At 70.8% G+C, this 114,462-nt stretch carries 95 protein-coding genes and 13 pseudogenes (1 of these 108 only partly in view); 64 read left to right on the forward strand and 44 right to left on the reverse strand.

Features of this window, described 5'->3' with window-relative positions; genetic code table 11:
• From ACF07V_RS35815 to ACF07V_RS35825, 3 genes are all read left to right on the forward strand, one after another.
• On the forward strand, positions 1-410 hold a 410-nt coding region (locus ACF07V_RS35815; protein ID WP_392159910.1), incomplete at its 5' end, for a transposase.
• 286 nt (positions 411-696) lie between these two features.
• Positions 697-1,176: a DUF6193 family natural product biosynthesis protein gene (locus ACF07V_RS35820; protein ID WP_392159912.1), complete on the forward strand. Its 480-nt coding sequence runs from the start codon at positions 697-699 to the stop codon at positions 1,174-1,176.
• A gap of 795 nt (positions 1,177-1,971) precedes the next feature.
• Positions 1,972-2,475 (forward strand): hypothetical protein, encoded by a 504-nt coding sequence (locus ACF07V_RS35825; protein ID WP_392159914.1) that lies wholly within the window; start codon positions 1,972-1,974, stop codon positions 2,473-2,475.
• Positions 2,476-2,646: 171 nt separating this feature from the next.
• On the opposite strand, the gene ACF07V_RS35830 is transcribed toward ACF07V_RS35825, so the two are convergent.
• Together ACF07V_RS35830 and ACF07V_RS35835 are read right to left on the reverse strand one after the other, a co-directional pair.
• Positions 2,647-4,314: an alpha/beta fold hydrolase gene (locus tag ACF07V_RS35830; RefSeq protein WP_392159916.1), complete on the reverse strand. Its 1,668-nt coding sequence runs from the start codon at positions 4,312-4,314 to the stop codon at positions 2,647-2,649.
• 70 nt (positions 4,315-4,384) lie between these two features.
• A complete protein-coding gene (locus ACF07V_RS35835) occupies positions 4,385-4,942 on the reverse strand; it encodes a TetR/AcrR family transcriptional regulator (protein WP_392159918.1) in 558 nt (185 codons plus the stop codon).
• 258 nt (positions 4,943-5,200) lie between these two features.
• Between ACF07V_RS35835 and ACF07V_RS35840 the strand changes: the two genes are divergently transcribed.
• Positions 5,201-6,250 (forward strand): M4 family metallopeptidase, encoded by a 1,050-nt coding sequence (locus tag ACF07V_RS35840; RefSeq protein ID WP_392159920.1) that lies wholly within the window; start codon positions 5,201-5,203, stop codon positions 6,248-6,250.
• A 244-nt stretch (positions 6,251-6,494) separates the two neighbouring features.
• Here ACF07V_RS35840 and ACF07V_RS35845 read toward each other — a convergent pair whose 3' ends face one another.
• Positions 6,495-7,280 carry an IclR family transcriptional regulator gene (locus ACF07V_RS35845; RefSeq protein WP_392159922.1) on the reverse strand — a complete coding sequence of 262 codons (786 nt, stop codon included), beginning with the start codon at positions 7,278-7,280 and terminating at the stop codon, positions 6,495-6,497.
• 127 nt (positions 7,281-7,407) lie between these two features.
• Here ACF07V_RS35845 and hutH point away from each other — a divergent pair, with 127 nt between their 5' ends.
• The 3 genes from hutH (at position 7,408) to ACF07V_RS35860 (ending at position 12,516) form a co-directional block, all read left to right on the forward strand.
• Complete coding sequence (gene hutH, locus ACF07V_RS35850; protein WP_392159924.1) at positions 7,408-8,946, forward strand: histidine ammonia-lyase; 1,539 nt, start codon at positions 7,408-7,410, stop codon at positions 8,944-8,946.
• A gap of 140 nt (positions 8,947-9,086) precedes the next feature.
• Positions 9,087-11,804: an aminotransferase class I/II-fold pyridoxal phosphate-dependent enzyme gene (locus ACF07V_RS35855; protein ID WP_392159926.1), complete on the forward strand. Its 2,718-nt coding sequence runs from the start codon at positions 9,087-9,089 to the stop codon at positions 11,802-11,804.
• Between the two features lie 142 nt (positions 11,805-11,946).
• Positions 11,947-12,516, forward strand: coding sequence for a HutD family protein (locus tag ACF07V_RS35860; protein ID WP_392159928.1), 570 nt, complete (start codon positions 11,947-11,949; stop codon positions 12,514-12,516).
• A gap of 84 nt (positions 12,517-12,600) precedes the next feature.
• Here ACF07V_RS35860 and hutG read toward each other — a convergent pair whose 3' ends face one another.
• On the reverse strand, positions 12,601-13,572 hold the full coding sequence (gene hutG / locus ACF07V_RS35865; RefSeq protein ID WP_392159930.1) for a formimidoylglutamase: 972 nt from the start codon (positions 13,570-13,572) through the stop codon (positions 12,601-12,603).
• Positions 13,569-15,254 (reverse strand): urocanate hydratase, encoded by a 1,686-nt coding sequence (hutU, locus tag ACF07V_RS35870; protein WP_392159932.1) that lies wholly within the window; start codon positions 15,252-15,254, stop codon positions 13,569-13,571. The genes hutG and hutU overlap by 4 nt, the downstream gene beginning before the upstream one ends.
• Positions 15,255-15,481: 227 nt before the next feature.
• On the opposite strand from hutU, the gene hutC reads away from it, so the two are divergent.
• Positions 15,482-16,237 carry a histidine utilization repressor gene (gene hutC, locus ACF07V_RS35875; RefSeq protein ID WP_392159934.1) on the forward strand — a complete coding sequence of 252 codons (756 nt, stop codon included), beginning with the start codon at positions 15,482-15,484 and terminating at the stop codon, positions 16,235-16,237.
• 6 nt (positions 16,238-16,243) lie between these two features.
• On the opposite strand, the gene ACF07V_RS35880 is transcribed toward hutC, so the two are convergent.
• The gene (locus ACF07V_RS35880; protein WP_392159935.1) at positions 16,244-17,095 is read right to left on the reverse strand and encodes an IclR family transcriptional regulator; all 852 of its coding nucleotides are present in this window, start codon (positions 17,093-17,095) and stop codon (positions 16,244-16,246) included.
• Between the two features lie 146 nt (positions 17,096-17,241).
• On the opposite strand from ACF07V_RS35880, the gene ACF07V_RS35885 reads away from it, so the two are divergent.
• From ACF07V_RS35885 to ACF07V_RS35895, 3 genes are all read left to right on the forward strand, one after another.
• Complete coding sequence (locus tag ACF07V_RS35885) at positions 17,242-18,687, forward strand: amino acid permease (protein ID WP_392159937.1); 1,446 nt, start codon at positions 17,242-17,244, stop codon at positions 18,685-18,687.
• A 257-nt stretch (positions 18,688-18,944) separates the two neighbouring features.
• Positions 18,945-20,276 carry an RCC1-like domain-containing protein gene (locus ACF07V_RS35890; protein ID WP_392159939.1) on the forward strand — a complete coding sequence of 444 codons (1,332 nt, stop codon included), beginning with the start codon at positions 18,945-18,947 and terminating at the stop codon, positions 20,274-20,276.
• A gap of 255 nt (positions 20,277-20,531) precedes the next feature.
• On the forward strand, positions 20,532-21,389 hold the full coding sequence (locus tag ACF07V_RS35895; protein WP_392159940.1) for an ETEC_3214 domain-containing protein: 858 nt from the start codon (positions 20,532-20,534) through the stop codon (positions 21,387-21,389).
• Positions 21,390-21,427: 38 nt separating this feature from the next.
• On the opposite strand, the gene ACF07V_RS35900 is transcribed toward ACF07V_RS35895, so the two are convergent.
• From ACF07V_RS35900 to ACF07V_RS35910, 3 genes are all read right to left on the reverse strand, one after another.
• Complete coding sequence (locus ACF07V_RS35900; RefSeq protein WP_392159942.1) at positions 21,428-22,906, reverse strand: glutamate--cysteine ligase; 1,479 nt, start codon at positions 22,904-22,906, stop codon at positions 21,428-21,430.
• 111 nt (positions 22,907-23,017) lie between these two features.
• Positions 23,018-23,422 (reverse strand): hypothetical protein, encoded by a 405-nt coding sequence (locus ACF07V_RS35905; RefSeq protein WP_392159944.1) that lies wholly within the window; start codon positions 23,420-23,422, stop codon positions 23,018-23,020.
• A gap of 357 nt (positions 23,423-23,779) precedes the next feature.
• Entirely contained in the window at positions 23,780-24,907 is a 1,128-nt protein-coding gene (locus ACF07V_RS35910) for an NADH:flavin oxidoreductase (RefSeq protein ID WP_392159945.1), read from the reverse strand.
• Positions 24,908-25,025: 118 nt separating this feature from the next.
• Here ACF07V_RS35910 and ACF07V_RS35915 point away from each other — a divergent pair, with 118 nt between their 5' ends.
• From ACF07V_RS35915 to ACF07V_RS35925, 3 genes are all read left to right on the forward strand, one after another.
• The gene (locus ACF07V_RS35915; protein WP_392159947.1) at positions 25,026-25,460 is read left to right on the forward strand and encodes a MarR family winged helix-turn-helix transcriptional regulator; all 435 of its coding nucleotides are present in this window, start codon (positions 25,026-25,028) and stop codon (positions 25,458-25,460) included.
• Positions 25,461-25,631: 171 nt separating this feature from the next.
• Positions 25,632-26,963, forward strand: a complete 1,332-nt coding sequence (locus tag ACF07V_RS35920; RefSeq protein WP_392159949.1) for a geranylgeranyl reductase family protein — start codon at positions 25,632-25,634, stop codon at positions 26,961-26,963.
• Between the two features lie 160 nt (positions 26,964-27,123).
• Positions 27,124-27,927: an MBL fold metallo-hydrolase gene (locus ACF07V_RS35925; protein WP_392159951.1), complete on the forward strand. Its 804-nt coding sequence runs from the start codon at positions 27,124-27,126 to the stop codon at positions 27,925-27,927.
• 98 nt (positions 27,928-28,025) lie between these two features.
• Here the strand turns inward: ACF07V_RS35925 and ACF07V_RS35930 are convergent, their stop codons facing one another.
• On the reverse strand, positions 28,026-29,030 hold the full coding sequence (locus tag ACF07V_RS35930; protein WP_392159952.1) for a LysR family transcriptional regulator: 1,005 nt from the start codon (positions 29,028-29,030) through the stop codon (positions 28,026-28,028).
• 151 nt (positions 29,031-29,181) lie between these two features.
• On the opposite strand from ACF07V_RS35930, the gene ACF07V_RS35935 reads away from it, so the two are divergent.
• Positions 29,182-29,790, forward strand: coding sequence for a CatB-related O-acetyltransferase (locus ACF07V_RS35935; RefSeq protein ID WP_392160077.1), 609 nt, complete (start codon positions 29,182-29,184; stop codon positions 29,788-29,790).
• A 137-nt stretch (positions 29,791-29,927) separates the two neighbouring features.
• Positions 29,928-31,220, forward strand: coding sequence for an erythromycin esterase family protein (locus ACF07V_RS35940; RefSeq protein ID WP_392159954.1), 1,293 nt, complete (start codon positions 29,928-29,930; stop codon positions 31,218-31,220).
• Between the two features lie 25 nt (positions 31,221-31,245).
• On the opposite strand, the gene ACF07V_RS35945 is transcribed toward ACF07V_RS35940, so the two are convergent.
• Positions 31,246-32,124, reverse strand: a complete 879-nt coding sequence (locus tag ACF07V_RS35945; protein WP_392159956.1) for an EamA family transporter — start codon at positions 32,122-32,124, stop codon at positions 31,246-31,248.
• A gap of 51 nt (positions 32,125-32,175) precedes the next feature.
• Here ACF07V_RS35945 and ACF07V_RS35950 point away from each other — a divergent pair, with 51 nt between their 5' ends.
• Positions 32,176-33,024 (forward strand): MurR/RpiR family transcriptional regulator, encoded by an 849-nt coding sequence (locus tag ACF07V_RS35950; RefSeq protein ID WP_392159958.1) that lies wholly within the window; start codon positions 32,176-32,178, stop codon positions 33,022-33,024.
• Between the two features lie 153 nt (positions 33,025-33,177).
• Here the strand turns inward: ACF07V_RS35950 and ACF07V_RS35955 are convergent, their stop codons facing one another.
• Entirely contained in the window at positions 33,178-33,390 is a 213-nt protein-coding gene (locus ACF07V_RS35955; RefSeq protein ID WP_392159960.1) for a hypothetical protein, read from the reverse strand.
• 236 nt (positions 33,391-33,626) lie between these two features.
• On the opposite strand from ACF07V_RS35955, the gene ACF07V_RS35960 reads away from it, so the two are divergent.
• The gene (locus ACF07V_RS35960; RefSeq protein WP_392159962.1) at positions 33,627-34,511 is read left to right on the forward strand and encodes an oxygenase MpaB family protein; all 885 of its coding nucleotides are present in this window, start codon (positions 33,627-33,629) and stop codon (positions 34,509-34,511) included.
• 172 nt (positions 34,512-34,683) lie between these two features.
• Here the strand turns inward: ACF07V_RS35960 and ACF07V_RS35965 are convergent, their stop codons facing one another.
• Positions 34,684-35,433, reverse strand: a complete 750-nt coding sequence (locus ACF07V_RS35965; RefSeq protein ID WP_392160078.1) for an ATP-grasp domain-containing protein — start codon at positions 35,431-35,433, stop codon at positions 34,684-34,686.
• Positions 35,434-35,521: 88 nt separating this feature from the next.
• Positions 35,522-36,184: a hypothetical protein gene (locus ACF07V_RS35970; protein ID WP_392159963.1), complete on the reverse strand. Its 663-nt coding sequence runs from the start codon at positions 36,182-36,184 to the stop codon at positions 35,522-35,524.
• A 280-nt stretch (positions 36,185-36,464) separates the two neighbouring features.
• On the opposite strand from ACF07V_RS35970, the gene ACF07V_RS35975 reads away from it, so the two are divergent.
• Both ACF07V_RS35975 and zapE read left to right on the forward strand, forming a co-directional pair.
• Positions 36,465-37,682 carry an alpha/beta hydrolase family protein gene (locus ACF07V_RS35975; RefSeq protein WP_392159964.1) on the forward strand — a complete coding sequence of 406 codons (1,218 nt, stop codon included), beginning with the start codon at positions 36,465-36,467 and terminating at the stop codon, positions 37,680-37,682.
• Between the two features lie 175 nt (positions 37,683-37,857).
• Positions 37,858-39,039, forward strand: a complete 1,182-nt coding sequence (gene zapE, locus ACF07V_RS35980; protein ID WP_392159965.1) for a cell division protein ZapE — start codon at positions 37,858-37,860, stop codon at positions 39,037-39,039.
• A 58-nt stretch (positions 39,040-39,097) separates the two neighbouring features.
• On the opposite strand, the gene ACF07V_RS35985 is transcribed toward zapE, so the two are convergent.
• Positions 39,098-40,246: a hypothetical protein gene (locus ACF07V_RS35985; RefSeq protein WP_392159967.1), complete on the reverse strand. Its 1,149-nt coding sequence runs from the start codon at positions 40,244-40,246 to the stop codon at positions 39,098-39,100.
• 264 nt (positions 40,247-40,510) lie between these two features.
• Here ACF07V_RS35985 and ACF07V_RS35990 point away from each other — a divergent pair, with 264 nt between their 5' ends.
• From ACF07V_RS35990 to ACF07V_RS36015, 6 genes are all read left to right on the forward strand, one after another.
• A complete protein-coding gene (locus ACF07V_RS35990; RefSeq protein ID WP_392159969.1) occupies positions 40,511-40,912 on the forward strand; it encodes a hypothetical protein in 402 nt (133 codons plus the stop codon).
• Positions 40,913-41,035: 123 nt separating this feature from the next.
• A complete protein-coding gene (locus tag ACF07V_RS35995) occupies positions 41,036-41,425 on the forward strand; it encodes a hypothetical protein (protein ID WP_392159971.1) in 390 nt (129 codons plus the stop codon).
• 265 nt (positions 41,426-41,690) lie between these two features.
• Positions 41,691-42,617: a MurR/RpiR family transcriptional regulator gene (locus tag ACF07V_RS36000; protein WP_392159973.1), complete on the forward strand. Its 927-nt coding sequence runs from the start codon at positions 41,691-41,693 to the stop codon at positions 42,615-42,617.
• A 498-nt stretch (positions 42,618-43,115) separates the two neighbouring features.
• On the forward strand, positions 43,116-43,775 hold the full coding sequence (locus ACF07V_RS36005) for a glyoxalase (protein WP_392159974.1): 660 nt from the start codon (positions 43,116-43,118) through the stop codon (positions 43,773-43,775).
• A gap of 201 nt (positions 43,776-43,976) precedes the next feature.
• A complete protein-coding gene (locus ACF07V_RS36010; RefSeq protein ID WP_392159976.1) occupies positions 43,977-44,411 on the forward strand; it encodes a YdeI/OmpD-associated family protein in 435 nt (144 codons plus the stop codon).
• Positions 44,412-44,490: 79 nt separating this feature from the next.
• A complete protein-coding gene (locus ACF07V_RS36015) occupies positions 44,491-44,919 on the forward strand; it encodes a DoxX family protein (RefSeq protein ID WP_392159978.1) in 429 nt (142 codons plus the stop codon).
• A 1,241-nt stretch (positions 44,920-46,160) separates the two neighbouring features.
• Here ACF07V_RS36015 and ACF07V_RS36020 read toward each other — a convergent pair.
• Positions 46,161-46,679 (reverse strand): GNAT family N-acetyltransferase, encoded by a 519-nt coding sequence (locus tag ACF07V_RS36020; RefSeq protein WP_392159979.1) that lies wholly within the window; start codon positions 46,677-46,679, stop codon positions 46,161-46,163.
• 421 nt (positions 46,680-47,100) lie between these two features.
• On the opposite strand from ACF07V_RS36020, the gene ACF07V_RS36025 reads away from it, so the two are divergent.
• Positions 47,101-48,018 carry a hypothetical protein gene (locus ACF07V_RS36025; protein ID WP_392159981.1) on the forward strand — a complete coding sequence of 306 codons (918 nt, stop codon included), beginning with the start codon at positions 47,101-47,103 and terminating at the stop codon, positions 48,016-48,018.
• A 230-nt stretch (positions 48,019-48,248) separates the two neighbouring features.
• Here ACF07V_RS36025 and ACF07V_RS36030 read toward each other — a convergent pair.
• Positions 48,249-48,657 (reverse strand): annotated as a pseudogene (locus ACF07V_RS36030) (DUF5958 family protein).
• A 750-nt stretch (positions 48,658-49,407) separates the two neighbouring features.
• Here ACF07V_RS36030 and ACF07V_RS36035 point away from each other — a divergent pair.
• A complete protein-coding gene (locus ACF07V_RS36035; RefSeq protein WP_392159983.1) occupies positions 49,408-49,842 on the forward strand; it encodes a MarR family winged helix-turn-helix transcriptional regulator in 435 nt (144 codons plus the stop codon).
• Positions 49,839-50,306 (forward strand): hypothetical protein, encoded by a 468-nt coding sequence (locus ACF07V_RS36040; protein ID WP_392159985.1) that lies wholly within the window; start codon positions 49,839-49,841, stop codon positions 50,304-50,306. The genes ACF07V_RS36035 and ACF07V_RS36040 overlap by 4 nt, the downstream gene beginning before the upstream one ends.
• Positions 50,307-50,600: 294 nt before the next feature.
• On the opposite strand, the gene ACF07V_RS36045 is transcribed toward ACF07V_RS36040, so the two are convergent.
• Both ACF07V_RS36045 and ACF07V_RS36050 read right to left on the reverse strand, forming a co-directional pair.
• Positions 50,601-54,758: a trypsin-like peptidase domain-containing protein gene (locus tag ACF07V_RS36045; RefSeq protein ID WP_392159987.1), complete on the reverse strand. Its 4,158-nt coding sequence runs from the start codon at positions 54,756-54,758 to the stop codon at positions 50,601-50,603.
• Entirely contained in the window at positions 54,755-55,111 is a 357-nt protein-coding gene (locus tag ACF07V_RS36050) for a CU044_2847 family protein (protein ID WP_392159989.1), read from the reverse strand. The genes ACF07V_RS36045 and ACF07V_RS36050 overlap by 4 nt, the downstream gene beginning before the upstream one ends.
• A 266-nt stretch (positions 55,112-55,377) precedes the next feature.
• On the opposite strand from ACF07V_RS36050, the gene ACF07V_RS36055 reads away from it, so the two are divergent.
• Positions 55,378-55,758 carry a nuclear transport factor 2 family protein gene (locus tag ACF07V_RS36055; protein ID WP_392159991.1) on the forward strand — a complete coding sequence of 127 codons (381 nt, stop codon included), beginning with the start codon at positions 55,378-55,380 and terminating at the stop codon, positions 55,756-55,758.
• Here the strand turns inward: ACF07V_RS36055 and ACF07V_RS36060 are convergent.
• The 3 genes from ACF07V_RS36060 to ACF07V_RS36070 form a co-directional block, all read right to left on the reverse strand.
• A complete protein-coding gene (locus ACF07V_RS36060) occupies positions 55,755-55,901 on the reverse strand; it encodes a hypothetical protein (RefSeq protein ID WP_392159993.1) in 147 nt (48 codons plus the stop codon). The genes ACF07V_RS36055 and ACF07V_RS36060 overlap by 4 nt on opposite strands.
• A 180-nt stretch (positions 55,902-56,081) precedes the next feature.
• Complete coding sequence (locus tag ACF07V_RS36065) at positions 56,082-56,945, reverse strand: RNA repair domain-containing protein (RefSeq protein ID WP_392159995.1); 864 nt, start codon at positions 56,943-56,945, stop codon at positions 56,082-56,084.
• A 288-nt stretch (positions 56,946-57,233) separates the two neighbouring features.
• Entirely contained in the window at positions 57,234-58,016 is a 783-nt protein-coding gene (locus ACF07V_RS36070) for an SDR family oxidoreductase (protein ID WP_392159996.1), read from the reverse strand.
• Between the two features lie 515 nt (positions 58,017-58,531).
• Between ACF07V_RS36070 and ACF07V_RS36075 the strand changes: the two genes are divergently transcribed.
• Positions 58,532-58,732, forward strand: coding sequence for a hypothetical protein (locus ACF07V_RS36075; RefSeq protein WP_392159998.1), 201 nt, complete (start codon positions 58,532-58,534; stop codon positions 58,730-58,732).
• A gap of 109 nt (positions 58,733-58,841) precedes the next feature.
• On the opposite strand, the gene ACF07V_RS36080 is transcribed toward ACF07V_RS36075, so the two are convergent.
• The 3 genes from ACF07V_RS36080 to ACF07V_RS36090 all read right to left on the reverse strand — a co-directional run bounded on the left by ACF07V_RS36080 (position 58,842) and on the right by ACF07V_RS36090 (position 61,235).
• A complete protein-coding gene (locus ACF07V_RS36080; protein WP_392160000.1) occupies positions 58,842-59,414 on the reverse strand; it encodes a TetR/AcrR family transcriptional regulator in 573 nt (190 codons plus the stop codon).
• 125 nt (positions 59,415-59,539) lie between these two features.
• A complete protein-coding gene (locus ACF07V_RS36085) occupies positions 59,540-60,241 on the reverse strand; it encodes an alpha/beta hydrolase (RefSeq protein ID WP_392160002.1) in 702 nt (233 codons plus the stop codon).
• Between the two features lie 58 nt (positions 60,242-60,299).
• Positions 60,300-61,235, reverse strand: a complete 936-nt coding sequence (locus ACF07V_RS36090; protein WP_392160003.1) for an SDR family NAD(P)-dependent oxidoreductase — start codon at positions 61,233-61,235, stop codon at positions 60,300-60,302.
• A gap of 574 nt (positions 61,236-61,809) precedes the next feature.
• Here ACF07V_RS36090 and ACF07V_RS36095 point away from each other — a divergent pair.
• Entirely contained in the window at positions 61,810-62,109 is a 300-nt protein-coding gene (locus ACF07V_RS36095; RefSeq protein ID WP_392160005.1) for a hypothetical protein, read from the forward strand.
• A 315-nt stretch (positions 62,110-62,424) separates the two neighbouring features.
• Here ACF07V_RS36095 and ACF07V_RS36100 read toward each other — a convergent pair whose 3' ends face one another.
• The 3 genes from ACF07V_RS36100 to ACF07V_RS36110 all read right to left on the reverse strand — a co-directional run bounded on the left by ACF07V_RS36100 (position 62,425) and on the right by ACF07V_RS36110 (position 64,968).
• Complete coding sequence (locus tag ACF07V_RS36100) at positions 62,425-63,198, reverse strand: glycosyltransferase family 2 protein (RefSeq protein ID WP_392160007.1); 774 nt, start codon at positions 63,196-63,198, stop codon at positions 62,425-62,427.
• Positions 63,199-63,726: 528 nt separating this feature from the next.
• Positions 63,727-64,473, reverse strand: coding sequence for a phosphotransferase family protein (locus tag ACF07V_RS36105; RefSeq protein WP_392160009.1), 747 nt, complete (start codon positions 64,471-64,473; stop codon positions 63,727-63,729).
• Positions 64,474-64,635: 162 nt separating this feature from the next.
• Positions 64,636-64,968 carry a hypothetical protein gene (locus ACF07V_RS36110; protein WP_392160010.1) on the reverse strand — a complete coding sequence of 111 codons (333 nt, stop codon included), beginning with the start codon at positions 64,966-64,968 and terminating at the stop codon, positions 64,636-64,638.
• Positions 64,969-65,178: 210 nt separating this feature from the next.
• Between ACF07V_RS36110 and ACF07V_RS36115 the strand changes: the two genes are divergently transcribed.
• Positions 65,179-65,736: a hypothetical protein gene (locus ACF07V_RS36115; RefSeq protein WP_392160012.1), complete on the forward strand. Its 558-nt coding sequence runs from the start codon at positions 65,179-65,181 to the stop codon at positions 65,734-65,736.
• Positions 65,737-65,750: 14 nt separating this feature from the next.
• On the opposite strand, the pseudogene ACF07V_RS36120 reads toward ACF07V_RS36115, so the two are convergent.
• From ACF07V_RS36120 to ACF07V_RS36130, 3 genes and pseudogenes are all read right to left on the reverse strand, one after another.
• Positions 65,751-66,450: pseudogene (locus ACF07V_RS36120) on the reverse strand (transposase).
• Between the two features lie 136 nt (positions 66,451-66,586).
• Positions 66,587-67,192 carry a dihydrofolate reductase family protein gene (locus tag ACF07V_RS36125; protein WP_392160013.1) on the reverse strand — a complete coding sequence of 202 codons (606 nt, stop codon included), beginning with the start codon at positions 67,190-67,192 and terminating at the stop codon, positions 66,587-66,589.
• 1,565 nt (positions 67,193-68,757) lie between these two features.
• A pseudogene (locus ACF07V_RS36130) lies at positions 68,758-69,293 on the reverse strand (transposase); the annotation flags it as partial.
• A 382-nt stretch (positions 69,294-69,675) separates the two neighbouring features.
• Between ACF07V_RS36130 and ACF07V_RS36135 the strand changes: the two are divergent.
• Positions 69,676-70,695 carry a hypothetical protein gene (locus tag ACF07V_RS36135; protein WP_392160015.1) on the forward strand — a complete coding sequence of 340 codons (1,020 nt, stop codon included), beginning with the start codon at positions 69,676-69,678 and terminating at the stop codon, positions 70,693-70,695.
• Positions 70,696-70,708: 13 nt separating this feature from the next.
• On the forward strand, positions 70,709-71,794 hold the full coding sequence (locus tag ACF07V_RS36140; protein WP_392160016.1) for a hypothetical protein: 1,086 nt from the start codon (positions 70,709-70,711) through the stop codon (positions 71,792-71,794).
• A gap of 212 nt (positions 71,795-72,006) precedes the next feature.
• On the opposite strand, the pseudogene ACF07V_RS36145 reads toward ACF07V_RS36140, so the two are convergent.
• Positions 72,007-72,222 (reverse strand): annotated as a pseudogene (locus ACF07V_RS36145) (transposase); the annotation flags it as partial.
• A gap of 65 nt (positions 72,223-72,287) precedes the next feature.
• Positions 72,288-72,530 (reverse strand): annotated as a pseudogene (locus tag ACF07V_RS36150) (hypothetical protein); the annotation flags it as partial.
• 232 nt (positions 72,531-72,762) lie between these two features.
• Here ACF07V_RS36150 and ACF07V_RS36155 point away from each other — a divergent pair.
• A pseudogene (locus ACF07V_RS36155) lies at positions 72,763-72,972 on the forward strand (fic family toxin-antitoxin system, toxin component); the annotation flags it as partial.
• 539 nt (positions 72,973-73,511) lie between these two features.
• Here the strand turns inward: ACF07V_RS36155 and ACF07V_RS36160 are convergent.
• Positions 73,512-74,066 (reverse strand): CGNR zinc finger domain-containing protein, encoded by a 555-nt coding sequence (locus ACF07V_RS36160; RefSeq protein ID WP_392160080.1) that lies wholly within the window; start codon positions 74,064-74,066, stop codon positions 73,512-73,514.
• Here ACF07V_RS36160 and ACF07V_RS36165 point away from each other — a divergent pair.
• The gene (locus ACF07V_RS36165) at positions 73,989-75,047 is read left to right on the forward strand and encodes an NAD(P)-dependent oxidoreductase (RefSeq protein ID WP_392160082.1); all 1,059 of its coding nucleotides are present in this window, start codon (positions 73,989-73,991) and stop codon (positions 75,045-75,047) included. The two genes, ACF07V_RS36160 and ACF07V_RS36165, sit on opposite strands and share 78 nt — an antisense overlap.
• Positions 75,048-75,096: 49 nt before the next feature.
• Entirely contained in the window at positions 75,097-75,285 is a 189-nt protein-coding gene (locus ACF07V_RS36170; protein WP_392160018.1) for a hypothetical protein, read from the forward strand.
• Positions 75,286-75,494: 209 nt separating this feature from the next.
• Here the strand turns inward: ACF07V_RS36170 and ACF07V_RS36175 are convergent, their stop codons facing one another.
• Positions 75,495-76,226 (reverse strand): SDR family oxidoreductase, encoded by a 732-nt coding sequence (locus ACF07V_RS36175; protein WP_392160019.1) that lies wholly within the window; start codon positions 76,224-76,226, stop codon positions 75,495-75,497.
• Positions 76,227-76,321: 95 nt separating this feature from the next.
• Here ACF07V_RS36175 and ACF07V_RS36180 point away from each other — a divergent pair, with 95 nt between their 5' ends.
• The 4 genes from ACF07V_RS36180 to ACF07V_RS36195 all read left to right on the forward strand — a co-directional run bounded on the left by ACF07V_RS36180 (position 76,322) and on the right by ACF07V_RS36195 (position 79,034).
• Positions 76,322-77,170 (forward strand): LysR family transcriptional regulator, encoded by an 849-nt coding sequence (locus ACF07V_RS36180; RefSeq protein ID WP_392160020.1) that lies wholly within the window; start codon positions 76,322-76,324, stop codon positions 77,168-77,170.
• A gap of 97 nt (positions 77,171-77,267) precedes the next feature.
• On the forward strand, positions 77,268-77,552 hold the full coding sequence (locus ACF07V_RS36185; protein ID WP_392160022.1) for a DUF3027 domain-containing protein: 285 nt from the start codon (positions 77,268-77,270) through the stop codon (positions 77,550-77,552).
• Positions 77,553-77,970: 418 nt separating this feature from the next.
• Positions 77,971-78,474 carry an N-acetyltransferase gene (locus ACF07V_RS36190; RefSeq protein ID WP_283461651.1) on the forward strand — a complete coding sequence of 168 codons (504 nt, stop codon included), beginning with the start codon at positions 77,971-77,973 and terminating at the stop codon, positions 78,472-78,474.
• 149 nt (positions 78,475-78,623) lie between these two features.
• A complete protein-coding gene (locus ACF07V_RS36195; protein WP_392160024.1) occupies positions 78,624-79,034 on the forward strand; it encodes an ankyrin repeat domain-containing protein in 411 nt (136 codons plus the stop codon).
• On the opposite strand, the pseudogene ACF07V_RS36200 reads toward ACF07V_RS36195, so the two are convergent.
• Positions 79,031-79,414, reverse strand: a pseudogene (locus ACF07V_RS36200) (transposase); the annotation flags it as partial. The gene ACF07V_RS36195 and the pseudogene ACF07V_RS36200 overlap by 4 nt on opposite strands.
• Positions 79,410-79,798 (reverse strand): annotated as a pseudogene (locus ACF07V_RS36205) (transposase); the annotation flags it as partial. The pseudogenes ACF07V_RS36205 and ACF07V_RS36200, both read right to left, overlap by 5 nt.
• Positions 79,799-79,846: 48 nt before the next feature.
• Between ACF07V_RS36205 and ACF07V_RS36210 the strand changes: the two are divergent.
• Positions 79,847-80,042: pseudogene (locus tag ACF07V_RS36210) on the forward strand (IS5/IS1182 family transposase); the annotation flags it as partial.
• Here ACF07V_RS36210 and ACF07V_RS36215 read toward each other — a convergent pair.
• Positions 79,999-80,478, reverse strand: a complete 480-nt coding sequence (locus ACF07V_RS36215) for a hypothetical protein (protein ID WP_392160089.1) — start codon at positions 80,476-80,478, stop codon at positions 79,999-80,001. The pseudogene ACF07V_RS36210 and the gene ACF07V_RS36215 overlap by 44 nt on opposite strands.
• A 632-nt stretch (positions 80,479-81,110) precedes the next feature.
• On the opposite strand from ACF07V_RS36215, the gene ACF07V_RS36220 reads away from it, so the two are divergent.
• From ACF07V_RS36220 to ACF07V_RS36230, 3 genes are all read left to right on the forward strand, one after another.
• A complete protein-coding gene (locus ACF07V_RS36220) occupies positions 81,111-81,854 on the forward strand; it encodes an NAD-dependent epimerase/dehydratase family protein (RefSeq protein ID WP_392160025.1) in 744 nt (247 codons plus the stop codon).
• A gap of 4 nt (positions 81,855-81,858) precedes the next feature.
• Positions 81,859-82,743 (forward strand): RNA polymerase sigma-70 factor, encoded by an 885-nt coding sequence (locus ACF07V_RS36225; RefSeq protein ID WP_392160027.1) that lies wholly within the window; start codon positions 81,859-81,861, stop codon positions 82,741-82,743.
• A gap of 721 nt (positions 82,744-83,464) precedes the next feature.
• Complete coding sequence (locus ACF07V_RS36230) at positions 83,465-84,670, forward strand: NAD(P)/FAD-dependent oxidoreductase (protein WP_392160029.1); 1,206 nt, start codon at positions 83,465-83,467, stop codon at positions 84,668-84,670.
• A 109-nt stretch (positions 84,671-84,779) separates the two neighbouring features.
• Here ACF07V_RS36230 and ACF07V_RS36235 read toward each other — a convergent pair.
• Positions 84,780-85,711: pseudogene (locus ACF07V_RS36235) on the reverse strand (helix-turn-helix domain-containing protein).
• A gap of 458 nt (positions 85,712-86,169) precedes the next feature.
• Here ACF07V_RS36235 and ACF07V_RS36240 point away from each other — a divergent pair.
• The 3 genes and pseudogenes from ACF07V_RS36240 to ACF07V_RS36250 all read left to right on the forward strand — a co-directional run.
• Positions 86,170-86,616 (forward strand): annotated as a pseudogene (locus ACF07V_RS36240) (NAD(P)H-binding protein); the annotation flags it as partial.
• A gap of 277 nt (positions 86,617-86,893) precedes the next feature.
• A pseudogene (locus ACF07V_RS36245) lies at positions 86,894-87,238 on the forward strand (alpha/beta hydrolase); the annotation flags it as partial.
• A 230-nt stretch (positions 87,239-87,468) separates the two neighbouring features.
• Positions 87,469-87,816, forward strand: coding sequence for a hypothetical protein (locus ACF07V_RS36250; protein WP_392160091.1), 348 nt, complete (start codon positions 87,469-87,471; stop codon positions 87,814-87,816).
• Between the two features lie 577 nt (positions 87,817-88,393).
• Here ACF07V_RS36250 and ACF07V_RS36255 read toward each other — a convergent pair.
• On the reverse strand, positions 88,394-88,861 hold the full coding sequence (locus ACF07V_RS36255; protein ID WP_392160031.1) for a hypothetical protein: 468 nt from the start codon (positions 88,859-88,861) through the stop codon (positions 88,394-88,396).
• A gap of 352 nt (positions 88,862-89,213) precedes the next feature.
• Here ACF07V_RS36255 and ACF07V_RS36260 point away from each other — a divergent pair, with 352 nt between their 5' ends.
• From ACF07V_RS36260 to ACF07V_RS36270, 3 genes are all read left to right on the forward strand, one after another.
• Entirely contained in the window at positions 89,214-90,275 is a 1,062-nt protein-coding gene (locus ACF07V_RS36260; RefSeq protein ID WP_392160084.1) for a low temperature requirement protein A, read from the forward strand.
• Positions 90,276-90,794: 519 nt separating this feature from the next.
• A complete protein-coding gene (locus ACF07V_RS36265; protein WP_392160033.1) occupies positions 90,795-91,664 on the forward strand; it encodes a hypothetical protein in 870 nt (289 codons plus the stop codon).
• Positions 91,665-92,178: 514 nt separating this feature from the next.
• Positions 92,179-92,835 carry a hypothetical protein gene (locus ACF07V_RS36270; RefSeq protein WP_392160035.1) on the forward strand — a complete coding sequence of 219 codons (657 nt, stop codon included), beginning with the start codon at positions 92,179-92,181 and terminating at the stop codon, positions 92,833-92,835.
• Here the strand turns inward: ACF07V_RS36270 and ACF07V_RS36275 are convergent.
• Entirely contained in the window at positions 92,817-93,710 is an 894-nt protein-coding gene (locus ACF07V_RS36275) for an alpha/beta fold hydrolase (RefSeq protein ID WP_392160037.1), read from the reverse strand. The two genes, ACF07V_RS36270 and ACF07V_RS36275, sit on opposite strands and share 19 nt — an antisense overlap.
• A gap of 318 nt (positions 93,711-94,028) precedes the next feature.
• Between ACF07V_RS36275 and ACF07V_RS36280 the strand changes: the two genes are divergently transcribed.
• The 6 genes and pseudogenes from ACF07V_RS36280 (at position 94,029) to ACF07V_RS36305 (ending at position 98,395) form a co-directional block, all read left to right on the forward strand.
• On the forward strand, positions 94,029-94,535 hold the full coding sequence (locus tag ACF07V_RS36280; protein WP_392160086.1) for an RDD family protein: 507 nt from the start codon (positions 94,029-94,031) through the stop codon (positions 94,533-94,535).
• 207 nt (positions 94,536-94,742) lie between these two features.
• Entirely contained in the window at positions 94,743-95,114 is a 372-nt protein-coding gene (locus ACF07V_RS36285) for a hypothetical protein (RefSeq protein ID WP_392160039.1), read from the forward strand.
• A complete protein-coding gene (locus ACF07V_RS36290; RefSeq protein ID WP_392160041.1) occupies positions 95,111-96,013 on the forward strand; it encodes an SGNH/GDSL hydrolase family protein in 903 nt (300 codons plus the stop codon). Before ACF07V_RS36285 ends, ACF07V_RS36290 begins: the two co-directional genes overlap by 4 nt.
• A gap of 77 nt (positions 96,014-96,090) precedes the next feature.
• Positions 96,091-96,583, forward strand: a pseudogene (locus ACF07V_RS36295) (IS5/IS1182 family transposase); the annotation flags it as partial.
• A 133-nt stretch (positions 96,584-96,716) separates the two neighbouring features.
• On the forward strand, positions 96,717-97,688 hold the full coding sequence (locus tag ACF07V_RS36300) for a hypothetical protein (RefSeq protein ID WP_392160043.1): 972 nt from the start codon (positions 96,717-96,719) through the stop codon (positions 97,686-97,688).
• Complete coding sequence (locus ACF07V_RS36305) at positions 97,685-98,395, forward strand: hypothetical protein (protein WP_392160045.1); 711 nt, start codon at positions 97,685-97,687, stop codon at positions 98,393-98,395. Before ACF07V_RS36300 ends, ACF07V_RS36305 begins: the two co-directional genes overlap by 4 nt.
• A 725-nt stretch (positions 98,396-99,120) precedes the next feature.
• Here ACF07V_RS36305 and ACF07V_RS36310 read toward each other — a convergent pair.
• Both ACF07V_RS36310 and ACF07V_RS36315 read right to left on the reverse strand, forming a co-directional pair.
• Complete coding sequence (locus ACF07V_RS36310) at positions 99,121-99,420, reverse strand: DUF6342 family protein (RefSeq protein WP_352279334.1); 300 nt, start codon at positions 99,418-99,420, stop codon at positions 99,121-99,123.
• Between the two features lie 463 nt (positions 99,421-99,883).
• Positions 99,884-100,021, reverse strand: a complete 138-nt coding sequence (locus tag ACF07V_RS36315; RefSeq protein WP_392160047.1) for a hypothetical protein — start codon at positions 100,019-100,021, stop codon at positions 99,884-99,886.
• On the opposite strand from ACF07V_RS36315, the gene ACF07V_RS36320 reads away from it, so the two are divergent.
• Complete coding sequence (locus ACF07V_RS36320; protein WP_392160049.1) at positions 100,022-100,186, forward strand: alpha/beta fold hydrolase; 165 nt, start codon at positions 100,022-100,024, stop codon at positions 100,184-100,186.
• Positions 100,187-100,253: 67 nt separating this feature from the next.
• On the opposite strand, the gene ACF07V_RS36325 is transcribed toward ACF07V_RS36320, so the two are convergent.
• Positions 100,254-101,126, reverse strand: coding sequence for a hypothetical protein (locus tag ACF07V_RS36325; RefSeq protein WP_392160088.1), 873 nt, complete (start codon positions 101,124-101,126; stop codon positions 100,254-100,256).
• A gap of 172 nt (positions 101,127-101,298) precedes the next feature.
• Between ACF07V_RS36325 and ACF07V_RS36330 the strand changes: the two genes are divergently transcribed.
• The 5 genes from ACF07V_RS36330 to ACF07V_RS36350 form a co-directional block, all read left to right on the forward strand.
• Positions 101,299-110,724, forward strand: a complete 9,426-nt coding sequence (locus tag ACF07V_RS36330; RefSeq protein ID WP_392160051.1) for a neuraminidase-like domain-containing protein — start codon at positions 101,299-101,301, stop codon at positions 110,722-110,724.
• A complete protein-coding gene (locus ACF07V_RS36335) occupies positions 110,721-111,932 on the forward strand; it encodes a Kelch repeat-containing protein (protein WP_392160053.1) in 1,212 nt (403 codons plus the stop codon). Before ACF07V_RS36330 ends, ACF07V_RS36335 begins: the two co-directional genes overlap by 4 nt.
• A gap of 27 nt (positions 111,933-111,959) precedes the next feature.
• The gene (locus ACF07V_RS36340) at positions 111,960-113,165 is read left to right on the forward strand and encodes a Kelch repeat-containing protein (protein WP_392160055.1); all 1,206 of its coding nucleotides are present in this window, start codon (positions 111,960-111,962) and stop codon (positions 113,163-113,165) included.
• Entirely contained in the window at positions 113,162-114,322 is a 1,161-nt protein-coding gene (locus ACF07V_RS36345) for a Kelch repeat-containing protein (protein WP_392160056.1), read from the forward strand. Before ACF07V_RS36340 ends, ACF07V_RS36345 begins: the two co-directional genes overlap by 4 nt.
• A 118-nt stretch (positions 114,323-114,440) precedes the next feature.
• Positions 114,441-114,462, forward strand: the start of a protein-coding gene (locus tag ACF07V_RS36350) for a SpvB/TcaC N-terminal domain-containing protein (RefSeq protein WP_392160058.1). Its footprint extends 8,186 nt past the window's final position; the window shows 22 of its 8,208 coding nt (coding positions 1-22); its start codon is at positions 114,441-114,443; the stop codon falls past the right edge of the window.

A 114,462-nucleotide genomic window follows, 5' to 3' on the forward strand; every position in this document is an offset into this window, starting at 1 on the left:
ATGGGAACGACGCGACGACATCCACGAAGCCTTCCTCGGCCTCGCTACCTGCCTCATCACCCACCGACACGTCCAACGCCTTTGTTAGGACCTCTAAGGCCGACGCCGGCCATCTGGCCTCGGCAGCGGGGCTGGTGCCCGTCCCGCGTGACTCCGGTCGCCGCACTGGCAACCTCCACCGGCCCAAGCGCTACAGCCGCCGCCTGCGCAGGGTCTTCTACATGTCCGCGCAGACCAGCGTCATGCGTGAAGGGCCGAACCGAGACTTCTACCTCAAGAAACGCGGCGAAGGCTGCAGGCATGTCCAGGCTGTCATTGCTCTGGCGCGCAGGCGTGTGAGCGTCCTTTGGGCGCTGCTGCGGGACGGAAGACTCTTCACCGCGGCCCCGCCTGTCGGTCTGACGGCATGACCTAGTCACTGGGGCCCGCCGTTCAGCGTCTGGTTGGCGGCGTCGGTCAGGTGTCGACAGCAGTTCGAGCAGATCTCCCAGTGGCCGATGTGCTCGATCGTGAGCGGGGCGTCTGCCGCCATGAGGTCGGAACACTGGAGAGGGCAACGTCAACCGCATCAAAACGGTCAAGAGAGCCATGTACGGCCGAGCGTCATTCCGGCTCCTCCGGGATACGCGTCCTTACCCGGTCGTGCTCTCCGTTATCAGAGCACCGCTTTCAGACTCCATCCGCGAAACTGTGGCAGTGGACGCGACCGAAGAGACCTCCAGCCGACAGCTGCCCCTGCCTCCAAGACCTGCTCTGCCGGACATGGCCGCAGCACGCAGTCGCGGGCTGGCGGAGGCCGTCGAGGCCCGCTGGGAGTCCCTACGACTCAGCTGGCGGTGGATGCAGGCAGTACATCAGGTCCGCTCGCCCGGGCGCCCGTATCCGGGCATCGTCCCACTGATGGAGGCTGCTGCTGCCCAACCACGACTCCGGCGGCTGTACCCGTTCACCAGCCACTTCACCCTGCTCTTCAGCAGCTCCATCAGCTACCCCTGGAGCATGCAGGCCGGATCGATCGAGCCCCTGCACAACGGACGCTTCAAGGTTCGCCGACGCTCTCCCTCCGCCGTGATCGGCGAGGTCGACACCGCCGAAGAGGCCGTGACCCTTGTGCTTGAACTCCTGCCCGACGACTCCGATCCTGCCATCACTGCATCTGCAGACGAACACGCGTGACGACACGCGACCACAGCCGTCGACACCAGCGCCGGAGGTCATTCACGGAACTGCGGTCAGAACCGTTTTCAAATAGCGCCATCAGAGGCAGTAGACGCGCCCTTCCCGTCGCTGTAGGCCGCCGAGGCGGTGGTCTCACGGCTTGACTCGTTCATTGAGACTCCGGGTGCTTGAGCGGTCGCGTCGCATACTCGCCGTTACGCAACGCTCCGTCGACCCGATTTCCCGGGGACATCCGCTTCAGTTGGTGGAGTGGCCGACTCAGTGCCTGCACCGAGCCTGAGCATCGGAGTTGTCCATCCAGGCCGCATAGCGTGCTCAGTCAATCGACGACGGCCGATGTGATCAGCGGGTGCCGGAACATCAGGTGGCGGGCGGGAGCCCTCTCGATGCTCTGCCGAGGTACTCAGGCCGTCGTCTGTGCAATTCGGGGCCTCGCGGGGTGAGTTTCGTCGCCGAGCTATGGCTTGGATCCGCTCCCGTGGTCCTCAGTGCGCTCGCAGTTGTCGACTTCGGTCACCGTCCCGTCGGCGTACGAGGCCCTCTGACGCCCGCTCAAGGGCGAGAGGCCGCAGATTCCGTGCGCCCGGTCCGGCGCGTGCCGGGATCCGGCCAATTGATTGGCGTGGCCATGACATTTCGCGACCTCCGTGTCACGCTCCTTGCGCGTCACGAACCCCGTCGGAACCGCCTGCCGCCGGACGTGCCGCCGTACGAGATCTCTCCGCACTTCTCCCGCGAGGCTTCCCGGCCTCGCCCCCCAGACGCCACAAGGACGTGGCAAGGAGGAGCGACATGAGGCACATCTCCCGCTACACCGGCATCGCCGCCCTGACTCTCGCGACGGTCGTCGCCGGCACGGTCACCGCCACCGCGATCGGCCCGACCGCCGAACTCAAGGCCGACGGCGTCATCGTGGTCGCCGGCAGCACCTGTACGTGGACCGGCGCGAACACCAGCGCCGCCCCGCCCAACGCTCTGTCCGTCGACCGGGCCACCGTCAACCGCCCCGGCGGCAACCTCACCTGCGACGGCGGGATCACCGCCACGCTCAACAACAACCCCTCCTTCACCTTCGACGACGCCACCGCCACCGCGCGCACCGACATGATCGACATCACCGGCCAGCAGTCGTTCATCAGCTGCCGCTACCGGGCCACCGCCCTGGTCTGGGACCGGGACGGAACGACCCGCAGGTACGTCAACCGCGCCTTCACCGCCACCCGCACCTCGGGCAGCTTCCTCTGCCCGGCCTCCGTCACCACCCCGGCGGGCGGCGCTTCCGTCACCTTCCGCTGACCCGAAGGCCACGCAAGACGTACGCCACCGCCTTCCGGCGCCCACCGAGCGAGGGCGCCGGAAGACAGCCTTCACCCCTGCCCGCCGGCCGTCTCCCCCGGGAACGGCCACGTCGCTGCCGCCTGCACGACCGGGGCGCTGAGCCCTCAGCCCCGCTGAGGCTTCTTGGGGTCACCTTGCGCCGAGGTGGTGCGCAAGCTCTGAGGGGTGCGTCAGCTGGGGATAGTGACCGGCCCCGGCGATCTCGGTCACCGGGAAGTCCACGGCCGTGACCAGCGGGTCGGCCGAGCCCGCGATGATCTCGACAGGGACGGTCACGCGGTCCAGCAGTTCCCGCGACCGCCGACGGTCGGCCGTGTCCGTGCGTACGGCCGCGGCCACCCGGCGCGCCACTCCGGGGCGGCGCAGGTCCGCTGCGGCGCTCTGTACTTCTGGTCCTTCGGGGACGCCGAGTGCCCCAGCCAGCCGGGCGGCGGACATGCGGCGCATCATCGGCGCGGCCAGGACCGAGCGGGCCAGTCGTGGGGCGGGTGCTTGCAGGAATGCCGGCGCGACGAGGACGAGTCTGCTGATGCGGTCCGGATGGTCGACGGCGAAGCGGAGCGCGGGTCCGCAGGCCAGGGAGTGTGCGACCAGCGCGGGGCGGGTCCGCACCGGCCTCAGCAGGTCGGCCAGCCACGCGTCCGCCGGCTGGGTCGTGGCGGCCGAGCGCCCCAGGCCCGGCAGGTCGGGGGCCAGGACCGGGCCGGGGAGGTGGGCGGCGAGGGGCGCCCAGAGGTCGGCGTTCATCGGGAGTCCGTGCAGCAGGACGTGGGTGGGGCTGTGCCGGTCGCCGGTCACCCACGTCGGGCTGCCGGACACGTCGTGGAAGCCGTACGGGCTGAGCCAGGGGGATGCGGCACCGAAGCGGGCGGCCACCAGGTCGTCGGCCCACGCGCGCAGGGCATCGCCTGCCGGAGGCATCTCCAGGCCGACGCTCGAGGCGAAGGCGCGCGCGGAGGCTGTCGGGTAGCGGTCGGCCGACAGGAAGGACAGCGTCTCGGGGTCGGCCCCGGTCAACCTGCGCGGCAGACGCCGCACCAGGCCGGCGGGAACAGTCCGGCGAGGTGCCCGTACGCCCATGCGGTCGGCGAGCGTGCCGATCAGCTCGGGCAGGGGAGGGGTGGCGTCGTCGAGCACCCAGTAGTGCTCACCCGCGGGCGACGCGGGGATCTCCGCCAGAAACCGCACGAAGTAGTCGAGCGTGACGACGGGCAGGAAGGTGTCGGGGCCTCCGGGCAGTGCGGGGAGCCGCCCGTTCCACAGGTCCTCGACAAGGGCGGCCAGGCCGATGTGCTGGCCCGGCCCGATCACGGTGCTGGGATTGGCGATGGTGAGCGGGACCGACAGAGCGTCCGCCCGTGTGCGTACCGCGAGATCGCCCTCGTGCTTCGACGCCTCGTAGGCTCCCAGCCTCGCGTAATCGGGGTGGGAGTCGGTTCCGCTCACCCGGTACCCGCTGATGTGCACCAGCCGTCGCAGCCGGGGCAGCGTGGCGGCCCATTCGAGCACGTTGAGCGCCCCCGTGACGTTGGTCGCGCGCGCCTCCTGCTCGCCGAGTCCGAAGGCGAAGCGGCCGGCGGCGTTGTAGACGTCGCGGACCTCGGGCAGTCCCGCCAGCGGTCGTGTGATGTCGGCGGCGACGATGTCGAGACCGTCGACGTCAACGCCCCGGGAGGTCAGCCAGGGGGTGAGGGTGTCGTTGCGTACGGCCGCTGCCACCCGCTGACCCCGGGTGAGCAGCTCGGCGACGAGGGCGCGGCCGATGAAGCCGGTTGCGCCGAAGACGATCGCGTCCATGGGACTCCTTAATAGATCGGTCTACATATTTTTGGGCCAGCAAAGAGCCCGCCGATTACGGCGGGCCGTGTCAGCTCAGCAGGATGCCGATCTGGCGGGCGACCCCGTCCAGCGGCTCCCTGCTGCGGTGCGTTCGGGCCAGCAGGAGTGCCCCCTCCATGAGGGCGAGAATCATGACGGCGAGGTCGTCGGCGTCCGGGCGGTCCGCCAGTCGTGCGCGCAGGGTCGCCGCCCATGAGGTGTAGACCTCCGAGCAGGCTTCCTGCAAGGGGTCGTTGGTGGAGGCCGTCTCCAGCGCGACGGTGGCCACCGGGCACCCCTTGCGCCACCCCGACTCCTCCAGTCGGTCGCCCAACTGCCGCAGGACCGCGTCGACGAACTCGGCCACCGACGTACTGGAGTCGGCCAAACCCTCCAGGGCGTCGCCGATCATGCGTCCGGACCGCCGGATGGACTCGCCGACCAACTGGTCCTTGCCGCCGGGGAAGTGGAAGTACAGCGAGCCGCGTGGTGTGCCGCTGGCCGCGATCACCTGGTTGAGTCCGGCGCCGAGGTATCCCCCGGTCTCGATCAACTCCTGTGTCGCGTCCAGCATCCGGTCCCGCGTCTCGGCGCCCTTCAGTCCCATGAGGAGACAGTAGACCGATCTACATATTTCTTCAATCCTTTCGTTTGCGCAGGCTGCCCGCTGGTCGCGCATCCCGGGGGCGACCGGGGACAGGGCGTGAGTCGGGTTTCGGCTGCGCCCTGCCGCGAGGCGCGTTTCGGTCGCGCCCTGCCGCGAGTTGCAGGCGGCCGCTCATGACTTCCGGCCGGACGGCGACGCCAATTCGCCAACAGGGCTACGATGCGCTACCGACTGATGACAGTGTGCCAACGTGTGTTCATGGAAATCTCATCGGTGTTCTGCACGATCGTGCCGCCCCACATCCTCGACAGGCTCGCGCAGGCCGAAGACCCCAGGGTGTACGAGCCCGCACGGCGCACTCTGGAGCACGACGGCGCGATGCGCACCCGGCGCCGCGTCACGGCCGTCCGCGGCGCTGCGGCCCCCGTCGGTACACCCTCGGAGAAGCCTCAACGCACCATCTACGACGCCCGGCACACCGAGACGCTTCCCGGCGTCAAGGTTCACGCGGAGAGTGACCCGTCCTCCGGCGACTCCACCGTCAACCGCGCGCACGCCGGTCTCGGTGCGACGTTCGAGCTGTACCTGAAGGCGTTCGGGAGGCACTCGATCGACGACTCCGGGCTGCCCCTGGACGCGACCGTGCACTACGGCGACAAGTACGACAACGCCTTCTGGGACGGTGAGCGGATGGTGTTCGGCGACGGTGACGGCGAGCTCTTCCTCGACTTCACCGTCTCCGTCGACGTCATCGGCCACGAACTGACGCACGGCGTCACGCAGTACACCGCCAACCTGGAGTACTTTGGCCAGTCCGGAGCGCTGAACGAGTCGGTCTCGGACGTGTTCGGGTCCCTGGTGAAGCAGTACGCGCTGGGCCAGAGCGCCGACCGGGCAGACTGGCTCATCGGCGCCGGACTGTTCGGGCCACGCATCAGCGGCGAGGCCCTGCGTTCCCTGAAGGCCCCGGGTACCGCGTACGACGACGACCAGCTCGGCAAGGACCCGCAGCCGGCTACCATGGACGGTTTCGTGCGCACCAGCCGGGACAACGGTGGCGTGCACATCAACTCCGGCATCCCCAACCACGCCTTCTACCGGGTCGCCACCGCCCTCGGCGGAAACGCCTGGGAGCGGGCGGGGAACATCTGGTACGCCGCGCTGACCGGCGGCGAACTCGCAGAGGACGCCCAGTTCGCGGACTTCGCCCGCCTCACCGCCGCGACCGCGCGCTCTCTGTACGGCGAAGGCGACGAGGTCCAGGCGGTACTCAAGGCCTGGGCCCAGGTCGGCGTCCCCACCTCGTAGCCCGCCATCCGCCATCCGCCATCCGCCATCTGCCATCTGCCATCTGCCATCTGCCATCCGCCATCCGCCATCCGCCACCCACCATCCGCCATCCGCCATCCGCCATCCGCCACCCACCATCCGCCACCCACCATCCGCCATCCGTCATCCGTCACCCGCCACCCGCCATCCGTCACCCGTCATCCGCCATCCGCCGTCGGGTGTCGGCCGTCGGCCGTCGGCCATCCGCCCCCAGTTCGCCGGCCTACGGGGCGGGCGCACCCGGCGCGGGCGTCGCGCCGCCCACCCGGCGGGTCAGCTCGCGAGCCGTCTGCGCCACGTGCCCCGCGATCCGCTGCCGCTCCGTCTCGTCGACCGCCTCGTCAGGGAAGGTCACCGAGACACCTGCGATCGGATGCGCGTGGTGGTCGAGCACAGGTGCAGCGATCGAGGACAGGCCGGGCGTCACCTCGCCCTCCTCCGTCGCGTACCCGCGCCGCCGCGCCTGGGTCAGCAGGGCGTGCAGCGCGGTCAGCGTCGCAGGACCCGCGCCGTGCCGCTGCACGAACGCCGACCGGTCGGGAAAGAGCGCCCTCACCTGGGCGGGCGGAAGCAGAGCGAGGACGGCCCGGCCGCTCGCCGTCAGCGTGGCCGGCAGCCGCACACCGACCTCACTGACCAGGGGCGGACGGCCCGGGGCGCGCTCCTCGATCACGTAGATGACCTCACGGCCGTGCAGCACCGCCAGGTTCGCGTTGTGTCCCGTGCGGTCGACGAGCGAGGCGAGCGGGGCGCGCGCGAGCCGCTGGAAGGGCGCCTGCCGCTCGTACCCGGACGCGAGCTCGAAGGCGCTCACCCCGAGTCCGTAGCGCCGCTCCTCCGGCAGATGCACCACGAAGCCGTCCGCCGCGAGCGTGTCGAGCAGGTGATACGTCGTCGAGCGCGGCAGCCCCACGTCGCGGCTGATGGCGGCCGCGGGCACGGGCGCGGCCTGGCGGGCCAGATAACGCAGGACGGCCAGGACCTGGGCGGCGGCCGGGACGATGCTCATGGGCCGAGACTAGACCAGTCACGACTCAAACGATCTGTCTGGGATCACAGACAGGATGTCTTGGATCCCAGACACAACACCTTCCCCAGGGCTGCCGGAGGCCGTCTGCCTGCGGCTTCATAGGTGCATGACCGCTGTTGTTGTTGGAGTCGGTGCCCCTTCCCCCGACGAAGTCGTGTCCGTTGCCCGTCACGGTGCCCAGGTGATCCTCTCGCCCGAGGCCCTCAAGGAGATCGCTCGCAGTCGCGAGGTCGTCAAGGCCCTCGCCGACGACGTCAAGCCCCACTACGGCGTCTCCACCGGCTTCGGTGCCCTGGCGACCCGCCACATCCCCACCGAGCTGCGCACGCAGCTCCAGCGCAGCCTCGTGCGCTCGCACGCGGCCGGTTCCGGCCCCGAGGTCGAGCGCGAGGTCGTCCGTGCCCTCATGCTGCTGCGCCTGTCCACCCTCGCCACCGGCCGCACCGGCGTCCGTACCGAGACCGCCGAGGCCTACGCCGCGCTCCTGAACGCCGGCATCACCCCGGTCGTCCACGAGTACGGCTCGCTCGGCTGCTCCGGCGACCTGGCCCCCCTCGCGCACTGCGCGCTCGCCGTCATGGGTGAGGGCGTCGTCCGCACCGCCGACGGTGAGCGCAAGCCCGCCGCCGAGGCCCTCGCCGCCGCCGGCATCGCCCCGGTCGTCCTGGAGGAGAAGGAGGGCCTCGCCCTCATCAACGGCACCGACGGCATGCTCGGCATGCTCGTCCTCGCCGCCCACGACCTGCGCCGCCTGCTGAGCACCGCCGACATCGCCGCCGCCATGAGCGTCGAGGGCCAGCTCGGCACCGACGCCGTGTTCGCCGCCGACCTGCAGGCCATGCGTCCGCACCCCGGCCAGGGCGACAGCGCCGGCAACCTGCGCTCCCTGCTCGCCGACTCGGCGATCATCGCCAGCCACGCCGGCCCGGACTGCACCTACGTCCAGGACGCCTACTCGCTGCGCTGCACCCCGCAGGTCCACGGCACCGCCCGTGACACCCTCACCCACGCCGAGCTCATCGCCTCCCGCGAGCTGGCCAGCGCCGTCGACAACCCGGTCGTCACCCTCGACGGTCGCGTCGAGAGCAACGGCAACTTCCACGGCGCCCCCGTCGCCGCGGTGCTCGACTTCCTCGCGATCACCGTCGCCGACGTCGCCTCGATCTCCGAGCGCCGCACCGACCGCTTCCTCGACCCGGCCCGCAACCGCGGTCTGAACGCCTTCCTGGCCGACGACCCGGGCGTGGACTCCGGCCACATGATCGCCCAGTACACCCAGGCCGCGATCGTCTCCGAGCTCAAGCGGCTCGCCGCCCCGGCCTCCGTGGACTCGATCCCCTCCAGCGCCATGCAGGAGGACCACGTGTCCATGGGCTGGGCGGCCGCCCGCAAGCTGCGCCGCGCCATCGACGGCCTCGGCCGCGTCCTGGCCGTCGAGCTCTACACCGCCGCCCGCGCCCTGGACCTGCGCGCCCCGCTGACCCCCGCCCCGGCCACCGCGGCCGTGCGCGACGGCCTGCGCGTGACCGTCGAGGGCCCCGGCACCGACCGCTGGCTCGCCCCGGAGATCGAGGAGGCCGTCCAGTACGTGTCCTCCGGCCGCGCCCTGGCCGCCGCCGAGTCCGTGACCGGCGCCCTCGTCTGATCCGGACGCCCGTCCCCCCCCACCTCCCGGGTCCCGCGGGACCCGGGAGGTGCGGCAGGCCGCTGCCGCGCACGCCTCGCCCCTCGTGCCCTCCCCGTCCGCGGCGGGCCGGGCAGCCCTCAGAAGGAGCCCTTTCCCCGGTGAATGACCTGCCGACCGCCACGGTGCACAACAGCGTCGGGCAACTGCGCGCCGACGCCTGGAGCTCACTGACAGACCTCACCCACCGCCTCGCCACACAGAGCGGGAACGGCCCGCACACCACCGCGGGCATCCAGGAGCTCATCCGCCTCCTGACACCCATCGAGCACTGCTGGGCCTTCCCGGGCACAGCCGCCCTGAGGGAACTCGGCGCACTCCACGACCAGGGGGAGCACCGGCACCTCGCCCAGCGCGCCGACGAACTCGACCGCGCCCTGGCCGGCCACCGGCACCGCGGCACCGCCCCGCACACCGCCGCCACCCCGAGCGGCCGCGCCGACGAGAGCGCCGAGGCGCCGTACACCACGCCCGCGCCCTCCACCCCGTACTTCGAGGTCCTCGTCGTCGGCGATCTGGACGCCGCCGAGGAGCAGGCGCTCCGCGCCGAACTGCGCCGACTGCGCCGCCCCGACGACGAGTTCGTCTACGAGATCGTCGTCGCCCCCAGCTTCGAGGACGCGGTCATCACCTCGCTGGTCAACTCCAGCCTCCAGGCCGTCGTCATCCGCGACCGGTTCACCGACCGCTCCCGCCACGACCTCAGCGTCGTACGCCGCTTCTTCGACGAGTCCGCCGACGCCCCCGCCGCCACCCCCGGCGACAGCGACGACCAGGTCCGTGCCCTCGGCGACCGCCTCCTCGCCCTGCGCCCCGAACTCGACCTCTACCTCGTGTCCGAGCGGGCCGTCGAGTCCACCGCCGGCCGCCTCAGCCGCCGCTTCCGGCGCGTCTTCCACGCCCGCGAGGGCCTGCTCGAACTGCATCTGTCGATCCTGCACGGCATCACCGAGCGGCACCGCGCCCCGTTCTTCACGGCGCTGCGAGCCCACAGCCGCAAGCCCACCGGCGTCTTCCACGCCCTGCCCATCTCGCGCGGCGCCTCGGTGCTCAACTCGCCCTGGATCCCGGAGATCGCCGACTTCTACGGCCTCAACATCTTCCTCGCCGAGACCTCCGCCACCTCCGGCGGCCTGGACTCCCTGCTCGCCCCCACAGGCCCGCTGCGCAAGGCCCAGGACCTGGCCGCCGAGGCCTTCGGCGCCCGCCGGACGTACTTCGTCACCAACGGCACCTCGACCGCCAACAAGATCGTCGTGCAGGCGATGGTGCGCCCCGGCGACATCGTGCTCGTGGACCGCAACTGCCACAAGTCCCACCACTACGGACTGGTCCTCGCCGGCGCCCACGTCGTCTACCTGGACGCCTATCCCCTCGACGAGTACGGCATGTACGGGGCAGTCCCCGTCGAGGAGATCAAGCGCAAGCTGCTGATGCTCAAGCGCGAGGGCGTCCTGCACCGCGTCAAGCTGCTGATGCTCACCAACTGCACCTTCGACGGCATCGTCTACAACCCGTCGCGCGTGATGGAGGAGTGCCTGGCCCTCAAGCCGGACCTGGCGTTCCTGTGGGACGAGGCGTGGTTCGCCTTCGCCCGCTTCCACCCCGTCTACCGCCGGCGCACCGCGATGGCCTCCGCCCGCACCCTCACCGACCGCTACCGCGACCCCGCCTACGCCGACACGTACGCCGCCCACCGCGCGAGCCTCGGCGACGACCCGGACGACGAGACCCTGGCCACCACCCGGCTGATGCCCGACCCCGAGCAGGTCCGTGTCCGCGTCTACGCCACGCAGTCCACGCACAAGACGCTCACCTCGCTGCGCCAGGGCTCCATGGTCCACGTCTTCGACCAGGACTTCCGGCACAAGGTCGCCGAGGTCTTCCACGAGGCGTACATGACGCACACCTCGACCTCGCCCAACTACCAGATCCTCGCCTCCATGGACCTCGGCCGCCGACAGGCCGTCCTGGAGGGCTACGCCCTCGTCCAGAAGCAGCTCGAACAGGCCGGAGTGCTCCGCGACGCCGTCGACCAGCACCCGCTGCTCAGCCGCTACCTGCACATCCTCACCACGCCCGAGCTGATTCCGCCGCGCTTCCGCTCCTCCGGCATCGAACAGCCGCTCCCGGCCGGGCTCGCCCGGATGGAACGTGCCTGGGAGGAGGACGAGTTCGTCCTCGATCCCACCCGTGCCACCCTGCACATCGGGCGCACCGGCATCGACGGCGACACCTTCAAGCACGACCTCCTGATGGACCGCCACGGCGTGCAGGTCAACAAGACGACCCGCAACACGCTGCTGTTCATGACGAACATCGGCACCACCCGCAGCTCCGTCGCCTACCTCATCGAGGTCCTCGTGCGCATCGCCGAGGACCTGGAGGAGCGCGTCGGCGAGATGAGCCCGCACGACCTCGCCGTGCACCACGGGGTCGTCTCCGGACTCGGCACGGGCTCCGCTGCGCTGCCCGACTTCAGTGCGTTCCACCCGGTGTTCCGGCCGAGCCCGCACACCCCCGAGGGCGACATGCGCTCCGCGTTCTTCCTCGCCTACGACGACACCGAGTGCGAGCACCTGTCCACACAGGAGATCACCGACGCGATGGCCCACGGCCGCACGGTCGTCTCCGCCACGTTCGTCACCCCCTACCCGCCCGGCTTCCCCGTGCTCGTCCCCGGACAGGTCGTCAGCAAGGACGTCCTGGCCTACATGGCCGCCCTCGACACCCGCGAGATCCACGGCTACGACCCCGAGGCCGGCTACCGGGTCTTCACCGAGGCCGCCCTCGAAACACGCCACACCCCCCAGCGCTAGCCCGCTCGAAGACGTGACAACCTCCTCTCCCGCAGCCCTCGGCCGCGGGGGAGGAGGTCGCGTTTCCCCACCACGTCTTCCCCTACCGTGTGTTCCCCCACCACACCGACCCACCCGGAACAGGAAGGACCCCCTCCCTCTCATGGCACCCCAGATCCTGCGCGCACACGAGCGGACCCCCGCACCGTGGAAGAACGGCGGCGGCATCACCACCGAGGTCCTCGCCCACCCCCGGGGTGCCGGCACCGACGACTTCGTCTGGCGCATCAGCGTCGCCGACGTCGCGACCAGCGGCCCCTTCTCCGCCTTCGAGGACATCGACCGCATCATCACGGTCGTGGAGGGACCGGGCATGGCGCTCACCGTCGACGGCACGGAACACGTCGTCGACACCCGCTACACGCCCCTCGCCTTCTCCGGCGACGCCGCCACCGACTGCCGGCTGCTCGACGGCCCCATCGTCGACTTCAACGTGATGACCCGCCGCACCGACGCGCAGGCCGAGGTGACCATCGAGCGCGGCCGCACGGTGCTGCGCCCGGCGCCCGGGACGCGCCTGTTCGCGATCGTCCTCGACGGCTCCGCGACCCTGGACCAGGACGCGGTCCGGCTCGACCGGCTCGACGCGGTCCTGCTCCACGACGACGAGGACCCCGCCGACATCGCGGTCGACGGGGTCCTCGCGGTGGTCGCCCTCACCGACCTCCGCTGAGCCGCTCACGGCGGGAAAGCCGCGGCCGCCAGGCCGCGGCTCTCGTATGCCGGGCGACCTGGCGGCCTGTTCGGGGAGTGGGCGTCACGCCCAGGTGGTGGCCGTCCGGTGCACGAGCCGGGCACCGGCCCGCGCCGTGCGCTGGTCGACGTCGAACTCCGGATTGAGCTCGGCGACATCGACGACCACGAGCTTGCCGCTGCGCGCGACCCGTGCGCACACCCGCTCGACGACCTCCATCGGCACGCCGTACGCGGCGGGCGCGCTGACCCCGGGGGCCACGGCCGCCGGCAGCACGTCGAGGTCGATCGTCAGATGGACGAGATCGCAGCTCTCGAGGAACTCCTCGACGAACGCATCGACCCGCGCCACGTCCAGCAGACCGCACTCGCTGTCCTGCAGGTACCGCACCCCGAGCGACTCGGCGGTGCGGAACAGCGCCTGGGTGTTGCCGGCCTGACTGATGCCGAGCACCCAGTAGTTGAGGTCTCGGCCCTGCCGCGCCTCGCTCTGCGCCATCTGCAGGAACGGCGTGCCCGAACTGGGCCGCACGTCGTCGCGCAGATCGAAGTGCGCGTCGAGGTTCAGCACCCCGAGCCGCCCGCCGGCCCGCACGGCCCGGGTCTGCTCCAGACCGCTGTACGTACCGAACGCGACCTCGTGACCGCCGCCGAGCACGACCACCGGGTGACCCCGGTCGACGAGCTCCGCTACCGCCGCGCCGAGGCGCTGCTGACCGCCCTCCAGAGCGTCACCGGCGACGGTCACGTCGCCGGCGTCCAGTGCCCGCAGCGGCTTGGGCAGCGCCATCGAGGCGAGGGCCCGGCGCAGGGCGGCAGGACCCTGCGCGGCGCCCGGCCGCCCCTTGTTGCGGCGTACACCCTCGTCACTGGCGAACCCCACGAAGGCGAGGTCGCCCGGCTCCGTCAGCTCGGGATCGAGCTCGACGGCATGGTGCCAGCGCAGGTTCTCCGCGCCGGGTCCGTCGTCCCGGCCCGACCAGGGCCGGGCCGGGACGACGGTGACCGCAGGAGCGGTCTCCGGGGACGCGCTCATGCCGAGTGGCCCTCGGACTCCGTCATGGGGACGCGCACACCGCGCTCCTTGGCGACCGAGGCGGCGTACTCGTAACCGGCGTCCACGTGACGGATGACGCCCATGCCGGGGTCGTTGGTCAGGACGCGCTCGAGCTTCCTCGCGGCCAGCTCGGTGCCGTCCGCGATGCAGACCTGGCCGGCGTGGATGGAGCGGCCCATGCCGACGCCGCCGCCGTGGTGGATGGAGACCCAGGAGGCACCCGAGGAGGTGTTCACGAGGGCGTTGAGCAGCGGCCAGTCGGCGATCGCGTCCGAGCCGTCCAGCATCGACTCGGTCTCGCGGTAGGGGGAGGCCACCGAGCCGGAGTCCAGGTGGTCGCGGCCGATGGCGACCGGGGCGGAGAGCTCGCCGTTCGCGACCATCTCGTTGAACTTGAGGCCGGCCAGGTGACGCTCGCCGTAGCCGAGCCAGCAGATGCGCGCGGGCAGGCCCTCGAACGAGACGCGCTCGCCGGCCATGTCCAGCCAGCGGTGCAGGTGCTTGTTCTCCGGGAACAGCTCCTTGATCGCCTTGTCCGTCTTCGCGATGTCCTCGGGGTCGCCGGACAGGGCGGCCCAGCGGAACGGGCCGAGGCCCTCCTCGAAGAGGGGACGGATGTGCGCCGGGACGAAGCCGGGGAAGTCGAAGGCGCGGTCGTAGCCGGCCTTGCGGGCCTCGTCGCGGATCGAGTTGCCGTAGTCGAAGACCTCGGCGCCCTTGTCCAGGAAGCCGACCATGGCCTCGACGTGCAGCGCCATCGACCGGCGGGACTTCTCGGTGAAGCCGGCCGGGTCCGCCTCGCGCTCCTTGTGCCAGTCGTCGACCGAGATGCCGACGGGCAGGTAGGCCAGCGGGTCGTGGGCCGAGGTCTGGTCGGTCACGATGTCGATCGGGGCCTCGCGACGGAGCAGCTCCGGGAAGATCTCGGCGGCGTTGCCGACCACACCGATGGACAGGCCGCGGCGCTCGTCGCGGGCCTGGACGGCCAGCTCCAGGGCGTGGTCGAGGTTGTCGGCCTTGACGTCCAGGTAGCGGGTGCCGATACGGCGGTCGATGCGCGTCTCGTCGACGTCGACGCAGATCGCGACGCCGTCGTTCATCGTCACGGCCAGCGGCTGGGCGCCACCCATGCCGCCCATGCCGGCGGTCAGCGTGATCGTGCCGGCGAGCGTGCCGTCGAACTTCTTGCGGGCGACGGCGCCGAAGGTCTCGTACGTGCCCTGCAGAATGCCCTGCGAACCGATGTAGATCCACGAACCGGCCGTCATCTGGCCGTACATGGTCAGGCCTTCGGCCTCCAGCTTGCGGAACTCCTCCCAGTTGGCCCAGTCGCCCACGAGGTTGGAGTTGGCGAGGAGCACCCGGGGCGCCCACTCGTTCGTGCGCATCACACCGACCGGCTTGCCGGACTGCACGAGGAGGGTCTCGTCGTCCTTCAGGGTCTTGAGCGTGCGGACGATCGCTTCGTACGCCGCGTGGTTGCGGGCGGCCTTCCCGGTGCCGCCGTAGACGACGAGGTCCTCGGGGTGCTCGGCGACCTCGGGGTCGAGATTGTTCATGAGCATCCGAAGGGCGCCCTCCTGCTGCCAGCCGAGGGTGTTGAGCTCGGTGCCGCGCGGGGCCCGGACGACGCCCGGCGTTTCGTGGGAAGGGCTGGTCATGTGTGCTCCTCAGGGGGATCGAGCGGTTGTGCACCGTCATGACACGCGACCGCGAGACCCCGAACCAGCGGCGCCGCCCGCATTTCTCGGATCCGAGACGGTTCCCGGTGGGGGGCCGGACGAGGGGCCATCGGACCGTCCGCACGGAAAACCGCTGCCATAGGATTCGACGCAGGCAGGAGCAGGCTGAACGCAGGGGGGAGCGGATGGCGAGGACGGTGGGTGGCGTGGCCGCAGACCCGGCGGAGCTGGCCCGTTGGTACGCGCAGGGCGCGGGCGGATCGGTCCCCGCGTACCAGCGCGTCAAGGAGCTGGTCGAGCGCCAGATCAGGAACGGCCACTGGAGCCCGGACGACGCCCTGCCCTCCGAGAGCCAGTTCGTCGACGCCCTCGGCCTGTCCCGCATGACCGTGAACCGCGCGCTGCGCGAGCTCGCCGCCGAGGGCGTCATCCGGCGCGTCATGGGCGTGGGCAGCTTCGTCGCCCACCAGAAGGCCAGCTCGGCGCTGCTCGAGGTCCACAACATCGCCGACGAGGTGCAGAGCCGCGGCCACCACTACGGGGCCCGCGTGCTGTCCCTGGGCGAGGAGCCGGCCGACGGCCGCATCGCGGCGCACCTCGGCCTCGGCGAGGGGGAGCCGGTCTTCCGCTCCCAGGTCGTGCACCTGGAGGACGGGGTGCCGCTCCAGCTGGAGGACCGTTACGTGAACCCGGCCTTCGCCCCCGGCTATCTGGACCAGGACTTCACGCTGCAGACCCCGTACAGCTTCCTGTCGAAGGTCGCGCCGCTCGGCCGGGGCGAGCACATCGTCGAGGCCGTCCTGGCGTCACCGGAGGAGTGCGCGATCCTCGGTGTCGAGCCCGGCGAGCCGTGCCTGCTGATCCAGCGCCGCACCTGGTCGCGCGACGTGCTCGTGAGCATCGCCCGACTGCTGCACCCGGGCTCGCGCTACCGCCTGGAAGGCGCCTTCGCCACCCACTGACCCGGCTCAGCCGGCGGGCTGCGTCCCCGTGGCCCCGCCCGTCGCCGCGGCCGGCGTGTGCCCCGACACCGCCGCCGTCAGCCGCGCCGCCCCCTGCGCCAGCGCCTCCCGCACCTCCTCGGTGCCGTGCCGGCCGTGATGGCGGCGCCAGGTGGTGCTGATCGCGGCGACGGGCCGCTCGTTGTGGTCGAAGGCCGCCACCCCCATCGAGCAGAAGCCCTGCGAGACCATCTCGATCTCCTGGGACCAGCCGCGCTCCCGCTCCCGGGCCAGCTCGCCGGTCAGCTCCGGAAGCGAGCGCGGGCCGCGGCCGGTGCGGGTGGTCAGATCGCCCGGCCGGGAGAACAGGGCCCGCAGCTGGGCCTCGGACGTGTGGGCGAGGATGGCGCGCCCGTTGGCGGTCAGATGGGCCGGGAGCCGCACGCCGACATCCGTCACGAGTGCGATGTCGATGTCCCCGGCCCGGGCCGGGGGCCGCTCCTTGAGCAGGTACACCGTCTCGGCGCCGTGCAGGATCCCGAGGTGCACGGTCTGGCCGAGGCGGCTCGCGACGGAACGCAGGATCGGCCGGGCGAGCCGCTCCAGGGGCTCGTGGCGCAGGTACGCCGAGCCGACCTCGAAGGAGGACACCCCGAGCCCGTACGCCTGCTCCGAAGGTACGTACGTGACGAAGCCGCGGTCCGCGAGGACGGTCAGGATGTGGTACGCGGACGAGCGGGGAATGTCCAGGTCACGGGCGAGTGTGGCGGCCTGCACGAGTCCGGGCCGGCCGGCCAGGTACACCAGGATGTCGAGCGCCCGGCCGACGGCGGGGGAGGCGCTGGAGGACGTTCGGGGCGACGGGCTGTGTTCGTTCATCGGACCACCTCTTGACGCACCTGTATAGACAGGAATATACAAGCTGGCGACCGCTGTCGACAGCTCCGACGACAGGTCGGTGCCGCGAGGCGACCCACCCCCAAGATCCTCCGGCACGTCCCCCCGCCCCAGAGGGAGAACTTCGTTTGCGTACCGAAAAAGCCGGCCTGAGCCGCGGGCTCAACTCACGGCACATCCGCTTCATCGCGCTCGGATCAGCGATCGGCACCGGGCTGTTCTACGGCTCCTCGGGGTCCATCCAGGCAGGTGGCCCGGCCGTCCTGCTCGCCTACCTGATCGGCGGCGCGGCCGTCTTCCTGGTCCTCAGGTCGCTCGGCGAGATGGCGGTGGCGTCCCCCTGCGCCGGCTCCTTCGGCGAGTACGCCAGCCGGTACCTCGGCCCGCTCGCCGGCTTCGTCACCGGCTGGACGTACGCCTTCGAGATGGTCATCGTGGCCGTCGCCGACGTCACCGCCATCGGTGTCTACATGGGCTTCTGGTTGCCCGGCGTGCCCCGCTGGATCTGGGTGCTGGGCGCCGTCCTCATCGTCGGCGCGCTCAACCTCGTCAGCGTCAAGGTCTTCGGCGAGCTGGAGTTCTGGCTCTCGCTCGTGAAGATCGTCGCCATCGTCGCGATGATCATCGTCGGCATCGTGGTCATCGCGTTCGGCCTCGGCAGCGGCCACGGGCACATCGGCATCGACAACCTCTGGGCCAACGGCGGATTCTTCGCCGGCGGCATCGACGGCTTCGTGATCTCGTTCGCCATCGTCATGTTCGCCTTCGGCGGCACCGAGATCATCGGCGTCACGGCGGGCGAGGCGGAGTCCCCGGAGAAGACCATCCCGGGCGCCGTGAACTCCATCCCGCTGCGCATCATCCTGTTCTACGTCCTGACGCTCGCCGTGATCATGTCGATCACCCCGTGGCAGCGGATCAGCGACTCGGGCAGCCCGTTCGTGCAGATCTTCGCCGGCGTCGGCCTCAAGTCCGCGGCCGCGGTCCTCAACGTCGTCGTCCTCACCGCGGCCCTGTCCGCCATCAACAGCGACATCTTCGCGGCCGGCCGCACCATGTACGGCCTCGCCGAGCGCGGCCACGGCCCCGCCGCCATGCGCCGCACCACGCCGAACGGCGTGCCCTGGGTGACCACCCTCGTCATGATCGGCGCCCTGCTCCTCGGCGTCGTGATGAACGCGGTCGTGCCCGGCGAGATCTTCCTGATCATCTCCGCGATCGCCACGTTCGCCACGGTCTTCGTCTGGGTGATGATCATGCTGACCCACGTCAAGGCCCGCCGCGGGATGTCCGCGGAGGAGACCGCGGCCCTGAAGTTCCCGGCCCCGTTCTGGCCCTACGGCCAGATCATCACGCTGGTCTTCATGGCGGCGGTGCTGGTCCTGCTCGGCGTCCACGAGAGCACCCGCGTGGCGCTCGAGGTCGGCGTGGTCTGGCTGGCCCTGCTCACCGGGGTCTACTTCCTGGCCGTCCGCCGCCGGGGCGGCACCGACCCGCAGCCGGTGCGGACCACGGCCGGCGACGCCACGGCCGGCGAGGCGGTCAGGGAGGAGCCGGCCGAGATCGCCGGCTGAGCCATTCCGAACGGCATGCGCGGGCACCCTCCGGCCAGGAGGGTGCCCGCGCACGTACGCGGCTCAGCACGCGTGACGGGACCCCGGCGCGTGCCCGAACCTCCCAGGGACGTACGTACGCGGGGCGGAGGAGAGGCCAGGCGCGACCGGCCAGGTGACGTCGGGCGCAGGTGGGCGCGTGTCGGGGGTGAGACTCCGGAACGCCGGGTCATGCTCGTGGGCCGGGGGGCCGCGACACCCACACCCGAGGACGGTCCATGCGATTCCCACGCCCCAGTACATCTGCCCTCAGACGCGCCGCGACCGTCTGCGGCGCCGCGCTCCTGATGACCACGGGGCTGGGGGCGGATGCCCAGGCCGCCATCATCCCCGGCCCCGTCCTCGGCTGGGGCGCCGACAACACAGGACAGTTGGGCGACGGGAACACCACCGACAGCCCCTTCCCGGTCCGCACCGCGCGCATCCGACGGGTGATCGGCATCGACGGCGGCGTCAACCACAGCGTGGCGCTGCGCGCCGACGGCACCGTGTGGACGTGGGGGCTCAACAGCGACGGTCAGCTCGGGGACGGTACGAACTCCGCCGGCACCCGGCCCGTCCAGGTCTGCGCGCCCGGCCGGACCGCCCCCTGCACGGCCTTCCTCACCGACGTCGTCGCGGTGGCCTCCGGCGCATTCCACAACCTGGCGCTGCGGGCCGACGGAAGCGTCGTCGCCTGGGGCGACAACGAGTACGGCCAGCTCGGCGACGGCACCACGACCAACCGGAACACACCCGTCCAGGTGTGCGCCCGGGCCCAGACCGCGCCCTGCTCCACCTTCCTCACCGGCATCACCAGCCTCGACGGCGGCTCCTGGCACAGCCTGGCCGTGCACTCCGACGGGACCGTCAGCAGCTGGGGCCTGAACTCCTCCGGCCAGCTCGGCGACGGCAGTGGCGACTTCCAGAAGTCGATCCCCGTCCAGGTCGCCCTCACCGGCACGGCCGGAAGCGTGGCGGGCGGCGGCAGCCACAGCCTCGCGCTGCTGACCGACGGAACGGTGCGCGGCTGGGGCCACAACTTCTACGGTCAGCTCGGCGACGGCACGGCGACCGGCACCAACACACCCGTCCAGGTGTGCGCGCCGGGCCAGACCGCCCCCTGCGGCACCTTCCTCACCGGCGTGAACCAGATCGCCGCCGGCGGCGACCACAGCGTCGCGCTCCTGTCGCTCCAGAGTCAGGAAGGAGTCGTCGGCTGGGGCGACAACCGCAAGGGCCAGCTCGGCGACGGCACCTTCAACCACCAGCAGAACCCGATCCCCGTACGGGCCTGCGCCCCCGGCCAGACCGCACCCTGCACCAGCCTCCTCACCGGCGTCTTCGACATCGCCGCAGGCAGCGACCACACCCTCGCCGTGGCATCGGACCTCACGGCCCTCGGCTGGGGCTCCAACTCCAACGGGCAGGTCGGCGACGGCACGACGACCGACCGCAACAGCCCGGCCCAGGTCTGCTCGGGCCGTCGGCCCAACCCCTGTGCGGAGCCTCTGACGGACGTGATCGCGGTCGCGGCGGGCATCGCGCACAGCCTGGCCACCCACCACTGACCGAGGATCGACTCGCCCGGGTACGGCCGGACACCGCGCTGTCGGCGTCCGGTCGTTCCGCCGTACGAGTAAGGGTCCCTCCTCATCCGTCCTGATCCGGCAGTTCGACGCCGCCCGGAAGGGATGGGCAGAGCATCGAGGCGACATCGTGCGGCGGTCAGCCGACCGGCCCACGGCGACATGCGATGTCCTGCCCTCCCCTCTAGAGTCCGAAGTCGCAGGTCAGACGGCGGTTGACGCGGCCACGGAGCGGTAATGGACGACTCGGAAGAAGCGCGCGACGAGGGTGGGACGGCGGGTGAGTGGTTCAGCTCATTCACCAAGCGGAACATCGTGCTGGTAGTCGTCTTCTTCCTGTCCAACCTTCTTACGGCGGTGAGTACCCTCGTCACAGCCGTCACTGTCCTCAGGGAAGCGGGGACGGATTGGCGTGCCGTGGAGTACGGGAAGTTGAGGCAGCTTCGCGCCGGGTACACGTTGGAGAAGTTTCGACTGGAGTTGGGTCCGCCCGTCTTCCGTACGCCTCTCGTGGTCGGCGGTGTCGAGTTCGTGCGGAACGTTTACCGCACAAGGGAGCAGTACTGGGTGGAGGTGATCTCCAACAAAAGCGACGCCGCCGTGACGTACGCCGTGACGACCTGTGATGCGGACTTCCGTCCTGCCTTTCTCTTCGGTAGTGATGCCAAGCACAGGGTCGTGTTGAACGTGAACACCCTCTCGGACGTGGTTCCCGAGACGGAGGAGCGCGACCTGTCGCTCAGATTGCACATCGGCAGCACCAGAGGCAGCCCAGACCTCGCGTTCCACGAATACGGTGGCGGGGGTCCGACCGGCTACCGTGAGTTCGCCTGGGGATTCAACGACGTTTGCGCCTGGCGTCCGAAGACCCCGGGGTACGCCCTGCGAGCCAACTGGGAGAAGTGGTTCTCCGCGCATCCGGAACGGTACGGCGAGCCGCTGAAAACCCAGTACCTTCCTGAGCAGCTGAACCAGGCCGCACGCGCGATCATGGCCGAATCGGTCATCAATACCTATGCGGAGGCCGCCCCCTTCGAAGACATGATCCGCTACTACCCCGATCAGATCGGTGTGTCGCGACTGACCGTCGGCTGAAGCGCGTTGCCCGGCTGCCACCGCGACCGTAGGACTGCTCAGTCGACCGGCCAGGTGTGCGCCGGAGCGTTCATGTGCATGTAGTCGAGGTACTGCTGCGTCATCCGCCGCAGCGCCTGATGCCGGTTCACGTGGCCGATGTCCTGGATGTGGTGGAACATCTCCGACTGCCACACCGCGCCGTTCCGGCCGCTGACGCAGCGCTGCTCGATGATGCCGAGCAGCGGCTCCCGCCAGGTACTGTCCATTCCCCACCGCTCCAGCCCACGTTCTGCGAGCGGCAGCAGGCGGCGCAGTACGAGCTCGGTCGCGGGGACCTCACCCATCCCGGGCCAGTACAGCTGCGCATCGATGCCGTGCCGGGCCGCCGCGTACAGATTGTCCTCGGCAGCCTGGAAGGACATCCGCGACCAGACCGGTCGGTCCTCGTCGACCAGGGCGCGGATCAGACCGTAGTAGAAGGCGCCGTTCGACAGCACGTCGGCCACCGTGGGACCTGCGGGCAGTACGCGGTTCTCCACCCGCAGATGCGGCACTCCGTCGACGACGGCATAGACGGGGCGGTTCCACCGGTAGACCGTCCCGTTGTGCAGGGTGAGCTCGGCAAGATGGGGGATCCGGCCGTGGTCGAGCATCTCCTGGGGGTCCTCGTCGTCGCAGAGCGGCAGCAACGCCGGGAAGTACCGCGCGTTCTCCTCGAAGAGATCGAAGACGCTGGTGATCCACCGCTCGCCGAACCACACACGGGGCCGGACTCCCTGCACCTTGATCTCTTCCGGCCGGGTGTCGGTGGCCTGCTCGAAGAGCGGAATGCGCGTCTCGCGCCACAGCTCCTTGGAGAAGAGGAACGGAGAGTTCGCCGCCAGGGCCACCTGTACCCCGGCGACGGCCTGCGCGGCGTTCCAGTGGTCCGCGAACTCGTCCGGCGACACCTGCAGGTGGAACTGGGTGCTCGTGCACGCCGCCTCCGGCGTGATCGTGTCCGCGTAGGTGCGCAACCTCTCCACCCCGTCCACCGAGATCAACAGGTCCTCGCCCCGTGCGGCGAAGATCTGCTCATTCAGCAGGTGGTACCGCGGATTCTCGGAGAGCGACGCCGGACCCACGTCCTTCAGTTCCAGCGTCGGCAGGATGCCGATCATGACCAGGTGCGCCCCGATCGCAGCGGCCTTCTCCTCGGCGTGGTTGAGCGCGTCCCGGATCTCCTGTTCCCAGGCTCCGGGGCCGCCCGCGGTGAGCTGCCGCGGATCGATGTTGATCTCCAGATTGAACTGCCCCAGCTCGGTCGACCAGGACGGGTCGGCCAGCGCCTCGAGGACGTCCGTGCTGCGCATGGCGGGCTCCGCCGCTTCGTCCACGAGGTTCAGTTCGAGCTCCAGGCCGACCTGCGGCCTTTCGAAGTCGAACCGGGACTCCCTCAGCATCTGAGCGAAGACGTCGAGGCACGTGTGCATCTTGTTCCGGAACCGGCGACGGTCGTCACGGGTGAACTCCAGCGCCGGGACGTCGCGTCCCATGGGGGCCTCCCGAGACTCGTCGGCACGACCCTTCACTTCAGCGTCCCACGTCAGGGACGACCCAACCACCGAGCCGAGGGCCGTTTCCAGGGGCCCCCGTCGGCAACCGCGTCACCAGTGGTGGCAGTCCCAGTGGCCCTTCACCCAGACGTGGTCCCAGTGCCCGGGAACGTAGACCCACTTGTAGGCCTTGGCGTGCTCCCGGTGGTCGTGGTGCCACTTACCGCCGTGGTTGTCGTGCCGGCCCTGATGCCCACGGTCGTGGTCGTGCTTGACGCGCTTCTTCTCCCAGTGACCACTGACCCATTCCTTCTCCCAGTGGCCCTTCTTCCACTCGCACCGGTCGTGATGGCCGTGCCGGTCGCCGTGGTCACCGGTCGTGACCGTCGTGGCGACGGACGCCGGGGCGGGAGCAGCCGCGGCCGAGCCGGACATCCCGAGCGCGGCACCACCTGCCAGCAGGCCGGACGCGGCGGCACCCGCCACCAGCCGGCGGACTCGCATGGTCCTGGGCATGCGACGCACCTCCTTCGAGCGAGCCGGAAGGGGAATGCGCGGGCGACAGCAGGCGTGGGCGGAGGAGACATTCCGACTCGCGCGGCGATTTGCGGAAAGCCGTGAGTTTCGCTGTGCACTTCGTGGAAGGCGCGAAGCAGCGGCGGCTTGGACGAAACGGCGCCCGGATTACTGCTACGACCGTGTGCGACACCTCTTCCCCAGTGTGGCATGTTCGCCCGCCACCCGCTGTCGGTGCGGGCTCGAGTGCCCGGGGGCTGCGGGCCGTTGTCGGCCGGGGCGCGGTGTGGTCCGCCGCCGGTGCCGAAAGCGATGCGGTTCGCCGGCTCCGTCGGCGAACCGCATCGATGGTTCGGGCTAGCTGAGCGTCCTCACGGCGGCCGCGTCGTACGGCTCGAGCTCGTCCGTACGCCCCGCCAGGACCTTCGCCGCCCACTCAGGGTCCTGGAGCAGTGCACGGCCGACGGCGACCATGTCGAACTCGTCGCGCTCCAGGCGGTCGAGGAGGTCGTCGATGCCCTGAACCGGAGCACCTTCGCCCGCGAAGGCGTGGATGAAGTCGCCGTCGAGGCCGACCGAGCCGACGGTGATCGTGGGCCTGCCGGTGAGCTTCTTGGTCCAGCCCGCCAGGTTGAGGTCGGACCCTTCGAACTCGGGTATCCAGTGGCGGCGGGTGGAGGCGTGGAAGGCGTCGACGCCGGCGGCGGCGAGCGGGCTGAGGATCGCCTCGAGCTCCTGAGGGGTCTCGGCGAGCCGCGCGTCGTAGGCGTCCTGCTTCCACTGGGAGAAGCGGAAGATCACAGGGAAGTCCGGGGAGACGGACCCGCGGACCGCGGCCACGATCTCGGCCGCGAACTTCGTACGGGCCACGGGGTCGCCGCCGTAGGCGTCGGTACGGCGGTTCGTCCCCGCCCACAGGAACTGGTCGAGGAGGTAGCCGTGGGCACCGTGCAGTTCGATGCCGTCGAAGCCGATGCGCTCGGCGGCCGCGGCGGCCTCGGCGAAGGCGCCGACGACGTCGTCCAGGTCGCTCCGGGTCATGGCCTTGCCCGTGCCCTCGGTGCCGTCGGGGCGGATGCCGGAGGGGCCCATCGCCGGGGCGTCGGGGTAGGGGGCCTGGCCCTGCTGGCGGACCATGCCGATGTGCCACAGCTGCGGCACGATCGTGCCGCCCGCCGCGTGCACGGCCTCGGCGACCTTCGCCCATCCCGCCAGCTGCTCCTCGCCGTGGAAGCGCGGAACGCGGTCGCTCTGCCCGGCCGACTCGTGGCCGACGTAGGTGCCCTCGGTGACGATCAGGCCCACGCCGGCGGCGGCGCGGCGGGCGTAGTAGGACCGCACGTCCTCGCCGGGGACGCCGCCGGGGGAGAACATGCGCGTCATCGGAGCCATCGCGATGCGGTTCGGGACGGTCAGGCCGTTCAGTGCGACGGGCCGGGAGAGGATCTCGGCCGCGCGGGAGGCGGGGGACTCGGTGACGGTCACTGTGGTGCTCCTCGGGGCAACTGCTTGACAACCTAGATGCTTGAGAACTTCATGCAATGACAGGACCGTAGAGGGCGATGCTTGAGGTAGTCAAGTATCTCCGGTTAGAGTGGCCCCCATGACAGAAGCTCCCCGCGCCGACACGGCCCAGCTCATGGAGCTGCTCTCCGTGTCGCTCGGCGTCTACTACGGCGACTTCACCGTCGCGGCGGCGAGTGAGAACCTCACGGCGAGCCAGGGCAAGGCCCTGACCGTGCTGCGCCGGGGGCCCGCCGCGATGCGCGCCCTGGCCGAGACCCTGACCTGCGACGCCTCCAACATGACCGGGATCATCGACCGGCTGGAGAAGCGCGGCCTGGTGCGCCGCGAGGCCGGCGCCGCCGACCGGCGCGTCAAGTACGTCACCCTCACGGCCGAGGGCGAGCGCGTCACCGACGCGATCCGCGCGAAGATGCGCATCACGCAAGAGGGCCTGGACAGGCTCGACAGCCAGGACCGGGACACCCTGCACACCCTGCTGGAACGGGTCTTCGTCTCGCCGCCCGCCCCCTGACGACACGCGCCGCCATCGTCTGACGACGCGCCGCTCCATCACCCGACGACACGCGCCTCCATGCCTGGCGACGCGCGCCTCCATCCGGCCGGGGACCGCCGAAGCGAGCCGACGGCCGGATCGGCCGCGCGGCACGGACTTCCGGTGCCCGCCGAGGGGCATAGTAGGGGAGTGATCACCAACAGTGACGAGGGTGGCGGCCGTGACGACGACCGTGGCGGATCCGAAGGCGTGACGGACGAGGAGGCCCAGGTCATCGTGGTGGGGGCGGGGCCCGCGGGCTCCGCCGCCGCGGTACACCTGGCGCGGGCCGGCGTGGACGTGCTGCTCCTGGAGAAGAGCGGCTTCCCCCGGGAGAAGGTGTGCGGCGACGGACTGACCCCGCGCGGCGTGCACCAGCTGGTGCGCCTGGGCATCGACATCGACGCGCCCGGCTGGATGCGGAACAGAGGGATGCGCTGGGTCTGCGACGGACGCCAGGTGGAGCTGGACTGGCCACGCCTGGGCGCCCTCCCCGACTTCGGGCTCACCCGGAGCCGGCACGACTTCGACGAGCTGCTCGCCACGCACGCCGGCGCCACCGGGGCCCGCCTGCGCACCCACGTCAAAGTGACGGGCCCGCTGACGGACCGGGCCGGGCACGTCATCGGCGTGACCGCCTCCCGCGGCCCCGAGGCGGAACCGGTCCGCTACCTGGCCCCGTTGGTGGTCGCGGCCGACGGTGCCTCGGCGCGCACGGCCCTCGGCCTCGGGTTCGAACGGGACGCGAAGCGGCCCGTGGCCGCGGCCGCCCGCCGGTACTACCGCAGCGAGACCCGCACCCACGACCCCTACCTGGAGCTCTGGGCCGACCTGCGCTGCCCCGGCACCGGACTCGATCTGCCCGGTTACGGATGGGTGTTCCCCCTGGGGGACGGCCGCGTCAACGTGGGCCTCGGCGCCCTGCCGCAGCAGCGGCGACGCCGCCCCGTGGACCTGCGGGCGACGCTGGAACACTGGCTGCCCCGCCTGCCCGAGGAATGGGGCGTCCACGAAGGGAGCGCCGATTCCCCGCTGCGCAGCGCGCCGCTGCCGATGGGACTGAACCGGCACCCGCAGTACCGTCGGGGCCTGCTCCTCGTGGGTGACAGTGCCGGCATGGTCAGCCCGTGGAGCGGCGAAGGCATCGCCCAGGCGATGGAGGCCGCCGAGGTGGCCGCGGAGATCATCGCCCTGGCTCTGGCCCGGCCGGCCGGGCCGCGCCGGGAGCACGCCTTGCACCAGTACCCGGCCGAGATCCGGCGGCGGTGGGCGCGCTACTACCGGCTGGGGAACCTCGCGGGCGATCTGGTCTTCTCCCGGTTCGGCTACCGTCCCGTCCTCCACCCCCGGGTGATGGCCTCGCCGCACCTGTTGCGGGTCCTGGCCCGCCTCCTGACCCATGTGAGCGACGAGCCCGCGCAGGACACGACCGACGCCGTCCTTCACGCACTCCTGCGCCTCGTCCCCGTACGGCGGCGGTAGCGGGTGACGGACGGTCGTCCCGCAAGTCGCGCCGTCGGCGGACCGGTCGTCCGCCGACGGGCCCCCTCCGAGGCGTACCCCAGCGAGATCCCCGTCTCGCGCAGAAACGGTACGGTCCGCCTTCTGGCCGGGGGCGTCCGCCGGTGGCACGATCGGCGGGGTGCCCCCGTCCCTCCACGTCGGCCCCTACACCGTCATCGCGCTCGCCGACGGCGCGGGCCCCTTCTTCTCCTCCAGGTCGGAGGCTTTCCCCGACGCCACCGCCGAGCAGTGGGCGGCGGCCGACCGGCTCGATCCCGCGGCGCTCGCCCCCGACGGGCGCTGGTGGCTCCAGTTCCGCGCGTTCGCGATCCGCGGCGACCAGGGCGTCACGCTCGTCGACGCGGGAATCGGCCCCGCCGACGGCCCGGCGGCCGCCTGGGCGCCCGTACCCGGGGCACTCCCGGCTTCGCTCGCCGCCGCGGGCATCGACCCGTCCGAAGTGGACACCGTCGTGCTCACCCACCTCCACACCGACCACGTGGGCTGGGCCGTCGTCGGCGGCGAGCAGGCGCGACCCTTCTTCCCGAACGCCGAGTACCTGCTGCAGCAAGCCGAGCTCGACGCGATCGAGGAGGTCAACCCGCAGCTGCGATCCCGCGTGATCGACCCGCTCCGCACGGCCGATCAGCTACGGCTCCTCGACGGCGAGACCTCACTGCGCAGCGGCGAGCGCGTCCTCGCGACGCCCGGTCACACACCCGGGCACCAGAGCGTGCTCGTCGCGTCCCGGCGGGAACTGGTCGCCGTCACCGGTGACCTGCTCGTGCACGCGATCCAGCTGCTCCACCCGGAACTGGCCTACGCCCACGAGACGAACCCCGAGCAGGCAAGGGCCTCGAGGGAACACGTGCTGCGCCGCCTGGACGCCGACACCCTCCACCTCGCGACACCGCACCTGACCGAGCCCTTCATCACCCGCTGACCCACCCGTCGGGGTCGGCCGCTCGGTGAGCGTGCCCGGCAGTTCGTCGGCTCCCGCAGCATCCGATCAGCGAGGTCGGTCAGGGGAGGGCGCGGTCGTCAGGAACCGCTCGGTCCGACCAGTCGGCCGACGTGTGCGAAGGAGCGAATCAGCTCGGTTTCGGTGGCGGTACGCCACAGCAGCGCCCAACGGGCCAGAGGAGCGTCGTGGACGGGGACGTACACGAGGTCGTCACGGGCGTAGGAACGGCTGGCGTGGGAGTGCACGAACGCGACGGCTTCGCCGTTGGACAGGATGGGAAGCATCGCGGTCTCGGTGGCCACAGTCGGACCCACCCGGATCGGACGCCCGCTGGGGGTGTGGCTGGGCGTGAGGGCCTCGCGCCAGTAGTCCGGCTTGCCTCCGCCGATGACGACTTCGCCGGCCAGGTCCTCGTACGACACCTTCTCCCGCCGTGCCAGCCGGTGCCCGGCTCCGACGGCGAGAACGACGGGCTCGATCCTGACGACCGGCCCGACGGTGAGATCGGCCTCCCTCACCGGCAGCCACGCGATCTGGACGTCGACCTCGCCGGCGCGCAGCGGCCCGAACGGGTCACCGAATCCGACGTAGCGGACCTGGACGTCGCACGTGGGGTGCCGGTCGGCGAACGCGTCGAGCAGCGACCGGAAATCCTGGACGTTGCTGGAGAGCATGCCCAGACGCAGCACTTCGGTCCTTCCGCCGGCCGCGCGGACGGCGCGCTCCACGGCTTCGTGCAGGCCGCGGTACATCGGCAGCAGATCGGTGAAGAGCTGCCGGCCGATCGGCGTCATCGTCACGGACCGGCTGTTGCGCACGAACAGGTCGGCGCCGATGCGGCGTTCCTGCTTCTTGATCGCCTGACTGACGCGGGCGGGCGTCACGTGCAACCGCTCTGCGGTCCGGCCGAAATGCAGTTCCTCGGCCAGGGTCAGGAAGATCTCGATGTCGCGCAGCTCCACGCCCGCTCGCTCTCTCCGCTCGCTTTCTCCGCGCGCTCTCTCCGTCGTTAAGCGAGAGGTTAACGCACATGACCCGACCGGCCGTTGTCGCCGGTGCCCGCCTGCGACCAGTCTGGTCACGCCGGGCAGGAGAGCGTTTCAGGCCGTGCGGGCGTGCGCCGTCACGTCCTGACGTTCCCGCCAGGCTCGCTCGCGGGCCGTCCGGCAGCGATTCGATGAGGAGACATCCGTGAAGGCACTCGTTCCCGCCGACCCGACCGTGCTGCATCCCATGCCCGGCCAGCCGCGGGTGGTCCAACTGAAACCGCTGGTCACCTCGCCCCTGATCGAGGTCGGGGAGTACTCGTACTACGACGACCCGGATGACCCGACCGCGTTCGAGACACGCAACGTGCTCTACCACTACGGTCCGGAGAAGCTGGTCATCGGCAGGTTCTGCGCGATCGGCACCGGGGTGCGGTTCATCATGAACGGCGCCAACCACCGCATGGACGGACCTTCGACCTTCCCCTTCCCCACCATGGGCGGTTCGTGGTCCGAGCACTTCGACCTGCTGACCGGCCTGCCCCACCGCGGCGACACCGTCGTCGGCAACGACGTCTGGTTCGGCCACGGCGCCACGGTGATGCCGGGCGTACGCATCGGCCACGGCGCGGTCATCGCCACGGGCGCCGTGGTCACCTCGGACGTACCCGACTACGGCATCGTCGGCGGAAACCCCGCCCGTCTCATCCGGACCCGCTACAGCGAGGAGGACATCGCCCGGCTGCTGGCGGTGGCCTGGTGGGACTGGCCCGCGGAGCACATCACTGCCCACATCCGCACGCTCATGTCGGGCAGCATCGACGACCTGGAGAAGGCGGCCCCCGGACAGGAATAGGGCGACCAACGGCCCACACGGCACCAGTCGTTCTGCCGCCTTACTCAGGTGGTGCCCCCGCGCACGGTGCTGCCGACTCCCATCCCGGCCATCGACCCGTCACTTCGCCCTCCCGATATGAGAATCGAGTCATCGGCATGCCGGCTGTGACCCGCTCCGACCCGTTCGCCGAGTGGCTCGGCGACCATGCGATCCCGCTCACGCATCTAGATCCGGAAGCGCCGCTCGACGACCTGGAGCCGCTGCGCGGCGTCATCGGTGACGCGCGTGTCGTCGCGATCGGCGAACACTCCCATTTCATCGACGAGTTCATCCGCCTGCGCCAGCGCCTCGTGCGGTTCCTGGTCGAGCGCTGCGGCTTCACCGTCCTGGCCTTCGAATACGGGTTCAGCGAAGGTTTCCCGCTCGACGCCTGGGGCCGGGGCGAAGGCGCGGAAGACGAACTGGGGTCTCACCTCGCCGCGGCGATCCCCGTGGGCGTCGACGGACCGCTGCGCTGGATCCGTCGGCACAACCACACCGCCGCGGCGCCGGTTCGCTTCGCCGGCATCGACATCCCGGCCGCCGGTGGATCACTGCTGCCCGCACTGGCCCCGGTCGCCGACCATCTGCGTGAGGTCGACCCCGACACCCTGCCGCTCGTCCAGGAGGCGATGCGGATCGCCGCAACGTTCGCCGGCGCCTCCGCGGCCGCCGCCGCTCCCGCGTGGACCCGGCTTCCCGCCGCCGATCAGGACGCCCTCACCTCGACCCTGACACGCCTGCTGATCCGATTCCGCGCGGTCGAACCGCTGTACGTCGCCCGCGGCGACCGGCGCAGCTATGACATCGCCCTGCAGTGCCTCGAAGGCGCCTGCCGGGCCGACTACGGGTTCCGGGCCATGGCCGGCCTGTTCGCCGGGAACGGGCTGACCGCCGACACCTCGGCCCGGGACGTCTACATGGCCGAGTGCGTCCTGTGGCACCTGGAACGCGCCGAGCCCGGAACACGCATCGTGCTGGCGGCCCACAACGCCCACATCCAGAAAGCGCCGATCTCCTTCGGCGGCCGGCTCACCGGCTTCCCGATGGGGCAGCACCTGAGCTCCGTCCTCGGCGACGATTACTTCGCCCTCGGCCTGACCAGCTCCGGCGGACACACCGCGGACATGGTCCGCGACGAGCATGCGCGCTTCGGCTTCACCATCGAGCACGCCCCACTGCAGCCGCCCGAACCGGGCAGCGTCGAAGCCGCCTTCGCCGCGGCCGGCCTCGGGCTCAGTGTCACCGGGCTTCATCAGGCGCGCACGAACGTGGAATCGGCCCCCGGACGCATTCGGCTGCAGAACACCTTCCTGCACACCCCCGTCCTGGACGCGTTCGACGGCATTCTGCACACCCCGGTCTCCACCGTGACCGACGGCATCGGCGCTGAACCGTCACCGCACTGACGACTCCGGTCTGAAGTCGCGGTTCTCAGGAGACGTGGGTGAGCTGGAGTACCGCTATGCCCGCCAGGACCGCGACGCTGGCGGTGATACGGCGGTGGCCGAGGCGTTCGCGGAAGACCATCGCGCCGATCAGGGCGCCGAAGACGATGCTGGTCTCCCGCAGGGCGGCGATGGTGGAGAGATCACCGCGGGACTGGGCCCACACGACGAGTCCGTAGGCGAGGAGGGAGAGCAGCCCGCCGGCCAGGCCGCGGCCGTAGAGCGGGCGCAGCGTGGCGAGCAGGGCGGGGCCTCGGCGGGCCCAGGCGACGAGGGGGAGGACGAGGCCCTGGCAGAGGAAGAGCCAGGCGACATAGCCGAAGACGCTGCCCGAGACGCGGACACCGCTGCCGTCGACGAGGGTGTAGGAGGCGATCATCACGCCGGTGCCGAGCGCGGCGGCCAGCGCGGGAAGTTGGGCCCTGCCGGGGATTCCGTCGGCGAAGGCCAGGCCGGCCAGGCCGCAGGCGACCACCGCGATGCCGAGGGCCTGGCCTGCGGGCAGGGGGTGGCCGAGGAGAGTGGTGGAGACCAGGGCCACCACGACGGGTGACGTGCCCCGGGCGGTGGGGTACATCTGGCCGAAATCGCCGAGCTGGTAGGCGCGCAGGAGCAGGAGTTGGTAGGCGACCTGCAGGGTGGCGGAGGCGGCGATGTACGGCCACGCCGCCGCTTCGGGCAGGGGAGCGACGCAGACGAGGACGGCTCCGCATGCGGTGGAGGCGAGGCTGATGAGGGTGAAACCGGCCAGTTTGTCGCGCAGGCCGTGCGTGAGGCCGTTCCAGACGGCGTGCAGCACTGCCGAGGCGAGGACGACGACGGGCACGGCGGCCGCGCCCGTCGGGGCTGTCAGGTGTGCGGGCACGTTCGCTCCCACGGCTCGCTATGGAATCTCGTTCCTTGGTAGGGTATCTGCATGGAAGGATATTCCACGGTCGGGGGCGGGCTCGCCGCCCACATCCGGGCCCACCTGTCCGAGCTGCGTGACACCGAGGCGCGGGTGGCGCAGGTCGTGCTGGACAAGGGCGCGGAGTTGGTGCACCTCAGCGTCAGCGATGTCGCGGCGCTCGCCGGCACGGCGCCGTCCTCCGTCGTACGGGCCTGCCAGCGCCTGGGCTTCCGTGGCTATCAGGAGCTGAAGATCGCCGCCGCGCGGCAGGCGCCTGCCCAGGAGCCCTCCCGGGATCAGGACCCGGCCGCCCGGGCGCTGGCCGACACGATTCGCGCGGCCAGGGAGGCGCTGGACGGGGTGACCGTGACGGTGACCCCGGAGCTGCTGCGTACAGCTGCGGGACTGCTCGACGCGGCCCCCCGGGTGCTGGTGGTCGGAGCGGGACTGTCCGGCGCGGTCGCTCTGGACACCGCCTACCGACTGCGTGCCCTGGGCTGTGCGGTCGACGCGCCGGCCGACCCCCTCACGTCTCAGCTGGCAGCCTCTCAGCTCACATCCGCAGACGTCTGCCTGGCCATCAGCCATACGGGCGCCACGCGGAGCACGGTGGACGTCGCCCGGGGCGCACGGCGGGCCGGGGCCCACGTCGTCGCCCTCACGAGCTATGCCCGATCGCCGCTCAGCGAGTCCAGCGACTGCACCCTGGTCGCGGGCGGGCAGGACCTGGTCTTCGGACTCGAGACCGTCGCGAGCCGGCTGGCCCACCTGACCGTGATCGACGCCCTCACCCTCACCCTGCTGGGGCTGCGCGGGGCGCCCGCCGAAGCCGCGCTGCGCCTGTCGGCCGACGTCACGGTCGACCACTCGTACTGAGCACCGCCGCGCGGCGACGAATCGCGCGCTTCACGCGTGCTCGGCCTGGATCGCGTCTTGGGCAGGGTCCGGCGCGCCGCCCAGGGGACCGTGAGGAGGCCCCGGCGGCTCGGGACCCGGGCGGGGCGTCGTCGTGCTCCGCACCGACGGCGTTCATGCCGCCTCGTACTCGTGCGCCCGGCCGCCCCGCCACTTCACCCAGGCCGGGTCGTCGAGGAGATGGTCGGCGTCCGGGATACCTGCGCGCCGGAGGAACTCGACGACGTCCTCGTCGCTGTACGCCAGACCCAGGATCTCCCCGCGTGCGGTGACGCGCCGGCCTCCCGTGGGGGAGGGCTGGTGGACGACTATCGGGGCGCTGTCCATGGGTCCAGGATGCATCGCATCGGTCGAGGGCGCCGAGGTCCTTGTCCGGTCGACAGCCTCGGCAGTCGTCGAGGCGGCGGGCCCGTGCCCGCCGCCCCTACGACGCAGGGGACCAGGCCGCCGCCGGCCCTCTCGTGGGGCGTCCGGTCACCGACGCGCCGACCCGGGACACGCCCCTCCGCGGACCGGGGACTCCCCGTCCCACCCCGGCCGCGCGGCAGGATGGAAGCGTGAACATGTCCGAGAGGTCGGGCCACGGCCTGCGTGAGCGGGTCGGCTCCAGCCTGTTCAGCCACGTCGCCGGGCCCGCGGGAGCGCAGAACCGGGCCCGTATTCACGGCGCCCCCGGACCGCGCTGGTTCGGCCCCGAGAGACCGATCCGCACCGTCCACGGGGACGCGTCGATGTTCATCGGCGGCCTGAGCGCGCTCCTCCTGCAGTCCCTGCACCCGCGCGCGATGGCCGCGGTCGCCGCGCACTCCGGCTTCCGGGGCGACCCCTGGGGCCGTCTGCAGCGCACCAGCACCTTCCTCGCCTTCACCACCTACGGCACCGCCGAGGACGCCCAGCGCGCCGTGGACCACGTCCGCGAGGTCCACGAGCGGATCAGGGGCACCACCCCCGCCGGGGAGCCGTACCATGCCGCCGACCCGCACCTGCTGTGCTGGGTGCACGTGGCGGAGGTCGACAGCTTCCTGCGCGCACACCAGCGTTTCGGGGCCCGCCCCCTGGACGGCGCCGGCTGCGACGCGTACATCGCCGACACGGCTCTGGTCGCCGGTGCCCTGGGCGTTCCCGATCCGCCCCGCGACCGCGCGGCCCTCGCGGCGCGGCTTGCGCGCTACCGGCCCGAACTGCGTGCCACGCCCCAGGCCCGGGAGGCGGCCCGCTTCGTACTCCGCGAGCCCCCGCTTCCCTGGGTCGCCCGTGGGCCCTACGCCGTACTCGCCTCGAACGCGGTCCGCCTGCTGCCGCCGTGGGCCCGCTCCCTGCTGGGCCTGCACGTGGCGCCGTATGTCCCGGAGGATCTCGTACGCCTGTCCGGGCAGGCGCTGACGGGGACGATCCGCTGGGCGATGGGCGCCCTTCCCTCCCGCGAGGAGCTCACCGCGCAGCCGTGACGGCCTTCCCACCGCACCACCCGGTACGACGCAACGCGAGGCCCGGCCCCACTCCGCCGACGATCAGGCGAGGGCCCTGCCGGGACCGCGTCCGCCGCGCGGTCCTGACGTCAGACGGACGAGGGAGCACGGGTGAATGACCCCGGGGGTGTCCGGTACACCGCCCTCCGAGTCAGGTCGTCAAGGGGGCGCCCTGCCGTACGAAGGGCAGATCTTCCGGTCGCACCGCCGCGCGCGGCCCCGCCGCCCGCAACACCACGTCCAGCACGCGCGCCGGGTCGGCGGCGTACGCGTGGGAGAACCACGCCATGTTGGCCTCCACCACGGCCCACCGGTGGCCCGGACGGTACGGGTCGACCAGCTGTCCGACGTCCAGGACGACGGCGCTCGGCAGGGCGGGCCCGGCCTCGGCGAGCAGGCGGTCGACGAACTCGGCCATCTCCCCGGCGACCGCCCCGCGCTCGTCGAGCGGACGGGGGTCGAGGTGGCCGAACACCGCGTACCGACTGCCCGTGGCGATCCGCCCGTCCAGCAGGAACAGCCGGTACTCGGCAGCGAACGTCACCACCTCGGAGAGCAGCACCGGCGTCGCCGGGTCCAGATCGGCGGGCAGGCGGGAGCCATCGGCGTAGACGTCCGCCGCGAAGGACTTGTCCCGCGGCGGCTTGACGAACGTCGGCCGCGTGACCGCCCACGCGTCCGCGAGGGTGGCCGCACGGACCTTGCGCCCGGTGAACTCCTCCGGCAGCCGGGGGAGCCAGTCGTCCGCCGGTTCGAGCAACGCGAACCCGAGCCGTCCCGCCAACCGCGCCCCCGCGACCGGACCGCCGTACCAGTACGCCGGTCCCACCGCCCTGTCGGCCTCCTCCGCCGCCAGGACCGCCATTCCCCGCCCCGCCGCCTCACCGGCCAACAGCTCCATCGTCGACGTCCGCCGACCGGGCATCACCAGCACCGCACCCTCCTCCACGATGTACGAATCCGCCACGCCGACTCCAGCCCGGTCCCGGTCAGCCGGTGACGCTCTCGCCCGCGAGGCCTGAGCGCACGAGGGCGCGGGCCACGGCGGACGGGTCCGGCCCGTCGCCGTCCGGGTCGCGCACCCGCGCCAGCAGCGTGTCCACGTCCCGGAGCCGGCCGGCCTCCGCCTGCGCGAGGAAGGCGTCGGCGTCGGGCCCGCCGTCCACCGGCACGAGGCGCTCGGCCAGCAGCTCCACCGCCTCCGTACGGTCGGCCAGCGCGCCCATGCCGCAGTCCAGGCCGTCGTCGTCGAGGGTGTCCGGGTAGGGAGCGCGGGCCCAGGTCCCGTTCTCGTACCAGTAGACGCAGCCGAGCTCGTAGCCGGACAACCGGTCGCGCAGCTCGTCCCACGGCAGCCACGCCGGGCCACCCGCGAGCATGTCGACCGGCGGCTCGTGCCACTTCACTCCGCTCGACTCGTCCTCGCCGTACAGCACGTAACGGCCCTCGCCCATGCGCGACATCACCCACCAGGTGCAGCCGGCATCGTCCCAGTGGAGCCCGTCGTCGTCGATCCAGCGACCGGTGCGGTGCCCACTGGGGCGGCGTTCGTCGGCGGTGGTCGCCCCGAGCGCGGCGACCAGGGCCCAGCGGGCCCACAGCACTTCGGCGGGCGGCAGGTCCTCCGGCAGTCCGGGACGGTTGATCGTCATGACGGCCACCGTACGGGCGCGGGCGCCCTCTCCCCGCACCGGGTAGGCGTCACGGGCTCGTGGCTCCGACGGTTGCGCAGGTGCCCGCCGGCGCCGGTCATCCTCGGGATGCCCTCCCTGGTCGTGTCGACCCGGGTAGTAAGCCCGTGGGTCCATACCCGTCCTGAGGGTGTAACCGGTGGGCTGATGCCGCAGGGGAGGGGCGCGTGACACCGTTCTGGTCGATTCACGGACTGGTCGTCACAACGTGGTTGACGATCCGTCGAGCCAGGGAGGGACCATGACCATCACACCGTTCATCAGCCGGCAGGGCCTGACGCGCCGTCGCATGCTGGGGGCTGCGCTGGCCGCCGGGGCCGCCGTACCACTCGCCGCTGTCGCAGGCCCCGCCTGGGCCGACCGGCCCGCGGACGCCGCCTCGACGCGGCTCGTACTGCCCTCGCCGACCGGGCCGTTCCCGGTGGGCAGAGTCGAACTGCGCCTCGTCGACGGGGCACGGCCGGACAACATCGCGGGCCCCGGCCGCTTCCGCGAGCTGATGGCCACCGTCTGGTACCCCGCCCGGCACGTCGACGGGTACCCGGTGGCGCCCTGGATGCCGGCCGGTGCCCTTGAGGCGTTCCTCGCCGACGTGGGGTTCAGCGCCCTGGCCCCGCTGGCACCGTCCACCTCCGGCCACGTGGGCGCTCCGGTGCGTCGGTCGAACCGGCGGCTGCCCGTCGTCGTGTTCTCGCACGGTGCGCACAGCCACCAGGGCGACCACACCACCGTGGTCCAGGAGCTCGCCGGCCATGGATACGCGGTGGTGACGATCGCTCACCCGTACGACACCTACACCGTTTTCCCGGACGGCCGGGTCACCGTCCCGCTCTTCGACCGCGAGGCACCGACGCGGCCCGGGGACTTCGCGGCGGACCTGCGCTTCGTTCTCGACTGCGTCGAACAGCTCGCCGCCGGACGCAACCCGGACGCCGACCGGCGGGAACTGCCGGCCGGGCTGCTGGGCTCCCTCGACCCCCGGCGCATGGGAGCGTTCGGCTGGTCGAAGGGCGGGACGGCCACCGCCTGCGCCACGCTCGCCGACGCGCGCATCCGGGCCGGGCTGAGTCTCGACGGCCCGATGCAGATGAACCCGCGGCTGGCCGGCGACCTGGACAGGCCGTTCATGATGATGTCGGCCGAGTTCACCCGTGCCACCGATCCGCCGGTCGCCGCGTTCTGGTCGCACTTGCGGGGCTGGCGTCTGAACCTCCAGGCCGAGGGCGCCGCCCACATCTCCTACGGCGACAACGAGGCGCTGTTCCCGCAGGTGGCGAGGCTGTACGGCTGGAGCGACGCGCAGCTCCAGGACGTGATCGGCACCCTCGATCCCGACCAGGCGGTGAGGATCCAGCAGGCCTACCCGCTCGCGTTCTTCGACGAGCACCTGCGCCACCGTCCCAGGCACCTGCTCGACGGTCCGTCCCCGGCCTTCCCTGCGGTCACCTTCCTCCCATGAGGACCCGCGCCGTGCCGTGCCGTCGAGCCCCCCATGCCGTTCCCTCTCGCGGTGGATCAAGAGCATCAAGACCATCAACAGCATCAAGATGATCAAGAGGGGCGTAGTGTGGCCGAGGGGGTCATGGACATGGTGATCCGCCGACAACGGCAGTGAGTGTGCCAGGGGGCGGGGCGTGGTGGAGCGGTTCGAGCAGGCGGCGGAACGGGACGGCCTGGTGCTGGACGCCGGACAGCGGGCGGTCGCCGCACGCCTCGCCGAGCTGGGCGAGGCGCTGGAGCGTGGCGGACGACGGCGCTGGTTCGGCCGGGCCGCGGCCGAGCCGGTGCGCGGTGTGTACCTGTGGGGATCGGTCGGCCGCGGCAAGAGCTGGCTGTCCGACACGCTCTTCGAGACCGTCCGCGTCGAGGAGAAACGACGGCTGCACTTCCACGAGTTCTTCCGTCAGTTCCACGCCGCCTACGCCCGCCATCGTGACGAGTCGCGGGCGGGCGAGCTCGCGGTGGCCGAACTGCTCGGGAACTGCCGGTTCCTGTACTTCGACGAGTTCCACGTGCACGACGCGGGCGACGCCATGCTGATCGGCCGGGTCGTCAGCGCGCTCATGGAGCGCGGCACGACGCTCCTGGCCACCTCCAACTACCCGCCGTCCGGCCTGCTGCCCAACCCGGTGTTCCATCCGCTGTTCGAGCCGACCATCGCGCTCCTCGAACGGTCCCTGGACGTCGTCGGCCTCACCAGCGGCCCCGACTACCGCATCGCCGGGGGTGCCGCGCGCGGGCGCACCGGATTCGCCGCGGGCCGGTACCTCCGGCACAGCGGTGACCTCGAGACGCTCGGCGCGGCCCCGGTGCCGACGCCTTGGCCGACGCCTTGGCCGACGCCGACGCCGACGCCGACGCCGACGCCGACGCCTTCGCCGACGCCGACGCCTTCGCCGACGCCGACGCCGACGCCTTCGCCGACGCTGGCGCCGCCGCGGCCGGAGGAGCGGCGGCCGGTGCCGGTCGCCCACGGGACCGTCGAGGCCCTCGCCGTACGGGACGACTTGGTCTGGTTCGACTTCACCGACCTGTGCGACCGGCCGAACTCGACCATCGACTACCTCGCGCTCGCCGAGGCCCATCCGCGCTGGGTGCTCTCAGGGCTGCCCCGCCTCACCGAGGCCGGCCGTGACGCCGCCCAGCGTTTCGCCAACCTCGTCGACGTGTTGTGCGACCGCGATGTCCACCTCACGCTGATCGGCCGCACGTCGCTGGCCGAGGCCCTCACAGGCGAGGGCCTTCCCACCGACGTGGACCGCACGGCGAGCCGCCTCGCACTGCTGACCGAGGAGTCCGAACCGGCGGCGCACTGAGGAGGGGCAGGCAGGTATCACCGTCCGCCGCGGACACCACCGGATCTCCCATCCGGCGCTATCGGTTCGGGCGCCGGAAGACATTGAGGGTCTTCGTGAGGCTCTTGATGGGGGAGACGTCCTCCCTGGCTGTCGTCGGTGCGGCCGCCCGGGGCGGGTGGTCGCCGCCGTTTGCTTCGGCCAGCGCGGCGAGCGCCGCCTCGGCCGCCTCCTGATACAGGTTGCAGGACGCCGTCATGGCTTCCAGCGCCTTGGCGTACTGGGTGACCATGGCCCGTGCGTGGACCAGCTCCTCGTCCGGCGTCAACAGGTGCCAGCCTTGGCGCAGTCGCGTCAGGACCCGCTCGGCGTCGGCCGGCAGCTGCCGTGGCATCGACGCGAACTCCATGATCTTCGCGAGGAGTTCGGTCGGCTCCGTGCCGTCCAGGAAGACATCGCGAACGGTGAAGCGCTCCGCGTCGTAGTCCGGCGCCTGCGGCGTCGGGGGCAGGATGACGGCGCCGCCGCGCGGCAGCCCCACACCCAGCTCACGCTTCATCGCGAAGTCGGCGGTCAGTGCCTGGTCCGGCGTCGCCCGGTGCTCGACGACCCGGTGCTTGAGGCTCGGTGGCAGAAACGACGTGACCGGTCGCCTCCCCAGTGCGTCCGGCGTCATCGCCTCGTGCACCACGACATGGATGAACCAGCTCTGCTGGGCGCAGTCCCGCAGCAGGCGGCGCAGCTCGCCGTCGTCCTTGGGCAGATGGTTCGCCGTCCGCAGACGCACGCCCGGCCTCTCGTGGTCCCAGGCGATCTGGTCGCTGTCGGGCCAGAACATGGTGGCGGGCGAGGGCCAGTCCGCTTCCCACGCCTGCTCCGCCTCGGCGGCGAGGACCCAGGGGGTGCCCCCGCGCTCGGCACGACGGGACTCGGGCTCGTACGTGGTCAGCTGGGCGCGTACGGTGACATCCTCGGCCACGCGCCAGCGGGCCTCGAAGACGCGGCGGGCCGACGGACCGGGGTCGGCGGACTCGTCCCGAGGGAACAGATCGGTGGAGCGGGCCGCCTCGACGGGGTCGAGGTCCAGGAAGTCGTCGACGACACGGGCCGCCTTGAGCGCGATCAGGTTGCGCCGGACGTCCCGCTCCGCCTCGGGTCCGAGATGACGCCCACGTCCGAGCCACGCGGTGACGGGGGCCGTGGTCGAGGGAATGCTGTTCTTGGCCATGGAACCGTTCATTGGGATGATCAGGGCCTGCCCAGTATGGTCTGCGGGCGGTCGGGTCCACCAGGCCGCACCGGCCGGGCTGCGCACTCGTACACGTTCCCCTCGTTCCCCTCGTCGCCGGTGGCCTTCCCTGGCCGGCCGACCCGGTGGCCCGCAGGTGCGAGCCCGGTGCTCGCCCGTGGCCCCTTCCGCCGACAGGCCGGCCGCGGCTGACGACACCCCCTTGTTCCCTGGGGGGAGTTGGCATGAGATCGTCCGCAGGTGATGACGAATGAGAACGTCGCCGGCGGAGAGGCGGATTCGGGGCGCCCCGACGACCGCACCGCGTCTGCCTTGAGGTTCGCCACGGAACTCATCGCCTGGGTGACCGCCCCCTGGGCTCTGGCCGAGCACTCATGGCTGCTCGCCGCCCTGTCCGTGGTGGTTCTGATCGGCCTTCCGACTCTTTTCTCCACCCCGGGGGACAAGGCCCAAGTGATCGTCGCGGTGCCGGGATGGGTCACGGTCCTGCTGGTGCTGCTCCAGCTGGTCGTTGCGGTGGTCTGTTCATGGTCCGTCTGGCCGGCTTGGGCGGCAGTGCTCGTGACGGTACTGGCCGCAGCGACCGTGGTCACGGAGCGCCGCCGCTGGATGTGGCTGCTCTCCGCGAACCGACGCGCCGGCTGACGAACTCGCCCGCTCGGCTCAGGCGCTCACGCGCCGGCGCCGCAAACGGGTCGGGCGACTCGGGCACAAGGACACGGAGCGCGTCGCGCAGGCCGGGAGAAGAACGCGCGCTAGCTTCGGGCCATGACCGAACCCCTCTTCTACATCGACCGCTCTTCGATCCTGGAAGGCAGGATCGAAGAGGCCAGGGACGGCATGCGGGATCTGGCGGCGTTCGTGGCCGAGCGCGAGCCGCAACTCCTCGCGTACCACTTCTATCTCGACGAGGCCGAGTCCACGATGAGTGTTGTCGCCGTGCATCCCGACTCCGCGTCGATGGAGCTGCACCTGGAGGTCGGAGGGCCGAAGTTCCGCGCGTTCGGCGCACTGATCCGTATGCGCTCCATCGACGTGTACGGGCGGCCGAGCCCCGCGGTCGTCGACCGGCTCCGCGAGAAGGCCGAGTACCTCGGCGGTGCGTCCGTCACCTTCCATACGCTTCAGGCGGGCTTCAGCCGCCTGCACCGTCCTTAGAGTGCAGGCCGACGGGCCCTTCGGGTCCGGCCCCCTGATCTCACCTGCGGGCTCACCTGGAGGCTCACCTGCGGGCTCACCTGGAGGCTCACCTGCGGGCTCACCTGCGGGGCTCTCCCGTCCCCTGCATGCCTGCGCAGCGAGGCAGGTTGCCGTACGCATGGTGGTGTCGCGGCGCGCTGCCGGCGGGCCGGTGCTTCGGGCTCGTGGGGGTGAGGCGCGGGTGAACTATCTTGGGCGGCAGCGACATGAGAAGGAGACACCCGTGGCATCCGGGCAGCAGGCGCGTGCACAGGCAGCCGCGATCACGCCGGGCAGGCGCTCGTCCGAGGCCGAGGCGGCCTCTCCCGGCGAGCGGGTGCGGGCGCTGTTCGGCGGGCACCGGCTGTCTCCCGCGCAGCGGCGTATCGCCCAGTTCCTGACCGATCACCTCACCGAGGCGGCGTTCCTGTCCATCACCGAGCTCGCGGAGCGGGTGGGGGTCAGCCAGCCGTCCGTGACCCGGTTCGCCTCCTCGCTGGGATTCAGCGGTTACCCCGCGCTCCGGGAGGCGCTCCAGCCCATCGCGCTCAGCGCGGTCGCCGGTGCGCCGGGCGAGGGGGAGGAGCAGCACCGTAACGAGCTCCAGTCCGCGATCGACGCCGAGATCGAGAACCTGACGTCCCTGCGGCGCGCCCTCGGCGATCCCGACCGGATCGTGTCCCTCGGCCGTGAGCTGGCCCGGTCCGTGCCCCTGACGGTCGTCGGCCTGCGGATCTCGGTCTCCCTCGCCGAGTACTTCGCGTACGCCGCGCGGCGCATCCACCCCGATGTCCGGGTGGTGACGCGGGGCGGCAGCGTCGCCTTCGACGGGCTGCTCCAGGCGCGCGAGGCGGGCGGCACGTGGGTGCTGGCCTTCGCGATGCCGCGGCACGCCAAGGAGACCCTCGCCGTCGTGCGTGCCGCCCGCGGTGTCGGGCTGCGCGTCGCGCTGATCACGGACCTCGCGCTCGGGCCGCTGGCCGACGAGGCCGACGAGGTGTTCACCGCCGGCACGGGCTCGCGGCTGGTCTTCGACTCGTACGCGGCGCCGGGGGTGCTGTCGGCGGGCATTCTCCAGGCCATGGCGGACGCGGACCCGGAGCGTACGCAGACGCGGCTGGAGAAGTACGAGCACGCGGCTGATCAGCACGACTTCTTCCTGGACGACTGAGACCGCCCGAAACCGACCGACACGTCTGGTCAGGGGTTCTATTCTCTGCGTGATCGTCCGGCATGAAAATTTTCATGCTCTTGCTTACTCGACGGTATATATATTTACTACAGGAGCCCCACCGGGCCCGAACGGAACATCAAAGGCCGCGCCCCCTCCTCCTCGACCGGCCCCGATGTCTCGACGGTCCGCACCGCGATCTCGCGGGTGCTCTGTGGCGGCTCCGATCAACCCCTGGGTCGGAGCCGCCGCACAGAGCCACACTCCGAGCGCCTGACCCTCTCGGTGGGCGTTGCACTGCTGCCGGAGTCCTGAAGGGCATGGGCCCACGACGACCGGGCGGGGTGCCTGGACCATCACCGCCATGGCGTCATCCGCCGCCTCCGGCCACGGAATGGCCGGAGACCTGGGAATGGCGGCGTGCGCGGCGAAGCCTCTCGCGAGACCGGTCAGGATTCGAGAAGCCCCGACAGCCACACGGCCCCTAGCGTGAGGGTCATGGCAACCACCACTTCCACCGCAGCCCACATGTCCCTCGCGTCCGTCACCCTCGAGGTGGCCGACCCCGAGGCCGCCCGCCGCTTCTACAGCGCCTTCGGCGTCGACACGTACATCCGCCTCCGGGCCTCCGAGGCGCACACCACCGGATTCCGCGGCTTCACCCTGGGCCTCACGGTGTCCGGGCCCGCCACCGTCGACGGCTTCGTCGGCGCCGCCGTGGCCGCCGGCGCCACGATCCTGAAGCCCGCCGCGAAGTCGCTGTGGGGCTACGGCGGCGTCGTCCAGGCCCCGGACGGGACGATCTGGAAGATCGCGACCTCGGCGAAGAGGAACAACGGCCCCGACACCCGCACGGTCGACGAGATCGTCCTGCTGCTCGGCGTCGAGGCCGTGAAGGCCACCAAGCAGTTCTACGCCGGCCAGGGCCTGACCGTGTCCAAGAGCGTCGGCAGCAAGTACGTCGAGTTCGCCGCCGGCCAGTCCAGCCCCCTCAAGCTGGCGCTGTACAAGCGCCGCGCCCTGGCCAAGGACCTCGGCGTCCCCGCCGACGGCACCGGCTCGCACCGCATCGTCCTCGGCGGCACCGCGGGCGCCTTCACCGACCCGGACGGGTTCGCCTGGGAGGCTGCCGCGCCGCTCGCCCCCACGCCGTCCTGACCGGCTCCCGCAGGCCCGCCGGTGCTCTGCCGTGGGGCGGGTACGGCGGCACCTTCGCCGACCCGGACGGCACATCCGGCATCCCGGCTACAGCGCCCAAGAAACCGACAGCCCTGGCCGAATGGCCACGATGGGAGCAGGGCGAGGCCGGGTCCGCGGTGAACAGGCAGGACGAACAGGCAGGACGAAGAGGAGAAGATCATGAAGTTTCTGGCCCACGTTGAGCCCCCGGAGCCCATGCGGGGTCTGGAAGTTCCGTCCGAGGTCGTAGCAGCGCTCGGCGGCGGCGCGCGGCCGCCGGTGACGATCACGGTCAACGGGCATTCCTGGAAGAGCCGGGTCGCCCTCCTGCGTGGCCGCCACCTGCTCGGCCTCAGCCATGCCAACCGGCGAGCCGCGGGCGTCGAGATCGGCGATGAGGTCGAGGTCGAGCTGGAACTCGACACGGAGCCGCGCGTCGTCGTCGAACCTGCCGACTTCACCCAGGCGCTGAACGACGACCCGGTCGCCCGCGCCGCCTACGACAACCTCACGTACAGCCACAAGCGCGAGCATGTGCGCGCCATCGAGAGCGCGAAGAAGCCCGAGACGCGCCGACGGCGCATCGAGAAGGCCATCGCCACCCTGCGGGGCTGACCCCCGAACGCAAGCCTCCGACGGCCATGCAATCGCCGTGCGGAGGGACCACCCTGCCCACTTCCCCGAAGGAACGAAGATGCCGAAACGCCTCATGACCGGTCTGTACTGGTTCCTGGCCTTCGAGTTCATGCTGGGCGCCGTGACCAAGTACTGGCCAGGCGACACGATATTCAGCTCGGCGTACTCCGTGAAGTTCGTCGACTGGGGTTATCCGTCCTGGATGCGCTTCGTGGTCGGGGCCCTGGAAGGTGTCGCCGCCGTCCTGCTCGTGATCCCCAACCGGCGGGCACGCTTCCTGGGAGCCACGACGCTGATGTTCGTGCTCACCGGCGCGGTCACCACGCACATCGTCAACCACGACCCGGCCGTGGAGAGCTGGGCCGCGCCGACCCACCTTGTCATCATGGGCATCCTCGCGCTGGCGAATTGGCCCGGCGACTGGCGTGACCTACTGCGCTCTCCTGCTTCGCGGGCAACCCAACTCCACGTCCATCCCACGAAATGACACAGGCGCAGGGGAGCCGTACGAGCTGATCCGCTCGACTCCCCAGCGCGGCGACCGGATCGCTGTTCGCCTTGAGGAACTGGAGCGCCCGTCTGTGAGGACGGCGCCGAAGCCGAAGTGACCGCCGACAGGCCGACATTCAGCCCGCGGCGAGGCCGGGTGAGCTCGACTGCATCGCGGAGGTTGGCACTGAGGACCCCCAAGGCGTTCCTCCTGCGGTGCGCATCGGGTGGACGCTGGAGCACGTGGCTGAGGTTCCCCCTCGACTTCGTGTCCCGCCACCGTCTGAACTGCTGCACTGCTGGTGAGTTCACGAGCTGGCTGAGCTTCTTGCGCGGGACCACGATGGGGAGTCACACCGGCGTCAGCAACATCGGCTGCACCGCCCCCGTAAGGCGGCTCTGGTGCGTTTCCGCGACCGCGCGCGAATACCTGATGGCTCTGTTCGCGAGAACCGGTTCTGGCGAAGATCTTGGGCAGCGGTTGCGGAGTGTCACCCGCCGGCCGCCCCATACGCACGGTTCACCTTTCGCCTCAACCACGCCCTGGAGCAAGTGGGGCTGGCCCTTGCCGGGCGGGCCGACGCCCGGCTGGCCGCCCGGCTGGGCTTCGGCGCGGGAAGGATGACCCTGTTACGTAGGGTCATGGCACTGCCCGATCCGCAGTTCAGCACGCCGCGTGTGCTGGGCGTGCACGACTTCGCGACCCGTCGGGGCCAGATCTGCTCCACCGTCTTGACCGACGTTGAAGACCAACGCGTGGTCGATGTGCTTCCGTCCCGTGAAGCCGGGCCGCTCGCCGCCTGGCTGACCCGCCACCCGGGCGTGGAGATCATCTGCCGGGACCGGGCTGGCGCCTACGTCGAGGGCGCCCGGCGCGGTTCCCCCCGATGCCCTGCAGGTCGCCCGGTTCTATCTGTGGCAGGGCCTCGGTCGGGCCGTGGAGACGTGCCTCGCCGCCCACCGCGACTGCCTGCGCAGCCCGAAGCCCGACGGCGCACTGCTGGAGGCGATGAGCGCAGAGCCCAGTCAGCCGCAGGACTGCGAACCCCTCGGCCGGCTGGCTCACCCGATACCCCACCGCACCGAGCGAGGACGACCGCACCGGCCTGAACAGCATCGAAGGCGCCGTCAACCGCATCAAGAAGATCAAAAGGCAGCTCTACGGGCGACCCGGATTCGAACTCCTGGGCAAGATGATCCTGCTCCAGTAATACTCCGGAGCTCCTCAAGATCTTGTGCTCATGGCGTCATACCACGCAGGTCGGTGCGGTTCCTGGGCAGACCGAAGCCGGCGATCTCCTTCTCTTCGTACGACAGGAAGCCCAGGCTCCGGTAGAACGCGTGGTTGCGCTTGCCTTCCGGTGACGACTCGTGGTCCGTGGACAGGAGAAAGAACCGGCAGTGGGAGTACCGCCGCATCAGGTGCTCAACCAGCGCCCGGCCAACCCCCTGCCTGTGGTTCGCCGGATTCACCACTACGTCCTGGACGTAGCAGATGTGCTCGTCGTCGGAGATGGTCCGGGCCAGTCCGAGGAGCGTTCCCGATCCATCTCTCGCCGTGATCACGAGGTGAGAGTTCGCAAGACCGCGACACAGCTTGTCGACGTCACTGGTGTAGCCCTCCCAGCCGACCGAGTCGTAGAGGTTCAACATCTCCGCAGGATCGAAAACGCCTTCTTCTGCTATGAACATGCCGATCCCCAATGCAACGGTGTCGCTTCTCGTCGTCAACTCGACACCACATCCGACTTCGCGCACGCCGGGGCTGTCAAGATCGACTGGCTTCGACCCGGCGGCTCTTCGGCTCGTGGACGGGTAGTGGCGAGGTGGGCAGGACACACGGCGGCCATCGGGGTGACACTCCGCGACCGCTCCCCAAGATCTGTGCTCGACCTCTGGGCGGCTGGAAAGTGGCTGACCTGCGACGACAATATGGCGTACGTCCTCCGGTTCCGCCGCGATGTGCTGGACACCGCCGCCTGGCTGCGGTCCGGCGAAGGTTCTTCCTTGCCGGTTGGATCGCACCTCCGCACGACGCCGGCCTTCGCAAAGGGCCGGGCGGAAGCGCTACGGCCTTGCAGCTGGTGCACGGGCGCGATGGGAGCGCTGTCTGTCCGAGAGCGCTCAACCCATCCCTCGTCTCCGCCTCCGGCTCGTCCCGGTCAGGAACGCGTCCGGCGTGGAGGCCGCGATCGCGGTGCAGGTCCTGGGTGCCGAGAGCGTGGGGGCGGACAAGGTCACTGTTGCGCGGTTCCGGGACAGCGTGAAGCTGCCGTCGGATTTTGCCGGTCGCCGGCCGATGGGGTTGGGTGTGCCTGTCAATGACTTCGATCATGGTCCGGTCCTCTCCGGGCGTGATCAGGGCGTCGGAGGAGTCCGGGTGAAGGCTGTAATACGGGGGGCCGCCGTCGCGGCGGTAATGGCGCTTGCCCTGACCGGGTGCAAGGACGGGAGCACCCCGGCGGAAGGCGCGGCGAAGAGCAGCCCGACCACGGGAGGGGCGACGGCGAAGCCGTCCGCCAAGGGAGGTGGAGGGGCATCGGCACCCGCCGACGGCGAGGGCGTGACGCCGAACTTCCCGCCGGTCTGGGTGGACGCGACGGGCCTGTACTCCGCGCTCCCGTCCGACGGCAGCATCGGCGACGTCATGGTCGGCGGTGATCCCGTCGTGGTCCAGGGCGACGATGTGGTCAAGGGTTGCTCCGAGTTGACGAAGTCGCCGTGTGCCGGGGTCCAGGCGATCGGGAACAGGGACATGGAGGCCCGGGGCTCCGCGGACGAGGCGCGGGTGGAGTTCACCCTCTTCACCTTCGCCACGGCGAAGGACGCGTCCACGACGATGAAGGACCTGGCGGAGCAGGAGCGCAAGGAGAGCGCGGAGTACGGCGAGCCGGCGAAGCCGGTGACGGTGGACGCCGGCGCGGACGAGACCGAGGCGATGCAGGACGGCGACTCCTTCGAGGTCGTCATGCGCATCGGCGCCGTCGTGGCGCACCTCCACGCGAGCGACGTCGAGCTCGGTAACGTGGAGTATGCGGCGAAGGTCCAGGTCGCCCGCGTGAGGTCCGTCTCGAACGGGATCAACCCGGACCGCTGACCCGCCGGGTGGTTCGCGAAAGGGTCCCTGGCCGGCACCCCAAGGGTCGGCCGGGGGCTCTCTTCTGGCGCCAGGAGTCTGGCGCCGGCCGCTGCGCGAGCCGTCGACGATCGAGGACGGCAGCGATTGACAGATCTGCTGCGGGAGCAAGCCGGCCGAGCTCGGACGGGGTGGCGGGCCGGGTGACGATGTGAGCGGCCCTGCTGCCGCTGTAGTGGCTCCATGCGGGGTCACCCGGCGGGGGGCAGGTTGTGCCACCAGTGACCGCATCCGGCCGAGCAGCTGCGTTCGCGACGTCGTCCGTCGGCGATCGCGAGGACCGCGACCAGCAGTCGGAACGCCTTGCGGCGTTCGTCGAGGGGGGTGAGAGAGGCGATCTTTCCCAGCTGGTGCTCGATCCGGCCGCGCGTGATGAGGACCGCGGGCGTGTGTCGGGCGTAGACCGGCGCGGCGGATGCCCTCCGGCCCGTCCTCGGCGACGGTGCGCGCCTGGACGCAATGGTGGCTCAGAAACACAAGGGCTGCGGACTGTTCCCCGGGGTCGAGTGCGTCGAACCATGCGATGCCCTGTGACATCGGGCGGAGCCCCTGGGCGAGTTCGTTGAGCATGACGTCGCGTTCGGTCACGGCTGCCTCCATTCGGCCAAGCGGCGTGCCGCCGTGGGGCCGAGGTCAGTGGAACCAGGCAACGAGTCCCACCTGCTCGTCGCCATGGAGTCTGCCGAGTGTGCGCATGACGTGCCGGACCGGCCCGAGCCGCTTTCGTCTCCCGCGGCCCGGAGGCGGGCACCTGGGCGACACTCGATCATCCCGCTGACTTCGGCAGACATACGGGCATCCTGCCTGCGCGAGTCGAGGTGCGGCACTTGCTTTTCCACCTCGGTGTTGCCGGGCTGGTTGCCAGGTGCCGACGGGGCGGCGCGCACCCACACCACACCGACGAGAGGTCGCAGCCCTTCGCCTCTGCGCGCGCCGGGCCGGACGCGGCCCCGGTCTGCCGCACTCTGCGGCTGCGACCCGCCGTGCGTGAACCGGGGGAGCAGCTCAGCAGGGGCGGGAGTCGGGGCCGTCGAAGCGTGCCCAGATCGGCGTCCAGTCACGGGTGTACAGGACGGTGTTGGCGTCCGACTGGACCCGCAGCCATGCTCCGAGCTCTCCGCACCCGTTCGTGCCCGTGGCCCACAGCGGGTTGCCCTGGCCGTCGCAGACGACGACATTGCCGTCCCCGGCTGGTCCGCACCGCCTTGCCGCACGCGCCCGAGATCCGCCGGACGGGGCCCTGGAGCGTAGTGGAGAAGGTCGCGGCCGGGCAGGTCGGATCCGACTCACGCGCTGTGCCCACCGGTGTGACCTTGCCCCAAACCCAACGATTTCGTAGTATCCGAAATCGTGAAGTCCGAATTCGTGCCGCCCGTGCAGTCGGCGCTGCTGGCCCTGCAGCGCGCGACACACGCCACCCTGCAACTGATCGCCACCGAACTCGTCGACCTCGACCTGTCCGCCTCCGAGATCAACGCCCTCGCCAATCTCGCCGACGGGCAAGGCCGTACTGTCTCCCAGCTGGGCGCCGCCGTGGGCACCCGTCCCACGACGCTGACCAGCGTGCTGGACCGGCTGGAACGCCGCGGCCACATCACACGAGGCACACGAGCAGGTGACCGCCGCTCGGTGCTCATCGAGCTCACCGAATCCGGGCGTGCGGCGGCCGCTCTGATCAGGCAGACGCTGGCCGATCTGGAGAACCGCGCGCTCAACGGCCTGCCGCGTGAAGCGGTCGCCGGATTCCACGCGGTTCTGAACGCGCTGATCGAGGAGGGCTCGTGACCGAGATGGCCAAGGATCAGTCCACACCGTTCGCGGAACTGATGGGGGAGGCAATGGCCGGTGCCGAGCGTTTCGGACACCGCCAGCACGTCCACCTGACCTGGCTCGCGGTACGGCGCTACGGCACCACCGCAGCCGTGGACCTCATCAGCGACGGCATCCGGGAGACGGCCCGCTACGCGGGCGCCCCGCAGAAGTACAACGCCACCGTCAGCCGCGCCTGGGTCGAACTCGTCGGCCACCACGTCGCGCACCACGGCACCGCCGACTTCGACGCCTTCGCCGACCACAACCCCGCACTCCTCGACAAGAAGCTGCTCACCCGCTTCTACCGGTCCTCGACGCTGGCCGGCGACCAGGCCAGGACCAGCTGGGTCGAGCCGGACCTCGCCCCGTTCCCCTGGCACCGCAACCACGAGGACAGGCGCGACCACCCCTTGCCGCAGGACGTCAAGGCGAACTGAACGGCAGCCGACGCCGCAGCCGAGACGTCCCGCAAGCCGTCGCCCACCGACGAGCACCAACGGGGCACGCCCGCGGCCCCGTCACGCCGTCGACGGGCGGCAGGTCGCCCGGCAGGGCGCTCTGCCGGATCTGAGCCGCCGTGGGCGTGTTCGCAGCGCCACGCACCGAGCGCCGCCTCGGGCCCGCAGGCCCCCACCCGAGCGAGAAGCGCCGAGGTCGGCGACTGCCGCCCTCAGCCGAGGGTCCGTCCCCAGCTCCCGGTCCGCCCCCGGCCCCCGGACCGTCCCCAGCGCTCAGTCGCACACGGGGCCGGTGGACCGCCCCGGGAGGTACGCCGTGCGCTCCGCGGGGGTGAGGTCGCGGCCGACCGTGCGGCAGATCTTGTCGATGGCTTCGCCGGCCGGGACGAGGCGGACGTCCCACAGCCGGGCCGTCCGGTCCGCGCTGCCGGTGGCGAGGGTGCGGCCGTCGGGGCTGAAGGCCACGGCGGACAGTGCGTCGAAGTGCCCCCACAGGGTGGTGCGGGACTTCCCGGTGGCCACGTCCCACAGCATCGCGGACGAGTCGATGCTGCCGGTGGCGAGAGTTCGGCCGTCAGGGCTGAAGGCAGCGGAGACCACCCCGTCGTAGTGCCCGAGCAGGGTCTTGCGGGTCTTGCCGGTCTTCGCGTCCCACACCCGGGCGGTGTAGTCGAGGCCCGCGGTGGCGACCGTGCGGCCGTCAGGGCTGAACGCCACCGACTGGACCTGGTCGGTGTGCCCACGCAGGACGGTGCGCTCTTTGCCGGTGTCCACGTCCCACAAACGCGCGGTGTAGTCTCCGCCCGCGGTGGCGAGCGTACGGCCGTCGGGACTGAACGCCACGCCGTACACCTGCTCGTCGTGGCCGCGCAGGGCCGTGCGCTCCTTGCCGGTTTCCAGGTCCCACAACCGCGCCGTCTTGTCGCTGCTGCCGGTGGCGAGAGTGCTGCGGTCCGAGCTGAACGCCACGGAGTTCACCCCGCTCTGGTGGCCGAGCAGCCGTGCGCGCTCCCTCCCGGTGGCCACGTCCCACAGGCGTACCGTCTTGTCGGCGCCGCCGGTGGCGAGGGTTGCGCCGTCCGGGCTGAACGCGACAGCGTTCACCCCCTGGGTGTGGCCCTTCAAGACGGTGCGGATCGTGCCGGCGGGCATGTTCCACAAGCGCACGGTGAAGTCGGCGCCGGCCGTGGCGAGGACGCGGCCGTCGGGACGGAACGCCACGGCGGTCACCTGGTTGACGTGCCCCACCAGGGTCGTCCGGATCGTACGGGCGATGTCCCAGAGCCGTACGGTCTCGTCGCGGCTGCCGGTGGCGAGGGTGCGGCCGTTCGGACTGAAGGCCACCGCGTAGACCATGTTGGTGTGTCCTGCCAACTTGTCGCGGGTCGCGCCGGTGGCCACGTCCCACAGCCGCGCCGTGTGGTCGACGCTGCCGGTGGCGAGGGTGAGGTCGTCGGGGCTGAACGCCACCGAATACACCACATCGGAGTGCCCGAGCAGCGAAACGCGCGGCTTGCCCGTCTGGAGATCCCACAGCCATGCCGTGCGGTCCCAGCTGCCGGTGGCGAGCGTACGGCCGTCCCGGCTGAGCGCCACCGACTGCAGCGCCGCGGAATGCCCCTCCAGCTTTCTGCGGAACTGGCCGGTAGAGGCGTCCCAGATGCGCGCGGTCCGGTCCCAGCTGCCGGTGACGGCAGTGCTGCTGTCCCGGCTGAAGGCGATCGACACCACCTGGTCGGTGTGTCCCTCGAGGGTGGCGCGGACCTTTCGGGTGCCCAGATCCCACAGCCTCGCCTTCCTGTCGCCGTCGCAGACGGCGAGGGTGGTGCCGTCGGGGCTGAACGCCACCGCCCAGACGCCGTCGGACTGCCTGGGCAGCGTGGTGCGCAGCCTGCCGGTCGCGGCGTCCCACAGCCTTGCGGTGCCGTCCAGACTGCCCGTGGCGAAGGTACTGCCGTCAGGACTGGCCGCCACGGCCGTCACCGTGTCGGTGTGGCCCTTGAGAATCGTGCGGGTCCTGCCGGTGGTCACGTCCCAGAGCCGTACGGTCCTGTCGCTGCTGCCCGTGGCGAGGGTGTTGCCGTCCGGGCTGAACGCCAGGGAATTGACCAGGTTGGTATGGCCGGACCAGCGGCGGTGCAGCGGGAGGGTCGCGGAGGACCGCAGGCTCGCGAGGGACTCGGGAGTCGGGCTGGTGCGGTAGGCCTGGATGGCCAGCAGGGCGGAGAGCTCGGGGTTCGTGTCGCTCAGCGTGTCGGACTGGGCGGCGAGCTGTCGGGACAGGGCCGCCTGCTGTCGCCCGACCGCTGTCCGCCACTGCCACAGGGCGCCGCCCGCGGCGACGAGCGCGAGGACGAGCAGTCCGGCGAGGATGCCGTTGAGGCGCCTGCTGCGCCGGATCACGGCTTGCTGGCGCTGCTTGCTGGCGGTGAGGAAAGCGGTGATGTTGCCCGGTAGACGGCGTTGCCGCGACCATTCCAGGCCCTCGGCCAGGGCCGTCCCGGCCAGGAGGTCTCCCGGGTCGCGCTGCGCGGCCCAGCGGGCGCTGCGTTCCCGTGTGCGGTCGAGCCACTCCTGGAAACGGTGGTCCTGAGCGACCCACTCCCGCAGGGTGCCCCAGTCGCGGATGAGGGAGTCATGAACCAGTTCGGCCACCGCCCGTCCGGTCGGGGCGTCGAGGCGATGGGTGGTGATGATGCGATGGTGCACGAGGCCGGCGATGACCTCGTCCACGGAGTGGTCGCCGCCACCCTCGCTGCGAGTGTCGCCCTCGGCGCGACCGCCCCCGTCCGCTCCGCCGCCACCCGCCACCAGCTCGCGGAGTTCGTCGAGCGGAACCTGCGCACGAACGGCGGGAACGCGGCGGGCCGGGTCGGCCGGGTGGACCAGGGCGGTCAGGATGCCCTGCGCAACGGGCCGTTGTTCCGGCGGCAGCTGGTTGAGTGCGGTGTCGCACCACGTGGCGAGGCTTCCGCTGACCGCTCCGATGCGACGGTACGCCTCGTGGGTGAGGTAGCCGTCCTCGCGCCGCAGCCACAGCTGGCTGAGCGCGAGCTCCAGCATCGGCAGCACGGTGGCCGGTGCCCGGCGGCTCGTCGCCGACTCCTCGGGGCTCGCGGCCAGGACGTCGGCGATCATCTGCTCGGGCAGGCCCGGCTGGAAGTGCAGTCCCACGTCCTGGGCGGGCAGGACGATGATGTCGTGCAGGTCCTCCTCGCTCAGGCTGCCCTGTACGTTGAGGAGTCCCGGCATCGAGGCTTCGAGCAAGCGGGGTGCCACGGCCGCCAGTTGGGGGTAGAAGTCGTCACGCATGATCAGTACGACGGAGAGCGGAGCCGGTGAGCCGGCCGCCTGGGCGATCTGGTCCGCGACAGCGGCAACTCCCGTACGGCCCTCCCGTACCCCTGCCGCAGGTCCGGTGAGGAGTTCCTCGAACTGGTCGACGACCAGCAGGACCCGATCCCGATCGGGCTCGGAGACCAGCCTGCCGGCCACCGCCGCGGCGATGCCGTCCGTGGCCACGCCGGGCAGTCCCGATCGTTCCATCTCGGCCACCAGGTCCTGACGCGGCCGGACGACCACGGGCAGCCACCGGTCACTGCCCGGTAGAGCGCCCGCCGCCAGCGCCCGCAGCACACCGGCCTGGACGAGGGACGACTTGCCCGAGCCGGAAGGCCCGAGCAGCAGGGTGAGCCGATGCCCGCCGGCCAGGTTGGCCACCACCTGCCGTACCGCTTCCCTGCGGCCCTCGAACCAGCGGGCCCGTTCGGCAGTGAACGACTCCAGCCCCTGGTACGGGCACAAGTCCTGCTCGGCCAGCGTCGGCAGGACCTCCCTGAGGACCTGCGTGGGAGTGACGTACGCGATGCCCTGCCCCCGTTCGTGCTCGTCGGGAGCCGTGATCTCCGTCAGCATGCCGATGACCAGGCCGGTCACCTCGTCCAGCACCGGCCCACCGCTGAAGCCGGTGGTGAGGTCGTTGGCGGCGGTCAACTGAAGATGCGCACCCCTGTTCTCGGTCGCCGGCAGCAGCTCGCCGGCCACACCGAAGCCGAAGTGTCCGTCCGGCGGGGCCTGGGCGGGGAACCCGAACGAGCGCACCGCGTGGCCCCGGCACCCGGCCGCGGAGCCCAGCGGCAGCGCAGCCACGCGCGGAGCCGTACTGCTCAGTCGTACGAACGCCACGTCCTCGGCCTCCGGAGCACGCCACGCCCCTTCGAGGACCTGTCCCTCGACCGGGGGAGCACCTTCCACGTGGGGGAAAGCCACCCGCACGCTGCCACCCGGGCCGCTTCCCGCCGCGCGGACGACGTGCGCGCAGGTGACCAGGACGTCCTCGACCACCAAGAATCCGGCCCCGGCCACCCGGCCGTCCCCGTCGAGGATCTGCGCCACGGCACGGGGCAGGTCCGACTGCCCGGCGCCCTTCACTGCCCGGCCCCGTTCACCGATCGGCCGCCACTCTCGTCAAGAACCGCCCGCATCCACGACATCGTCACCTTCAGGTGACACATCGCCTGGCTCTTGGTGATCACAGCTCCGGCCTCGACAGCCAGGTCGAGGCCGAACTCGACAGTGATCTGCTCGGGCCGGGCCTTGCGCAACTGTTCGAGCGTGGCGCGCGCCGCCTCCGTGACCGGCTCCAGAGCCGCCTGCAGACTTCCCGGCAGTTCGTGCACGGCGTCACCGATGCGGCCGGCCTGCACGGGGCCGGTCGGTAGCCCCGACCCTTCGACGAGGATGCTGCCCCCGCCCGCCAACGGAATCCGGGCCAGCTGCGTCACGTTCCCTCCTCAGCACGTCAGGCGACGTTTCCCCCCAGCGTCGACGGCCCCGGCACCGACTGCACCTCGGATTGACCCGAGCGCGCCCACTGATACACCCCGTCCACACAGCGACGTGCCGGCATGGACCCCTCGGCGGAGGACAGCAAGGCGGAGACGTACACGCATGCGGATCGTCCCGGGACGACCGCCCGACAGCAGTAGGCGCCGCTTGTGGAACCGTGACTTACAGTGCCGCCCCCGGCCCCAGGACCTACGGTGGCGTCATGAGCGACCCGGAGAAGAACAAGGCCACGGCCAAGGCGTTCTACGACCTGATGTTCAACGAGTGCCGCCCCGCCGAGGCCATCGACCAGTACGCCGGAGCCACCTACATCCAGCACAACCCGCACGTCGGAGACGGCAAGCAGGCGTTCATCGACTACTTCGAGCGCATGGCCGCCGAGTACCCGGGCAAGCGCGTCGAGTACAAGCGCGCCTTTGCCGAGGGTGACCACGTCATCCTGCACTGTCGCCAGATCTGGCCGGACGAGGAGTACGCGGGGATCGACATCTTCCGCTTCGACGCAGACGGCAAGATCGTCGAGCACTGGGACGTCCTCCAGGTCATCCCACCCACCTCCAAGAACGACAACACCATGTTCTAGCGGGGCCGACCTCCTGGGTCGAGATGCGGCGTGGCCCCTGCCGAACTGCGCCGCGGAGGCAGCGTGTTGCGGCAGCCCTTCTGCCGGGCGTCGGAGGAGTCGACGGCGTACATCTCGCCCGTGGACTTCAGATAGCTGCCCATGCCCTCGAACTTGAAGGAGTCCGGAGGGGCCAGGGTGCATCCGAAGTCGGCCCCGGACCCCTCCCTCGGACGTCAGGCGATCGGCGAGCGCTCGGCCCGCGTCGCTCGGAACGGCGTGGGTGCGGACTCACGATGTCTCCGCAGGAGGGCCGGGCTGGCCGAGGCCCGTGCGGCGTCTGACTAGACGGGCGGTGACGGCGGAGGGTTGCCCGGAAGGGTCGGCTTCTCCGGGGGACGTACGTCGCCGCTGCCGAGCAGGACGCGGGCCCGGACCCGCATCGGCTCGTCGCCGCGCCGGGAGAGCAGGACCAGCTCTTCGACCCGGGCTGTCATGGGACCGAGGAGGGCCTCCGCCTTGCGGGCGAGGGCGTGCGGGTCCGGGGTTCGGCCGAGGGACAGGTGCGGGGTGAAGCCGTGCGAGCGCGATCCGCAGAGCGGGAAGCGGAGCTCCAGGGACTCCCGCAGCCGCGCCCAGGGGTCGTGGTCGGCGGCGGCCGGGTCGAGCCAGACGGTGGCATCCTCGCGGTGTCCGAACCAGTGGACGCCTGCCAGGCGGGCGGTGAACGGCGGCGTCTCGGCGAGCGCCGCGGCGACCAGCGGCAGGGCCCGGGGGAACTCGGCCTCGGGGACGAAACCGAAGAGCACGTTGACGTGCGGCGGCCAGCGACGGATCTGCCGGTCGTGTTCGCGGCGAATGTGCTGGATCGGCGGCCACAGCTCCGACGGCGGCAGCCAGGCGACCGCGGTGCGGTTCGTCGACGGGACGGCGAGGACGTCGCCGGGTGCCGGGTCCGGCACGGGGCCGACCTGCCCGAGGAGGGTCTCGTCGAGCCGGTCGACGCCGGAGGTACGGTCCCAGACGACCCTGCCGTCCGCCTCGAAGAACACCACCCGGTGCCAGGGGATCTCCCCGCCCGGTACGAAGTCGCCGAGCAGGACCCGCTTCGGCGGGGCCCCGCGCTCGGCGATCCCCATCACGAACCGCTCGGGGTCGAAGCGGGGGTCCCAGAGCACCCGGTGGTAGATCTCGTCGCTGGTGTGCACGTCAGCACCTGCCCTCGACTATCAGGATGACGCGCGCCCGGACGGCACTGCAATTTCCGGCCAGGTCACGGCAGGGGCATCAGGCAGTGGCGGCAGCCACTCCCACGGATCATGATCCGCCTTCGAGCGGTCGGTCTGCGCGGTCGCGGCCACCGGGGACGTCCTGGTGTCCCGGTTGCTGGCGGACGCGTCCAGCCGCGCGGCCAAGCGGGAAAGAGAGCGGAAAAGCTCACAGTTCCGGATATCTACCCGCGCCCTCAGTACGGCCCTCCGCCCTCAGTACGGCCCTCAGTAGAGCGACGTGGCGGATGTGGCCCCTCCGTCCACGGTGAAGACGGCCCCACTGGTGTAGCTGGAGCGGTCCGAGGCCAGGAAGGCGACGAGATCGGCGATCTCCCGCGGCTCCGCCGGCCTGCCGAGCGGGTAGTGGGCGGTGAGTTCGTCGTACCTGCCCTCGTCCGACAGCGCGGCCCGCGCCGCGTTCTTCAGGTGCTGGACCATCCTTTCCGTGGCCACCGGGCCCGGATTGACTCCCACCACGCGGACGCCGTCGGCGAGACTGGTCCCTCCGAGGGCGCGTGAGAACGCCATGAGGGCGGCGTTTCCGGTGCTTCCCGCCAGGTAGCGACTGTCGACGCTCTCCCCGGCGTTACCGATGACGTTGATGACGGCGCCCCTGCCGCGTCGCTTCATCTCCGCGTACAGCAGTCGGGTCAGGTTGATGTAGCCGTACACCTTGAGGTCCCACCCATGACGCCAGCTCTCCTCGGTGGTGACGTCGAGCGTGCCGCCCGGGATGTCTCCGGCGTTGTTCACGAGGATGTCGACGTCCGCGGCCTTCGCCGCCAGCCCGGCCAGATCACCGGGATCCCTGAGGTCCACGACACTGGTGGTCACCTTGACGTGGTGCGCGGAGCGGAGCCGTGCGGCCGTCTCCTCAAGGAGCGGACCGCTGCGGGCGGCGAGGTGGAGGTCGCAGTGTTCCTCGGCCAGCACCTCGGCGATCGCCGCCCCGATACCCCGGGAAGCCCCGGTGACGAGAGCGGTGCGGCCGGTCAAACGCAAGTCCATGGTGGGCCCTTCCACCTCACGCGGCTGTGCCGCACGCACCCGTGAAACCGGGCACTTCCGATGTCGCGGCGCTGCGAGGACCCACGGTGAGCGGGTCCGAGCCGCCGTGTCGCTCAACCGTACTACCGATGCCGCCCAAACTCACACGTTCCTCCATCGAATGGCACACGTATCTGATGCGAGCGGTGTTGACGGGGTGGCCGGTCACCCTATGCGGTCGGCCTCGAGCACCGCCGCGTACCGGGGCCACCGGGGGCCACCGGGGGAGCGGCCAACCGGTGCCGGTAGCTATGGATCACCACGTCGACGTAGTCCGGGTTCTTCCACCCCTCCGCCGCTTGCGCGAACTCGGCTTCGGTGGAGGTCACTTGGGCGCGTTGCGGTGCCATACGACCAGGGCCAGGCCTTCCGGTCGCGCTGGAGCCCGGGGCCTGCCCCCCCAGGAAAGGGCTCTCGCCGTGGTCGCGCGGATGGGGGGGCGCCCACCCCTACCCCGCGCCAACGGGACGGGCACCGTGACGAATCCTGGCCTCGACGACGTCGGCACCTGCCACGACCTGACGCAGCCGGCCCGTTCCCTGCAGATCATCAAGGGCTCCGCAGCCGTGGTCCTGTACTCCGGGGCCGACTGCACCGGTCAGGTCGGGGCGGGCGGGTCACTCGCCCAGAGCAACCTTCCCTTCGCCGACCTGAGATGCCGGGTGGTCGACATCTGATGGCACGCCTGAACCGTCCCATGCCGGTCCGGCCGCGGCGGGCGGCCGGACCGCGGTGTCGCGTGTGCTCGACACGAATCATCCGCCACATGTGTGGCCGGGCTGCTTCCTAGAGTGGGGAGGGGGCAGGACGGCGGTAGGCGCCGTGCCACCAGATCCGGGCGAGTTCCCGCGCCAATGCCGAGTCCCCCGTGCCGTCGTCCACCTGGATGTGCTGGGCGATCGCCTGGCTGCCGCCCCAGACGATGATCCGGCTCGCGGCGACGGTATCCAGGTCGGCGGCCGTCCTGCCGACGGTTTGTTCGGCCAGCAGGGTCCGGCGCACCGCCTCGTCGAAACCGCCGAGGTCGGCCGTGTAGAAGTCGTTCACGGCAGGGTCGTAGGAGGCGGCCTCACGGACCGCGGTGAGCACTGCCCGATGGGCGCGGTGGATCGCGATCACCTCTTCGAAGAAGCGGGCGAACCGCTCGGCCCCGGCCTCCCCGGCGCCCGGTTCCCATTGCCGGGCCAGCGCCAGCAGTGACTCCCTCAGCTCATCGGTGAGCCGTACCAGAACATCCGACTTGCCGGTGAAGCGCGCATAGAACGTGGCACGGGAGACACCCGCCTCATCGAGGATCCGCTGGATGCTGATCTCCGAGAAGGACTCGCCCGAGTCGAGCAGCCGCCGCAGGGCGGACATCACCCGCGTCCGGGTCGCCGCCGAACGCGCGGCGTGCACATGCGCCTGGCGTCGTGTCACTGGTCTCATCGGCACCTCCGATGCGCATGCGGGTCCGCTCCGCGGTACGTCCTCCGTCCCATGCCTCAATGCCGGGCGATCCGGTCCAGCAGTCCGGCCAGTTCCTCGGGCATGGATAGCAACGGGCTGTGGCCGCTGGCCAGGTGGTACGTGGTGCCGGTGCGCTCGGCGAACGGCTTCTGGTACGAGGGAGGCAGGCTCTGGTCGTCGTCGCACAGCACGTAACTGGTGGGCAGGGTCTTCCAGCCGGCCTGGTTCACCGGCTCGGCGAACGACAGTGCGGTCTGCGGCAGCAGACGCGCGAGGGCCGCGTCCCGCTTGTCCTCGGGCACGTCGTTGTAAAGGGTCTCCGCCGGGTTCTCCCGTACGGGGATGACGCCCTCCACGGTCGCGAGGTCCGGCTGCTCGCCACCGAAGCAGGTCATCAGGCTCTCGCCTTCGTCCAGGACGAAGGCGGCCACGTAGACGACGTGGGCGACGTTGGTGGCTCCTGCGGTGGCCTGGGTGATCGGCGCGCCGCCGTAGGAGTGGCCGACGACCACGACGGGACCCTCAAGGGCGGCGATCTTCTCGCGGATCACTCGCGCGTCGTCGAGCAGACCGGGCAGACGGCCCTCGGACCCTTCGTCGACGACGCTCGGCAAGTCGACGGTGTGGCTGGTCCAGCCGCGCGCCGAAAGGAGGTCCTGGAGCTCGCTCCAACACCACGAGCGGTGCCAGGCTCCATGCACCAGGAGGAACTCGGGGGTGCGTTCGGTTTCGTTCATCGTGCTTCTTCGTCCTGTCGTTCGGTGGCGCACAGCGGTACCCCGTGGTCGACCGGCGTCAGCGCGCCACGGGAAGCGAGAGGTCCCACAGCCGGTCCGCGGCGGCGGGGTCGACCGACCACCGGGCGACGCCGGCCATCGGCTCGGGGCCACCATCGACGACCTCGGCCTCCTGGTTGTCCTCGAAGTACCTCCCGGTCACCCCGTCGAGGAGCGGGGAGGCAGCCAGCAGCACAGTGGTGGCGGCGCCCTGGGCCGGGGTCTTGTAGTAGTCGGGGGTGAGGAGGCTGCCGTCCGCGTCCATGGCTCCGAGCGCCTGCATGGTCGCCGTGTCGAGGTGACGTGTCAGATTGGTGTGAATCCATCCGGGGGCGCAGGAGTTGGCCGCGATGCCGTACTCCGCCCAGCGGCGGCTGATCCCCACCGCGAACAGCGCCATCGCGGTCTTCGACTGGGCGTAGGCGAGGAAGGGGTCGTAGGGCCGGTGCTCGAACTGCGGGTCGTCGAAGTCGAAGCCCGCCCTCAGCTGGGCACCGGAGCTGAGCGCGACCACGCGCGGCTTCTCCGCCCTCTGGAGCGCGTCGCGCAGACCGACGGCCAGCGCGAAGTGGCCGAGGTAGTTGATGGCGAGCTGCGCCTCCCAGCCTTCGGCGCTGACCTGTCGAGTGGGGAGCATCATGACACCGGCGTTGGCGACGAGGGCGTCGAGCGGTCCGCTCCAGCCCGCGCAAAAGGCCCGGACGGAGGCCAGGTCCGCGAGGTCGAGCGCGACCGCCCGCGTTCCCGGGAGCTCCTTGACCAGCGCATCGGCTGCGGCCGGGTTGCGGGTGGCGATGGTCACCTCGGCCCCCGCTCCGGCGAGCACGCGCACCGTCTCGACACCGAGACCGGAGGACCCACCGGTGACGATCATCCGTCGCCCGCGGAGGTCGACTCCCCGGAGTACCTCGGCGGCGGTGGCCCGCATGCCGAACGGCGTGGTTGTCAGTGTCATGCCTGTGCCCTGTCTTCGCAGAGGGATGGTTGCCGACCCGGTGCGGGGGCCGACTCGGGCCCGCGTGTGCCGGGGCTCGCGCTGCGGCAACCATACAACGTGTTCACACGTGTCGTCTCCGGCGAAGTCGACACATGTATGTGTGATGGCTGGCATCCGGAGGAATATGTGTGCCCGGCGGGTGTGAGGGGGCTTCCGTCACGCCTCCGAGCCCCGGACCGCCATCCTCCGTCGGCAGCACGGTGGGAAGTGTCAGGGGCGTCGGTGCGGCTGCTGAGGACCGGTACGCCAGTGGTCAGCCTTCGCCACGTGGGTCTTTCGTCCTACTTGCGGCGAGATCGGGGATCTACCGATCCACGTCATGCTCCGCCCCCCGTGCGGCGCGCCCTCGCAGGGGCGGTTCTGGCGGCTGGTGACCGGCTGTTGGCCACCGCTCGGCGTCCGGAGCAACTCGCGGACCGGGTCTCACGCCACGGAGAGCGGGTGCTGCCGGCGGCCCTGAACGTCAGACGCCGCCGCTGCCCAGCAATGCTGCCCAGCAATTGGGCGAGGCGTTCGGGCGGCGTGTGGAGGCGTGACGGCGGAGCGTCAGGGTCCGGAGACCGACTGGCCAGGAGGGTTGGTAGTCACAGCGGAAGCCGGCCCCAACGACGAGACGATTCACCTCGACGACGGGGGCGTGTTCATCGACGAGCAGGACGGCGACGACGTCAAACTGCTCGGTATCCACTCCTCCGAGGGCGCGGCCGAAGAGCGGATGCGCCGCGCGCGTCTCCTACCGGGCTTCGCCGACGAGCCAGACTGCTTCCAGATCGGGGAGTACGACCTCGATGATGACCAGTGGACCGAGGGCTTCGTCCGCTTGCCGGTCTAGATCTTCGGGTGAGCGATCCTGCCGAGGCGGGCATTCACGCCGGTTCGGGGCTGCAATTCGTCCCTGTCCCCGTCCCCGCCCCCGTCCCCGTCACCGAGACCGGCAGTGGTGACGGCCGGGTGTACGCGGCTGGATCGCCGGTGGAGGCTGCGGGGCCAACATCCGGGAGAGTGCCCGTCTCGCCGTACACCGCCCGGGTCGAGGACAGCGCCCTCGACCCGCGCGGACGGTGGGTTCCTGCCCCCGTTCCTCGCTGCCGACGGCAGCCGGTCGAGGGCACCGGTGGCCCACCGAGTCCCGGGCCCGTGGGCGGGCCTAGATCCGCGAGTTGCGCAGCGACTGCCATACGGCGCCGGTCAGCGCCCGCGTCGCCCGGGGGACCGACAGATGCTCGTGCTCGCGGTACAGGGACCAGTTGTATTGCACGAGCGACAGCTTGTTGGAGGACAGCGATCCCGCCTGGTGGGCCCTGTACACCGCAAGCGGCTCAGCCAGCCCCCGGGCGTCAGCGCCGTCCCGCATGATCGACAGCCAGAGGGCGTAGTCCTGGCGCTTGCGCATCTCCGGCATCAGCCTCGTACCGAGGACCTTGCGGTCGTACATGGCGGTGAGAGCACCGATGTGGTCGCGGACCAGCATGGCGCGGTAGTCCACGTGCTCCCGCGCACGGATCACCCGCCCGTTCGGGACCCAGTCGGTGCTCTCGCCGTCGTAGTCGGCGTCCATCTTGAAGTACGAGGTGAAGGTCAGGGGCGCAGTGCCCTCCGCGGCGAAGGCGAGCTGCTTCTCGGTCTTCTCCGGAAGCCACATGTCGTCGCTGTCGAGAAAGGCGATGTAGTCCCCGCGGGCCCGCTCGATCGCAAGGTTGCGGGCCCGGCCCGCGCCGCCCCGTTCGGGTGCCGACTCCGGCAGGACACGCTTGTCCTGCTCGGCGAACTCTCGGAGCAGTTCCATGGAGCCGTCGGAGGACTGGTCGTCGGTGACCAGCAGCTCCAGGTCGCTGTGAGTCTGCGTGAGCACAGATCGGACGGCTGCGCCGAGGGTGGCTGCCGAGTTGTACACGGGCATCACGACCGACACCAGGGGCACTGCATTCTCCTTGCCAGACCAGGAACGACGGTCCATTCAAGCACTGCAATCGAGTGGAAGCTGCCATGTGGACAGTCGTCGCTGGTCAGGGCTATGCAGGGCTCCCGCTTACCGTACGCGCTGCAGAGGGGTCACCGTCTCGTCGGCTACGACGTGGACACGCACCGCGTCCAGCAGCTCGCCGCCGGCCAGTCCTACGTGAGGGACGTGGACTCCTCACGGCTGCGCGCAGCGCTGGACTGCGTACGGGGCCTACCCAGCGACTGCCGACGCTGCCGCGCCGGGCCGGCTTCGACATCGCGGTGATCGCCGTGCCGCCCCGCTGCGGGACGCGTGCCCGACCTGGTCTGCATCGAGTGCTGCGCCCGGACGCTGGGGGAGCCCCTTCCGGAGTTGGCCTGTGCGCCCTTCTGCGTATCGGTGAGCGCCCGGATGAGAAGGCCAGGAAGCGTCGTGATCACCACAAGGTACAGGAGCAGGGCCAGGAGGAAGGTTCTCGCCCACCGTGGCAGTCCGGCCCGCGCAGCCTCACATCCGGGATCTCAGTACGTCGACCTCGCAGCCCGGCGCGAAGGGGTCGAAGCCGTGCTCGATCAGCCAGCGAACCGCCAGCAGGCTTCGCAGTGACCACCACGCGTGGATCACGTCGAGGTCGATGTCGGTGCCATAGCCGGCGATGACGTCGGCGAGGTGCTCCTCGTGTCCGAGCGTGAAGGTGGCGAGGTCGTACAGGGCATCACCCTGGCCCGCCTCGGACCAGTCGATGATGCCCGTGACCTCGTCGCCGTCGACGAAGACGTGATCGATCTGCAGGTCGCCGTGCGTGAACGCCGGAGTCCACGGCCGGAGCGCGGCCTCGGCGACCTGGCGGTTGCGGGTGACCAGGTTGGCGGGCAGGACGCCGCTCGTCACGAGCAGCTCGCACTCGTCATCGAGTTCCGCGGCCAGCGCGACGATGTTCCGGCCGGCCCGGCCAGGCCGGGCCGGCAGCGGCGCTTCGTGCAGCTCCCGGATGGCGGCGCCCGCCGCGGCCCAGGCCGCCGGCGACCCGGTCGACGGCCCGCCGAGGCGCCCAAGCGTCGTCCCCGGGAGTGCAGCCATCGCGAGCACGGGCGGTTTCCACCACAGGACCTCCGGGGTCGGGACCGGCGCGAGGGACATTGCCTCGACCTCGACGTCGATGCGCGCCTGATCGGCGTCCACCTTCAGAAACACGTCGCCGACGCGCAGAGTCGCACGCTCGGAATGGGCGACGACGACTTTGACCTCATCCATGGGCGACCAGTATCCCGGGGAGGACCACCGACATCGCTGGGTTTATCGCGGGTGGTTTACGCGGCTGGCCGCGTTCCGCCACCCAGTGGCCTCGCGCACGACACCGACATCTGACCAGGTCGAGCCCGCCACTTTTGTCAGGAGTCCTCAGCCACTGCACGATCATTCCACTGCTTCAGGTTCTCCTTGCTCGAACGCGATGCGGCAGCGTTCAACCTGGTCGGCCACCTGTTCCATGAACCAGCGCATGATCTCGTAGGGCACCACGCGTTCCTCAGGGCTGTAGACACGGACGGTCGGTTCCAGATTCGGATCCTCGTCTGGGACAAGCGCTACCAGGCAAGCAGAACCGGGAAAGTGGGTCACTGCGGCGTCGGAGTCGGCCGGCGCAGGTCGAGCCTCGCTCAGTTCTACGGCCCAGGCATCGTCGGGCAAGGCATAGTGGAACAGGACGGCGTAGTGACGGCCTGCATGTTCTCGCAGCTCCCATGGCATGCCAGCAGGCTGCCATAGCCGCCGTGTCGCAGTCTCGCGGGTATTCCGCTCTCACGTAAGCGGCAACCCAGCCGGCGTTTGCGGGACAGCCCTTGAACAGCGTTCGGCGGATCATGTGAGCCTGTCTCTTGGAAGTGCTGTGCGCGGGGTGCTGCATGCCGGGTCGATAACCTGTGTCGGCGTCCGCGGCATGGTGCGAAACTTCGGGCCATGACCTCACCCGAGCTCAGTGACCTGGACTATCTCCGGGAGATCGAGCGCCTCGCCAACCGCGTCAGTGTGGAGGCATCCAGCGAGGGATGGCTCTCGTTCCAGGCAGACCCGGATGAGGCGACACCACTCCAGCGCAGCGTGAACGCGCTTGCTCGGACTCTGCGCCATTACCACTTCGACGGTGACGGTTGTCTGGACGAGGACCGGGCTCTGGTCCGCCTCGTCGGAGCCTCGGTGTTGAAGCCCGGGGCCATGCCGGACGGGGTGGAGGAGGCGTACGAGGAGGTGTGTGCACGGATCGGCGTCGACCCCAGGCCGGAGGGCTGGGCACTGTGGAACACCTGGAGCGACGGGGACCTGAAGGTGACCATGGTGGTGTCAGCCGTCGAGACGACCGAGGGGCTGTTCGAGAACTGGGCCCGCGGGAGAGCACTCGATCCGGTGTCACCGCTGCCCTCCCAGATCGCCCTGATCCGCCAGGGTTGGATAGGACCGATGACGTTCTCACCTCGCGGCGTCAAACGCACGGGCCTTGGCGGTCGGCCGCTGTCCTAGGCTCTGGCCCTCGGTCAGAGCCGTGCCCACATGAAAATCGCAGCGAGGTGTAGTGCGGCCTGGCAGGCGATGGCGAGCTTGCCGGTTCGGTTCGCATGGCCAGATCACGCCACTGCTTGAGCCGGTTGATGCACCGTTCGACGGCGTTGCGCTGCTTGTATGACTCGGCGTCGAAGCCAGGCGGGCGGCCACCGGCGCGACCTCGCCGCAGTCGGTGACCGACGTGATCGGCGGGCTGCGGGACCACGGCGCGGATACCTCGTCGACGGAGATGTTCACGGATTGCGCGGGATGAAATACGCGCGGTCCGCCAGGACGGCGTCCGGCCGGGTCCGCGGCCTTCCTGGCCCGCTTCGCGGAACACGGATGCCTTTCCTGGCTCCGGAGGCGTGCTGGTGGGCCCGACAGACGGTGGAGTCCACCGACACAGTCCAGGCGATGTCGTCAGCACCGTCGGCGGCCGCCAGGAGCGCGGCGAGGATCCGCTCCCAGGTGCCGTCCACGCCCCACCTGAGCAGCTGCGTGTGACCGGTCTGGAATGAGCCCAGCTCGTCCGGCACGCCCCGCCAGGGCGGTGCCAGTGCGGTACTTCCACGCGATGGCCTCCAGAGCTCGACGATGGCCGGCCCACCGCCACCTACGGACCGGATCGGCCGGCATCAACGGCTCGATCCGGTCCCACATCGCATCGGTGATCACCCGCCGGACAGACACATCCGATCAACCGACGAGCAGATCAAGGAGGCACGCTCTAGCCCTGGACTGGGCGTCCTGACGTTGGCCGTTCGCCCCTATTAAAGTCTCGCTTCGCGCCGGCCTGGGGCCGTCCGGACCAGCGGATGGGGCGACGTCACGCAGGGACGCCGAGCGGCGGATGCTCGAGCACGCGGGGCTTGTACTCGACCAGCTGGATGCGACCGTCGAAGGTGCGGTGATCGATCATCTCGAGGGCAACATCCGGATAGCCGTCGTAGATGCGCTCTTCGCCCGTGGCCCCGGTGATCACCGGGAACATCACGACCCGGAAGCGGTCGACGAGTCCGGCTCGTAGCAGGGACCGGCACAGGCTGAGGCTGCCGATCGTGCTGAGGAGTCCCGAGCCACTCGACTTCATGGTGCGGACCGCGTCGCCGGCGTCGTCGCGGACGAGCGTGGAATTGGCCCATGTCAGGGGCTCCTCGAGCGAGGAGGAGAACACCACCTTGGACGCTTGCGTGAGGTCGTCGACGGACGCCTCTTCTTCGGGCCTGAACTCGTCTTGGCCATTCGGGATCTCGCCTGCGGCGAAGCCCGACATCAGGCGGTAGGTGTTCGCTCCCATCAGGTAGGTGGCCTCGGGCTGATCGCCGAGCCATGCGAGGTACTCCGGGCCTTCGAGGCCCCAGAACCCGGGCCATCCCTGTCCCGATGCGTGACCGTCGAGGGAGGTGATGAAGTCGACGAGAAGCTCCGACATGGCGGTGTCCTTTCCTGAGGTGTCATGAGCTTGTACCGGCCGGGAGCCGCAAACTCATATGCCGCGCTGTGGAGTGACGAGAAAACCCATGACGCTGCAGCCGATCAGATCGACGGAGCGGCACTGCTTCGGAGGAAAGGAGGCCTACGTGATTGCGCTATGCCGCGATGGGGAACCGCGGTGTGAGTTCGGTCAAAGCCCCAGATCAGCCCACCCACGAACGGCCCACCATGCTGTACTGGGTGATCAGTGGCGCGTCGCTGCCCGAGGCCGACAGCGGGTACTTCATCCACGCACCTGCGACGGCGGCGGAGCACTTCCGTGAGGACCGCTCCGATCGACGGCGAAGCGATCGCGCTGGTTTTCGCCAGCGACGGCGGGGGCCATCTGTTCGCGATCGGAGCCCGCGCACAAGTCCGGAAGTCCGCCACGGCCTCCTGGTTTGACGACCTCGAGGCCACTGCGTCCCACATGCGTGAAGTCCTCGAACAGCTCGGCCGCCGGATTGCGAACCAGACCTCAACATCGGCCGAGGACAAACGGGCCCCCGCCCCAGGAAGTCATCCCACAGCTAGGGATTCGCGAGCAGCAGTGGGGATACCTGTGAGGAGGGGACGGCCAATTTCGAGGCTCTGACCGGGGTTCCGCGAATGACCTCGGGCGCTGGTGTCGACGGCCGTGGTCGCACGTCGTCACGCGTGTTCGTCTGTGGATGCGGTGACGGCAGGACCGGAGTCGTCGGGCAGGAGTTCCAGCACTAGTGCCGCATCAAGCAACGTTCGCCCTCAATGGCGCCGACCCCGTCCACTACCAGGGCATCATGATCCGCCGCTACATCACCTGGCGGAACAAGCACTGCCGACAAACACCTCCGCCAAGTCGTCTCCGGGGCGAACGACACCTGGCACAGGGCTGGAGGGCCTGTCTCGCTGTTGAGGCCGGGCTGCGAGCGAGACAGTGCGTAAACTTTGGTTGCCATCTACCGATTCGGAAACTATAGTTGTCGCATGATGGTCTCTGAGATCACCCCGGAAGAGCAGGCAGAACTCGACAAGGCGCTGTACGACGCCTTGAATCCGCTGGCCTCGGCGATTCGCTCCCGACAGGCCGGGCTGCCCGCGGAGCGTATGTGGGAAGCGGATCCCATCGAAGTGGCACTGTCCGTCCTGGCCGCTTGGAAGGTGATGGATGCCGAGGTCAGGCGGTTGACCGCGTACGCGGCAGCAACCGCCGGCTCCTACGGCGCCAGTTACGAGCAGATGGGGGCTGTCTGGGGCATCACCCGGCAGGGTGCCCGTAAGAAATGGCCCGACGCCGTCAGTCGCTCGGCGCCCGCGACAGCGGGCAGGAGCAGGCTCGTGCTCTTCGGGGGGACTGCCGAACTGGTGCAGGCGCCTTCCGGTGACTGGAGTTGGACAGGCGTGGGTGCTGATGGAGCATCCGCCGCGGTCCCCGATGTGACGCGCTACGCGACCGCGGAAGAAGCAGCAGCCCATGCGGGCGGTTTCCTCAAAGAGCACGCCCTCGACGCCGTCGACCGTTCGTAGCATCAGGCAACGTTCGCCCTCGCCGTCCGCCAGCGCATAGAGGTGCTCGACGCGGGCCTTCTTCGCGGCGTACTCGAGGTCACGGGAGGTCTTCCAGGTCTTCACGCGTTGAAAGGTGACGCCCTCCTCGCGGAGCAGGTTGCGCAGGCCCTCGTGGCTGATGTCGTCGACCACCCCCTCGGCGAGCAGGAAGTCAGCCAACTTGGCCAGGCTCCAGGTCGAGAACGGCAGGCCGTGCTCGGCCGGCCTGGACTTGGCGATCTTCTTGATCTCCCGCCGTTCCGGCATCGTGAAGGTCCTCGGCCGGCCGCCCTTGTACTTCGGGTAGAGCGAGTCGAAGCCGTCGGCGTTGAAGTTGTGGATCACATCCCGGACCCGGTCCGCGCTGGTGAACGAAACCTCGGCGATCTTCGCCACCGGCATGCCCTGCGCGGACAGCAGCACCATCTGGGCCCGCCGCCAGGTCACCACCGACCCGGTGCCCTGCGGATGATCCGCAGCAGGTGCCGCCCCTCGTCGTCATCAATGTCCCCGACCCGCACGCGCTCAGCCACGTGTTGATTCTGGCCGCCTGCTGCCGCCCCGCACAGCAAGCCGACACATCATCACAGGGCGAACGTGCGGCACTAACTAGCGTGGTGCACGCGCCAGTTACATTCAAGGGAATCGACAGAAGCGTGTGAAGTGGCAATTGCCAGCGCCCGGACAGGGGTCACCGGGCGCAGGACTGGGGGCGCCGGCTACCGGACAGGGGCGCCTCTCGCGCCGCTGGCTGCGCGTCGCACCACGTCGGCCTCAGCGGCATCAGGCCAAGGGTGGAAGACAGTTTATCTTCGGGTTCGCGCCGTCTCAGCCGGCGGCCGGGAACAGGGGTGGCGTGGGCAGCCCCTCCGGCGTGTGTCACGATCTTCCCCAACCTGTGGGGGGTGTTGCTGAATGGCGCAGGACATTGCGCTGCGGCCGGTGGTGGATCCGGCCCTCGAGGACGCGGAGCGCGCGCTGCTGGAGAAGTCCGCCGACGGACTCTTCCCAGCCACGCTGCCGCTGCCCGAGGAGCCGGGGCTGGGCGGCCGTACCAAGTCGGACATCTGGACGGCCCTGGGGGTCTCCGCGGTGTGCGCGCTACTGCCGGTGACGATCCTGTGGGCGCTGATCGGCGTGTGGCCCGGCCTGGCCGTCGGGCTCGCGGCGCAGGCGGGGCTGATCTGGGTCGGGGTCCAGTTCGGGTTCGAGGCGCTCATCCTGACCGTCGTGGGCGTGCACCTGCTGGCCTGGCTGCTGATCGTCGTCCTCGGCTGCGGGACCGACGAGCGGCAGCGGGTGGCCCGGCTGCGCCACGGCCGCTACTACCTGGCCGAGGACTTCGGCGACGACTCCCTGCGCGAGCTGCTGGGCCACTCGCCGCTGCGCCGGATGGAGCGCGCCCAGGCCGCCGTGACGGCGGTACTCCAGTCGCAGGTCGACCGGGACGGGCTGCTGGACGACATCGCCAACGACGTGACGCTGCCGGCCCAACAGTACGAGATCGCCCAGCGCCTGGCCGAGCTGACCCGGCTGGCGCGGAAGGTGCGCACCGCTGCCGGGGACGCCTCCGGCTCGCGGGTGGAGGAGGTGCTGCGGACTCAGCGGCAGGCGCTGCGGCTGTCGTCGAGCGCGCTGGAGGAGCGGGTGGAGGCGCTGGAGCGGTACGCCGAGAACACCCGCGCGGCGGACGCGGCGTACCGCGAGTGGGAGGCCGTACGAGAGCTGGAGCAACTCGGCGAGGACGTGCACGAGCTGGTGGTGAACACGGTGCGGGACGAGCTGGCCGTCGCCGAGATCGAGGGGCTCGCCGACCGGTCCCGGCTCCAGGACCTGCACCGGATGCTGGACGAGGCGCGGGGGGCGGGGCTGCTGGCCACGCGGTTCGCCGACGAGCCTGCCGACCGCCGGTCCGGCGACAGCGGCCGGGCGTGAGGGGGAGGACGACATGACGCAGACATCCCAGCCGAGACGCGAGTTCCACTCCGGCCGCGGCAAGAAGACCTTCGACCGGATCCCGGGCGGGTTCTACCTGGTCGGCGCCCTGGTGATCCTCTTCGAGGTGGTCACGCTCGGCGCGGTGGGCCTGGCCCTGGCCGTCGGCGACCCGGGCGACGACGGGGCATCCCCGGACAAGGAATCCCGGCGGGTCGAGGTCACCTACATTGCGACGGGCGACCACCCCTCGGTGAACCTCACCGTCGGGGAGGCGAACGGCAACCACGAGACCCACGGGGTCGTCATCCTGCCGTACCGCAAGACCGTCGAGCTGGCGGCGGGCGCCGACTTCTATCTGGACGTCAGAAGCCGCGAGGACCAGGAAGGGGGCACTCTCACGTGCACCGTGCTGGTCGGCGGCAAGGTGGTCCAGCAGGCGCACAGCACACCGGACTCCTCGTCCGCCACCTGCGCGGGCAGCACCGCGGACGCGCCGCAGCGGGGCATCCCCGTGCCCACTCTCACCCCCGGCGCCTCCCCGCTGCCCGAGGAGCGACGGCTCACCGGGACCGTCAAGGTGCCGGACTACCCGGGCGAGGGCTCGCCGGTCATCGGCACCGTCACGGACTCCTCCCTGGAGTACGCGGAGCTGGGCGGCACGTGGGACCGGAGCAAGACGCAGGATGCGATCTTCGACGGCTTCACCCGCAAGCAGGAGGGGCGCCAGCGCGCACTCGTGAAGTCCACGCAGGTCGACGAGGACATCATGGCCGCGGCCGGCGGCACCGGGGAGCTGCGGGGCGTGGCGGGCGCGGTGATGGACGAGCGGCGGCGCTACGAGTACCCCCGCGACCAGGCGATCCTGGTCGACGTCGCCTCGCAGCCGCTGAAGGTCGACGGACATGACGCCTGGCTGCTGGTCAGCGAGATCCACTTCCACAAACGCGGGGTGCCGTCCACGATGGACCTGAACGCGGTCCTCGTGGTCGACACCGGGCGGGTCCGCCCCTCGGTGCTGTGGGTCGTACTGCCGGAGACGAACAAGAAGCTCTGGCCGGACCTAAACACTCTGGTCGCATCCGTGCAGGTCCGCTGACCTGCACCGATACGGGGCGGGCCCGGGCGCGCGACGCGTCCCGGGCCCGTCCGGTAGAGCGCGACGCCGGCCGGGCACGGCATCGAGTCGGCGGCGACCAGGTCGACGAGCGTGCCCGACGCACGGGTGCGGTGCCAGACGATCGTGCAGTAGCGCGAGCGGAGCCACTGCTCCACGTGCTCGTACGTGGTGGCGGTGGCTGGCCATCCGTAGAGGCAGTCCCCGCCCCATGCGACCGCCAGGGCCACGTCCAGCAGGATCTTGCCCGGAGCGTGCACCGCCCGAGCCTTCCGCCACGGCGTGAGCGCTGCTGATATCGCGGTGTCCAGGCCGACCTTGCGGACGGTCTCGACCAGCAGCACTTCCCCGGCCTACGAGACCACCGCCCGGCCGCCGCCCTCGATGCGGACACGCGGGTACGACCCGATACGCTTCTGGTGAACGGATGCAGTCGCCGGAGTCGTGGTTGGGCGGCAGCAGCCTCCATCAGCGGGACGATGCCGGGATAGGGGCGCCCGGGCGAGCGGACCTGATGCAGTGCCTGCTTCCAGCGCCAGCGGAGTCGCAGGGTGTCCCAGCGGGCGTTGACGGCCTCAGTCAGCCCGCGACCTCGTGCTGCGGCCGTGTCCGGGCGGAGCAGGTCTTGGAGGCAGCGGCAGCTGTCGGCCGGAGGGCTCTTCGGTCGCGTCCACTGCGCCAGTTGCGCGGATGGAGTCCGGAAGCGGTGCTCTGACAACGGAGATCATGGCGGGGTAAGGACGTGTATCCGGAGGAGCCGGAGGGCCGGATCCTTAGAAGGGGTCTGCCTCCTGTGCCCGCCGCGTCGTCCGATGCGTTGGCGGACCGTTTGGTTTGGCGCATGACGCGACTGGACCGGCCTCTTGGTTTGGCGCATGACGCGACTGGGCCGGCCTCCCGTGTTGGACGACCAGGTGCGGACGTGCCGCCGCCGGCGGTGGCCGGGCCCTCTGGTGCACGTCCTCGGGCGCTGCCGGTGGCTGGAGCGATCCAACATGGCCGTGGCCGCGGCGACGGGCGTGATGTACCTGGAAGCCTCCGGCATCCCGGTCAAACCCACCCGTGAAGACGCGAAAGCCCTGCGCGACCTTCTGCGCGACCCCGCCTGCACCGCCGCGAGGATCGCCGCCCTGCTGCATACCTGGTCGCCGTCCGCCTGAGGCCCGCGCCTCGTGCAGGACTTGACGGTGCGATGCCGGTGAGCGGCTCGGGTGGGGTGGAACACCTTCGCGGGGTGAACCCTCGTAGGGGGTCAGGTAGCCCAGAACACCACCGCGGCCGCAGGTGCAAACTCGCATGGCCCTGACCTGTCCGGGCGCGAGGGTGGCAGCGGCAGCGGGCTGGACGGAGGTCTTCTCGTCCGCGCCGACCACGTATTCGTCCGCGCCGAGCGGCTCACCGTCGAAGGTACGAGCACATAGGCGCCTGCAGTCTGACAGACCTGGCGGGCCCTACTCGGCGAACCCTCCCTGCCAGGTGCGCGCCGTGTTCAGGCGCAGGCGCGTCTCACGGGCGGCGCTGGTGTTGGAGGCCCCGCGCGCCGCGTGCAGGACGACCTGCGCGCAAGTGCAACCGACGCTCGGTCTTGTGCCCGTAGGCCATCCCGCCTGTCCGTTACTGCACGCGTGTCGTCGGGCTGTGACGGCGGCCCCCGCAAGGGCCGCCGTCGCCGGGCCCGGGCCTGTTCACGTCCGTTGGGTCAGCTCTCGGCGAGTCGTGCCTTCTTGACCTTGTTGCCGCAGGTGTTCATGGAACACCAACGGCGATTGACTCCGCGGCTGGTGTCGAGGAAGAGCCCCGCGCATCCGGGGCCTTCGCAGTTCTTGACGCGGCTGCGGTCGGGGCCCCCGAGGACGTGGATGGCATCTGTGGCCAGGACCCCCAGGGCGTCACCAACAGGCGTCGTCTCGGTCAGGCGCCATCCTGCGAGATCGTCTTCGAGCTCGGCCCTCGCGTGCCCAGCAGCCGCGGCGGTGTTGAGGGTGCGGACATCCTGCGAATTGGGCCGTGCCCCTGCGGCGATCGCCGACCCGATGCGGTAGATCGCCTCGCGCAGCTCGACGGCATCAGCCAGATCGGTCGGCGACACGTCCGGGGTGTCAAGCCCTGTGGCCTGGAGCCACATTTTCAGTCGTGCAGGGTCAGTCAGCCGCTCTCGCGGCGCCATGCCGGCTCGATCGCTGACGGTGGCAGTGAACCGGAACGCCAGGACCTCGTTGTCCATGCGGAACACACGACGTACGTCCTCGGTCATTCCCACCTCCGCAGTGGACGACAACATCTCTCGAACCTTCTTAGACGGTTCGACACGATGGTAACCCTCATGGCATGGTGGAACCGTCTTAGGCGGTTCATAGAGGAGGTTCTCCGGATGAGTGCCATCGCGGTCATAGGTCTGGGAGCAATGGGGAGGCCCATCGCACGCAACCTCCTGAAGGCCGGCCACGACGTCGTGGTGTGGAATCGCTCCGACGGGCCGGCGGACGAACTCGCTGCAGCGGGTGCCCGGCGAGCCGCCTCGCTCGCAGAGGCCGTGCACTCGTCGGTCGTCTTCTCGGCCCTGGCCGACGATCAGGCCGTCGCCGAGACGTTCATCGACTCCGGTGTTCTTGCTCAGACGCTGGACGGGACTGTTCACGTCAACCTCGCGACGGTGAGCGCCGGCCTGGCTCGCCGGGCCGACGCAGCGCACGCCGAGCATGGCGTCGGGTACGTTGCGGCACCCGTCTTCGGCCGTGTTCCGGTCGCCGAAGCCGGAGCACTCAACATCCTTGCGGCGGGCGAGCAGGGGCTGATCGACCGCGTGCAGCCGCTCTTCGACGTGATCGGCTCCCGGACCTGGCGAATCGGCGATCGCCCGGAGCAGGCCAACATCGTGAAGATACTCGGGAACTACCTGATCGCCTCCGCGATCCAGTCGCTGGGCGAGGCTGTCAGCCTCGCGGAAGGCACCGGTGTCGACTCGGAGCAGTTCGTCGAACTGCTGACCTCAACACTCTTCCCGGGATCCGTTTACGCCAGCTACGGGTCGCTGATTGCCGAACGCCGCTACCAGCCGGCCGGATTCACCACATTCCTGGGCCGCAAAGACCTCCATCTCGCGCTCGATGCAGCGAACGACCACGACATTCGGCTTCCGATCGGTGAACTGCTGCGGGCTGTCTTCGATCAGGCCATCGCCGACGGCGGCGGGGCGGACGACTGGGCGGTCATCGCGGAACAGCAGCCGCGGTGACCGCCGTAGGCCAATGCCCTGATCGCGGACTGGCGATTGCGAGCGCTGGATGTTCTTCCTCTACGACCACCTCGCTGCCGGAGGCGTCGTCGCCACCGCGACGGCCGAAGTCGGCGAACGTCGGACCCAGATGGTCGCCGACCAGGACGAGACACGCCAGGCGAGCCGGCACGAGCGTGCCCTGAACGCCGACGAGAACCTCAACGCCGCCGCCCACGCCGCGGCTCCGGCGGGCTGATCCGACGTGACCGGCGGCCGTCACCCCTCCGGTGGGGCGACTGCCGACCGTGGCGCACGGGTCACCGACGCTGTTGACGGCCTCCGGAGCGGTGCGGAGCACTGCCCCGGGCGGCGAAGCGTTGGCCGGGACCGCCACCACAGTCGATGGACCTGTTCGAGACACGCGGACGAAGCCGCCTCACCCAGGGGTGAGGACCGCCGTGCATGTCACCAGGGCACTACGCCGGCGTCGTCGAAGAACGCGCCGGTCGGGCCGTCGTCGGGCAGGGTCGCGAGTCTGATGGCGATCGCCGCGCCCTGTTCGGGGGTGCGCACGCCGCTGAAGCCGTTGAGGCCGGTCGCGACGTAGCCGGGGCAGCCGGCGTTGATCAGGATGTTCGTGCCGCTCAGTTCCCGGGCGTACTGGAGGGTGACGGCATTCAGGAACGTCTTCGACGGCGCGTACGCCACGGACACGGGGCCCGTCGTCTGCTCGGCAGCGGCTCCTGACTGCTGGGTGAGCGAGCCGAGAGTGCTGGACATGTTCACGATCCGCGGTGAGCCGGAGCGGCGCAGCAGCGGCATCATCGCGTTGGTGACGCGGATGACGCCGATCACGTTGGTCTCCATGACCGTCCGGATGGTGACGGGATCGACCCGGGTGGGCTCCTGCGGCATGTCACCTGCGATGGCGGCGTTGTTGACGAGCACATCGAGGCGCCCGGTCTGTTCCTCGATCAGCCGTGCGGCGGCGGTCGCGCTCGCGTCGTCGGTCACGTCCAGCGGTACGCCGAACGCGTCGACGCCGGCCGCGCACAGTCTCTCCACCGCGGCCTTACGGCGCTCCTCGTCGCGAGCGCCGACGCCGACGCTCCAGCCGAGGGCGCCCAGGCCCGCGGCGATCTCGTAGCCGATTCCCTTGTTCGCGCCGGTGACCAGCGCAATCGTCCGTTCAGTCATAGGGACGATGCTGCCTTCGGGCCTCGGCGGGGGTCCAACACCGATTGGGTGGGCAGCGATACCGTCAGGGTATTGATCTGAAGTAGCGTGGCCGTATGGAGACCCGGGAACTGCGGTATTTCGTCGCTGTCGCCGAAGAGCTGCACTTCGGCCGTGCCGCGCAGCGGCTCGGAATCGCGCAACCGCCCTTGTCGCGGGCGATCCAGCAGCTCGAACGCCGGCTCGGGGCAACGCTGTTGGATCGGACCAGCCGCACTGTCACGCTGACCGAGGCCGGCTCGGTGCTGTTGGTCGAGGGCCGGGCGGCCCTCGACGCGGTCGACGCGGCCGAGCGCCGGACCCGCCGTGCCGCCCTTTCCGTCACCGGCCGTCCCGGCCTGGTCCTGGTCACGAAGGCCAGCGCGTCCAGAGAACTGCTGGCGAAACTGCTCGACGCGTACGCCGCCGAACCCGGCGCGGTCCCCGTGGACGTCATCCTGTGCGGCCCGGCCGAGCAGGAACGACTCCTGCGCGAGGGCCGGGCCGACGTGGCGCTGCTGCACCGGCCGTACGACTCGACAGCCGGATTCCACACCGAAGACCTCCGCGCGGAGGGCCAGGTCGTGGTCCTGCCGGCCGGGCATCCGCTCACCGCCCGGGCCCACGTGCACATGGCCGACATCACCGGGCTGCCGGACCTGCCCCTCCCACGCTGGCCCGACCGCGACGGCACCTACCCGCCCGGCCCTGGCCCCAAGGTCCGCGACCAGGCTCAGTTGCTGCAGCTCGTCGCGCTCGGCCGTGCCTGCGCGGTCTCACCGGAGTCGTACCGAGCCCAACTGCACGGCGACCTGGCCGCAGTGCCCGTGCTGGACGCGCCGACCGTCACCACCGTGATTGCCTGGCCACCGCACAGCCGGTCCACAGCCGTCGCCGACCTTGTCCGGACTGCGACCCGTCTCTAGCGCCGCATCAGAGAACCTTCGCCCTGTTTCTCGGTGAGAGGATCACTGGCGAGCGCCGGGACTGACGGTCCCGGATCGAACGGGGGGGACATCGAGAGTGGCCGGGGATGAGCCCTGGACAGGTGACGATCAAGATCACAATGACCGGTGTCATGCGCGTTGGCGAGCGTCGTTGAACCGCTCGACGGCCCAATCCGGCTACCGGGACGCGTGGTATGACGCCCAGTGCGGAGGATGCCGCTTCTGGATCGCGTTGAGCGGGCAGCTCGGCCGGGACTACGGGGCATGCAGCAGCCCTGGCTCGTCATTCGATGGGCAAGTGCGGTTCGAGCACGACGGCTGCGAGAGCTTCGCCGACCGCGCCGACGGCTCATTCGGGTGAAGGCCGTTCAGGCGAAGTTGACTGTGGTCGGCCACGACTCTGCGGAGGCGTTCGTCGGCGGCGTGCTTGTTCCGCCAGACGATGTAGCGGCGGATCATGCTGCCCTCGGCTTTGTGGCTGTGGTGGTCGGTGCCGTCGAGGGCGAAGGAGCGCGGGGCGGTGAACTGGGCCTCTGTGGCACCTGAAGGGCACTTGCTCATGGGGACCGTCGACGGCCGGATCCTGGAGTGTCCGCCTCAGCGTTGACCTCGGCAGCGAAGCTTCAGAATCCGTTGCCGTACCGATCATGGAGTCTGTCGATCGAACGGGGGTCTCGATCGGGTGATCGCGGGCCTTGCCCGGCATGAGAACAGAGCCTGGCTGTATGCGGGGAAAATCCAGGGGAGCGGACGGCCGCGCGCTGCTACGGTCGGGCGCCATGAGCTGGCTTCCCGATGACTTCGTCCACCCCGTCCTAGTACCACTGCCGGGCGGTGGTCATCACCTGCGGCCGATCCGGGAGGTGGACACCCCGCTCGACTATCCGGCTGTGATGGGTTCGCGCGAGCGGCTGTGGACCATTTTCGGCCCGGCCTGGGGCTGGCCCGCGGACACCATGACCTACGAGGCCGACCAGGCCGACCTTTTGCGGCACGAGAAGGAGATCGCCGCGCACCAGTCCTTCAACTACGCGCTGTTCGACGCGGCGGAGACAGTTCTGCTCGGCTGTGTCTACATCGACCCGCCCGAGAGGGCCGGCGCGGACGGCGAGATCTCCTGGTGGGTAGTGGACGAGCTGGTGGGCAGCAAGGTCGAGCAGGCACTCGACGCGCTGGTGCCGCAGTGGATCGCCGCCGACTGGCCGTTCGAGCAACCGCGCTTCCTCGGCCGTGAGATCTCGTGGTCGGACTGGCTCGCCCTGCCGCAGCATCCCGACACGTAAGTGGTTGTTACCCGTACCGATCTCGAAGGCTGTCGGTCGAACGGGAGTCTCGATCAGGTGACTGCGGCGGTTTGCGCGCGTGGAAGCAGGGCCTCCTGGTAGGTCGGGGGCCCCTATCTGTTTGGTCAAGCCGGGTGAGGATGGTCGGCATGACGGATCGGGATCGGTTGGGGCGGACGGCAGTGCACTATGCGGCTGCCGATGGGGACGCGGATGGCCTGCGGGTGCTCTTGGCCGGAGGTGCCGCCGTGGAGGCAGCCGACGATGCGGGCTGGACCCCGCTCCATTTCGCGGCTCAGGCCCAGGCTCCATCGGCCATCGAGGTCCTCCTGGCCGCGGGCGCGGCGGTTGATGCCGCGGACCGGCACGGCAATACGCCGCTGTGGAGGGCGGTCTTCTGTTCGCAGGGCGAGGGTGCGACGATCCGGCTGCTGCTGGAAGCCGGTGCGGACCCCGACCGAGGTAATGGCCATGGTGTGAGCCCGCGGACGCTGGCGGGACGGATCGCCAACTATGACGTGGCTGCCCAATTTCCGGCCGGTGATGGGGCTTCGTCCTAGGCTCCGCTGCCCGCGGCGGCCGGCTGGGGTTCGTAGAAGGTTCCGTCGCGGAGCATCGCGAAGAGGACATCGGCCCGGCGTCGGGCGAGGCAGAGCAGGGCCTGGGTGTGGTGCTTGCCCTGGGCGTTCTTCTTGTCGTAGTAGGCCCGGGATGCCGGGTCGCCCAGGGTGGCGAACGCGGAGAGGAAGAAGGCCCGTTTGAGCTGCTTGCTTCCTCGTCTGGAGGGCTGTTCGCCGCGGATCGAGGAGCCCGAGCTGCGGAACGCCGGGGCGAGGCCGGCATAGGCGGCGAGGTGGCCGGCGGTGGGGAAGGTGCTACTGTCGCCGACCTCGATCAGGATGCGGGCTCCGGTCCTGACGCCGACCCCCGGCCAACTTGCCGCGGTCGGTCGGATTCGGTCCGGTCAGCGGCCCCCTTTTGCGGCCCGCAGGCTGACGGAGTCGATCGCGCACCGTGACCAGTCCAGCTCGCCTCGCGCTCCGAGTTCGTCGAGGATCACGCGGTAGAGCCGGGCCCAGACCCGGTCCCGGCTCCACTGGGCGAACCGGCGGTAGACCGTGGGCCAGGCCGGGCCGAACACCGGCGGCAACTGCCGCCACGTGCAGCCTGACGTCGCCACGAAGATGATCGCCGTCAGGGCCTCATGGTCACGTGCCCGACGCCGACCACCGCCTTGTGGACGCGTGACCACTGTCGGCGGCACCACCCGCCGGAACAGCACCCACAACTCCTCCGGCACCGGCCGTTCAACGAGATCCGTCATGCATGGATCAACGACCGATCACGCCATAAGAAAAGACGTCTTATTCGCCGCTGGCGCGAGCACGGGCTGATCGCCGAGTTCCACGACCGGCTGCGCGGGACGGTCCGTGAGCGCGAGGGCCGCGAGGCCGAGCCCACGGCGGGGATCATCGACGCGCCGTCAGTGAAGGCCGCGGCCTCGGTGTCGGCCGCCTCACGCGGCTACGACGGCGGGAAGAAGGTGCCGGGCCGCAAGCGGCGGTTGCGGGATGCCTGGGTCTGGGCGAGGCGGGCTGCAGCTGTGAGTGCCCTGTGCGTCAGGCGCCGGAGTTGGGAGGGGCCCCGCAGCGTCCGCATCGCGCACAAGGCGAAGAAGAACTGTCCCATGATGGCGATGGGCAGGAGCGGGGGGAAGAAGACCAGGTACCAGAGAGGGAGGAGCAGGAGCAGACTCAACGGACCCCGGAACGCCAAACCGCTGCGCTTGCTGGCCAGTCCGTAGATGACGCTGATCAGGAGGGACGGGATCCCGATCGTCTCGAAAAGGTTCTGGAAGTCGTAGGCGGTGAGCCTGAAGTCCGGGGATAGAGACTCCGACACGGCCGCCCATGTGATCGCGAAGGTGATGGCGTATCGGACGACCAGGTCGACGATGCGTAGTCCGATGACTCCCAGGTTCCGCCACGGTGTGTCTGGGTCCATGGCTGCTCCCTTGATGGCATGGCTGATGGGGGCGGCACGACACTTCGGCGTCCGCTGCGTAACATCCTGCCAGCCGTATTGAACGCGTTCAATAGTGGGTGTGAGTGCGCGTTGCGGGCGGCTGCCTTCCAGGCCGGCGCCCCGACCGTCCCTCAGGGGGTGATGGGGCAAAACCCACCGGTGCAGACGGCCGGAGCGAACGGCGCCCCGGCGGCCGACCCGCTCCCGCCCGACTCGTCTCCAGAAACCGGAGCGGCTCCCGCCTCTGGCGGCGGACGTGACGTCGTGAAACCCGGACCGGGGCTCCTGAGGTAGACGGCCCTCCATCGCCGCGTGGGTGAGGAGGGTGTGCTCTGGTGTGGTGTGGGTCACCTCGGCGTTCTGTCACGTTCGAAGGAGGCTGCCTGTCCCATGGGCGTCACCCAGACCGAACGAAACCGAGGGAGCGCAGGCATGAAAGTTCTGCTGGCGGGTGCGAGCGGGGCCCTGGGGCAGCGAGTCCATCGCAAGATGAAGGCGGCCGGGCACGACGTGGCCACCCTGGGCCGGGGAGCCGGCAGTTCGGTCCGCGCGGACCTCCTGGACGGGCAGGCGGTGCTGCGGGCTGTCGAGGGCTGGCCTTCGACGCGGTCGTGCACGCCGCCACCGCACTCGGCGGGATGGCCATGATGAGGCACCAGGACTTGGCCGCCACCAACGCGCTGCGCACCGAGGGCACTGCCCATCTGCTGGAGGCCGCCCGGGAGACCGGGGCCGGCCGGTTCGTGGTGGAGTCGATGATGTTCGGCTACGGCTACGGGGACCACGGCGACGGACTGTTGACCGAAGACCGGACGACCTTCGGACCTCACCAGGTCGACCCCTGGCTCGAGCGGCACGTCGGGGCGTTGCGTACCAAGGAGGAGCTGGCCTTCACCGTCGACGGCATCGAGGGAATCAGCCTGCGGTACGGCCTGTTCTACGGTGCCGGCACCACCGACGTCCACCTGGTGCCGAAGCTGCGCAAGCGGAAGGTGCCGGCTGTCGCCGATCAGGGGCGGGCGCTGTCCTGGGTGGACGTGGACGACGCCGCCCGCGCCGTCGTCCTCGCGCTGGAGAAGGGCCGGGCGGGACAGGCGTACAACAGCGCCGACGACACACCGGTGGGCTTCGGTGAGCACCTGCGCGCGGTGGCCGCCGCGTTCGGCGCGCCACGGCCGATGGCCGTCCCCTTGTGGCTCCTCAGGCCGGCCCCCTTGGCGCACAGCATCATGGCGACCAATCTCCGTCTGTCCAACGCGAAGGCGAAGCACGAGCTCGGCTGGCAGACCAGCCACCCGGGCGGCGTGGCCGGGGTGCAAACGCTTGCCCGGCGGCTCGCCGTTCCGGCAGCCTGAGCCGATGATCGATTCCCCGCCCGTCCAGGACCCGTTCTTCGAGCACCGGCGGCTGCTGTTCGCCACCGCCTACCGAATGCTGGGCAGTGTCGCCGATGCCGAGGACATCCTGCAGGACGCCTGGCTCAGCTGGTCGAGCGTCGACCACGCCTCCGTTCGGCAGCCGAAGGCGTACCTGGTGCGCACCGTCACCAACCTGTCGCTGAACCGGCTCACCTCTGCCCGGGCCACCCGTGAGTCCTACGTCGGACCGTGGCTGCCCGAACCGGTACTGACCGGCCCTGACATCGCGGAGAAGACCGACATGGCCGAGACCGTCTCGATGGCAATGCTCGTGGTGATGGAGAGTCTCAGCCCGATCGAGCGCGCTGTCTTCGTGCTGCGCGAAGTCTTCGGCTACTCCCACGCCGAACTCGCCGAGGTGCTGGAACGCCCCGAACCTACGATCCGCCAGATCGCGCACCGGGCGCGCTCCCACGTACAGGCCCGAAGGCCTCGCTTCGACACCGACCGTGCCCAGCGCGACCAGATCACCGACCGCTTCCTGGCCGCCTGCGCCGGCGGGGACCTGAACGCGATGATGGAACTGCTGGCCCCGGACGTCACCGCCTGGTCCGACGGCGGCGGCAAGGTCACCGCCTCGCGCCGCCCACTGCACGGCACCTCGGCCGTGGGCCGCTGGCTGATCGGTGTGCTTGCCAAGCCGGACTCCCAGGGCATCACCCTGAGCGCCATCGAGATCAATGGCGAACTCGGCATCCTCGCCTCCTTCGGCGACACCCCGGTCGGTGCGCTCTCCTTCGACCTGGTCGACGGGCGGATGCAGAACCTGCGCCTGCAGGTCAACCCGGACAAGCTCGCCGGCCTGGACGACGAGCGCACCTCCTGAGGCATCGCTCCGTGACCCTGCTGGGCTCGTGCAGGCCGTCCTGTGCGCACCCGCGTGGTCATCGTGTCGGCGGCGGCCGGTCCCACACCGGGTCCGAGCGGGAGCCCCGGCAGGAGTGAATGCGATGTCCGGTTTCCTCGTTTCCTCAAGTTCTGCGGCCTGGTTGCCGGCGCCGTCGGCAGCCTGTGGTTCATCAGCTTCTGCGGCGCAGCGGTGTTTGGCGAGCCATGCGCTCCGGGCAGGATCAAACCCGGCGTGGTGTGTGCGGACCGAGGCGGGGCCGAGCACACGTATGCGGAGGCGCGAGCGGTCGAGAATCGCGAGCGGCGGCAGATGAAGACCAGCGGGCGGCGGCAGATGAAGCCCAGCGGGACCCCGTCGCGGTCGGCGTGGGGCTCGTCGTCTTCGGCGGAACGCTCTTGCGCAGCCCCGGAGCCGCATCTGAACGACGGGCAGTCTTGGGCGGCACGTGAGAGCCGGGCTCCGACCGGATGGTCGGAGCCCGGCTCTTTGGTGTCGGAAGTGAAGGGCCTGGCGGCTCCGTCGGCGCACAGGCCCGACCGGGCCTGGCGGCTCCGACGCCCGCATAGGCCCGACCAGCGAGGTCACCGCAGGACTGGCGCCATGTGACGCAGGTCACCTTCGGGACTGTCACGTCACCGCACCTTTGCTTGTCCCGTGGATGTCCCCGAAATCGCGACGACTCAACGGAGCGCGCAAGATGAACTCGAACCACCGCATCGTCGTTCTCGGTGCTGGCTACACGGGCATGTTCACCGCCATCCGACTGGCCCACCGCACCCGCCGGACCGGCGTGAAGATCACACTGGTCAACCCCTCGAGCCGGTTCGTGGAGCGGCTGCGGATGCACCAGATCGCCGCCGGGCAGAAGCTGGCCGCGCACCGGATCCCCGACCTGCTCGCCGGTACGGGCGTCAGGTTCGTCCAGGGCACAGCCACGGCCATCGATCCCGAAGCCCGGACCGTCATCGTCGACGGCAGCCTCTCCCTCGGATATGACACCCTCGTCTACGCGCTGGGCAGCTGGACCGACACCGGCAACGTCCCCGGCGCCGACACCCACGCGCTCACCCTCAACAGCCCGGAGATCGCCGGCCGCTTCGCCGCGCGGGCCGCCGAGCTCGCACGGGCCGGCGGCACGGTCACCGTCTGCGGCGGCGGCCTGACCGGCGTAGAGGCGGCCACCGAGCTCGCGGACGCCCACCCCGGCCTGAACGTCACCCTGATCAGCACGGAGGAGCCCGGCGCGATGATGGGAGACAAGGCTCGCGCGTACCTGCACCGCGCGCTGGACCGCCTCGGTATCACCGTGACATCCGGCGTCCGTGTCGCCCGGGTGTTGCCCGACGCCGTCCAGCTGGCCGACGGCCGCACGATCCGCTCCGACGCCTGCTTGTGGACCACCGGCGTCAGGGTGTCGTCGCTCGCCGCGGACTCGAAGATCGCCACCGATGGCCGCGGACTGATCCTGACCGACGCCACGCTGCGGTCGGTCTCCCACCCGGAGATCCACGCCGTCGGCGACGCCGCCTCCGTCCGCATGACCTGGGGCCAGCTCCACGGCTCCTGCCAGAGCGGGCTGCCGACCGCCCAGTACACCGCCGACACCATCGCTCGGCTGGTACACGGCAAGACCGTCAAGCCGTTCCGCTTCGGTTACTTCCACCAGCCGCTCAGCCTCGGCCGGCGCGACGCGGTCATCCAGTTCACCAGGGCCGACTTCACCCCGGCCCGCTGGCGCCTCACCGGTCGCGCCGCCGTGATGTACAAGGAGCTGGTCAGCGGCAGCCCGCTGATGACGTACCGCTACAGCAAGCGCATGAACATGACCACGTTCGTCTCCAAGGGCGCCACCGCCTCCCTGGAGCCCGCCGTATGCCCGCCCTCCCGGCTCCCGGCGCCGTGATCCGCTGGATCTCCGGGGATCCGCTCGACGTGCGGTCCACGTCGCCGGCGCTGTTCCTTGCAGGGGCATGAGGAACATGCGTTCCTCCGCGGCACGAGCTGGTGCTGGGTCAGTGCTGCGGTCCAGGAGGGGGTGCGGGCTCGGTGTCGGCGTGGGTTCGTGCCGGTGTGCCGGTGGCGGGAGCGTTGTCCGCGGTGGTGGGAGGGTGCGTGGTCACCCATGAGGCCAGGAAGGCCAGGCCGTCGTGGCTGGCGGTGGCGGGTGCGGCTGTCCAGACGACGAGTTGCTGGTCGGGGTCGGTGGCGACGGCGAGTGTCTCCCAGTCGAGGGTGAGTTCGCCGACGAGCGGATGGCGGAGGGTCTTGACACCCGTGGTCTGGGCGGCGACGTTGTGGGCGGCCCACCACTGTCGGAAGTGGGATCCTTGATCGACAGCTCGCCGACCAGTTCGGTCAGGCGCGGGTCATCCGGGTGGCGGGCTTCTTCCATGCGCAGGAAGGCGACGCAGTCGGGAGCCACCTGCTCCCAGTTCGCGTAGCGCTGCCGCATTTCCGAGTCGGAGAAGACCAGACGGGCGTAGTTGCGCTGCTTGTCGGGGAGCTGGGAGAAGTCGCTGAGGAGTGCTGCGGCGAGAGGGTTCCAGGCCAGGATGTCCATGCGGCGTCCCAGGACGATCGCGGGCGCGCCGAGAGCGTCGAGCAGGCGTCGGGTCTGGGGCCGTACCTCCTGCGACTTCGGCCGCCGGCGGCGGTGGGCTTCCTTCCCGGCGAGTTCGAGGAGGTAGGTGTGCTGGTCGTCGTCCAGGCGCAGCACGTCGGCGAGGGCGGCGAGGACCGGTGCGGAAGCCTGTAGCCGGCCCTGTTCAAGGCGCGTGTAGTACTGGACGCTGATCGATGCCAGCTGGGCCACCTCTTCGCGTCGCAGTCCGGGTACGCGCCGGTGCTCTCCGTCCGTAGCCAAGCCGAGGTCTGCGGGCGTCAGCTCTGCACGCCGTGCCTTGAGGAACTGGCCCAGCTCGGTGCGGTTCGCTTCCTCGCCCATGGCTCCACCGTACTGTCGCGTCCCGGCCCCGGACCGGACGAAGAGGGGTAGGGATCATTACCCCGCTGCGGGGCCTGGGTCGCCCCGGCCCGTTGCGGGGCCAGGGGCCGCCCCGCACATCCGGCCACTGCTTGGCCGCGGCATCTTACGGCCCGCGGGGGAGAGGGGGATGTCGGGGCGGGGGGTAGGGATTCCTACTCTGCTCCCCTCCGTCGGCCTCTGGCATCGTCCAGAACGGGGGTGCCCATCTGTAGCAGGGAGCGTACGGTCATGGCCGTCAAAGTTCTGGTCCTCGGCGCCGGCGGGCGGATCGCCCGGTGGGCCGTGGACATGCTCGGGCGCGAGGATGTGGAGCTCACCCTTCTGGCGCGCGAGGGGAAGCACCCGTTGGACGTGCCGCCGGGCGCCCCGGTGGTCGAGGGCGACGTCCTTGACCCCGAGGTGCTCGGCAGGCGCTCCAGGGACAGGACGTCGTCTACGCGAACCTGGCCGGCGACCTCGACGAAGAGGCACGGGCGATCGTCACGGCGAGGGACGCCGCCGGTGTGCGGCGGCTGCTGTTCGTCACGGCCCTGGGCATCTACGACGAGGTACCCGGCGCTTTCGGCCGCTGGAACACGCAGACGATCGGAATCGACACGCTGCGTACCTACCGGGCGGCCGCCGACGCGATCACCTCCTCCGGTCTCGACTACACGATCCTGCGTCCGGCGTGGCTCTCGGACAAGGACGAGATCGACTACGAGGTCACCTCGCGCGACGAGCCGTTCCGCGGAACCACCGTCTCCCGAAAGTCCGTGGCAGCCCTCGCGGTCGAGATCATCAAGGATCCGCAGCAGTGGGTACGCGCCGACCTGGGAGTGAGCAAGCCGGGCACCGAAGGCGACCGCCCCGTATTCGACTGACCCCACGGGCGGGCGGCGTACGAAGTGCCGCCCTCCGCCGGAGCACCGCCGCCATCGGCCCCGTGCGCGGCACCGCGATGCCCAGTCCTCAATCGGCCGAGCCGTCGGACGAGGGGGTAAAGATCCTTACCCTCCACACCAGCCGACCGCCGTGAAACGGTTGAAACATCGCAATCCCACCACGGGCGACAAGCCCGAACTCCGCTCATAGCACCGGGCCCGACTCTGCCCCGAACACACACAGCATCTCCCTCAGGAGGCGTCAGCCGCGGAAACCGTGACCTTCAAGAACAAGCACATCGACGTCGCCGCCGACATCCACTTCCCGCCCGGCTTCGACCCGGCCCGCAAGTACCCCGCCATCGTCAGCGCCCACCCCGTCGGCAGCTGCAAGGAACAGACCTCCGGCTCCGTCTACGGCAAGGTGTTCGCCGAAGCGGGCTTCGTCGTCCTCGCCTTCGACGCCGGGTTCCAGGCCGCCAGCAGCGGCGAACCGCGCCACCTCGAAGACGCGACCTGGCGCGTGGAGGACTTCCGCTGCGCCGCCGACTACCTGGTCACCCTCGACTACGTCGACGAGGACCGCATCGGCGTGTTCGGCATGTGTGCCGGCGGCGGCTACACCTGGTCCGCCGCGATGACCGAACGCCGCTTCAAGGCCGTGGCGACCGTGACCGGAGTCAACCTCGGACGGCTGCTGCGCCAGGGAGACATGTCCGCCGACGCCGCCATCACCACCCTGGAGGCGATCGCGGCCCAGCGCACCGCCGAAGCGCGCGGCGGCGAGCGACGCCTCGACAGCTCGCTGCCCCCTCGGTCGAGAAGGCCAACGAGCTCGGCCTCGTGCCCCCCATGCACATCGACGTGGCGGAAGCCACCGAGTACTACAAGACACCGCGCGGAGCACACCCCCACGGCACCAACCTGTGGCTGTTCTCCTCCCTCGCCCCCACCGTCGACTTCGACGCCTACCACCTCGCGGACAAGCTGCTCACCCAGCCCCTGCTGCTCATCGTCGGCAACAAGCCGGGGGAGTTCGGCGCCTACCGCGACGCGCACACGGTCTTCGACCTCGCCGCGTCCAAGGACAAGGAGCTGCTCATCATCCCTGGCGTCTCCCACTACGACCTCTACGACAAGCCCGAGGCCGTCCAGCCGGCCCTCGACGCGCTCATCCGCTTCTTCACCAAGCACCTCTGAGGGCCTTCTTCACCAAGCACCTCTGAGCGCCCCGGATTCTTCACCAAGCACCTCTGAGCGCCCCGGATTCTTTACCAAGCACCTCTGAGTGCCCCGGACGCCTACCCCGCACGCCGCACCCGAACGGACGAGAGGGCACGCGCCCTCTCGTCCGCCCAGCACCCCGAGGTGGAGCCACCCGTGAGCATGCCCTCACCCAGGGCTTCGCCTTCACCCGGCGCGTCCCGGTCCTGCGCCGGCCCGACGAGTACGGCCTCGCCTACGAGGCCGTCACCTTCCCCTCCCAGGACGGCACCCCGCTGGAAGGCTGGTTCATCCCTGCCGACTCCGACAGGCTCGTCATCGCCAACCACCCCATGCCGGCCAACCGGTACGGCTACCCCGGGCACCTGCGCCAGTACGCCACTCCCTTCGCCGACTTCGAGATCAACTTCCTGCCCGACTACAAGAACCTCCACGACGCCGGCTACAACGTCCTCGCCTACGATCTGCGCAACCACGGCCGCAGCGGCGCTGCCAACGGCGGCATGGTCGGCATCGGGCAGTTCGAGTACCGCGACGTGATCGGCTCCATCCGTTACGGCGTGAACGCCTGGGCACCGGCAACTCCCGCATCGCGCTCCTCTCCCGCTGCCTCGGCGCGAACTCCACCATCGTCGCCCTGTCCAAGCACCCGGAGGAGTTCGAGAACCTCGCCGCCCTCGTCGCCGTCCAGCCCGTCTCCCTGCGCGCCCTCGCCGAGACGGCCCTCACACAGGTCCCCGGCGGCATCGGCCTCCTGGAGACCGAACTGAAGAACCTCACCGGCTTCGACCTCGACGAGCTCTCCCCCCTCGCCTACGCGAAGGACGTCACCACACCCACGCTCGTCGCCCAGGTCCACGACGACTCCAGCACCCGCCCCGAAGACGTCCAGAGCATCTACGACGACCTCGCCACCACCAGCAAGAAGCTGCACTGGATCGAGGGCACCACCCGCCGTTTCGACGGATACAACTACTTCCCGAACCACCCCGAGCAGATGCTCGACTGGTTCGCGACCCACCTCACCTGACCCGCCTCACCTGACCGACCTGACCCGCCTCACCTGACCGACCTGACCCGCCTCACCTGACCCACCTCACCTGACCCGCCCTCATGCCTGCCCGGGCGCCCAGGCTCGCCGGGCGCCGCAGGCCCGGCCGGGCCGCAGCCGCGTGACAGCTGCGCAGCGGACGGGCACCCATGTTGACCGCCCCCGGCCCGGATACACCCCGGGCTCGCCCGAAACCGAGGCGTAGGAGACCCCGCCATGAGCAGCCTTCCCCAGCCCCTGCGACTGAGGCGGGAAGTCTCGCCGCTGTAACTCTTCTAGCCTCGTCTTCGTCTTCGCGGTCTCGCAGCTCTCCCACCACCTCCTGGAGCACCTCACCTGGCGAGGTGCCGCGGAGACCGCCGTCCTGCTGATCGCCGTCTTCGGGACCTGGGCCTACACCAGCATGGAGGCGGCCCTCCTCGACGTCAGCCGCCAGGTGACACGATGGATGATCGTCGGCGTCATGGGCCTCGGGCTGTTCATGAACGCAGCCATCTCCCACGCCTTCGACGACCGGGCCTGGGCCTTCGTCATTCCGCTGCTGGCCATCCTCTTCGGCGCCTGCGCCACCACCGCGCTGGCCGCTCGCAGCAACCCCCTGCGCGAACACTTCCAACGGACCCTCGTATGGATCACGGCCTCCGCCGCCCTCTGGATCGCAGGCGCCGCAACCAACCCCGACGCACGCCTCTGGTGGTGGGGCGCCGCCGCTCTGGTGGACCTCGCCGGCACATGGCTCGCCCACCCCCTGCCCGGCCGCACCCTCAGCGACAGCGCGCTGGGGCTCGACGCCGAGCACATGATCGAACGCCTCCGGCTCTTCTTCATCATCGTCCTCGGCGAAACCGTCATCACCGCAGGCCGCGCGATGACCGACACCCCCCTCACCGCCTCCACCGTCCTCGCCACCGCGGGAGTCTTCGCAGCCCTCGTCTGCATGTGGGCCTTCTACTTCGGAGGCGCCGAAACCGTCATCACCACCACCGTCGCCACCAGTAGCACCGACCCCATGCGCACCGTGCGCCTCGGCATCAACTGTGCGTACCTCGTACTTGCGGCACTCGTCGCCTTCGCCGTCGGCAGCGAGCTCGCCATCGCCCACCCCACAGGCCACGGCAGCGCCACCCTCGCCCTGCTCCTCTTCGGCGGCCCCTTCCTCTACCTCGTCACCACCGCCTGGTTCTTCCACACCACCGCAGGCGGCGCCTGGAAGGAGCGCCTCGTGGCGGCCATGACCCTCATCGTGACCGGCGTGGCCGCGGTCTGGCTGGTCCCGCTCGCCTCCCTCGCCCTCCTCAACGTCGTCCTCATCACCACCGCGGTCACCCTCACCCGCGCCCACCGGCGGCTGACCAACGCCCTTCAAACCACGACCACGGACTGAACGCGGCCGCCGCTGCGGTTCGTCGAGGGCGACGACGCCCTTGCCGCCGCCGAGGCCAAGGTCAAAGACCTGCTCGCCCAGGCCGAAGCCGCCTGAGGCGCCACTGAGGACCGCTTCATGCAGCACATCGCCATGTGGGACGGCACCGCGCCCGGCGACGAGCTACCCGAGACCACCTGGCTGGAGCACATCACCGACGAGCAGTACGACGCGCCGCGCACTCGCAGCCACTGACCGGCCAGGCATCACCGGGAATACCGCACGGTCGAATGACTCTCCCTGCCAACTGGGGCCTGGGAGTGGACCGCCGAGCGCCGGGAGGCGTACGCGACTGCGGGCGGCCCGTCCTTCGGGCTCCGTCCTGTCGGAGGCCGTGTTCCGACGGTAGGGGGCGGCGGGCGAGGAAGGCCCTGCGGGAAGACGTTGTGCGGACCGGGCGGGTGACTGGACCAGGCATTCGGCGGAGCCGCGGCCAATAGGGTCGCCCCCGGCCCGGTGATTGCGGCGCACAGTAGGAACGTGGATGTCGAGGAGATCGCTGACGAGCTGTACGCCCTGAAGCCGGCCGACTTCGTTGCGGCGCGTGACGCGTACGTCGCTGAGGCCCGTAAGGCGAAGGATCCCGCCGCGGCGAAGGCGATCGCCGCCCTGCGCCGGCCCGCGCTCGCGGCGTGGGCCGCGAATCTCCTGGCTCGTCAGCGGCCGGAGGACGCCGGGCAGTTCCTGACGGTGGGGGAGACGCTCCGGGAGGCCCACCGGACGCTCGACGCCGAACAACTGCGGACGGCGAGCCGGCAGCGGCACCAGCTCGTCACCGCCCTCGCCCGGACTTCCGCCACCCTGGCAGGCGAGGCGGGGCAGCCGGTGAGCGAGGCGGTGCTGCACGAGATCGAGCAGTGTCTCCACGGCGTGCTCGCCCACGCGGATGTTGCCGAGCTGTGGGCGAAGGGCCGGCTGGTGAAGGTGCCCGAGGCCGCGGTCGGTTTTGGCGCCATCGCCCCGGAGTCGGCGCCCGCTCGGCCGGCCCCGGCGAAGAAGCCCGCGCCGGAGAAGGGGCGTGGCCGGGAGGATGCGCAGCGGCTACGGAGCCTCGAGCGGGCCCGTGTGACGGTGCAGGAGGCCGATGCCGAGGTCGAGCGGCGCGAACAGGAGCTCAGCGAGGCCCACAACGCGCAGGAGGCTGCGGCGGCGAGCGCTGAGGAGGCCGGCGAGCTGGTCCGCCGCCTGGAGGGCGAGATCCAGGCGGCTCGGCAGGCCAGACGTGACCAGGAGGCCGCTGCGACGGAAGGCGCCACTGCCGCCAGGACTGCCGAGCGTGCCCTGCGCGAGGCTCGCCGTGCCGCCGAACGCGCCCACCGCGCGGTGGAACGCCTGGAAACTGCGGAATAGGAGGCACTGGCGGCTCACCGGACGGGGCGGCCGGCCCGTCTGAGGTGCTCTCTGACCTCGCCACCTGCCTGCCCTCCTACCCACGTCACGTCCAATGCCTTGACGGGACCTCTGGCTTGCGGTTGCCACTTGCCGCTTGACGTCCGGGCGGGGCGTGGGGAGACCTGGGTCGAGCCGGATTGATGGCCTGGCCGTCAGAGGCCGCCGGTTGTGCGCCGCGTCTATCAGGGGTGCAGCCGGTCCAGGGCTTGCGCGGTCGCGCGTCGGGGGACCGGCGGCTGTGATGACACGGGGGGCGGGGGGCGACGCTCGTGATCAATGCATCTAGGTCGTGTTTTTCGGATGGTGCCTGGCTCGCGGCCTAGTCGGCCGCGCCCCGGTTGGGGCAACATGATCCGGTCGAGGCCCCCGGGCCGTACGCGGGTCGGGGGACCGTAGGTCGAGAACTGGGGGAATGGCCGTGGGCAGGTTCAGGCGGGGTGGGCCGACAACCGAGGCGGACGCTCAACGGCGGGTGAGGCGCAGCCCGTTGCTCTTCACGGTGCCGATCGTGCTGCTCGTCCTGCTGACGGCGGTGCTCGGCTGGGAGGTTGTGCGGGCCAACATGACGGAGGCGGCCCGGGCCGAATGGCCGTGGCGGCTGGAGCTGCTCGACATGGAGCCGCTCGGCAGCCTGCTCGCGGTCGCGGCAGGCGCGGTCCTCGCCAGGGCCCAGTACGCCCGCACCGTACGGCCGTTGCTGGGCTGGCGCGCCGACTGGACGACCGGGCACCTCGGGGGCGGCGTACCCGAGTGGCAGGTCGGCCTGCTCAACGGAGGCTCGCACACCGTGGTGGTCGAGGCCTACGAGTGCCGGGCCGTCCTGCGCGGCCAGGACCCGCAGCACGCCGCCCCGTGGACCGACGTCCAGGGCGTGGCGGACGTGCTCACCGGGGCCGGGCTCGCCGTCGGGGAGGACTTCCAGCTGGTCACCATGGGGAACTTCCCCCTGGTGGGCACCGGCTCCTACGAGACGACGATGCTCGGCGCCTTCTCCCAGCGCTTCGTCGACGAGGTCGAGGCGCTCCACCTCAGGGTGCGCGTCGGCGATGCCGTCGGGGACAGCCACGAGCGGATCCTCGACGCCTTGAAGGGCGCCCGCTCGACCGCGTATCAGCGCCCGGCGCCCTGACCCTCCAGCCAACGCAGCACGTCGGGCAGCGCCAACTGGGCGGCGAAGTGACCGGCGTCCGGTACGAGGACGGGCTCGGCGCCGGGGATCCGGTCGGCCAGCCAACGAGTGTGTGCCACGGGTGAGAAGGCATCGTCGAGGCCGTGCCACAACAGGACGGGCGAAGTGACGGACGAGACGTCGAAGCCCCACGGGCCGACGAAGGCCAGACAGTCGTCGAGCCAGCCGTGGTGCGAGACCCGCAGGGCCTCCTGGTAGGTGCGCAGCAGCACCGTGCGCACCCGGGGGTCCTCGACGACCGGCAGGTCATGGCGGGAGAGATCGGCACGCAGGTCGTCGAGGAGGCGCACCGGGTCCTGCCGTACGACGGCGGCCCGGGCGGCCAGGTCCCGTTCGAGCCCACCGCGGTCCCGCCCGTCCAGATGGGCCCGGGCCAGGCCGTACTCGTGCACGTTGAACGGGGTCATGCCCGCCTGCCAGTCCAGACCGGCCGCGTCCGGCGGAGCGAGCCCGACCAGTACGGCGGCCGCCCGGACCCGCTCCGGCAGCAGCGCCGCGCAGGCCAGTGCGTGCGGGCCCCCGCCGGACCGGCCGACCACCGCGAACCGCTCGACGCCGAAGGCATCGGCGACGGCCGCCGCATCCCGGGCCGCGTCGGCGACCCGGCGGCCCGGGGCGCGCTGGGACTCCCCGTAGCCAGGACGGTCGTAGGCGAGGAACCGGAAGCCGGGGTGCTGCGCGGCGAGCCCGGGCAGCAGGGTGCCCAGACGGGTACCGGGAGTCCCGTGGAGGAGAACCACCGGGGTCCCCGAAGGATTGCCCCATTCCTCGGCCACCAGGAGCCGACCGTCGTTGGTGCGCACAGGGTGTCCCATGACAGAGAGCCTAGGGCTGGGCGGGTTGGAGGGGGAGACGTTGTCGGCACCGCAGGCACGCCTTGCCGGCGTCTCAGTCTGGAGGACGCGCGTTCTCCGGTATCAGCAGATCTGGCCGCCGGCTCTGGCCGGCAGCACGGCGGACCTGGGTCCGGAACACGCCTCAGGGCTTGACGGGGTAGCCCGTCCCCTTGATCGTTCGTGCTGGTCAGGGGGCATTCCTCTTCAAGGTCGACTCGCTCACAGCGCTGTACCGACCTCCGGGTTAGAGTGCACGCCGATCCGATCGGACCAGCGGCAAGGAGAAACCGGGTGACGATGACCTCAGGCAGTGACCTCGGCCCTCTGCCGTCCCTGGGTGCAGCCCCGAAATTCCGCCCGACTCCGGGTGCTCCGGCCGGCCTCATGCGTCGCTGTGCCGCGGTCGCCGTCGACCTTCCCATCGCCGTGGCCGTCGTTCTGGGCCCCCTTCTCGCGCTGGACCCGATACTCGATGCCCTCGCAATCACGGGTGAGTCGGCGCGAACCGCCTGGCGTACTGCGGCCTTCGCGTGGCTCCTCGCCTTCGTGCTGGGCTATTCGCCGGTGTGCGTCTCACGCTGGGGCGGCACTCCGGGCAAGCGCGTCATGGGGATCGAAGTCATCCGCGCGAGTGACGGCGCACGGCTCGGCTACGGCCCCGCAGTGGTCAGACACGTCACGAATCTGGTGGCCAACGCCGTGCCCGTGCTCCTTGTCGCCAACGTGTCCTCGATCACCCTCAGCCCGAACCGTCAGGGCGTCCACGACAAGACCGTCGGCAGTCGGGTGATCCACTGCCGGTGAAGATCTCGCCCCCTGGACGAGTACGCGCTCCGCACCACCTGTACACCATTCGCAAACCGCTGACCTCTGAGTCCCTCCTGCGCTGTTGAACGACGCTGAAGATGTGCATGAGAAAGCGACGACTCGGTTGGTCCATGAAGCAGGGAGCGTTCGTGTAAAGCAGGGAGCGTCGTGTCACGTTTGCGCGACGCGGGGCGTCATAGCGGCATGACTGCCAAGAAGCTTCTCGTGTCCGTCCCGCTGGCCGCCCTCCTCGTGACCGCCGCCGGGCCTGCCGGTGCCACGGCCACCGAATCGTCCGCGTTCACCCCCTGGCGCAGCGCCTGGGCCACCGCCCCGCAGACCGCCACCCACACCGACTGGTACCCCAACTGGTCCGAGGCGGGGTTCGACAACCAGTCCGTGCGCCAGGTGATCCGCGTCGGCGCGGAGGGCTCCGAGCTGCGCATCCGGCTCTCCAACGTGTACGGGACGGCCCCGCTCCGCCTGACCGGCGCGACCGTCGCCCGCAGTGCCGTCGGCGCGGCCGTGCGGGCCGATTCGGTGCGGACGGTGCGGTTCGGCGGGCGGACGGGGTGACCGTCCCGGCGGGCGGGCAGCTGTCGAGCGACGCGGTGGCCCTGCCCGTACGGGCCCTGGAACAGCTCACCGTGACCCTGTACTTCCGGGGTCGTACCGGGCCGGCGACTTTTCACAACTTCGCCGACACTCTTACGTACCGGGCGTCGGGGGACCAGCTGCGCGACGCGGCGGGCGAGGCGTTCGCGGGGCCGCCGAGCCTGTCCTGGTACTACCTGGCCGGGGTGGATGTGAAGCCGGTGAAGTCGCCCGGCCGCGGCCGTGACGCGGTCGTCGCCTTCGGCGATTCCCTCACCGACGGCGTCGGCTCGACCTTCGGCGCCGACCGCCGCTACCCGGACGCGCTGGCCGACCGTCTCGTCGCCGACGGCCGCACGCGGCCGGTCCTCAACCTGGGCATCGGCGGCAACAAGGTCCTCAACGACTCCCCGTGCTTCGGCGAGAGCGCCCTCTCCCGATTCCGGCGCGACGTGCTCGGCCGCCCCGACGTGGGCACGGTCATCGTCCTGCAGGGCACCAACGACATCGTCCTGCCCGACAACCCCCAGGACCGCTGCACCAGCCCCAGCCCCTTCGTCACGTCCGCCGAGATCGTCGCCGGTCACCAGCAGCTCATCCGCGAGGCCCACGCCCGCGGCGTGAAGGTCATCGGAGCCACTCTCCCGCCGTACCAGGGGTACGCGTACTGGACGGAGCGCGGCGACCGCGTTCGCAACGAGGTCAACCAGTGGATCCGGACCAGCGGCGCGTACGACGGCGTCGTGGACTTCGACCGCGCGGTGGCCGACCCGGAGCACCCTGAGCGGATCGGGGCGGAATACGTCTCCACCGATCTGATCCACATGAAGGACGCCGGCTACAAGGCGATGGCCGACGCGGTCGACCTGAACTCCCTCTAGGGCGTGTGTCCGTAATGTCGCTCGCCCGTTGCTCCGTTCGTGGAGCGAGGGCATGAACTGACGGATGAGACACGGGGCATTCCGATGGTGTCAGGACCGTGGACTGGTCGATCGTCTGCGTGGGCTCGACCACGGTTCGGGCGCATCAGCATGCGGCCGGGGCCCGAAAAGGGGGCCCCGGGAGGGTGAGGCGCTCGGTCGGTCGCGGGGCGGGCCGGCCAGCAGGATCCACCTGGCTGGCCTGCGACGGCCGGGGCGGGCGGGGCGGCCCCGGGCCAGGCTCGACCGCGTCGTCGCGGGCAAGGGCTACGCGGCCCGGAAGACCGGGCCTGCCTGCGATGATGCGGCATCGCCTGCACGATCCCCGAACGGATCCACCAGATCAACGGACGCATCGGCCGCGGCGATTCCCGCTGCCGGCTCGACCGGGCCGCGTACCGGCGCCGCAACCTCGTCGCGCGTTGCTTCAGCAGGCTCAAACAGAACCAGGCCCTGGCCACCCGCTACGACGAACGAGCCGCCCACTACCAGGCCATGGTCACGCTCGCCTGCCTCCGACTCGGGCTCCCATGGCTTTACGGACACGGCCTAGGAAGGCGGATGAAGGTGCTGGTCGGGCGCTCCGGGCGGAGAATAGTGATCGCGGGACCATCGGTATCCAGGAGCGCCTTGGGAGGTTCAGATGGCGGACCCTGTCGTCAGGGTGACGTCCGACCCCGAGACTGGACTGACCACCACGATCAGCACCATCACCGATCCGCTCACGGGTGACACCACGTCGACGAGTACGAGCGTGAACGAGGAAGGCACGCCGGTGGCCACCAGTGAGTCCTCGAGCACCACGGATCCGGTCACCGGTACGTCGAAGCTGGCGACCGAGACCACCGACCTGACTACCGGAGTCGTGACCACTCACGAATCCGACACCGATGCCAACGGCAATCGCCTGCGAGAGCTGGAGACCACCACCAATCCGGACGGAAGTGGCACCCAGCACGAGACGGGTACCGAGTTCGCTCCGAACGGGGTCACCACCGAGTACACGATCGACCGGACGAAGGAGTCCGACGGCTCCTCGACCTTCACCCGCAGCGATGAGAGCAGCGACGGGTCGACCAGCCGCTCGGAGGGCGGGACGGACGCGGTCGGTAACACGTCGTACAGCGAGGCAACCAGGATGGCGGACGGCAGCACGAGGCTGGTCACCCGGACCACCGACGCCGCCAGGAACGGTACCGAGCACGTCACGACGCTCGATCCGAGCGGCAAAGTGGCCGACGACCACACCCTCGATGTGGTGGATGGGGTCACACAGCCCACGCCCACGCCCACCCCGGAGCCGGAGCCGGAGCCGGAGCCCGAGCCGGAACCCGAGCCGGAACCCGAGCCCGAGCCGGAACCCGAGCCGGAGCCGGAGCCGGAGCCGGAGCCCGAGCCGGAACCCGAGCCCGAGCCCGAGCCCGAGCCCGAGCCCGAACCGGAGCCTGAGCCCGAGCCCGAGCCGGAACCCGAGCCCGAACCGCAGCCGGAGCCCGAACCGGAGCCTGAGCCCGAGCCCGAACCGTTCCCAGAGCCTGAGCCCTTCCCGGAACCGGGCGACGGGGGCGACGCGGGCGGCGAGGGCGGCGAAGACGGGTTGGACGACGACAGGATGTTGGCGGAGGACGAGCAGTGACGGTCCGGCCGAGCTACCGCTCGGAGGACGTCCTGGTCTACGACGACGTCCTGCCCGAGGCGACCTTCTCGAAGCTCTTCCGCCATCTGGGGAGTCTCGACTACGCATCCGTCCACCAGTCGGGCTGGCGGAAGGTGTGGCGGCTGCACGACGGTGACCCGTTGCGCGGCCGCACCGTCTGGTACCGGCCGGACGGGCGGTGGACGCCCTCCGGTTCGGCCGTCGACGAGCTGGTCGGCTGGATCGCCGGCCGGCAGCACGAGATTGCCGAAATCGTCGGAACATCCGGCACCGACTGGACCCGTCTCTCCTTCACGCCGTGGATCTACCCGGTCGGCTCAGGGCTGTCCCTTCACCAGGACGGAACCGCCTACTCTGGCGCGTTCACCTTCTTCGCGCACCCGGAGTGGCGCCTGCACTGGGGCGGCCACCTGCTCATCCTCGACCCACGGACCCGTTCGCGGTCGACATCTGGTCCCGGTGAGTTCGGCCCGGTGTTCCTCGACGACCGGCGGGAGAGCGCGAGGGCCTTCGACCCGGGCTTCGCGATCACGGTCTTCCCGAAGCCCAACCGCATCGCCTTCCTTTCCCCCGCGGCGCTGCACCTTCTGACCCGGGTGGACGAGAATGCAGGTCAGGCTGCCCGGCTCTCGATCGCGGGCTTCTTCCATCGACGCCCCGAGCCCCCCACGTCACCAGGACGCTAGGCGGTGACGGGTGGCAACTCCTACGACTGCACCCAGTTCACCGCCGTGATGGAAGCGATCCGGGTGCCCCGCATCGGACCGGGGCGGCCTATGGTCCCGGTCCGATCACGTACTAGGCGACAAGGGCTACAGCTCGAAAGCGATGAGCACCTGGTCCGCCGCCTCAGCATCCCGTTCACGATCCCCGAGCGAGCCGAGCGGGCCCGCAACCAAGTCCGCCGCGGCAGCCGCGGCGGCCCGCCGCCGGTCTTCGACCGCGAGGTCTCAAGGCGTCGCAACGTCGTGGAAGGGTGGATGGGCTTGGTGCTGTGAGGTGATGGACGGGCCGCTCTGGCTACCTGGCTACGGATCGGCTTCACCGGGGCGTCCGCATTTCGGGCCATGGAATTGCGCCCCACAACCGGTTGCGGAAGGGGGCCGCCGACGGCGCCAGGGAGGAGATCCTGAGCGATCTGCTCGTCAAGGGCGACGCCGAAGGCGACCTCGACCGGGCCGTCGCGGTCGACTCGGCCGCTGTCCGAGCCCACCAGCAAGCTGCCGGGCCCCGTTGGACGGGGCCCGGCAGGCAAGCCGGCCGAACGTGCCTTCGGCCGGTCCCGTAGGGGACTGACCATGGAGATCGACCTCGCCGCCCCCTTCATCTGACCAGCAGGCGAAGCGAAGGAAGCGGCCGATGCTCCGTCCGGGGGACGGCTGCGCGTGTCGGCCGTCCCCCTCAAGCCGTCCTAGTAGCCGAGGTCTTTCTGCTCGGTGATCAGGCGGCCGGCGATGTGCAGGTTGCCGTCGGAGTCGAGCACAGCGATGATCTTTTTCGTGGAGCCGTGGTGGGTCGTGAAGTAGATCTTGTCCGCCTCCTGGGAGGAGGAGTAGTTCGTGTTCACGGACAGCTCGATGCTCACCGGGGAACTGATGAGCACGTCCTTCTTCGGTGAGGTCGGGTAGACCTGGTTCTGCCGCAGCTTGACGCGGCCGTGAGTGTCACCCTCGTCCCAGTCCGACGCCACGCCGAGGTCGATGTCAGCCATGCGATTTCCCCTCCGGTTCCGGTGGAAGAACTCTGCGGCCCGGGTGTCACAGGACATCCCGAACCGAGCCCAAAACCTACGCAGTTCGTTCACACGACGACACGATGTCTCGTCCCTCTGACTGAATTTCGCTCCGCTTCGTCGCGAATTGATGTCAAGATACCGAAGTAGCCGAAACGCCCGAAAAGCGCCGCGGCAAGCCCCCGGGGTGGGTGGAGACCGTGGCCTTCGGGCGATCCGGATCGGCTGAGCTCGCCTCGCCGAGCCAGCCGATCTGTGGGGAGCGCCTGGCTAATAGGGCATCTGATGTGGGTAGTTACGGACGCACGTGCTCAGCGAGATGACAGGTTGTTCGCTCGGCTCCACCAGAGTCGTGCCGTCTCCTTCGGGTCTTGCCGAGGTCCAGCCCTGGGCCCAGTCGGTGCGCGGGGGTCGGCGGCGGGGTGTCTGGATGGGTGGGTGTTCACCAGAGGCCGAAGAGCCGCGTCCACCGCGTGGGCCGCGCTTCGAAGTACTCGAGCGCGCTGGGACCCTCGTAGTTGCTCTCCAGCAGTTCTTCGGGGACGCTCACATTGCCGTGCTCGGTCAGGGCCTGTTCCACGTGGTCGCGACCCAGGACAATGCCATCCCCGCCCAGGCCCAGGAGTTCACGGCCGAGCGCGCCGGATCGCGCATCGTGCGCGTCGAGGCGTCCCACGCGGTGTCCATCTCGCAACCCGACGCCGTGGCCGACCTGATCATCGAGGCCGCCAAGGCCACCCGCTGACCCGTCCCTTGCCGCCACCGGACTTGTTGGTCCGGTGGCGGCAAGGAGCGCCGACCGCGCCGGCGCATCACCCGCAGAGCCTGGACCGGTGAGAAGATCCACCGAGCGTGGGTGGGCTGTCCCATGAGCGTGAGGTGGCCGATTTCAAAGTGCGCCCCATCACCCGACGACACCCCCGATCCGTCTCCTCAGCCCACTTGCTGTCTTTCGCGAGCGACTTGCCGACCAAGGGGCGGCGGCCCGGCGCCCGCCCCAACCGATGTCGCGTCGCAGCGCAATCCCCTCCCTGTGCGTGGGCCCATGTGCTGGGCCCGGGACCGGCGACGCGATACGTGACCAGCGGAAACAGGGCACGGGCTCGAACCGGAGTCGTGCCTCGCGCTGGGGGGCGAGGGGCAGCTGTGTGCTGGGGCCGTCCTCGGTGGGCGTGAGCTCCTCTACGGTGACGGTCAGGCGCGACCCGGGGCTGCTGGAACGCCAGCCCGTCCCAGCTTTGCCACGCCGCCGTGCGCAGGTCCTCCGTGTGCGCGGCGGGTTCGGGCAGCTTCCGGGTGCGCGGGATGGTCGAGCCATCCGCGAGCTGTACGGACAGGGTGACGGCGCGGGTGATCTGCCCGGGTCCGCGCAGCCGCTCACCGAGCTCGGCGACGAGGTCGGGCAGCGCCGTCGTTGTCGCCCTGGACGAGTTCGGCTGCCAGAGGGTCCTCGACGTCCAGGAGGGGGAGGGCGAAGAGGGAGCACCAGGCGGTGATGGAGTCGCTGAGGGAGACGTCGAGGTGCTGCCCTTCGCCGTCGGCGGCGAGAGTGGCGGTGAGGGCCAGGGGGTGTTTTGCCGATCAGGCCGGGCTCGCGGCGTCTGGCGCCGCGCGACAAGACACCCCCCAGGGCCGGCCGCCGCCGCTTCGGGCCGCGGCCGACACCGGACTTCACGCCGGTGGATCCGGCGCGGGCGGTGCGCGGGGTGTCAGGGGTGGTGAAGTCGAAGTGCACCCGGTTCGGCTGTATGAGGGGTTTGAAGGCGGATCAAGGTCGTCTGGGATGGTCTGTCGCTATGCTCCCGAGCGGAGAACGCCAGCTCAGAAGGCGATGAACCCCCGTCACCAGGTGAGGCCATGACCAGTGCAGCCGCCCCCCGTTCCGTGACTGTTCAGGGCCGAGTGCTCCGTGCGGACGGCACGCCCGTGGTGGGAGCCGCCGTCCTGGTGTCGGCGAGACGGCTGCGCTCGACCGAGGCCGTGGGCGAGACGCGCACCGCCGACGGGGGCGGCTATCGCGTGGAGTGCGGACTGCCGGACTCCGCCGCGGAACTGGTGATCACCGCCGACCTGGACGGCCGGACGACCCGGACCGTACGGTCCGTCGCCAGGGCCGCGGAGCCCGTCGACCTCCGGCTGCCGGGCAGCGGTCCGAGCCGCTACGAGGCCCTGCTCGGCGCGGTGGGCGCCCACCTCGACGGGGTCGGTCTCGCGGAGCTCGGCGAGGACGCTGACGGGCAGGAGCTGGCCTACCTCTCCCGCGCCACCGGTCACAGCGCCCGGGAGATCGGGCATGCCGCCCAGGCGGCGAGGCACGAGCGGGGCACCGGGCTCGCGGCCGAGACGTATTTCGGGCTGCTCGCCCGCGGACTGCCCGCGGACCTGGCCGCCCTTGCCCGGCGAAGCGTCTCGGAAGCCTCGGCCGCGCTGACCGCCGCCGCCGACGACGGGGTGATCTCCTCGGCGGACGGAGCGAGCGAGTTCATGGCGGCCCTGCGCCTCCGGGAACTCCGAGCCGCCGAGGCGGTCGATCGAGCCGCTCAGGACACTCCGGCGGACGGTCTCGTACCCTCCCGGTCGGCCCGGATCTTCGCCCTGGCCGTACCTGAGCCGGAGGTCCGCGCCCGGTTGTACGCTGCCCACCTGGACGGCACCGGCACCACCGCGGGCCTGGCAGCCCACCTGGACGGCACCGGCACCACCGCGAGCCTGGCCGCCGAACTCGACGGACACGCCGAACGGCTGGACCTGGCCCTCGAGCTCGGACGGCTCACCGACGACAACCCGCCACTGGTCAAAGCGCTTCTGGCGCGCTTCGACACGGGAGAGTTCACCCATCGTCGGGACCTCGTCCGTCTGGACGGCCGCTGGGACGAACTGGTCGCCGAGACGGGCGGCGTACCGGAGAGCGGGCCCGAGCCGGCGCCGGGAGCCCGCTCCCGGACCGCCTCCGTACGGTCATTCGACTCCGCACGGCAGTACGCCGACGCCCTGCGCGCCCGGGTCGCCGAGGCGTACCCCACCGCCCACCTCGCCTTCCGTCTCGCCGAGCACCCGGACCACGCCGACGCCCCCGCCACCCGCTTCCTCACCGACAACCCCGACTTCGACCTGACGGCCACCCGCGTCGACGCCACCACCGTCCCCGACGCGGAGGCGCGTCACGAACTGGGCGCGATCCAGCGGACGTTCAAGATCGCCCCCCGGTTCGAGGCGATGCGGGCGCTGCGGGGCGGAGGCTTCCACTCGGCCTATGACGTCGCGCGCGTCGGCGCCTCGGACTTCGCCCGCACGATGTCCGGACATCTCGACGAGGACGAGGCCCGCTCCGTCCACGCCCGGGCCACCCAGGTGCACGCCGAGGCCGTCAACCTCGTCGCCGACCTGCGCACGGCGGGACAGATCGACGTGCCCTGGCTCCCCGCGGTCCAGTCGCAGACCGCGCAGATCCCCGACTGGGAGGACCTGTTCGGCTCGGCCGACTACGCGCCCGTCGAGGAGAGCCGCTCGGTGTACAGCCCGGCGGCCTACCTCGTGGATCTGCTGTACTACCTGCGCCGCCTCGGCGGAGGCGTCCAGACCGGGGACTCCCGCTGCGGGCCCGTCGCCGAGGTGCTCCACGACCGCAGGCCCGACCTCTGGGACATCGAACTCAGCAAGGAGAACACCGAGTTCACCCTCCCGTACGTCGACCTCGTCAACGAGGTGCTCGAATCCGCCGTCTCACCGGACACGGCGGTTCCGGCCGGCGACCGCCAGAGCCGGGGCGGCCCGGACGAACTCCGCGTACAACCCCAGCACGTCAACACCGGTGCGTACGAAAGGCTGCGCACCGCCGTCCATCCCTGGCAGCTGCCCTTCGACCTCTGGAGCGAGCAGACCACCGCCTACCTGGGGCACCTGGGGGTCACCCGCGAGGCCCTCGTCCTCGACCTCTGCTACGACGCCACGCACCCCACCGACTTCGACCGGCTCCTCACGGCCGCACGGCTCGGCCTCTCCAAGGTGTCCCAGCAGATCATCGCGGGCGAGACGCTCACCCCGCCGCGCACCCTCGCGGAGTTCTACGGGCGGCCCGCCACGACCACCGACGCGGCGCTCACGGAGGCCATGACCCACGTCCGTGCGCTCCTGGACGCCGCCGGGCTGCGATTCGCGGAGCTCGCGGCCGTACTGGAGACACGGTTCGTCGACCCCGGCGGAGCGGTGCGGTTCGTCCCCGACGCGCGCCTCCCGAACAGCACCGACGCGATGACCCTGTCCGGCCTCGACACCTCCGTGCTCGAACGGCTCCACCGCTTCGTCCGCCTCCAGCAACTCCTGGGCCTGGAAGCCAAGGAGCTCGACCGCCTGATCCAGGGATCCGACAACGACGGACGTCTCGACGCGCTCACCCTGCGGTCGATCGCCGCCGTCCGTGCGATGAGCCGCCGCCTCGACCTCCCCGTCGACCGGGTCCTCGGCTTCTGCCGGCCCCTCGACACCCACAGGTACCCCTCCGACGAGCAACCGCCGCTGTACGACCGGCTGTTCCTGGACCCGGCGGTCGTCACCCCGCGGCCCGGCACCCCCAGTCCCTTCGAGCTCAACGCCGACCGCACCGAGCTGAAGGTCATCGGCAGCCTGGACACCCCCGCCGTGTCGGCCGCCCTGCTCGCCGCGCTCCAGGTCAACGACGCCGAACTGACCGAGCTGGTGACGGGCCCGGACACACCGCTGCGCAACAAGTCCCTCACCCTGGCCAATCTCACGGTCCTCAGCTGCGTGGTGACGCTGGCCCGCACCCTTTCCCTGCCCGTCGTCGACCTGCTGAGGCTCGCGCCCCGCAGCAGCGCCAGCCCCTGGTCCCATCTGGTCGCCTCGGCCTCCGCGGTCACGACGGCGCCCGCGTCCGCCGGGACGGCGTCCGCGCCCGCTTCCGCCGGAACGGCTTCCGCGCCCGCTTCCGCCGGAACGGCTTCCGCGCCCGCTTCCGCCGGGACGGAACCCGCGGCGGGCGACCGGATGCGGCCCCCGGGAACGGAGGCCGCCGGACCGCCGCCGCTGCCCGCCGCATCGGCGATGGGTGTGCTCGGCCGCTTCGTCGACCTCATGGAGACCTTCGGCCGGGCCGGATTCCGCGCGGTCGACATCGAGGCCGTACTCGACGCGCGGAAGCCCCCGCTCGGCGGGCCCGTCCCGGACGACGCCGCTCTCGCCGCCGCGCTCACCTCCCTGCGCACCGCGCTCCAGGCCGTCCAGCAGCAGACCCGGGGAACCGCGGACGCCAGGGGGGAACTGACCCGCAGGAACCTGGCCCTCATGGGGTGGGACGTCGGCCTGGTCCAGGACGTGGTGTCCACGCTGGCGGGCACGGCCGTGTACGCGGCCCCTCTCGCCGCCCTGCCGCCCGGCGTCGCCCTCCCGGTGGACCTGCCGGTGCGCTTCGAGCCGGAAGAGCCCGACCAGGCGGCTCGGCTGGCCTTCACCGGCCCGATGAACACCACCCAGCGCGGCACACTCCTCGCCCTGGCCCCCGCCGGCCCGGCCGGCGACGCCCTCCGGGCGGCCGTCGAGGCGCTGTACCAGGAGCCGCGCCGGCTCGTCACCGCCCGTATGAAGGCCCTGCGCATCCCCGTGTTCGCCGCGCCCCTCACCGCGCTGCCCCCGGGGTACGCCGTCCCACCGGCGCTCGCCACGAAGGTCTTCCACGACGTGACCGCCCACGTCCTGCGGTCGCGCGGCTACCTGAGCGAGGCCGAGGCGCGGCTGCTGAAGCAGGCGCCCGGGGCGGACCACGACCTCACGGCCGCGATCGACGGACTCGTCACCGCCCAGGAGGCGGCGCCGGAAGTGGGCAACGTCTTCCTCGTCGCGGCCGATGCCGACGCCCTGTTCGACGCACCGGACACCCTCCCCGCGGACCGGTTCCACCACGTACTGGAGCGGCTGGCCCCGCATCTGCGCCGCCACCTCAGCAAGGACGCCGTCGTCCAGCAGATCGGCCGGGCGGCCGGACTCGACCCGGCCCTCGCCGAGGCGCTCCTCGCCACCTGGCTGCCGGGCGCCGGAGGCAAGCCGGTGTTCGAGGAGTTCCTCGACACCGCGTACACCGGCAGCGATCCCGCGGTCGACATCAGCCGGGCCGGGTTCGGTCCCCAGTTCGCCGCGCTCGAACTCGTCCACCGGGTCGCCCTCGTCCTCAAGGCGCTCCGCTTCACCGCCGACGAACTGCCCTTCCTCTTCCGGTACGCGGCCCCCGGCCAGTGGCTCGACCTCGGCACGCTGCCCGCGGTCCCGCCCACCCCGCCCTCGCACGTCCCGGTGCTGCGGCTGGGCGCGCTGATCGGCCTGGCCCGGCTCCGCGACGCCCTGCCCGGCGGACTCGCCACGGTGGAGGCGGTGTTCCGGCTCGCCACCACGCCCGGCAGCTACGACAGCCAGATCATCCGGGAACTGTGCCGTCTCACCGGCTGGGCGTTCCTCGACGTGAACATGGTCGCCCGCAACTACCAGATCAACACCGCCGACCGCTTCCTGAGCGTCGTCAACCTCGACAAGCTCCGGCGCGGGGTCGCGATGTACGGCCGGCTCGGCGTCTCCGCCGAGCGCGCCAACCTGTGGCTGCGGGCGGAGTTCACCCCCGAGGCGGCCCAGGCCGCCTGGGGCGCCGCCCGCGCCCGCCACACCGCCACCGACTGGCTCGCCGTCGCCGGCCCCCTGCAGGACGCCCTGCGCGAGCGCGCACGCGCCGCCCTCGTGGCCCATCTCGTGGCGCACCCGGCCCTCGACGGCGGCACCCCGTTGTGGCGGGACGCGAACGGGCTGCACGACCACTTCCTGCTGGACGTGGAGATGGGCGCCGGTCAGCAGACCACGCGCATCGCGCAGGCCGCGTACAGCATCCAGCTCTTCGTCCAGCGCTGCCTGCTGAACCTCGAACCGAAGGTGACGACCTCCGACTCCGACCTGTGGGAGCAGTGGGAGTGGATGAAGCGCTACCGGCTGTGGGAGGCCAACCAGAAGATCTTCCTCTACCCGGAGAACTACTTCGAGCCGGAGCTGCGGGCCGACAAGTCGTCCTTCTTCGGGCAGTTGGAGACCGACCTGACGCAGAAGGACCTGAACGACGAGACGGCGCGGGGGGCACTGCAGAACTATCTGGAAGAGCTGTCGGCGGTCGCGCGGCTCCAGCCCAGTGGGGTGTTCGTCGACTCCGCCCCGGGCACACCGCCCACCGACTTCAGCGGGGACATGGTCTACGTGCTCGCCCGCACCGAATCCTCCCCCCGGACGCACTACTTCCGCACCTGGGTCAACCGGCTCTACTGGACGCCTTGGCAGAAGGTCAACCTCGACATCGACGGCGAGGCGCTGTCACTGGGGATGTGGGACAAGCAGCTGTACGCCTTCTGGCCGACCTTCATCCCCGCGGGTGACGTCCAGCAGATCAAGACCCTGCCGGACGGCACCGACGAGAACGCGATCTCCCCGAGTCCGAAGTACTGGCAGATCCAGCTCAACTGGAGCGAGTACCGGCACGGGCAGTGGACCACCAAGCGCGTGTCGAGCGAGTCCCTGCACACCAACCCCGTCCTGCCGAAGGACTGGGAGCCCTGCCTGGACGAACGCTTCGACCCGGCGGACAAGGATCTCTACCTGTTCCTTCCGGGGTCGGACCACTACAGCGGGGACCCGGTGGTCTGGTGCACCTACGGCAACCTCTTCGGCCTGGACTACCAGCACGGCTCCATCCACAACTCGAACGTGTGGGGCAGGTTCAGGCTGAGCAGGCGCCGCGGCACGATGATCGCGGAACCGATGGTCTACTCCGCGCCCCGGCAGTACGAGCGCCCCCCGACCGACCCAGACGGGCACACCGGTGCCGAAGGCGCCGACAAGCATGACTACATCCCGCCCCCCGGGCAGAAGATCGTCAACAACTGCTGGGTCGAGGACCAGGTCGGTGGGGAGTTCGGACGGACACTCTGCCTGTGGGACGCCCGCGCGCTCCTGAAGCAGACCCCGCTGTCGATTCCCTTCCGGGTGGTGCTCCCGCACCACAGGTTCCCTCGCGTGTGGCAGAGGGACGTCCTGTTCTTCACCGACAGCGAGCGGTCCTACGTGATGACGCCCGACTGGCGGAACGACAACTACTACCGTCATGAGTTCTCGGCCTTCTACCACCCGTTCGCCGAGGTCTTCAAGGCACGACTGGACCTCTCCGGCCTCGACGCGCTCTACGACCGCGACCTCCAGCTCCACCCCGAGCGGTTCACGCCGACCGGCAGGACCGAGAGCTTCGTGGAGCGCTACACGCCCGACCCGGAACGCACGGTCGGTCCCGACTACCCCGTCGAAGAGGTGGAGTTCGCCGCCGAGAAGCCCTACGCCGTCTACAACTGGGAACTCTTCTTCCACGCCCCCCTCCTCATGGCCGGCCGGCTCTCCACGCACCAGCGGTTCTCCGAGGCGCAGCGGTGGTTCCACCGGATCTTCGACCCCACCGACCGCTCCGCCGAGACGAGCCCCGCCCGCTACTGGCGCACCAAGCCCTTCCACGAGACGTCCGACGACCCCGAGGACCCGGACGGCTACCAGAAGCAGCGCATCGAGGAGATCCTGCGCCGCCTCGCCGAGGGCAACACGAAGGAGGCCGCCAAGGTCGACGCCTGGCTGCGGCACCCCTTCCAGCCTGACGTCGTCGCGCGCCTGCGGACCACCGCGTACCAGAAGGCCGTGGTGATGAAGTACCTGGACAACCTCATCGCCTGGGGCGACCAGCTGTTCCGCCAGGACACCCTGGAGTCCGTCAACGAGGCCACCCAGCTGTACATCCTGGCCGCCGAACTCCTCGGCCGGCGGCCCGAGGAGGTGACCCGGCAGGACCCCGTGCCCGTGCTCAGCTTCCGCGAGCTGAACGAGCAGCCTCCCGCGCCCGCCGTGGCCGCCACCGAGAACCTGATCCCCGCCCCGCGGCACGCGCCCCCGTCCATCGCGCCGGGGGTCGGCCTCCGCTGGCTCGACTACTTCGGCATCCCGCGCAACGAGAAGCTCCTCGGGTACTGGGACACCGTCGACGACCGGCTGTACAAGATCCGCCACGGCCAGAACATCGAGGGCGTCACCCGGCAGACCTCCCTGTTCGGGGCGGAGCTCGACCCGGGGCTCCTGGCCCGCGCGGCCTCGTCCGGCCTCGACCTGTCGACCGTCCTCGCGGACATGAACGCCCCCGTGCCGCACTACCGGTTCGCCACGATGCTCGCCAAGGCGAAGGAGTTCGCCCAGCAGGTGCAGAGCTTCGGCGGGGCGCTGCTGGCCGCCCTGGAGAAGCGGGACGCGGAGGAGCTGGCGCGGCTGCGGTCCACCCACGAGCACACCGCCCTCGACGCGGCGCTCCAGGTCCGCAAGAAGCAGGTGGAGGAGGCGCGGCGGGCCATCAAGGCGCTGGAGGCCTCCCAGGCCGTCGCCAAGGACAAGGAGGTCTACTACACGGGCAAGGCCAAGAACCGGATGAACGCCAAGGAGGAGACGGCCGCCGACCTGAGCGCGCAGTCCGTCGAGCTGCAGAAGGTCTCCGCCACCATCAACACCCTGGCGAGCTACCTCTCGCTGATCCCGGAGCTGAAGATCGGCGCCCCCACCTCCGTGGGCGCCACCTTCGGCGGCAACAACCTCTCCGACGCCATGATCGGCATGGCCCACGGCATCATCGGCTACCTCAGCGCCGACGCCTCGCAGGCCCAGCAGTCCGCCACGGTCGGCGGATACGACCACCGCCTGGAGGAGTGGAAGTTCCAGAAGGGGCAGGCCCAGAAGGAGGCCAAGCAGTTCGCCGCCCAGATCAAGGTCGCGAAGTCCCACCGCGACGCCGCGCAGAAGGAAGTGGACAGTCACGTACGCCTGATGGCGAACTCCCGGGACGCCGACGCGCTGCTGCGCGGCAAGTACACCAACCAGGAGCTGTACGACTGGATGATCGGCCAGCTCGGCACCAGCTACTTCCAGGCGTACCAGCTCGCCTACGACGTGGCCAAGCGCGCCGAGCGCGCCCTGAGGCACGAACTGGGCACCGAGGAGACCGACTTCGTCTCCTTCGGGCACTGGGACAGCCTGCACAAGGGACTGCTCGCGGGGGAGCGCCTCCTCACCGATCTGCACCGGATGGACGCGGCCTACTACGAGGCCAACGCCCGCGAACTGGAGCTGACGAAGCGGATCTCGCTCGCCCAGCTGGACCCCGGCGCGCTGCGCAGCCTGAAGGAGACGGGCAGGGCGTACGTCTCCCTGCCCGAGGCGCTGTTCGACCTGGACACCCCGGGCCACTACATGCGCCGCCTGAAGCAGGTCACCTTCACCGTGCCCTGCGTCGTGGGCCCGTACACGGGGGTGAACCTCACGGCCACCCTCCTCAAGAGCAGCGTGCGCGTCGAATCCCGGCTCAACGGGGGCAAGCACGGCCGTCAGCCCGGGGACACCCGCTTCCGGGACCACATCGGCCCCGTGCAGTCGGTGGTGACCAGCACCGGACAGGACGACGCCGGACTCTTCGACGGCACCCTGCGCGACGAGCGGTTCCTGCCCTTCGAAGGCGCGGGCGCCATCAGCGAGTGGCAGCTGACGCTGCCGGACTCCTTCCGCCAGTTCGACTACGCGACCATCAGCGACGTCGTCATGCAACTCCGCCACACCGCCCGGGACGGCGGCGCCACCCTCGCCCAAGCGGCGGTGGCGGAGCTCCACAAGGCGCTCGGCTCGTGGCTGCACACGGGCGGCGGCACCGGCCTCCACCGGCACTTCAGCGCGCGCCGGGAGTTCCCCGACCAGTGGAGCCGGTTCCTCGCCACCCCCGCCGGATCCCCGGCCTCCCTCTCCTTCACCCTCGCCAAGCGGCACTTCCCGTACCTCTTCCACGACCGGACCATCACGCTCAAGCGACCCGAACTGGTCCTGATCCTCTCCACCGACATCGCGCCCGGCACCACCACGCGCTACCGGGACTGCTACCCGGGCGGCGGAGCACTGACGATCGGGCTGACCGGGCCCGGCGGCGCGCACGGCGACCTCACGCTCGCTCCGGATCCGGCGCTCGCCGGACAGCCCCACGCCGGCGCGGACCGGGTGCACGGCACGGTCACCGCGACCGACCAGGAATGGCGGGTCACCGTGCCGGCGGCGGGGATCGCCGCACTCGCCCCCGCACTGCTCCACGAGGGCCGGCTCAACCCGGACGCCTTCGAGGACCTGCTCCTCGTGTGGCAGTACGCGGTGGAGCCCGCCGCCACTGCGGCGGTCACCCCGTGACCGCCCCACCGCACGGGCGGGCGACGCGCCTTGCCGCCCGGCTCGCGGACGGGGCGCGCGGCGCGGCGCCCGGCCGCTGGTCGCCTGCCGGGGAGATGCCGTTCGCCGGCTTCTGGGCACAACCGGCGGACGCCGCCGTCCAGCTGACCGACGGACGGGTGCTCCTCGCGGGCGGCGAGGACGGCCGCCGGGTCCCCACTGACGTGACGGCGCTCTTCGAACCGGCCTCGGGCACCTGGACCTCCTCCGGCGCCCTCTGGACCGGCCGCCGACTGCACTCCACCACCCTGCTGGCCGACGGCCGGGTCCTGGTCGCCGGCGGGATCGGCGAACCGCCCGGACCCGTCCCGGCCACGGGCCTCGGCTCGTGTGAGGTGTACGACCCCGCCGACGGCACCTGGACCGCCACGGGTTCGCTGCGTGAGCCCCGCTTCTCCCACTCGGCGACCCTGCTGCCCGACGGCCGGGTCCTGGTCGCCGGCGGCGCCGCCGTCCGCTCGGCCGATTCCCACCGCACCCTGCGTTCGGCGGAGACGTACGACCCGGGCACCGGCACCTGGACGCAGGTCCGGCCGATGACCGACGCCCGCTTCGGACACCCCGCCGTCCGCTTCGACGACGGCCGGACCCTCATGGTCGGCGGCGTCCTCGCCGTGGGGCGCGGCAGCTACACCGCACTCGCCCACTGCGAGGCGTACGACCCGGTGGCGGACGTCTGGACGCCCACCGCCGGCCTCGCCACCGCCCGCAAGAGCCACCAGGCGACCCTGCTCCCCGGGAACGCGGTCCTCGTCACCGGCGGCGACATGCCGGGGTTCCGGGACGACGACTGGACCTACGACCCCTACAGCCAGTGGACCACCGAGCGCTACGACCCCGCCTCGGACCGCTGGACCACCGACGGACAGATGCCCTGGGGGCGCAGTCACCACCGGGCCGTCCGGCTCGCCTCGGGCGACGTCCTCGTGCTCGGCGGCACCGACGACGCCTCGATGTCCGTCGGCTACCCGAACGCCACGCTGTACGACGCCGCCACCCGCAAGTGGTCCCCGGAGTTCCCCATGCCGCGGGGCCGTTGGGCCCCTGCCGCGCTCGGTCTCGCCGACGGCCGGGTGCTGGTCATGGGAGGGCTCGACGAGTCAGGGCCCGCGGCACCGCTGCCCGGCGAGGACCGGGTCACGGCCACCGCCGAGATCTACACCCCGTAACCGGCCGAGGGAGACGGAAGGACACCGATGCGCACCCTGCTCGCCGACGGCGGCGAACACACCACCCGGGCAGGTTTCCGGTACGGAGGGCCACCGTCCGGCCGTTGGGCACCGGCCGGAGAGCTCCCCGTTCCGCTCGTCATGCTGCACGGCCAGCAGGACGGACCGGTCCTCCTGCCCGACGGGCGCGTGCTGTTCGCCGGGGGCGCCGGACGCGACCTGGTCGCCCTCGACACGGCCGCCCTCTTCCACCCGGCCGACGCCCTCTGGACCGTCACCGCCCCGCTCCGCCAGGCCCGCCGCGCGCACACCCTCACCCCGCTCGCCGACGGCACGGTCCTCGCGGTCGGCGGTATCACCGGACCGCAGGCCTACCCGCCCCCGGCCCTGGCCGCCGCCGAGCTCTACGACCCCGCCACCGAGACGTGGACGCCCACCGGCACCCTCCGGGAACCCCGCCAGAGCCACACGGCGACCCGGCTGCCCGACGGGCGGGTGCTCGTCGCGGGCGGCCAACGGCCCCGCGACGCCCGCAGCCCGCGCACCCTGGCCGCCGCCGAGGTCTACGACCCCCGCACCGGCACCTGGTGCCCGACGGGAGACATGGGCGACGCCCGCTGGCACCACCAGGCCGTCCTCCTGCACGACGGACGCGTCCTCGTCGCAGGCGGCCTCACCGACACCGGCCGCACGAAACTGGTGACCCTCGGCCTCTGCGAGCTGTACGACCCCACGACCGGCACCTGGACCCCGACGGGCGCACTCCGCGACCCCCGCTGCGCCCACCAGACCGTGATCCTCGCCGACGGCACGGTGCTTACCCTGGGAGGCTTCGGTCCCCGCGCGGCCGACGACGGCCGCCACGACCCGCACAGCCTGGCCGGCGTCGAGCGCTACGACCCCGTGTCCGAGGAGTGGCGGCCGGAGCCGCCCCTGCCCTGGGGACGCGGACACCACCGCGCCCTGCCCCTGCGCACGGGCGAGGTCCTCGTCTGCGGAGGCACCGACTACGCCTGCCAGGACGTCGGGCACGCCTGCGCCCTGCGCTACGACCCCGGCACGCGCGGCTGGTCCGTGGCGGGTCCCATGGCCACCGGCCGCTGGGCCTTCGGCGCGGTCCTCCTCGACGACGGACGGGTGCTGGCGGCCGGGGGAGTGGCCCGCGCCGCCGCGGGCTCGCCGACACTCGGCACCGACGTCCCCGCGGCCGTGGCGGAGGTGTTCACCCCGTGACCGACGACCGACACGACCGGGGCGCCTGGTCGGCCGCCGGGCCGCTCCCCTGGGAGCGCGTCCTCACGGGCGCGACGAGCTGCGCCGTACGACTGACCGACGGGCGCGTCCTGATCGCCGGAGGGGCGGACGCGGCGCTCACCGCCCAGGACGGAACCGCGCTCTTCGACCCACGCCACGGCGCCTGGTCGCCGGGGCGGCCCCTCGCCACCGCACGGCGGATGCACTCCACCACCCTGCTCGCCGACGGCCGGGTGCTGGTGACCGGCGGCCACACGGGCCCCAACGCCTTTCCGGGCCGACCGCTGGCCACCGCCGAGGTCTACGATCCGGGCACCGGCGACTGGGGCCCGGCGGGCGAGCTCCGCGAGGCCCGCTACGGGCACTCGGCCACCCTGCTCGCGGACGGCCGGGTGCTGGTGGCCGGGGGCGCGGGCCGGCGCTCGGCCGGTTCGGAGCGGTCGCTGTACTCGGCCGAGCTGTTCGACCCGCTGCTCCCGGGGTGGACGAAGGCCGGGGACATGACCGACGCCCGCTCCCACCACCCCGCCGTGCCGCTCCCGGACGGCCGCGTGCTGGTCGCGGGCGGCTGGGCGGTCACCCGCCGCGACTGGCGCGGCGGCACGCCGCTGGCGTACGCGGAGTGCTACGACCCGGCGACGGACACCTGGACGCCCACCGGCGGCCTCTCCGCCCCGCGCAGCGGTCACGCGCTCACGGTGCTCGCCGACGGGTCCGTCCTCGCCACGGGCGGCGGCGGCGAAGCGGGAGCCGACGGCCGGCTCGACCCGTACAGCCGGGCGACGACGGAGCGCTGGGACCCGGCGGCGGGCGGCCGGTGGACCCCGGAGGGCGACATGCCCTGCGGCCGGACCCAGCACCGCGCCGTACGGCTGCCGACGGGCGAGGTCCTGGTGGCGGGCGGCGGCAACGACCTGTTCGGCGACGCGGGATACCGCAGCGCAGCGCGGTACGACCCGGAGACGCGGCACTGGACGGCGGTGCCCGGAATGGCGGTCGGCCGGACCGATTTCGCGGCGGTCGTCCTGTCCGACGGGAGGGTCCTGGTGGCCGGCGGCACGGTCCGCTCCGGACCCGCCACGCCCACGCGCGCCCCGCACCAGCCGACCGCCACCAGCGAACTGTTCGCCCCGTGACGGCGCACGGCAGCGCCCGGGCGGCGAGTCGGCGGACGAGCAGCAGGCCGGCCCGGTCCGGCCGTACGAGCAGGAGAGCCGTGCACAGGCGGGTTCGACACGGAGGTGACCGGGCGTGGTGACGGGCGAACGAGAAGGAT

Origin of the sequence: Streptomyces sp. NPDC015661 (genome assembly GCF_043077765.1) — a bacterium.
Classification (GTDB): domain Bacteria; phylum Actinomycetota; class Actinomycetes; order Streptomycetales; family Streptomycetaceae; genus Streptomyces.

What these genes read in the sequence shown, in the direction of transcription:
- ACF07V_RS35840 (WP_392159920.1), top strand. Translation starts at nt 5,201, where the DNA reads ATGGAAATCTCATCGGTGTTCTGCACGATCGTGCCGCCCCACATCCTC.
- ACF07V_RS36090 (WP_392160003.1), bottom strand. Translation starts at nt 61,235, where the DNA reads ATGACACTGACAACCACGCCGTTCGGCATGCGGGCCACCGCCGCCGAG.
- ACF07V_RS36160 (WP_392160080.1), bottom strand. Translation starts at nt 74,066, where the DNA reads ATGACCGAGGACGTACGTCGTGTGTTCCGCATGGACAACGAGGTCCTG.
- ACF07V_RS35845 (WP_392159922.1), bottom strand. Translation starts at nt 7,280, where the DNA reads ATGAGCATCGTCCCGGCCGCCGCCCAGGTCCTGGCCGTCCTGCGTTAT.
- ACF07V_RS35835 (WP_392159918.1), bottom strand. Translation starts at nt 4,942, where the DNA reads ATGGGACTGAAGGGCGCCGAGACGCGGGACCGGATGCTGGACGCGACA.
- ACF07V_RS36080 (WP_392160000.1), bottom strand. Translation starts at nt 59,414, where the DNA reads ATGTCCGCCCTGCGGCGGCTGCTCGACTCGGGCGAGTCCTTCTCGGAG.
- ACF07V_RS36010 (WP_392159976.1), top strand. Translation starts at nt 43,977, where the DNA reads ATGAAGTTTCTGGCCCACGTTGAGCCCCCGGAGCCCATGCGGGGTCTG.
- ACF07V_RS36170 (WP_392160018.1), top strand. Translation starts at nt 75,097, where the DNA reads ATGTTCTTCCTCTACGACCACCTCGCTGCCGGAGGCGTCGTCGCCACC.
- hutH (WP_392159924.1), top strand. Translation starts at nt 7,408, where the DNA reads ATGACCGCTGTTGTTGTTGGAGTCGGTGCCCCTTCCCCCGACGAAGTC.
- ACF07V_RS35985 (WP_392159967.1), bottom strand. Translation starts at nt 40,246, where the DNA reads ATGGCCAAGAACAGCATTCCCTCGACCACGGCCCCCGTCACCGCGTGG.
- ACF07V_RS36175 (WP_392160019.1), bottom strand. Translation starts at nt 76,226, where the DNA reads ATGACTGAACGGACGATTGCGCTGGTCACCGGCGCGAACAAGGGAATC.
- ACF07V_RS35935 (WP_392160077.1), top strand. Translation starts at nt 29,182, where the DNA reads ATGCCCGGCCAGCCGCGGGTGGTCCAACTGAAACCGCTGGTCACCTCG.
- ACF07V_RS35915 (WP_392159947.1), top strand. Translation starts at nt 25,026, where the DNA reads ATGACAGAAGCTCCCCGCGCCGACACGGCCCAGCTCATGGAGCTGCTC.
- ACF07V_RS35890 (WP_392159939.1), top strand. Translation starts at nt 18,945, where the DNA reads ATGCGATTCCCACGCCCCAGTACATCTGCCCTCAGACGCGCCGCGACC.
- ACF07V_RS36110 (WP_392160010.1), bottom strand. Translation starts at nt 64,968, where the DNA reads ATGCCATGGGAGCTGCGAGAACATGCAGGCCGTCACTACGCCGTCCTG.
- hutG (WP_392159930.1), bottom strand. Translation starts at nt 13,572, where the DNA reads ATGAGCGCGTCCCCGGAGACCGCTCCTGCGGTCACCGTCGTCCCGGCC.
- hutU (WP_392159932.1), bottom strand. Translation starts at nt 15,254, where the DNA reads ATGACCAGCCCTTCCCACGAAACGCCGGGCGTCGTCCGGGCCCCGCGC.
- ACF07V_RS36115 (WP_392160012.1), top strand. Translation starts at nt 65,179, where the DNA reads ATGACCTCACCCGAGCTCAGTGACCTGGACTATCTCCGGGAGATCGAG.
- ACF07V_RS36180 (WP_392160020.1), top strand. Translation starts at nt 76,322, where the DNA reads ATGGAGACCCGGGAACTGCGGTATTTCGTCGCTGTCGCCGAAGAGCTG.
- ACF07V_RS36225 (WP_392160027.1), top strand. Translation starts at nt 81,859, where the DNA reads ATGATCGATTCCCCGCCCGTCCAGGACCCGTTCTTCGAGCACCGGCGG.
- ACF07V_RS36190 (WP_283461651.1), top strand. Translation starts at nt 77,971, where the DNA reads ATGAGCTGGCTTCCCGATGACTTCGTCCACCCCGTCCTAGTACCACTG.
- ACF07V_RS35905 (WP_392159944.1), bottom strand. Translation starts at nt 23,422, where the DNA reads ATGCCCAGGACCATGCGAGTCCGCCGGCTGGTGGCGGGTGCCGCCGCG.
- ACF07V_RS35995 (WP_392159971.1), top strand. Translation starts at nt 41,036, where the DNA reads ATGACCGAACCCCTCTTCTACATCGACCGCTCTTCGATCCTGGAAGGC.
- ACF07V_RS36060 (WP_392159993.1), bottom strand. Translation starts at nt 55,901, where the DNA reads ATGGGCAGCTATCTGAAGTCCACGGGCGAGATGTACGCCGTCGACTCC.
- ACF07V_RS36055 (WP_392159991.1), top strand. Translation starts at nt 55,378, where the DNA reads ATGAGCGACCCGGAGAAGAACAAGGCCACGGCCAAGGCGTTCTACGAC.
- ACF07V_RS35990 (WP_392159969.1), top strand. Translation starts at nt 40,511, where the DNA reads ATGACGAATGAGAACGTCGCCGGCGGAGAGGCGGATTCGGGGCGCCCC.
- ACF07V_RS35950 (WP_392159958.1), top strand. Translation starts at nt 32,176, where the DNA reads ATGGAAGGATATTCCACGGTCGGGGGCGGGCTCGCCGCCCACATCCGG.
- ACF07V_RS35895 (WP_392159940.1), top strand. Translation starts at nt 20,532, where the DNA reads ATGGACGACTCGGAAGAAGCGCGCGACGAGGGTGGGACGGCGGGTGAG.
- ACF07V_RS36230 (WP_392160029.1), top strand. Translation starts at nt 83,465, where the DNA reads ATGAACTCGAACCACCGCATCGTCGTTCTCGGTGCTGGCTACACGGGC.
- ACF07V_RS36125 (WP_392160013.1), bottom strand. Translation starts at nt 67,192, where the DNA reads ATGTCGGAGCTTCTCGTCGACTTCATCACCTCCCTCGACGGTCACGCA.
- ACF07V_RS36105 (WP_392160009.1), bottom strand. Translation starts at nt 64,473, where the DNA reads ATGGATGAGGTCAAAGTCGTCGTCGCCCATTCCGAGCGTGCGACTCTG.
- ACF07V_RS36135 (WP_392160015.1), top strand. Translation starts at nt 69,676, where the DNA reads ATGGCGCAGGACATTGCGCTGCGGCCGGTGGTGGATCCGGCCCTCGAG.
- ACF07V_RS35940 (WP_392159954.1), top strand. Translation starts at nt 29,928, where the DNA reads ATGCCGGCTGTGACCCGCTCCGACCCGTTCGCCGAGTGGCTCGGCGAC.
- ACF07V_RS35825 (WP_392159914.1), top strand. Translation starts at nt 1,972, where the DNA reads ATGAGGCACATCTCCCGCTACACCGGCATCGCCGCCCTGACTCTCGCG.
- ACF07V_RS35965 (WP_392160078.1), bottom strand. Translation starts at nt 35,433, where the DNA reads ATGGAGCTGTTGGCCGGTGAGGCGGCGGGGCGGGGAATGGCGGTCCTG.
- ACF07V_RS36275 (WP_392160037.1), bottom strand. Translation starts at nt 93,710, where the DNA reads ATGGGACACCCTGTGCGCACCAACGACGGTCGGCTCCTGGTGGCCGAG.
- ACF07V_RS36250 (WP_392160091.1), top strand. Translation starts at nt 87,469, where the DNA reads ATGCACATCGACGTGGCGGAAGCCACCGAGTACTACAAGACACCGCGC.
- ACF07V_RS36015 (WP_392159978.1), top strand. Translation starts at nt 44,491, where the DNA reads ATGCCGAAACGCCTCATGACCGGTCTGTACTGGTTCCTGGCCTTCGAG.
- ACF07V_RS36070 (WP_392159996.1), bottom strand. Translation starts at nt 58,016, where the DNA reads ATGGACTTGCGTTTGACCGGCCGCACCGCTCTCGTCACCGGGGCTTCC.
- ACF07V_RS36280 (WP_392160086.1), top strand. Translation starts at nt 94,029, where the DNA reads ATGACCTCAGGCAGTGACCTCGGCCCTCTGCCGTCCCTGGGTGCAGCC.
- ACF07V_RS35970 (WP_392159963.1), bottom strand. Translation starts at nt 36,184, where the DNA reads ATGACGATCAACCGTCCCGGACTGCCGGAGGACCTGCCGCCCGCCGAA.
- ACF07V_RS36285 (WP_392160039.1), top strand. Translation starts at nt 94,743, where the DNA reads ATGACTGCCAAGAAGCTTCTCGTGTCCGTCCCGCTGGCCGCCCTCCTC.
- ACF07V_RS36330 (WP_392160051.1), top strand. Translation starts at nt 101,299, where the DNA reads ATGACCAGTGCAGCCGCCCCCCGTTCCGTGACTGTTCAGGGCCGAGTG.
- ACF07V_RS36340 (WP_392160055.1), top strand. Translation starts at nt 111,960, where the DNA reads ATGCGCACCCTGCTCGCCGACGGCGGCGAACACACCACCCGGGCAGGT.
- ACF07V_RS35900 (WP_392159942.1), bottom strand. Translation starts at nt 22,906, where the DNA reads ATGGGACGCGACGTCCCGGCGCTGGAGTTCACCCGTGACGACCGTCGC.
- ACF07V_RS36140 (WP_392160016.1), top strand. Translation starts at nt 70,709, where the DNA reads ATGACGCAGACATCCCAGCCGAGACGCGAGTTCCACTCCGGCCGCGGC.
- ACF07V_RS35880 (WP_392159935.1), bottom strand. Translation starts at nt 17,095, where the DNA reads ATGAACGAACACAGCCCGTCGCCCCGAACGTCCTCCAGCGCCTCCCCC.
- ACF07V_RS36085 (WP_392160002.1), bottom strand. Translation starts at nt 60,241, where the DNA reads ATGAACGAAACCGAACGCACCCCCGAGTTCCTCCTGGTGCATGGAGCC.
- ACF07V_RS36215 (WP_392160089.1), bottom strand. Translation starts at nt 80,478, where the DNA reads ATGGACCCAGACACACCGTGGCGGAACCTGGGAGTCATCGGACTACGC.
- ACF07V_RS35860 (WP_392159928.1), top strand. Translation starts at nt 11,947, where the DNA reads ATGGCACCCCAGATCCTGCGCGCACACGAGCGGACCCCCGCACCGTGG.
- ACF07V_RS36195 (WP_392160024.1), top strand. Translation starts at nt 78,624, where the DNA reads ATGACGGATCGGGATCGGTTGGGGCGGACGGCAGTGCACTATGCGGCT.
- ACF07V_RS35955 (WP_392159960.1), bottom strand. Translation starts at nt 33,390, where the DNA reads ATGGACAGCGCCCCGATAGTCGTCCACCAGCCCTCCCCCACGGGAGGC.
- ACF07V_RS35975 (WP_392159964.1), top strand. Translation starts at nt 36,465, where the DNA reads ATGACCATCACACCGTTCATCAGCCGGCAGGGCCTGACGCGCCGTCGC.
- ACF07V_RS35830 (WP_392159916.1), bottom strand. Translation starts at nt 4,314, where the DNA reads ATGGACGCGATCGTCTTCGGCGCAACCGGCTTCATCGGCCGCGCCCTC.
- ACF07V_RS36310 (WP_352279334.1), bottom strand. Translation starts at nt 99,420, where the DNA reads ATGGCTGACATCGACCTCGGCGTGGCGTCGGACTGGGACGAGGGTGAC.
- ACF07V_RS36005 (WP_392159974.1), top strand. Translation starts at nt 43,116, where the DNA reads ATGGCAACCACCACTTCCACCGCAGCCCACATGTCCCTCGCGTCCGTC.
- ACF07V_RS35960 (WP_392159962.1), top strand. Translation starts at nt 33,627, where the DNA reads ATGTCCGAGAGGTCGGGCCACGGCCTGCGTGAGCGGGTCGGCTCCAGC.